The 112,175-nt window shown below is 73.7% G+C and carries 109 protein-coding genes (2 of these 109 cut by a window edge); 64 read left to right on the forward strand and 45 right to left on the reverse strand.

Features of this window, described 5'->3' with window-relative positions; translation table 11 throughout:
* The 4 genes from AMK19_RS08845 to AMK19_RS08860 form a co-directional block, all read left to right on the forward strand.
* Positions 1 to 329, forward strand: the 3' portion of a protein-coding gene (locus tag AMK19_RS08845) for an ArsR/SmtB family transcription factor (RefSeq protein ID WP_143200118.1). The gene continues 16 nt to the left of window position 1, outside the view; 329 of the gene's 345 nt are visible here — the last part of the coding sequence; its start codon lies off the left edge, out of view; its stop codon occupies positions 327 to 329.
* Positions 326 to 805, forward strand: a complete 480-nt coding sequence (locus tag AMK19_RS08850; RefSeq protein ID WP_073809823.1) for an SRPBCC family protein — start codon at positions 326 to 328, stop codon at positions 803 to 805. The genes AMK19_RS08845 and AMK19_RS08850 overlap by 4 nt, the downstream gene beginning before the upstream one ends.
* Entirely contained in the window at positions 802 to 1,137 is a 336-nt protein-coding gene (locus AMK19_RS08855; protein ID WP_073809826.1) for a VOC family protein, read from the forward strand. The genes AMK19_RS08850 and AMK19_RS08855 overlap by 4 nt, the downstream gene beginning before the upstream one ends.
* Before the next feature lie 112 nt (positions 1,138 to 1,249).
* A complete protein-coding gene (locus tag AMK19_RS08860) occupies positions 1,250 to 2,308 on the forward strand; it encodes a phosphotransferase (RefSeq protein ID WP_073809828.1) in 1,059 nt (352 codons plus the stop codon).
* 374 nt (positions 2,309 to 2,682) lie between these two features.
* Here the strand turns inward: AMK19_RS08860 and AMK19_RS36450 are convergent, their stop codons facing one another.
* Positions 2,683 to 3,126, reverse strand: a complete 444-nt coding sequence (locus tag AMK19_RS36450) for a hypothetical protein (protein ID WP_083646608.1) — start codon at positions 3,124 to 3,126, stop codon at positions 2,683 to 2,685.
* Between the two features lie 253 nt (positions 3,127 to 3,379).
* Between AMK19_RS36450 and AMK19_RS08870 the strand changes: the two genes are divergently transcribed.
* Both AMK19_RS08870 and AMK19_RS08875 read left to right on the forward strand, forming a co-directional pair.
* Entirely contained in the window at positions 3,380 to 3,742 is a 363-nt protein-coding gene (locus AMK19_RS08870; protein WP_143200120.1) for a hypothetical protein, read from the forward strand.
* 342 nt (positions 3,743 to 4,084) lie between these two features.
* Entirely contained in the window at positions 4,085 to 4,483 is a 399-nt protein-coding gene (locus tag AMK19_RS08875; RefSeq protein WP_073810800.1) for a GNAT family N-acetyltransferase, read from the forward strand.
* A gap of 90 nt (positions 4,484 to 4,573) precedes the next feature.
* Here AMK19_RS08875 and AMK19_RS08880 read toward each other — a convergent pair whose 3' ends face one another.
* The gene (locus AMK19_RS08880; RefSeq protein ID WP_073809834.1) at positions 4,574 to 5,707 is read right to left on the reverse strand and encodes a hypothetical protein; all 1,134 of its coding nucleotides are present in this window, start codon (positions 5,705 to 5,707) and stop codon (positions 4,574 to 4,576) included.
* Between the two features lie 389 nt (positions 5,708 to 6,096).
* Positions 6,097 to 7,128 carry a LacI family DNA-binding transcriptional regulator gene (locus AMK19_RS08885; protein ID WP_073809836.1) on the reverse strand — a complete coding sequence of 344 codons (1,032 nt, stop codon included), beginning with the start codon at positions 7,126 to 7,128 and terminating at the stop codon, positions 6,097 to 6,099.
* Between the two features lie 289 nt (positions 7,129 to 7,417).
* Between AMK19_RS08885 and AMK19_RS08890 the strand changes: the two genes are divergently transcribed.
* The 5 genes from AMK19_RS08890 to AMK19_RS08910 all read left to right on the forward strand — a co-directional run bounded on the left by AMK19_RS08890 (position 7,418) and on the right by AMK19_RS08910 (position 13,698).
* On the forward strand, positions 7,418 to 8,689 hold the full coding sequence (locus tag AMK19_RS08890; RefSeq protein ID WP_073809838.1) for an extracellular solute-binding protein: 1,272 nt from the start codon (positions 7,418 to 7,420) through the stop codon (positions 8,687 to 8,689).
* 2 nt (positions 8,690 to 8,691) lie between these two features.
* Positions 8,692 to 9,666, forward strand: coding sequence for a carbohydrate ABC transporter permease (locus AMK19_RS08895; protein WP_073809841.1), 975 nt, complete (start codon positions 8,692 to 8,694; stop codon positions 9,664 to 9,666).
* Positions 9,666 to 10,523, forward strand: coding sequence for a carbohydrate ABC transporter permease (locus AMK19_RS08900; protein WP_083646609.1), 858 nt, complete (start codon positions 9,666 to 9,668; stop codon positions 10,521 to 10,523). Before AMK19_RS08895 ends, AMK19_RS08900 begins: the two co-directional genes overlap by 1 nt.
* 156 nt (positions 10,524 to 10,679) lie before the next feature.
* Complete coding sequence (locus tag AMK19_RS08905) at positions 10,680 to 13,064, forward strand: glycoside hydrolase family 3 N-terminal domain-containing protein (protein ID WP_073809846.1); 2,385 nt, start codon at positions 10,680 to 10,682, stop codon at positions 13,062 to 13,064.
* A gap of 25 nt (positions 13,065 to 13,089) precedes the next feature.
* Positions 13,090 to 13,698 carry a hypothetical protein gene (locus AMK19_RS08910; protein ID WP_073809849.1) on the forward strand — a complete coding sequence of 203 codons (609 nt, stop codon included), beginning with the start codon at positions 13,090 to 13,092 and terminating at the stop codon, positions 13,696 to 13,698.
* Positions 13,699 to 13,707: 9 nt separating this feature from the next.
* On the opposite strand, the gene AMK19_RS08915 is transcribed toward AMK19_RS08910, so the two are convergent.
* Positions 13,708 to 14,358 carry a response regulator gene (locus tag AMK19_RS08915; protein ID WP_073809851.1) on the reverse strand — a complete coding sequence of 217 codons (651 nt, stop codon included), beginning with the start codon at positions 14,356 to 14,358 and terminating at the stop codon, positions 13,708 to 13,710.
* Positions 14,355 to 15,404: a sensor histidine kinase gene (locus tag AMK19_RS08920; protein WP_073809854.1), complete on the reverse strand. Its 1,050-nt coding sequence runs from the start codon at positions 15,402 to 15,404 to the stop codon at positions 14,355 to 14,357. Before AMK19_RS08920 ends, AMK19_RS08915 begins: the two co-directional genes overlap by 4 nt.
* Positions 15,405 to 15,971: 567 nt before the next feature.
* On the opposite strand from AMK19_RS08920, the gene AMK19_RS08925 reads away from it, so the two are divergent.
* The 13 genes from AMK19_RS08925 to AMK19_RS08985 all read left to right on the forward strand — a co-directional run bounded on the left by AMK19_RS08925 (position 15,972) and on the right by AMK19_RS08985 (position 30,039).
* Positions 15,972 to 16,478 (forward strand): hypothetical protein, encoded by a 507-nt coding sequence (locus tag AMK19_RS08925; protein ID WP_073809856.1) that lies wholly within the window; start codon positions 15,972 to 15,974, stop codon positions 16,476 to 16,478.
* Between the two features lie 235 nt (positions 16,479 to 16,713).
* A complete protein-coding gene (locus AMK19_RS08930) occupies positions 16,714 to 17,079 on the forward strand; it encodes a DUF1508 domain-containing protein (protein ID WP_073809859.1) in 366 nt (121 codons plus the stop codon).
* Between the two features lie 74 nt (positions 17,080 to 17,153).
* Complete coding sequence (locus tag AMK19_RS08935; RefSeq protein WP_143200122.1) at positions 17,154 to 17,510, forward strand: hypothetical protein; 357 nt, start codon at positions 17,154 to 17,156, stop codon at positions 17,508 to 17,510.
* Between the two features lie 355 nt (positions 17,511 to 17,865).
* Positions 17,866 to 18,888, forward strand: coding sequence for a PstS family phosphate ABC transporter substrate-binding protein (locus AMK19_RS08940; protein ID WP_073809864.1), 1,023 nt, complete (start codon positions 17,866 to 17,868; stop codon positions 18,886 to 18,888).
* Positions 18,889 to 19,155: 267 nt separating this feature from the next.
* The gene (locus AMK19_RS08945) at positions 19,156 to 19,740 is read left to right on the forward strand and encodes a hypothetical protein (RefSeq protein ID WP_073809867.1); all 585 of its coding nucleotides are present in this window, start codon (positions 19,156 to 19,158) and stop codon (positions 19,738 to 19,740) included.
* A 299-nt stretch (positions 19,741 to 20,039) separates the two neighbouring features.
* The gene (locus AMK19_RS08950) at positions 20,040 to 22,535 is read left to right on the forward strand and encodes a hypothetical protein (protein WP_073809869.1); all 2,496 of its coding nucleotides are present in this window, start codon (positions 20,040 to 20,042) and stop codon (positions 22,533 to 22,535) included.
* An 87-nt stretch (positions 22,536 to 22,622) separates the two neighbouring features.
* The gene (pstC, locus tag AMK19_RS08955; protein ID WP_083646611.1) at positions 22,623 to 23,633 is read left to right on the forward strand and encodes a phosphate ABC transporter permease subunit PstC; all 1,011 of its coding nucleotides are present in this window, start codon (positions 22,623 to 22,625) and stop codon (positions 23,631 to 23,633) included.
* A 14-nt stretch (positions 23,634 to 23,647) separates the two neighbouring features.
* A complete protein-coding gene (gene pstA, locus AMK19_RS08960) occupies positions 23,648 to 24,886 on the forward strand; it encodes a phosphate ABC transporter permease PstA (RefSeq protein ID WP_083646612.1) in 1,239 nt (412 codons plus the stop codon).
* A 41-nt stretch (positions 24,887 to 24,927) separates the two neighbouring features.
* Positions 24,928 to 26,619 (forward strand): substrate-binding domain-containing protein, encoded by a 1,692-nt coding sequence (locus AMK19_RS37980; protein WP_083646613.1) that lies wholly within the window; start codon positions 24,928 to 24,930, stop codon positions 26,617 to 26,619.
* Between the two features lie 11 nt (positions 26,620 to 26,630).
* Entirely contained in the window at positions 26,631 to 27,512 is an 882-nt protein-coding gene (locus AMK19_RS08970) for a sortase (RefSeq protein ID WP_241844308.1), read from the forward strand.
* 37 nt (positions 27,513 to 27,549) lie between these two features.
* Positions 27,550 to 28,506 carry a phosphate ABC transporter ATP-binding protein gene (locus tag AMK19_RS08975; protein WP_083646614.1) on the forward strand — a complete coding sequence of 319 codons (957 nt, stop codon included), beginning with the start codon at positions 27,550 to 27,552 and terminating at the stop codon, positions 28,504 to 28,506.
* 251 nt (positions 28,507 to 28,757) lie between these two features.
* Positions 28,758 to 29,309 carry a YceI family protein gene (locus AMK19_RS08980; RefSeq protein WP_073809874.1) on the forward strand — a complete coding sequence of 184 codons (552 nt, stop codon included), beginning with the start codon at positions 28,758 to 28,760 and terminating at the stop codon, positions 29,307 to 29,309.
* Positions 29,310 to 29,610: 301 nt separating this feature from the next.
* A complete protein-coding gene (locus AMK19_RS08985) occupies positions 29,611 to 30,039 on the forward strand; it encodes an SsgA family sporulation/cell division regulator (protein ID WP_073809877.1) in 429 nt (142 codons plus the stop codon).
* Between the two features lie 22 nt (positions 30,040 to 30,061).
* On the opposite strand, the gene AMK19_RS08990 is transcribed toward AMK19_RS08985, so the two are convergent.
* Together AMK19_RS08990 and AMK19_RS08995 are read right to left on the reverse strand one after the other, a co-directional pair.
* On the reverse strand, positions 30,062 to 30,415 hold the full coding sequence (locus AMK19_RS08990; protein WP_073809879.1) for a hypothetical protein: 354 nt from the start codon (positions 30,413 to 30,415) through the stop codon (positions 30,062 to 30,064).
* Positions 30,412 to 30,885 carry a hypothetical protein gene (locus AMK19_RS08995; RefSeq protein ID WP_073809881.1) on the reverse strand — a complete coding sequence of 158 codons (474 nt, stop codon included), beginning with the start codon at positions 30,883 to 30,885 and terminating at the stop codon, positions 30,412 to 30,414. Before AMK19_RS08995 ends, AMK19_RS08990 begins: the two co-directional genes overlap by 4 nt.
* Before the next feature lie 255 nt (positions 30,886 to 31,140).
* Here AMK19_RS08995 and AMK19_RS37985 point away from each other — a divergent pair, with 255 nt between their 5' ends.
* Positions 31,141 to 35,724: an AAA domain-containing protein gene (locus AMK19_RS37985; RefSeq protein WP_073809883.1), complete on the forward strand. Its 4,584-nt coding sequence runs from the start codon at positions 31,141 to 31,143 to the stop codon at positions 35,722 to 35,724.
* Entirely contained in the window at positions 35,724 to 36,569 is an 846-nt protein-coding gene (locus tag AMK19_RS09005; RefSeq protein WP_073809885.1) for a hypothetical protein, read from the forward strand. The genes AMK19_RS37985 and AMK19_RS09005 overlap by 1 nt, the downstream gene beginning before the upstream one ends.
* A gap of 57 nt (positions 36,570 to 36,626) precedes the next feature.
* On the opposite strand, the gene AMK19_RS09010 is transcribed toward AMK19_RS09005, so the two are convergent.
* Positions 36,627 to 36,920 carry a hypothetical protein gene (locus AMK19_RS09010; protein ID WP_073809888.1) on the reverse strand — a complete coding sequence of 98 codons (294 nt, stop codon included), beginning with the start codon at positions 36,918 to 36,920 and terminating at the stop codon, positions 36,627 to 36,629.
* Positions 36,921 to 37,064: 144 nt separating this feature from the next.
* On the opposite strand from AMK19_RS09010, the gene AMK19_RS09015 reads away from it, so the two are divergent.
* Entirely contained in the window at positions 37,065 to 37,544 is a 480-nt protein-coding gene (locus tag AMK19_RS09015) for a hypothetical protein (RefSeq protein WP_073809890.1), read from the forward strand.
* Between the two features lie 199 nt (positions 37,545 to 37,743).
* Entirely contained in the window at positions 37,744 to 39,177 is a 1,434-nt protein-coding gene (locus AMK19_RS09020) for a dihydrolipoyl dehydrogenase family protein (RefSeq protein ID WP_073809892.1), read from the forward strand.
* 7 nt (positions 39,178 to 39,184) lie between these two features.
* Here the strand turns inward: AMK19_RS09020 and AMK19_RS09025 are convergent, their stop codons facing one another.
* Positions 39,185 to 39,388 carry a hypothetical protein gene (locus AMK19_RS09025; protein WP_143200123.1) on the reverse strand — a complete coding sequence of 68 codons (204 nt, stop codon included), beginning with the start codon at positions 39,386 to 39,388 and terminating at the stop codon, positions 39,185 to 39,187.
* 395 nt (positions 39,389 to 39,783) lie between these two features.
* Here AMK19_RS09025 and AMK19_RS09030 point away from each other — a divergent pair, with 395 nt between their 5' ends.
* The gene (locus AMK19_RS09030; RefSeq protein WP_073809897.1) at positions 39,784 to 40,806 is read left to right on the forward strand and encodes an LLM class flavin-dependent oxidoreductase; all 1,023 of its coding nucleotides are present in this window, start codon (positions 39,784 to 39,786) and stop codon (positions 40,804 to 40,806) included.
* Between the two features lie 18 nt (positions 40,807 to 40,824).
* On the opposite strand, the gene AMK19_RS38580 is transcribed toward AMK19_RS09030, so the two are convergent.
* Together AMK19_RS38580 and AMK19_RS38585 are read right to left on the reverse strand one after the other, a co-directional pair.
* Positions 40,825 to 41,052 (reverse strand): DoxX family protein, encoded by a 228-nt coding sequence (locus AMK19_RS38580; protein ID WP_443134996.1) that lies wholly within the window; start codon positions 41,050 to 41,052, stop codon positions 40,825 to 40,827.
* Complete coding sequence (locus AMK19_RS38585; RefSeq protein ID WP_143200124.1) at positions 41,049 to 41,237, reverse strand: hypothetical protein; 189 nt, start codon at positions 41,235 to 41,237, stop codon at positions 41,049 to 41,051. Before AMK19_RS38585 ends, AMK19_RS38580 begins: the two co-directional genes overlap by 4 nt.
* A 532-nt stretch (positions 41,238 to 41,769) precedes the next feature.
* Between AMK19_RS38585 and AMK19_RS09050 the strand changes: the two genes are divergently transcribed.
* Positions 41,770 to 43,962, forward strand: a complete 2,193-nt coding sequence (locus AMK19_RS09050) for a carbohydrate-binding module family 20 domain-containing protein (protein ID WP_073809904.1) — start codon at positions 41,770 to 41,772, stop codon at positions 43,960 to 43,962.
* A 90-nt stretch (positions 43,963 to 44,052) separates the two neighbouring features.
* Here the strand turns inward: AMK19_RS09050 and AMK19_RS09055 are convergent, their stop codons facing one another.
* Both AMK19_RS09055 and AMK19_RS36455 read right to left on the reverse strand, forming a co-directional pair.
* Positions 44,053 to 46,815, reverse strand: coding sequence for a cellulose binding domain-containing protein (locus AMK19_RS09055; RefSeq protein ID WP_073809906.1), 2,763 nt, complete (start codon positions 46,813 to 46,815; stop codon positions 44,053 to 44,055).
* Positions 46,816 to 47,151: 336 nt separating this feature from the next.
* Positions 47,152 to 47,412, reverse strand: coding sequence for a hypothetical protein (locus AMK19_RS36455; protein ID WP_198953272.1), 261 nt, complete (start codon positions 47,410 to 47,412; stop codon positions 47,152 to 47,154).
* A 41-nt stretch (positions 47,413 to 47,453) separates the two neighbouring features.
* Between AMK19_RS36455 and AMK19_RS09065 the strand changes: the two genes are divergently transcribed.
* Positions 47,454 to 47,957: a hypothetical protein gene (locus tag AMK19_RS09065; protein ID WP_073809908.1), complete on the forward strand. Its 504-nt coding sequence runs from the start codon at positions 47,454 to 47,456 to the stop codon at positions 47,955 to 47,957.
* On the opposite strand, the gene AMK19_RS09070 is transcribed toward AMK19_RS09065, so the two are convergent.
* From AMK19_RS09070 to AMK19_RS09080, 3 genes are all read right to left on the reverse strand, one after another.
* The gene (locus AMK19_RS09070) at positions 47,945 to 49,009 is read right to left on the reverse strand and encodes a LacI family DNA-binding transcriptional regulator (RefSeq protein ID WP_198953274.1); all 1,065 of its coding nucleotides are present in this window, start codon (positions 49,007 to 49,009) and stop codon (positions 47,945 to 47,947) included. The genes AMK19_RS09065 and AMK19_RS09070 overlap by 13 nt on opposite strands.
* A gap of 284 nt (positions 49,010 to 49,293) precedes the next feature.
* A complete protein-coding gene (locus tag AMK19_RS09075) occupies positions 49,294 to 50,127 on the reverse strand; it encodes a hypothetical protein (RefSeq protein WP_073809910.1) in 834 nt (277 codons plus the stop codon).
* Between the two features lie 144 nt (positions 50,128 to 50,271).
* The gene (locus tag AMK19_RS09080) at positions 50,272 to 51,339 is read right to left on the reverse strand and encodes a TerD family protein (RefSeq protein WP_073809911.1); all 1,068 of its coding nucleotides are present in this window, start codon (positions 51,337 to 51,339) and stop codon (positions 50,272 to 50,274) included.
* A gap of 202 nt (positions 51,340 to 51,541) precedes the next feature.
* Here AMK19_RS09080 and AMK19_RS09085 point away from each other — a divergent pair, with 202 nt between their 5' ends.
* Positions 51,542 to 53,215: a PP2C family protein-serine/threonine phosphatase gene (locus AMK19_RS09085; RefSeq protein ID WP_073809914.1), complete on the forward strand. Its 1,674-nt coding sequence runs from the start codon at positions 51,542 to 51,544 to the stop codon at positions 53,213 to 53,215.
* A 28-nt stretch (positions 53,216 to 53,243) separates the two neighbouring features.
* Here AMK19_RS09085 and AMK19_RS09090 read toward each other — a convergent pair whose 3' ends face one another.
* Both AMK19_RS09090 and AMK19_RS09095 read right to left on the reverse strand, forming a co-directional pair.
* Entirely contained in the window at positions 53,244 to 53,816 is a 573-nt protein-coding gene (locus tag AMK19_RS09090) for a DUF4240 domain-containing protein (protein ID WP_073809916.1), read from the reverse strand.
* A gap of 141 nt (positions 53,817 to 53,957) precedes the next feature.
* The gene (locus AMK19_RS09095) at positions 53,958 to 54,821 is read right to left on the reverse strand and encodes a universal stress protein (protein ID WP_073809917.1); all 864 of its coding nucleotides are present in this window, start codon (positions 54,819 to 54,821) and stop codon (positions 53,958 to 53,960) included.
* Between the two features lie 292 nt (positions 54,822 to 55,113).
* Here AMK19_RS09095 and AMK19_RS09100 point away from each other — a divergent pair, with 292 nt between their 5' ends.
* Positions 55,114 to 55,806: a pyridoxamine 5'-phosphate oxidase family protein gene (locus tag AMK19_RS09100; protein WP_073809920.1), complete on the forward strand. Its 693-nt coding sequence runs from the start codon at positions 55,114 to 55,116 to the stop codon at positions 55,804 to 55,806.
* 48 nt (positions 55,807 to 55,854) lie between these two features.
* Here the strand turns inward: AMK19_RS09100 and AMK19_RS09105 are convergent, their stop codons facing one another.
* Entirely contained in the window at positions 55,855 to 57,192 is a 1,338-nt protein-coding gene (locus AMK19_RS09105; protein ID WP_073809921.1) for an MFS transporter, read from the reverse strand.
* Positions 57,193 to 57,248: 56 nt separating this feature from the next.
* On the opposite strand from AMK19_RS09105, the gene AMK19_RS09110 reads away from it, so the two are divergent.
* Together AMK19_RS09110 and AMK19_RS09115 are read left to right on the forward strand one after the other, a co-directional pair.
* Positions 57,249 to 57,812 carry a CGNR zinc finger domain-containing protein gene (locus tag AMK19_RS09110; protein ID WP_241844309.1) on the forward strand — a complete coding sequence of 188 codons (564 nt, stop codon included), beginning with the start codon at positions 57,249 to 57,251 and terminating at the stop codon, positions 57,810 to 57,812.
* The gene (locus tag AMK19_RS09115; RefSeq protein ID WP_073809925.1) at positions 57,809 to 59,329 is read left to right on the forward strand and encodes an SDR family oxidoreductase; all 1,521 of its coding nucleotides are present in this window, start codon (positions 57,809 to 57,811) and stop codon (positions 59,327 to 59,329) included. The genes AMK19_RS09110 and AMK19_RS09115 overlap by 4 nt, the downstream gene beginning before the upstream one ends.
* A gap of 26 nt (positions 59,330 to 59,355) precedes the next feature.
* On the opposite strand, the gene AMK19_RS09120 is transcribed toward AMK19_RS09115, so the two are convergent.
* Positions 59,356 to 59,961, reverse strand: a complete 606-nt coding sequence (locus tag AMK19_RS09120; RefSeq protein ID WP_073809928.1) for an SMI1/KNR4 family protein — start codon at positions 59,959 to 59,961, stop codon at positions 59,356 to 59,358.
* Between the two features lie 136 nt (positions 59,962 to 60,097).
* Between AMK19_RS09120 and AMK19_RS09125 the strand changes: the two genes are divergently transcribed.
* The 3 genes from AMK19_RS09125 to AMK19_RS09135 all read left to right on the forward strand — a co-directional run bounded on the left by AMK19_RS09125 (position 60,098) and on the right by AMK19_RS09135 (position 63,893).
* Positions 60,098 to 62,317, forward strand: coding sequence for an NADP-dependent isocitrate dehydrogenase (locus tag AMK19_RS09125; protein WP_073809929.1), 2,220 nt, complete (start codon positions 60,098 to 60,100; stop codon positions 62,315 to 62,317).
* Positions 62,318 to 62,446: 129 nt separating this feature from the next.
* The gene (locus AMK19_RS09130; protein WP_073809932.1) at positions 62,447 to 62,917 is read left to right on the forward strand and encodes an NUDIX hydrolase; all 471 of its coding nucleotides are present in this window, start codon (positions 62,447 to 62,449) and stop codon (positions 62,915 to 62,917) included.
* A gap of 55 nt (positions 62,918 to 62,972) precedes the next feature.
* Positions 62,973 to 63,893 (forward strand): CehA/McbA family metallohydrolase, encoded by a 921-nt coding sequence (locus AMK19_RS09135; protein ID WP_083646616.1) that lies wholly within the window; start codon positions 62,973 to 62,975, stop codon positions 63,891 to 63,893.
* A gap of 7 nt (positions 63,894 to 63,900) precedes the next feature.
* Here AMK19_RS09135 and AMK19_RS09140 read toward each other — a convergent pair whose 3' ends face one another.
* Positions 63,901 to 65,640: a cation:proton antiporter domain-containing protein gene (locus AMK19_RS09140; protein ID WP_073809933.1), complete on the reverse strand. Its 1,740-nt coding sequence runs from the start codon at positions 65,638 to 65,640 to the stop codon at positions 63,901 to 63,903.
* A gap of 131 nt (positions 65,641 to 65,771) precedes the next feature.
* On the opposite strand from AMK19_RS09140, the gene AMK19_RS09145 reads away from it, so the two are divergent.
* Both AMK19_RS09145 and AMK19_RS09150 read left to right on the forward strand, forming a co-directional pair.
* Positions 65,772 to 67,112, forward strand: coding sequence for an NAD(P)/FAD-dependent oxidoreductase (locus AMK19_RS09145; protein ID WP_073809936.1), 1,341 nt, complete (start codon positions 65,772 to 65,774; stop codon positions 67,110 to 67,112).
* A 115-nt stretch (positions 67,113 to 67,227) separates the two neighbouring features.
* Entirely contained in the window at positions 67,228 to 67,887 is a 660-nt protein-coding gene (locus AMK19_RS09150) for a double zinc ribbon domain-containing protein (protein ID WP_073809938.1), read from the forward strand.
* Between the two features lie 57 nt (positions 67,888 to 67,944).
* On the opposite strand, the gene AMK19_RS09155 is transcribed toward AMK19_RS09150, so the two are convergent.
* Complete coding sequence (locus tag AMK19_RS09155) at positions 67,945 to 68,190, reverse strand: hypothetical protein (protein WP_241844310.1); 246 nt, start codon at positions 68,188 to 68,190, stop codon at positions 67,945 to 67,947.
* A gap of 169 nt (positions 68,191 to 68,359) precedes the next feature.
* Between AMK19_RS09155 and AMK19_RS09160 the strand changes: the two genes are divergently transcribed.
* Entirely contained in the window at positions 68,360 to 68,998 is a 639-nt protein-coding gene (locus AMK19_RS09160) for a helix-turn-helix transcriptional regulator (RefSeq protein ID WP_073809940.1), read from the forward strand.
* A 32-nt stretch (positions 68,999 to 69,030) separates the two neighbouring features.
* Complete coding sequence (locus AMK19_RS09165; RefSeq protein WP_073809942.1) at positions 69,031 to 69,510, forward strand: DUF3291 domain-containing protein; 480 nt, start codon at positions 69,031 to 69,033, stop codon at positions 69,508 to 69,510.
* A gap of 48 nt (positions 69,511 to 69,558) precedes the next feature.
* On the opposite strand, the gene AMK19_RS09170 is transcribed toward AMK19_RS09165, so the two are convergent.
* From AMK19_RS09170 to AMK19_RS09180, 3 genes are all read right to left on the reverse strand, one after another.
* Entirely contained in the window at positions 69,559 to 70,335 is a 777-nt protein-coding gene (locus AMK19_RS09170; RefSeq protein WP_073809943.1) for a hypothetical protein, read from the reverse strand.
* 64 nt (positions 70,336 to 70,399) lie between these two features.
* On the reverse strand, positions 70,400 to 71,341 hold the full coding sequence (locus AMK19_RS09175; RefSeq protein WP_073809946.1) for a serine/threonine dehydratase: 942 nt from the start codon (positions 71,339 to 71,341) through the stop codon (positions 70,400 to 70,402).
* A 98-nt stretch (positions 71,342 to 71,439) separates the two neighbouring features.
* Positions 71,440 to 72,111, reverse strand: a complete 672-nt coding sequence (locus tag AMK19_RS09180) for a DUF5701 family protein (RefSeq protein ID WP_073809947.1) — start codon at positions 72,109 to 72,111, stop codon at positions 71,440 to 71,442.
* A 197-nt stretch (positions 72,112 to 72,308) separates the two neighbouring features.
* Between AMK19_RS09180 and AMK19_RS09185 the strand changes: the two genes are divergently transcribed.
* Positions 72,309 to 73,646 carry a cryptochrome/photolyase family protein gene (locus tag AMK19_RS09185; RefSeq protein WP_073809950.1) on the forward strand — a complete coding sequence of 446 codons (1,338 nt, stop codon included), beginning with the start codon at positions 72,309 to 72,311 and terminating at the stop codon, positions 73,644 to 73,646.
* Here the strand turns inward: AMK19_RS09185 and AMK19_RS09190 are convergent.
* Complete coding sequence (locus AMK19_RS09190) at positions 73,640 to 74,446, reverse strand: VOC family protein (RefSeq protein ID WP_073809951.1); 807 nt, start codon at positions 74,444 to 74,446, stop codon at positions 73,640 to 73,642. The genes AMK19_RS09185 and AMK19_RS09190 overlap by 7 nt on opposite strands.
* Before the next feature lie 286 nt (positions 74,447 to 74,732).
* On the opposite strand from AMK19_RS09190, the gene AMK19_RS35900 reads away from it, so the two are divergent.
* Positions 74,733 to 75,167 carry an STAS domain-containing protein gene (locus AMK19_RS35900; protein WP_073809954.1) on the forward strand — a complete coding sequence of 145 codons (435 nt, stop codon included), beginning with the start codon at positions 74,733 to 74,735 and terminating at the stop codon, positions 75,165 to 75,167.
* A gap of 276 nt (positions 75,168 to 75,443) precedes the next feature.
* Here the strand turns inward: AMK19_RS35900 and AMK19_RS09200 are convergent, their stop codons facing one another.
* The gene (locus AMK19_RS09200; protein WP_073809955.1) at positions 75,444 to 77,033 is read right to left on the reverse strand and encodes a sigma-70 family RNA polymerase sigma factor; all 1,590 of its coding nucleotides are present in this window, start codon (positions 77,031 to 77,033) and stop codon (positions 75,444 to 75,446) included.
* A 382-nt stretch (positions 77,034 to 77,415) separates the two neighbouring features.
* On the opposite strand from AMK19_RS09200, the gene AMK19_RS09205 reads away from it, so the two are divergent.
* On the forward strand, positions 77,416 to 77,793 hold the full coding sequence (locus AMK19_RS09205; protein ID WP_073809958.1) for a hypothetical protein: 378 nt from the start codon (positions 77,416 to 77,418) through the stop codon (positions 77,791 to 77,793).
* Here AMK19_RS09205 and AMK19_RS37020 read toward each other — a convergent pair.
* The 3 genes from AMK19_RS37020 to AMK19_RS09215 form a co-directional block, all read right to left on the reverse strand.
* Entirely contained in the window at positions 77,777 to 77,986 is a 210-nt protein-coding gene (locus AMK19_RS37020; protein WP_241844311.1) for an alpha/beta fold hydrolase, read from the reverse strand. The genes AMK19_RS09205 and AMK19_RS37020 overlap by 17 nt on opposite strands.
* Before the next feature lie 36 nt (positions 77,987 to 78,022).
* Entirely contained in the window at positions 78,023 to 78,550 is a 528-nt protein-coding gene (locus tag AMK19_RS09210; RefSeq protein ID WP_241844312.1) for an alpha/beta fold hydrolase, read from the reverse strand.
* A 122-nt stretch (positions 78,551 to 78,672) separates the two neighbouring features.
* Positions 78,673 to 79,932 (reverse strand): SLC13 family permease, encoded by a 1,260-nt coding sequence (locus AMK19_RS09215; protein ID WP_073809960.1) that lies wholly within the window; start codon positions 79,930 to 79,932, stop codon positions 78,673 to 78,675.
* Between the two features lie 147 nt (positions 79,933 to 80,079).
* Between AMK19_RS09215 and AMK19_RS09220 the strand changes: the two genes are divergently transcribed.
* The 4 genes from AMK19_RS09220 (at position 80,080) to AMK19_RS09235 (ending at position 82,403) form a co-directional block, all read left to right on the forward strand.
* Positions 80,080 to 80,376: a hypothetical protein gene (locus tag AMK19_RS09220; protein WP_241844313.1), complete on the forward strand. Its 297-nt coding sequence runs from the start codon at positions 80,080 to 80,082 to the stop codon at positions 80,374 to 80,376.
* A gap of 145 nt (positions 80,377 to 80,521) precedes the next feature.
* Entirely contained in the window at positions 80,522 to 80,944 is a 423-nt protein-coding gene (locus AMK19_RS09225) for a hypothetical protein (protein WP_073809962.1), read from the forward strand.
* 101 nt (positions 80,945 to 81,045) lie between these two features.
* Positions 81,046 to 81,708 (forward strand): hypothetical protein, encoded by a 663-nt coding sequence (locus AMK19_RS09230; protein WP_143200127.1) that lies wholly within the window; start codon positions 81,046 to 81,048, stop codon positions 81,706 to 81,708.
* Positions 81,709 to 81,746: 38 nt separating this feature from the next.
* Positions 81,747 to 82,403, forward strand: a complete 657-nt coding sequence (locus AMK19_RS09235; protein WP_073809967.1) for a class I SAM-dependent methyltransferase — start codon at positions 81,747 to 81,749, stop codon at positions 82,401 to 82,403.
* Between the two features lie 24 nt (positions 82,404 to 82,427).
* Here AMK19_RS09235 and AMK19_RS09240 read toward each other — a convergent pair whose 3' ends face one another.
* Both AMK19_RS09240 and AMK19_RS09245 read right to left on the reverse strand, forming a co-directional pair.
* Positions 82,428 to 82,700: a helix-turn-helix domain-containing protein gene (locus tag AMK19_RS09240; RefSeq protein WP_073809970.1), complete on the reverse strand. Its 273-nt coding sequence runs from the start codon at positions 82,698 to 82,700 to the stop codon at positions 82,428 to 82,430.
* Between the two features lie 60 nt (positions 82,701 to 82,760).
* A complete protein-coding gene (locus AMK19_RS09245) occupies positions 82,761 to 83,216 on the reverse strand; it encodes a nuclear transport factor 2 family protein (protein WP_073809973.1) in 456 nt (151 codons plus the stop codon).
* Between the two features lie 112 nt (positions 83,217 to 83,328).
* Here AMK19_RS09245 and AMK19_RS09250 point away from each other — a divergent pair, with 112 nt between their 5' ends.
* The 3 genes from AMK19_RS09250 (at position 83,329) to AMK19_RS37990 (ending at position 86,218) form a co-directional block, all read left to right on the forward strand.
* Positions 83,329 to 83,901: a TetR/AcrR family transcriptional regulator gene (locus tag AMK19_RS09250; RefSeq protein WP_073809975.1), complete on the forward strand. Its 573-nt coding sequence runs from the start codon at positions 83,329 to 83,331 to the stop codon at positions 83,899 to 83,901.
* 161 nt (positions 83,902 to 84,062) lie between these two features.
* Positions 84,063 to 84,830, forward strand: a complete 768-nt coding sequence (gene map / locus AMK19_RS09255; RefSeq protein WP_073809978.1) for a type I methionyl aminopeptidase — start codon at positions 84,063 to 84,065, stop codon at positions 84,828 to 84,830.
* Between the two features lie 515 nt (positions 84,831 to 85,345).
* Entirely contained in the window at positions 85,346 to 86,218 is an 873-nt protein-coding gene (locus AMK19_RS37990; protein ID WP_073809981.1) for a transglycosylase family protein, read from the forward strand.
* 117 nt (positions 86,219 to 86,335) lie between these two features.
* Here AMK19_RS37990 and AMK19_RS09265 read toward each other — a convergent pair whose 3' ends face one another.
* Together AMK19_RS09265 and AMK19_RS34205 are read right to left on the reverse strand one after the other, a co-directional pair.
* On the reverse strand, positions 86,336 to 86,704 hold the full coding sequence (locus tag AMK19_RS09265) for an immunity 51 family protein (protein ID WP_073810811.1): 369 nt from the start codon (positions 86,702 to 86,704) through the stop codon (positions 86,336 to 86,338).
* A gap of 40 nt (positions 86,705 to 86,744) precedes the next feature.
* Positions 86,745 to 87,752, reverse strand: a complete 1,008-nt coding sequence (locus AMK19_RS34205) for a YihY/virulence factor BrkB family protein (protein ID WP_073809983.1) — start codon at positions 87,750 to 87,752, stop codon at positions 86,745 to 86,747.
* Between the two features lie 329 nt (positions 87,753 to 88,081).
* Here AMK19_RS34205 and AMK19_RS35085 point away from each other — a divergent pair, with 329 nt between their 5' ends.
* The 3 genes from AMK19_RS35085 to AMK19_RS09285 are packed head-to-tail and all read left to right on the forward strand — an operon-like array spanning position 88,082 to position 90,977.
* Positions 88,082 to 89,077: a hypothetical protein gene (locus AMK19_RS35085; protein WP_073809985.1), complete on the forward strand. Its 996-nt coding sequence runs from the start codon at positions 88,082 to 88,084 to the stop codon at positions 89,075 to 89,077.
* Positions 89,074 to 90,333 carry a sensor histidine kinase gene (locus AMK19_RS09280; protein WP_241844314.1) on the forward strand — a complete coding sequence of 420 codons (1,260 nt, stop codon included), beginning with the start codon at positions 89,074 to 89,076 and terminating at the stop codon, positions 90,331 to 90,333. The genes AMK19_RS35085 and AMK19_RS09280 overlap by 4 nt, the downstream gene beginning before the upstream one ends.
* On the forward strand, positions 90,330 to 90,977 hold the full coding sequence (locus AMK19_RS09285) for a response regulator (RefSeq protein ID WP_073809987.1): 648 nt from the start codon (positions 90,330 to 90,332) through the stop codon (positions 90,975 to 90,977). The genes AMK19_RS09280 and AMK19_RS09285 overlap by 4 nt, the downstream gene beginning before the upstream one ends.
* 24 nt (positions 90,978 to 91,001) lie before the next feature.
* Here AMK19_RS09285 and AMK19_RS09290 read toward each other — a convergent pair whose 3' ends face one another.
* The gene (locus tag AMK19_RS09290) at positions 91,002 to 92,033 is read right to left on the reverse strand and encodes a sigma-70 family RNA polymerase sigma factor (protein WP_073809990.1); all 1,032 of its coding nucleotides are present in this window, start codon (positions 92,031 to 92,033) and stop codon (positions 91,002 to 91,004) included.
* Between the two features lie 68 nt (positions 92,034 to 92,101).
* Here AMK19_RS09290 and AMK19_RS09295 point away from each other — a divergent pair, with 68 nt between their 5' ends.
* Both AMK19_RS09295 and AMK19_RS09300 read left to right on the forward strand, forming a co-directional pair.
* Positions 92,102 to 92,470: a VOC family protein gene (locus AMK19_RS09295; protein ID WP_073809992.1), complete on the forward strand. Its 369-nt coding sequence runs from the start codon at positions 92,102 to 92,104 to the stop codon at positions 92,468 to 92,470.
* An 18-nt stretch (positions 92,471 to 92,488) separates the two neighbouring features.
* A complete protein-coding gene (locus tag AMK19_RS09300) occupies positions 92,489 to 93,085 on the forward strand; it encodes a DinB family protein (RefSeq protein ID WP_073809994.1) in 597 nt (198 codons plus the stop codon).
* Positions 93,086 to 93,172: 87 nt separating this feature from the next.
* On the opposite strand, the gene AMK19_RS37995 is transcribed toward AMK19_RS09300, so the two are convergent.
* The gene (locus AMK19_RS37995) at positions 93,173 to 94,225 is read right to left on the reverse strand and encodes a polysaccharide deacetylase family protein (RefSeq protein WP_083646621.1); all 1,053 of its coding nucleotides are present in this window, start codon (positions 94,223 to 94,225) and stop codon (positions 93,173 to 93,175) included.
* Between the two features lie 174 nt (positions 94,226 to 94,399).
* Here AMK19_RS37995 and AMK19_RS09310 point away from each other — a divergent pair, with 174 nt between their 5' ends.
* Positions 94,400 to 95,983, forward strand: a complete 1,584-nt coding sequence (locus AMK19_RS09310) for a sensor histidine kinase (RefSeq protein WP_143200129.1) — start codon at positions 94,400 to 94,402, stop codon at positions 95,981 to 95,983.
* Between the two features lie 69 nt (positions 95,984 to 96,052).
* Here AMK19_RS09310 and AMK19_RS09315 read toward each other — a convergent pair whose 3' ends face one another.
* From AMK19_RS09315 to AMK19_RS09325, 3 genes are all read right to left on the reverse strand, one after another.
* On the reverse strand, positions 96,053 to 96,388 hold the full coding sequence (locus tag AMK19_RS09315) for a hypothetical protein (protein WP_073809998.1): 336 nt from the start codon (positions 96,386 to 96,388) through the stop codon (positions 96,053 to 96,055).
* A gap of 94 nt (positions 96,389 to 96,482) precedes the next feature.
* Entirely contained in the window at positions 96,483 to 97,478 is a 996-nt protein-coding gene (locus AMK19_RS09320) for a hypothetical protein (RefSeq protein WP_073810001.1), read from the reverse strand.
* 53 nt (positions 97,479 to 97,531) lie between these two features.
* Positions 97,532 to 98,206: an AAA family ATPase gene (locus AMK19_RS09325; RefSeq protein WP_073810003.1), complete on the reverse strand. Its 675-nt coding sequence runs from the start codon at positions 98,204 to 98,206 to the stop codon at positions 97,532 to 97,534.
* Positions 98,207 to 98,419: 213 nt separating this feature from the next.
* Here AMK19_RS09325 and AMK19_RS09330 point away from each other — a divergent pair, with 213 nt between their 5' ends.
* The 3 genes from AMK19_RS09330 (at position 98,420) to AMK19_RS09340 (ending at position 101,911) form a co-directional block, all read left to right on the forward strand.
* Positions 98,420 to 99,286: an ATP-grasp domain-containing protein gene (locus tag AMK19_RS09330; protein ID WP_073810006.1), complete on the forward strand. Its 867-nt coding sequence runs from the start codon at positions 98,420 to 98,422 to the stop codon at positions 99,284 to 99,286.
* Entirely contained in the window at positions 99,283 to 100,044 is a 762-nt protein-coding gene (locus tag AMK19_RS09335) for an ATP-grasp domain-containing protein (protein ID WP_338015775.1), read from the forward strand. Before AMK19_RS09330 ends, AMK19_RS09335 begins: the two co-directional genes overlap by 4 nt.
* Positions 100,045 to 100,198: 154 nt before the next feature.
* Entirely contained in the window at positions 100,199 to 101,911 is a 1,713-nt protein-coding gene (locus tag AMK19_RS09340; protein ID WP_073810008.1) for a sensor histidine kinase, read from the forward strand.
* Between the two features lie 50 nt (positions 101,912 to 101,961).
* On the opposite strand, the gene AMK19_RS09345 is transcribed toward AMK19_RS09340, so the two are convergent.
* Positions 101,962 to 102,327 (reverse strand): winged helix-turn-helix transcriptional regulator, encoded by a 366-nt coding sequence (locus AMK19_RS09345; RefSeq protein ID WP_073810010.1) that lies wholly within the window; start codon positions 102,325 to 102,327, stop codon positions 101,962 to 101,964.
* Between the two features lie 100 nt (positions 102,328 to 102,427).
* On the opposite strand from AMK19_RS09345, the gene AMK19_RS09350 reads away from it, so the two are divergent.
* The 3 genes from AMK19_RS09350 (at position 102,428) to AMK19_RS09360 (ending at position 105,376) form a co-directional block, all read left to right on the forward strand.
* Positions 102,428 to 103,429, forward strand: coding sequence for an imine reductase family protein (locus tag AMK19_RS09350; RefSeq protein ID WP_083646623.1), 1,002 nt, complete (start codon positions 102,428 to 102,430; stop codon positions 103,427 to 103,429).
* A 248-nt stretch (positions 103,430 to 103,677) separates the two neighbouring features.
* Complete coding sequence (locus AMK19_RS09355) at positions 103,678 to 104,673, forward strand: NAD-dependent epimerase/dehydratase family protein (RefSeq protein WP_073810013.1); 996 nt, start codon at positions 103,678 to 103,680, stop codon at positions 104,671 to 104,673.
* Positions 104,674 to 104,791: 118 nt separating this feature from the next.
* A complete protein-coding gene (locus tag AMK19_RS09360) occupies positions 104,792 to 105,376 on the forward strand; it encodes a 3'-5' exonuclease (RefSeq protein ID WP_073810014.1) in 585 nt (194 codons plus the stop codon).
* A 56-nt stretch (positions 105,377 to 105,432) separates the two neighbouring features.
* On the opposite strand, the gene AMK19_RS09365 is transcribed toward AMK19_RS09360, so the two are convergent.
* From AMK19_RS09365 to AMK19_RS09380, 5 genes are all read right to left on the reverse strand, one after another.
* Positions 105,433 to 106,728 (reverse strand): IS256 family transposase, encoded by a 1,296-nt coding sequence (locus AMK19_RS09365; protein ID WP_073810017.1) that lies wholly within the window; start codon positions 106,726 to 106,728, stop codon positions 105,433 to 105,435.
* 39 nt (positions 106,729 to 106,767) lie between these two features.
* Entirely contained in the window at positions 106,768 to 106,899 is a 132-nt protein-coding gene (locus AMK19_RS38000) for a hypothetical protein (RefSeq protein WP_274536961.1), read from the reverse strand.
* A gap of 113 nt (positions 106,900 to 107,012) precedes the next feature.
* Entirely contained in the window at positions 107,013 to 107,975 is a 963-nt protein-coding gene (locus tag AMK19_RS09370; RefSeq protein ID WP_073810019.1) for an amidohydrolase family protein, read from the reverse strand.
* 46 nt (positions 107,976 to 108,021) lie between these two features.
* Entirely contained in the window at positions 108,022 to 108,402 is a 381-nt protein-coding gene (locus tag AMK19_RS09375) for a PaaI family thioesterase (RefSeq protein ID WP_143200168.1), read from the reverse strand.
* Positions 108,403 to 108,571: 169 nt separating this feature from the next.
* A protein-coding gene (locus AMK19_RS09380) for a WGR and DUF4132 domain-containing protein (protein WP_158071879.1) crosses the window boundary here: on the reverse strand, positions 108,572 to 112,175 show its 3' portion. It continues 89 nt past the right edge of the window; 3,604 of the gene's 3,693 nt are visible here — the last part of the coding sequence; its start codon lies off the right edge, out of view — the gene reads right to left on this strand; it ends in the stop codon at positions 108,572 to 108,574.

Below are 112,175 nucleotides of genomic sequence, written 5' to 3' on the forward strand. Positions count from 1 at the left end.
TGGATCTGGACCGGGTCTTCCAGGCGCTGGCGGACGCCACCCGGCGGGACCTGGTCCAGCGACTGGTCGCGGCTCCGGCGTCCGTCAGTGCGCTGGCCAAGCCCTACCCGATGTCGCTGCCCGCGGTGATGCAGCACCTCCAGGTGTTGGAGGACTGCGGGCTGGTGAGCTCGGAGAAGGTCGGCCGGGTCCGCACCTGCCGGATCGAGCCGGCCGTGCTGCGCGCGGCGGAAGAATGGCTCGCCGCCCGGCGCACCGCCTGGGAGACGCGACTCGACCGGCTCGGCGGCCTGCTGGCCGCCGACTCCGAAGACAGGAGCAGCACATGACGGATCGTCAGTTTTCGCACACCATCGCGCACGCCACCTTCTGCCTCGAACGCCGATACCCCGTCCCGCCCGCCCGCGTGTTCGCCGCGTGGGCCGACCCGCAGGCCAAAGCAGGCTGGTTCTCCGGCGCGGACGCCGCCCACGAGTTGGACTTCCGGGTCGGCGGCCGCGAGATCAACCGGGCCCGGCGTGCCGACGGCCCGGAGCTGGTCTTCGAGTCCTGGTACCGCGACATCGTCCCGGACCGGCGGCTCGTCTACACCTCCACCCTCAGCGCCGGCAGCGAACTGGCGACGGTGTCGCTGACCACGGTCGAGTTCCTCACCCGGCCCGGCGGCGGCACCCTGCTGGTCCTGACCGAGCAGGGCGCCTTCCTCAACGGCAACGAGGAGCCGAGCTGGCGCGAGCAGGGCACCGGAGCGTGGCTCGACGCGCTGGGCGCCCACCTCCGGAACGAGACAGGAGAACCGACATGACGATCCGACGACTGCTCGCCCAGCTGACCGTCACCGACCTGGACCCGGCCGTCGCCTGGTACACTGCCCTGTTCGGACGGGGCCCGGACGCCCGACCGATGGCCGGCCTGGTCGAGTGGCACCTCGCTGACACGTACGGCGTCCAGGTCTGGGCCGAGCCCGACCGCGCCGGACACTCGACCGTCGTCCTGGACGAGTCCGACCTCGACGCCCGCCTCGCCCGCCTCACGGCCGCGGGCATCGACCACGGCGGCGCCCGGCCCGCCACCAGCTCGCGCATCCTGCCCGTCACCGACCCGGACGGCAACCGGATCGTCTTCACCGGCCGCTGAATCCCTGCCGGCTGTTCCTCGACGGCTCTTCCCGGACGGCTGTTCCCCGGCGGCTCTTCCCGGGCGGCTGTTCCCCGGCGGCGGGCCCGGGAAGAGACCTAGGCTCGTCGGCATGCTGAAGCGAGTTCCTTTCAACGAGGTGCTGCGTGCCGCCGTCGGCACCCCCAAGCAGTCCAAACTCCTGGACAGCAGCCCGAGATCACGGGTGTGGCGGGTGCGGCTGGCGGACGGGCAGCGGGTCATCGTCAAGCAGATCACCGACGGCGGGGACGCGGCCGCCGACGCCGACACGCGCTTCGCGCGGGAGGTCGCGGGGCTGCGGCTGGCGGGGCGGGCCTCCGCACCGGCCGTCGCGCCCGCGGTGCTCGCGACGGACGTCGCGTCGCGGGTGATGGTCCTCGAGTACGTGGAGGACCTCGGGCGGACGGACGACTGGATGCCGGGGTACGCCGAGTCGCTCGCCCGGCTGCACGCCCTGACCGGGCCCGCCGACGCGGGCGCACTGCCGGCCTGGTCGGGGCCGACCGCCGCCGACGCGGAGTCCTTCCTCGCCCTGGCGCGGGCGCTCGAAGTGCCCGTACCGCCCGGGGTCGACGACGAACTCGGCGCTCTGCTGGGCCGGTTGGACCCGGCCTCGCACCACGCGCTGCTGCACGGCGACCCCTGCCCGGGCAACGACCTGCGCACCGCCGAGGGCGTCCGCTTCGTCGACTTCGAACGGGCCGCGCTCGGCAACGGCCTGGTCGAACTCGCCTACTTCCGTATCGGCTTCCCCACCTGCTGGTGCGCCATGTCCGTCACCGCAGCCCCGCTCGCCGAGGTCGAGAACGTCTACCGCACCACCTGGCGCGCCCTCACCGGCCGCGACGTGCCCGGCGACCTCGCCGACGCCTGCGCGGCCTGGCTGATCCAGGGCGACGCCCTCGTCGAGCGAGCGCACCGCGGCACGGCCGATCAACTCGCCCGCGTCCCCACCGAGGACTTCACCTGGGGCTACGTCACCGCCCGCGAACGCCTCGTCCACCGCCTCGGCGTCCTCGCCACCATGACCCGCGACCACGACCACCTGCACACGACCGGAAAGCTCGCGGCCGCCCTGTCCGCCCGCCTCCTCGACCACTGGTCGACCCTCCGCCCCCTGCCCGCGCAGGACACCCGGCCCTGGTATTAGGGACTGTTCTAGAAGTGGATCAAGGTCATGCGATGATCACGTTTCATGGCGCGGGGAGATCCGACGGACGTCCGCAAGGGCGTGGACGAGCTGGAAGCCGGACCGGAACCATTGGGACGGGTCCGGCGGCCCGGCGGCGTCGCGAGTCCTCGGCTACGACTGGACCGGCGACCGGGCCGTGTGTTGCTCGGCCGCCCGGTCGGGTCGGGGCGCTGTTGCGGCGGCCGGCTCCTGTGCTCGGGCTGCGCGGCATCGGCCGGTTCGTGCTGGTGGGATGCGGGTGCCGGTGGACCTGCTGCCGCTGGAAGGTTGCTGCGGAGGGGTGGTGGCGGGGTGTGCCCCGGGGGCCGGGGCACACCTGCGGGAGTCCGGCGTCAGCAGGCCACCACGGTGGAGACGGTGGCGGTCGAGGTGGGCCAGCCGGGCTGGGCCACCGAGAAGGTGGTGCTGACGGTGGCGCCGCACGGGGCGCTGGAGAAGACGCTGCCGACCTGGTTCGAGCCGGGCTGGACGATGACGGCCGGGTGGACGGGGGCGAGGGGGGCGCTGCCGACGACCGTGCCGGAGACGGTGAAGCCGAGGGGCCGGGGCTCCCAGGACGGGTCGCCGGGCGTGGCCACCCCGTAGAAGCGGACCTGGTTGCCGGTCACCTCGACGCAGGCCCGGGTCAGCAGCGGGCCGGGCGCGCCAGGGGTGCCGCAGGTCACGACGGCGCCGACCGGTCCGGCCGGGCCGGTCGGCGCGGCGGCGGCCCCCTGGACGGTGGCCAGGGTGGTTATGGCCGCGGCGGTGGCGACGGCGATGACGGTGGTCTTCATGGGTGTCTCTCCTCGGGGTGCAGGGATGGGACGATGGGCGGAATGTGAAATGTCACATTCCGCTGGCGTCAGCATGGCAGTCCCCCGCACCCCGGGGTGCGGCATCCGGGAAGAAAGCGGTCCTTCGCGGGTATCGGCCACCGAATGACCGGAATGGCCTGTCGGTGATCGCGCAAACCCCTGGCCCGGCCCGCCCGGGCGGCCGAACTCCCCACCGGGAAAGCAGGGTTCGGCGCCGACGGGTGCGGGGTACGTGACCTCTCGCACCCGTACCGCACCCGTACCGCACCCGGAGCGGGCGCTGGCGATGGCGGCGGCGTTGGCCGACGCCGGGGCGGCCGCCGCCAGTGTTCAACTCATTGATCTGGAAGGGGACTTGCCGACCGAGCCAGGCATCGCCTTCCCGCGCGAGGTCACCACGCGCAGGTCCACCAGCTGCTCGGTGCTCGCCCCGCTGCGGCTGAGCCTGTTCGCGGCCGGCGCCGACTGCACCCCGTACGACGGCGAACTGCGCGGGTACGTGGCCGCGGTGGGCGTCGCCTGCGGTTCGGGGTCGGGGCAGCAGCCCGAACGCAGGGCCAGGATCTCCTGGGGGCGGGCACCTGGCAGACGATGAAGGCGGCGGCGACCAGGTGGCGCAGGAGCGTCTCGGCTTCGGCGTAGTCGAGGTTCCGGCGCCAGGGTCCGGCCGGCGATGCGGCCGGTGACCGGCAGGTCGAGCGCCTGCGGCTGCCCGGCCTGGGCGGCCGGGGCTGCAACGGAGACCCGCCCGGCGACCTCTGCGTCACGGTGCGCATCGAGCTCCGGCCATCCGACCAACTGGCATCTCAGCCCCTCGATCTCGCCACGTCGGCGGTGACCCAGATGCCCTGTTCCCCTCGCCGGGACGGGGCGGCAACCACAACGATGTCGCGGTTGACAGCCGACCGGACGGGTGGGCGAGGCGTGCTCCGCCCCAGTGGGCAGTGCTGGAACCGTTGCCGCCGCGCGGTGTCAAGCCCTGACGGATGCCGAGCTCAACGAGTTGTTCGGCGCGTCGTGGCCGGAGTACCGGCCGAGTTCCTTCGTGCCGGTGTTGGCGCACAGCCTGACCTGGGTCGCGGCGCGGCGGGGTGGGCGGCTGGTCGGGTGCGTCAACGTCGCGGGTGACGGCGGTGTGCACGCGTTCATCCTGGACACGACGGTGCATCCGGACGAGCGTCGGCGGGGGCTCGGGGTGCGGCTGGTGCGGGCGGCTGCCGCCGAGGCGAGGGCGCACGGCGCCGAGTGGCTGCACGTCGACCACGAGCCGCACTTGGAGGACTTCTACGGCCGGTGCGGATTCCGGCCGACCGCCGCCCGGCTCATGCAGCTCTGAGTCGGCGCGGCGGCCTGCGGCGGGCCGGGCCGCAGCCGCCGATCGGCGGCAACGGCCCGGTGAACTCGCTTTGCGGGTAAGGGGGTTGCTCTAGCGGTGGGTGCCCTTGCGGCGGCGGAGCAGCAGGGCGAGGCCGGCGCCGATCAGGGTGAGGCCGGCGGCGGTGGTGCCGAGGACGTCCGCGCCGGTGAAGGCGAGGCTGTCGTCCGTCGGGGTGGCGGTGGTTCCCGGCTCCGAGGTGTCCGCGGTCGGGCCCGGGGTTCCGGACGGGGTGTCCGACGGTATGGGGCTGCTGCTCGGCGAGTCGGACGGGGACGGCGAGGCGGAGTCGCTCGGGGCCGGGGACTCGGACGGGCTCGTGGAGGGGGAGGGCTCCTCGGTCGGGTCGGTCGACGGCGAGGGTGACGGCGACGGGGAGGCGCTGGGCTCGGTCGACGGGGACGGCGTCGGCGATTCCGAGGGCGAGGTGCTCGGCGACGGCGAATCGGACGGGGACTCCGAGGGGCCGGTGCTCGGCTCGGGGGAGGGGTTCTCGGTCGGGTCGGTCGACGGCGAGGGTGACTGCGAGGGCGACGGGGAGGCGCTGGTGCTGGGCTCGGTCGACGGGGACGGCGACGGCGATTCGGACGGCGACTCGGTGGGGGAGCTGCTGGGCGAGGGAGACTCCGACGGGCTCTCGGACGCGCTCGGCGACGGTGACGGGCCGGCCGACGCGCTCGGTGACGGTGACGGTGACGGTGACGGTGACGGCGACGGTGAGGGGCTGCTGCTCGGCGTGGGCGACGGCGAGGGGGTGGTCCCGGTGGCGGGGCAGGTGTCGCCGAGGTTGAAGTTGAGCTTGTTGACGTCGCCGCCGCGGACCTCGGCGACCGCCGAGGTGAGCTTGGCGCCCTTGGCCGAGCCGACGTAGGCGTGCTTGCTGCTGGGCGGGCCGAAGTCGGTGACGACCTTCTGGCCGCCGGGCTCGAAGGTGACGGTGAGCTTGACGAAGTCGGTGCTGTTGCCGGAGAGGACGAAGTGCCAACCGTCCTGGTTCTTCGGGACGGTGGCGCAGGTGCCGTGCCCGCCGAACGCCGCCGCGGTGATCGGCAGGTCCTTGGCCTGGTGCAGGTTCACGGTGTAGGTGGTGCCGTTCGCCGCGAAGGCCGTGTAGACGGCGGGCACGGACATCAGGCCGACCGCGGCCGTGACGGCGGCGGCGCGGAAGCCTCTGGGGTGGCGCATGTAGCTACTCACTCACTGGCGCATGGGTTCGGAGACACGCCGCGGAAGGTCCGAGGCGGCACCAATTTCTCCACACTGTTCACACAAGTCAACTCCGGTCACGGGCAATCTGATTGCGTATGTGACGGGATGCCGGAAATCGTCCTCGTGCAACGATCAGGTCAATCGACGCAAGGTGGTCCGGCGCTGACTGCGCGTCGATCGCGAGGTCGACGGGTGGCGCCGGTGGCCGGGCGCGGTGCAGGGCGGGTGTGCCCGGCCACCGGGGAGCGGGGGAGGAGCGTTCCGAAAGTTTCGAGTGGTGGTCGAATGTTCCGGCGAGGTCCCGGACGACGGTAGGGGAGCCGGGCACCGCCGTCAACGGATCGGCGGAACAAGGCAGTCGGTGATCACGGGAGGACGGGCGGCGGCGCGGTGGAGGCGCGGACGACCAGGCTGGTGGCGAGGTCGATGCGGGTGGCGGCGGGGCGTTCGCCGCGGCCGAGTCCGACGGCGAGGCGGGCGGCGGTCTCGGCCATCTCGACCAGCGGCTGCCGGACGGTGGTCAGCGGCGGGCCGACCCAGCGGGCCAGCGGCAGGTCGTCGAAGCCGACCACCGAGAGGTCCTCGGGCACCCGCAGGCCGAGTTCGCGGGCGGCCTCGTACACGCCGAGTGCCTGCAGGTCGTTGCCGGCGAAGATCGCGGTGGGCCGGTCGTCGCGGGTCAGCAGGGTGCGGGCGGCGGCGTACCCGGCCTCGTGGTGGAAGTCGCCCTCGTGGACCAGTTCGGGGTCGACCGGCAGCCGGGCGGTCTCCAGCGCGGTGCGGTAGCCGTCGACGCGGGCGCGGCTGCACATCATGCCGGCCGGGCCGGAGATCATCGCGATCCGGCGGTGGCCGAGGTCGAGCAGGTGGCGGGTGGCGGCGAGGCCGCCCTGCCAGTTGCCGGTGCCGACGGCGGGCACCCCGTCGGCGGGGTCGCCGGCCGGGTCGAGGACGACGAACGGGATGTCGCGGCCGGTGAGTTGGTCGCGCTGGGCGGCGTCCAGGTCGGACAGCACGAGCACCACTCCGGCGGGGCGGCGGGCGAGGACGCCGTCCACCCAGGTCTGGCCGGGGGTGAGCCGTCCGGCGGACTCGGACAGCACGATGCTGAGGCCCTCGTCGCGGGCGACGTTCTCCACGCCGCGGATCACCTCCACCGCCCAGGCGCTGTCGAGCTGGTGGAAGACCAGGTCGAGGAGCCGGGACGGCGGCGCGGTGGTGCGGCGGCGCTGGTAGCCGGTGCGGCGCAGGATCTCCTCGACCTTGGCGCGGGTGGCGGGCGCGACGTCGGCCCGTCCGTTCAGGACTTTCGAAACTGTCGGCGCCGAGACGCCGGCCGCCCGGGCGATCTCCGACAGAGTCGGCGCGGGGTCGGGTTCGAGTTCAGCGGCGCTCATGGCACGGATAGTAGCGCCCCCGGCGGGCCGGGCGGGGTGGTGTGCGAACGGCGGCCCGGTTCGGTCGGAGGTCTTGACTCGCCCGTCCGGCCGCCGTAGCTTCCTCGCAATATTCGAACGAAGCGCGAAACATTCGAAGCGTTCGAACCTCCCCGGCCGCACCTCCGCGTGGCGGGTTGCTCCGCAGTTCAGCGCCGCCGCCCCGGCGTTGAGTGCACCGTGCCCGGCACCATCCGCGCCGCCGTTTCCGAAACTTTCGAGCCGCTCCCTGCCCCAGGAGGCCCGCACCATGTTCGTTCGCAGACGTCTGCCCGCGGCCGCGTTGGCCGCCGCCACCGCGTTCGCCCTGCTCACCGCCTGCGGCAGCGGCGGTTCGGGCAGCGGCGGCGGCGCGCTGACCTGGTGGCACAACGGCACCCAGGACCCGCTGAAGACCGTGTGGGACCACGCGGCCGCCAACTACCGGCAGGCCCACGCCGGTTCGAAGATCGACGTGGTGCCGCTCCAGAACGAGCAGTTCCCCACCAAGGTCCCGCTGGCCCTGCAGTCCGACAACCCGCCGGACATCTACTTCAACCAGGGCGGCGGCCTGCTCGCCACCCAGGCGCAGTCCGGCCGGGTCGCCGACCTGACCTCGCTCACCGCCGACTGGATCAAGGACCTCGGCCCGGCCGCCCAGGGCTGGGCCGCCGACGGCAAGCAGCTCGGCGTCCCCTACGACTCGCACGTGGTCGGCTTCTGGTACCGCAAGGACCTGTTCGGCAACGCCGGCATCACCCAACCGCCCGCCACCATAGACGAGTTGAAGGTCGACATCGGCAAGCTGAAGGCCACAGGCAGCACCCCGATCGCGCTCGGCGGCAAGGACCGCTGGCCGGACGCCTTCTACTACGACTACTTCGCCGTCCGCGAATGCGCCGTCGACACCCTCAAGTCCTCGGTGAAAGCAGCCGAGTTCACCGACCCGTGCTTCACCAGGGCCGGGCAGGACGTGCTCGACCTGATCGCCCTGAAGCCGTTCCAGGACGGCTTCAACGGCACCCCCGCCCAGCAGGGCAGCGGAAGTTCGGCCGGCCTGGTCGCCGCCGGACAGGCCGCGATGGAACTCCAGGGCGACTGGAACCCGAGCGTCATGCAGGGCCTGGCCGCCGACCCGTCCTACAAGGACCAGTTGGGCTGGTTCCCGTTCCCGGCGGTCACCGGCGCGGCCGGCGACCCGACCGTCGCACTCGGCGGCGGCGACGGCTTCTCCTGCACCGTCAAGCGCGCCGCCGACTGCGCGCAGGTGCTCAAGTACCTGACCGGCGCCGAGGTGCAGACCGAACTGGTCAGCTCCGGCGCGGCGACCATCCCGGTCAACCCGGTGGCCGTCGCCGCCATCAAGGACCCCGTGGTCAAGCAGATCTTCGACTACAACGCCCGAGCGAGCTACATCCAGGTGTACTTCGACGTCGCGCTGCCCACCGCCGTCGGCCAGGCCCTCAACGACGCGGCAGCGGACCTGTTCGCGGGCAAGGGCGACGCCGGCTCGGTGGCCCGCGCGGTGAACGCGGCGGGCTGAGAATGAGCCCCGTCGAGGAGCGGGCCGCCGCCCCGGCCCGCTCCGCCACCCCGTCCCGCGGCCGCCCCGCCCGGCGGCGCACCAGCACCCGCACCCGGGCCGAACTCGCCCTGCTGCTCGGCCCCGCGCTCGCGCTGTTCGCGCTGTTCGTGCTGGTGTCGATCGCCGCCGCCGTCTACTACAGCTTCTTCGACTGGAACGGCTTCGGCCCGCCCAGCAGAACGGTCGGACTCGCCAACTACCGCAAGGCGCTGGCCGATCCGGTGTTCCAGGGCGCCATCCGGCACAACCTGGTCTTCGCAGTGCTGTCCGTGGCGGTCCAACTGCCGCTCACCGTCGCCCTCGCTCTGCTGCTCAACGGCCGCCTGCGCGGCCGGGCCCTGCTGCGACTGATCGCCTTCACCCCGTACGTGCTCTCCGAGGCGATCACCGCCGTTGCCTGGCTGGTGATGCTCCAGCCCGGCGGCGCCGTCGACCGGGCGCTGCGCTCGATCGGCCTCGACTCCCTCGTCCACCAGTGGCTGGCCGACCCCGACCTGGTGCTCTACACCCTGTTCGCGGTCTCCACCTGGAAGTACCTCGGCTTCGGCATCATCCTCTTCCTCGCCGGACTCCAGGGCGTGCCCACGGAGTTGCGCGAAGCCGCCGCCCTGGACGGCGCCTCCGCCTGGCAGACCACCCGCAAGGTGGTGCTGCCGCTGCTCGGCCCGACCGTCCGGATCTGGATCTTCCTGTCGGTGATCGGCTCGCTGCAACTCTTCGAACTGGTCTGGATCATGACGCTCGGCGGCCCCGCCGGCTCCTCCGCCACCATGGCCACCTACGTCATCGACCGCGGCTTCCGCCGCTACCAGTTCGGCTACGGCAGCGCCGTCGCCGTGGTGCTGTTCGCGGTCTGCTTCGCCTTCGCACTCGCCTACCAGCGGTTCGCGCTGCGCCGCGACACCGACGGCGCGCTCACCGGAAGGGTGGACTGATGCCCGCCACCACAGACCGAGACCGTCGGGCGGTGACGGCGGACCGGTTGGCCGTCCCCGGCCGTTACCTGGCCGCCCTGCTGGTGGCCGGCGTGACGCTGGTGCCGATCGCCTTCGTGGTGCTCGGCGGCTTCCGCACCAACGCGCAGCTGAACGCCGACCCGACCGGCCTGCCGCACCCCTGGGTGATCGACAACTACCGCAAGGTGCTGGGCTCTTCGATGTTCTGGCGGCTGATGGGCAACAGCGCCCTGATCGCCGTCGCCGTCACCGTGCTCACCTGCGGACTCGGTGCGGCCGCCGCGTACGCGCTGGCCCGCTACCGCTTCCGCGGCCGGGAGGGCATCCACACCCTGTTCACCGCCGGACTGCTTTTCCCGCTCGGCGTCGCCTCCCTGCCGGTCTACCTGCTGCTGCGCCAACTCCACCTGCTGGAGAGCTGGTTGGGCGTGGCGCTGGCCGAGGCGGCGTTCGGGCTGCCGGTGACGATCGTCATCCTGCGGCCGTTCATGGCCGCGATCCCCGGGGAACTGGAGGACGCCGCCGCGGTGGACGGCTGCACCCGGCTCGGCTTCCTGTGGCGGATCATGCTGCCGCTGGCCCGGCCCGCCCTGGTCACCGTCGCCGTGCTCGCCTTCCTCGGCTCCTGGAACGGCTACCAACTGCCCATGCTGGTCTTCAACGAGCAGTCGCACTTCACCCTGCCGCTCGGCGTCGCCTCCTTCCAGTCCCAGTACTCGCAGGACACCGCCGGCATCCTCGCCTACACCGCCCTGTCGATGCTGCCCGCCCTCGGCTTCTTCGTGTTCGCCGAACGCCGCATCGTCGGCGGCATGGCCGGCGCCGTCAAGGGCTGAGCCCCGGCGCCGTCAGAGCCGGACCCCCGGCACCGCCAGAGCCTGAGCCCCCGGCACCGCCAGAGCCTGAGCCCCCGGCGCCGTCAAGGGCCGAGCCCTCCGGAGCCACCCGCGAGAGCGTCAACCACCCAGCAGCGGAAGGACACCAGACGTCCGATGACGACCCAGCCCGCACCGGCCGCCACCGATCCGCACCCGGCCGACCCCTGGCGCGACCCCGTGCAGGACCCGCACCTGAGGGTCGAGGACCTGATCGCCCGGATGACCCTGGAGGAGAAGACCGCCCAGCTGTACGGCGTCTGGGTCGGCGCCGACGCGGGCGGCGACGGCGTCGCCCCGCACCAGAACGAGATGTGCGACCCGGTCGACCTGAAAGCGCTTTCCATTCACGGTCTCGGCCAACTCACCCGCTCCTTCGGCACCGCCCCCGTCGACCCCGCCGTCGGCGCGCTCGCCCTCGCCCGCGCCCAGCAGCAGCTCACCGCCGCCGGACGGTTCGGCATCCCCGCCGTCGCCCACGAGGAGTGCCTGGCCGGCTTCACCACCTGGGGCGCCACCGCCTACCCCGTGCCGCTCGCCTGGGGCGCCACCTTCGACCCCGAACTGATCGCCGACATGGCCCGGGCGATCGGCCGCGACCTGCGCTCCATGGGCATCCACCAGGGCCTCGCCCCCGTCCTCGACGTCGCCCGCGACCTGCGCTGGGGACGCGTCGAGGAGACCATCGGCGAAGACCCCTACCTGGTCTCCACCATCGGCACCGCCTACGTCCGCGGACTGCGCTCCGCCGGCATCGTCGCCACCCTCAAGCACTTCGTCGGCTACTCCGCCTCTGCCGGCGCCCGCAACCTCGCCCCCGTCCGGGCCGGGGCCCGCGAACTCGGCGACGTCCTGCTGCCGCCGTTCGAGATGGCCGTGCACGAAGGCGGCGCCGACTCCGTCATGCACTCCTACGCCGAGATCGACGGCCTGCCGGTCGCCGCCGACCCCGCCCTGCTCACCGAACTGCTGCGCGACACCTGGCAGTTCACCGGCACCGTGGTCGCCGACTACTTCGGCATCGGTTTCCTGGAGACCCTGCACCGGGTCGCCGCCGACCGCGCCGACTCCGCCCGCCTCGCCCTCACCGCCGGCGTGGACGTCGAACTCCCCACCGTCCGCGCCTACGGCGACCGCCTCGTCGAAGCCGTCCGCGACGGCCGCATCCCCGAACGGCTGGTCGACCGCGCGCTGCGCCGCGTCCTGCTGCAGAAGTGCCGGCTCGGCCTGCTCGACCCCGACTGGAGCCCGCTGCCGCCCGCGCTGCCCGCCGACTGCGGCCCCGACACCGCCCCCGACGACGTCCGCGGCAGCATCGACCTCGACCCGCCCGCCAACCGCGCCCTCGCCCGCCGGATCGCCGAACAGTCCGTCGTGCTGCTCGCCAACCCCGCCGGTACGCTGCCGATCGCCCCCGGCACCCGGCGGATCGCCGTGGTCGGGCCGCGCGCCCACGACCCGTTCGCGATGCTCGGCTGCTACTCCTTCCCGAGCCACGTCGGGACCCACCACCCCGACGTCCCGCTCGGCCTCGCCATCCCCACCGTCCTCGACGCGCTGCGCGAGCAACTCCCCGACACGGAGATCGAGTTCGCCGCCGGATGCGAGGTGGACGGCGACGATCGGGCCGGGTTCGACGAGGCCGTGCGGGCCGCCGCCGGCGCCGAGCTGTGCATCGCCGTCCTCGGCGACCGCGCCGGGCTGTTCGGACGCGGCACCTCCGGCGAGGGCTGCGACGCCCCCGACCTCCGACTCCCCGGCGTCCAGGGCGAACTGATCGACGCGCTGCTCGGCACCGGCACCCCCGTGGTGCTGGTCCTGCTCACCGGCCGCCCGTACGCGCTCGGCCGCTGGGACGGGCGCTGCGCCGCCGCCGTGCAGGCGTTCTTCCCCGGTGAGGAGGGCGGGCCGGCCCTCGCCGCCGTCCTGGCCGGCGCGGCCGACCCGTCCGGGCGGCTGCCCGTCAGCATCCCGCGCGAGCCCGGCGGCCAGCCCTGGACGTACCTGCAGCCGCCGCTCGGCCTCGCCAACGGGGTCAGCAACCTCGACCCGACGCCGCTGCACCCGTTCGGCCACGGCCTGTCCTACACCGCCTTCGAGTGGACGCCAGGACCCGACCCGCGGCACCGACTCCCCACCGACGGTGGCACGGAGGTGGAGGTGACGGTCCGCAACAGCGGCCGGCGCTTCGGCATCGAGACCGTCCAGCTGTACCTGCACGACCCCGTCGCCCGCACCACCCGGCCCGACGCCCGGCTGGTCGGCTACGCCCGCGTCCCGCTCGCCCCCGGCGAGAGCCGCCGGGTCCGTTTCCGCTTCCACGCCGACCTGGCCTCGTTCACCGGCCCCGACGGGCGGCGGATCGTCGAGCCCGGCGAGCTGCGGCTGCGACTCGCCGCGTCCAGCGCGGACGTGCGCCACACCGTGGCGCTCGAACTCACCGGCCCCGAACGGGAACTGGACCATCGCAGGCGGATGAGCTGCCCCGTTGCCGTCGAATGAGCGACGGGCGGGCACACTGGACCCCATGAGTACCGTCACCCACGCCGACACCGAGCGGCCGACCCCCGACGCCCCGACCGACCGGCGGTCCGAACTGCTCGACAGCCTCAACGAGGCCGTCCGGCAGCCCGAACTCCTCGGCGGCACCGCGGCCGTGGTCGAGCTGCTGAACGCGCTGGCCGCCACCGAACCGGACGACGCGCGCGGCACGGCGTGGATCCCCGACACCACCACCCGCACCGTCTCGGCCCTGCTGCGCGACAGCTTCGCCGAGGCGGACCCGCCGCTGGTCGCCTCCCAGTACGGCGAGGACGCCCACCGGCGGGGCTGGCTGCGGCTGGACCGGGCGCTGGGCGAGGAGGAACTGCGGGAACTGCTCGACCGGGTCCTCGACTGGGCCGAGGACAAGCGCCGACTCGCGGACGTGCTGGGCGAGTTCGGGTCGCCGTCGGTGGTGTACGGCGACCCGGCGCCGGACGCCCCGAAGACCCTCTGCTACACGGGCGAGGACCACGACGCGCCCATCGGCGCGTTCCACTTCGGGGCGGGCGGCGTGCTCTACGCGGTGCGGATCGGCGAGAACCTGCTCGGTGACTGGGCGCTCACCCCGGCCGGCCGGAAGCTGTTCCACTGACCGCGCCGGTCAGGTGAGCTGGCGGCCGTGCGCCAGCGACCAGGCGGCGACGCCGACGCGGTTGCGGGCGCCCAGCTTGCGCTGGATGCTCGCCAGATGGTTCTTGACGGTGCCGGGGGAGAGGAACAGCTCGGCGGCGATCTCCGCGTTGGTGGCGCCGTCCGCGACCAGCACGGCGACCTGCCGCTCGCGCGGGCTGAGCGACTCGGCCGGGGCCTGCTGGGACGGCACCGGCGGGGCGAAGTGCCGCAGCAGGCGGACCGTCAACTGCGGGCTGATCAGCGTGTCGCCGGCCATCGCCGCCCGGACCGCCTCGGCGAGCAGCGCCGGGCCGGAGCGCTTGAGGAGGAACCCGGTGGCGCCGTTGCTGAGCGCCGTGTGGACGTACTCGTCGAGGTCGAAGGTGGTCACCACGACCACCCGGATCGGGTCGGCGACGTCCGGTCCGGCCAGCTGTCGGGTCAGGTCGAGGCCGTCCAGGTGCGGCATGCGGATGTCCGCGAGGACGACGTCCGGCCGTATGCGGCGGGCGAGTTGGAGTGCGGTGCGGCCGTCGGGGGCGTCGGCGACGACCTGCATGTCCGGCTGGGCGTCGAGGATGATCCGGTAGGCGCTGCGGATGTCCTCGTGGTCGTCGGCGAGCAGGATCCGGATGGTCACGGGGTCTCCGAGGTCGGGGTGGGGGCGGGGGTGTGGGGGAAGGTGGAGGTGAGCTGCCAGCCGTCCGGGACGGGCCCGGCGTGGAAGGCGCCGCCGAGGGCCTCGACCCGGGCGGCGAGACCGGCCAGGCCGTGACCGCCGCGCGGCCTGGCCCGGCGGGTGGCGGGCGGGCCGTCGTTGTGCACGATCAGCCGCAATTCGTCGGCCCGGTGGGTGAGTTCGATCCGGACGGTGCGCGCAGTGGGGGCGTGGCGGCGGACGTTGGTGAGCGCCTCGACGGCGATCCGGTGGACGGTCGCGGCGCACTCGCGTCCCACCGGGTCCGGGGCGAGTGCGAGTTGGACGACCGGGCCGCCGGTGGCGGTGAACCGTCGGGCCAGCTCCGGGAGTTCGGCGAGGCTTTCGTGCGGGGCGAGGGCGGCCTGCCGATCGGCGGTGCGCAGCAGGTCGACGGTCCGGTCCAGGGAGGCGAGGGCCTGCTGCCCGGCCTGCTCGATCCGGCCGAACAGCTCGGCCGCCCGTTCCGGCGACCGGCCGGCCAACACGCCTCCGGCCTGCGCCAGGGCGACCATGCCGCTGACGTCGTGGGCGACGAAGTCGTGCAGGTCGTGGGCGAGTTCGAGCCGCTGGGCGTGTTGGGCGGCGGCCACGGCGAGCTCGCGTTGACGGTCGAGCGCGCGCAGGTACCCGCCGACGGCGCAGGCGACCGCAACGGCGACGGCACCGAAGCCGAGCAGCGGCGGCTCGAAGCCGACGAACCGCATCGGCCACCCCAGCACGGCCAGCGCCGGCCAGGCCACCGCCCACCCCCGGCCGTTCCGGGCCGCGAGGGCCACCAGGCCCAGCAGCACACCGAGTTCGACCACCCCGGCCAGCCCCACCGCCGCCGCCCCGCCCCGGTACGGCCCGGCCCACCCGGCGGCGCAGCTGAGCACGATCGACAGCGCAGCGACAGATCCGGCCCGCCGTGGGCGGCACAGCGCCCACCCGACGACGGCGGCAGGGACGAGCAACCCGGCAGCGGTCCAGACGAGTTCGGCGCTCACGGGGCTGTCCGGCAGCGGGGGTCGGCCGGGTCGGCGGTGGAGTCGAGCGCAGGTGACGACGCCGATAACCCGGCTGTGGCCCGGGCGAGTTCGGCGTTCATGACGCTGCCTCGGGCGGGCCTGGCGTCGGTCGATTCGGCATGGTGGGGCGCTCGCGTGTGCGCGTGGCTGCCCCCAGGTCCCCGTTCATGTGATCACCCTAGGGGCCGTGGGGGCGGCGGCGGGTGTGCCGATCGGCACATCGGGTGTCCGGGGGATGGCCGTTCGACACCTGCGGCCGGGGCAGGGGCGGGCGACAGAGTCCTGGGCGGCGCCGGTGGCCGGCCGAGGAGAGGACGGACAGCAATGGGGACGATGGCACCGGCACCACGAAGGGCCATGCGGGCAAGTGCGGGCGGTGGTGCCGTCGGCACTCGCCGCACGGCCTCGCGGGCTCGGTGATGGCGCTGTGCTACCTGCGCTGGTGGCGTGGGGGCCGCTGCCGGCGGCCGTGACGATCGACCACGCCCGCCGGGCCCGAGTGCCGCATCATGGGGGCCGGTGGGGACGACGGCGTGAGGGGCGGGCGTGGGGCGGCTGTTGAGCGGTGTCGCGGCGGTGCGCTGGGGAGAGCTGCGCGACGCGACGGGCGATCCGGCCGGCCGCGTTCCCGCGCTGTTGTCCCGGATCGCGTTCGGGGACGAGCAGGCGGCCCGCCGGGCGGTCGACGAACTCGCCGACGCGGTCTGCGCGTTGGGCTTCGTCGTCGGCGGGGCGACCGCACCCGCCGTGCCGCTCCTGCTCGAACTGGCCGTGTCCCCAACGGGGTTGTGCCAGCCGGAGCTGTGGGCGCTGCTGGAGAGTATCTGCCGCACCGAGCAATGGCACTCCGCCGCCGGCCCCGAGCACGGCCCGGCGTTGCGGCGGCAACTCGGCTGGGAGGCGGCCGCGAGGGCGGCGGTCCACGCGGGCAGGCCGGTCGTCGAACGCGTCGCCGCCTCCGTGAGGCCGGAGGACGCGGTGCCCGCCCGGCGGCTGTTGCGGGCGATGGACGAGTCGCCGCCCTTCCCGACCCGGCGCGGGCACGGCCGTTGAATGCCCGTCGGGCGCGGCGTTGGTGCGGGGATGGGCAACGCATTAACAAGGGAGAACTTCGGGGCGAACAGAGGCAGCTCGGGAGGCATTCCGCTTCCGGACATTGTCTGTGCACACATAGCGTTCGCAGCGTGACGATGTGCGTCCGGTTCGTGTCGAAGCCGGATCGTTCGCCATGCGGTGCTGCGGCCGAGGACGGGCCTCGGGCCGGCGGAGATCCGGGGGGTGGCGGGCGGTGCGCGGGGAGGGTCTGTTCACGGAACGGGCGTCGAACGGGCGGTTCCAGTGGCAGTTGAAGGCGTTGAACGGGCGGGTGGTGGCGGTCTCCTCGTCCGTCTACGACTCCGCCGCGGACGCCGAGCGAGCTTTCGCCGAACTCGTCGCCCTGGGACCGGCGTTGGTGGCGCGGATCACCCATGTGCGGGGTGGGCCGGGCTGGACCTGGGTGGTGCCCGGGGCGCGCGGCAATCCGCTGGTCACGTCGAGTCGGGCGTACGAGCGTTACGCGACGTGCCAGAACGCGTTCCGCCGGTTCGCGGCGCTGCTGGCCCGGATGGCGGAGGCGGCGGTGCCCGGCGGTACGCCCGGGGGTGGACGGTGAGCGGGGCCGAGCCGGGGCGGGGGGACGGGCCGCGGCACAGGGCCGAGTCGGGGCGTGGCCCGCGGCTGGTGCCGGTGCGCGGCGCGGACGGCCGGGCGGGATGGTCGCTGGTCGCCGCGAACGGGCGGCGGCTGGCCGCAGCCGTCCGCGGCTACCGGACGGACCGTGAACTGGCCTCCGGGGTCGCCGAGTTGCTCGCCGAGCGGGCCGCCCTGCGGTTCGTGCTGAGCCAGCGCGAGGACCGGCAGTGGACGTGGACTGCCTACCTGCCGGCCCGCTCCACCCGGGCGGGTGCGGGCGGCGGCGAGCCGGTGGCCCGCAGCGCCCGCGGCTATCTGCGGCGCGACCAGTGCCGGCAGAGCGTCACCGGCTTCCTGCAGGGCGTCGAGCACGTCCAGCGGATGTGCCGAACGGCCGGGAACCCCTGGTGAGTCGGGCTCGGCGAGAGGTGCGGGGCCGTCGCCCGAGGGGTTCGTGCACGTCCGGCCGGGGTCGGTGGTGCTGGGGTGAAGCGGAGATGGCCGAGGTGCCCCCGTGGGCACACCTGGAGAAGAACGTGTCCATGTCGGGGAGTTCCGGTGAAGGGCCATCAATCACCGCCCCCACCAGCGTAGTTGGTGCGGAAGCCGGAGTGCGGACGGCGGGGCGGGCGGCTCGGGAGAGGCTTCCGGGCGGCGGCGCGGGACGACGAGGATCACTCCCGCCGGGAAGCCGCGGAGCTCTCCGGCACCGGACCCCGCCAGGTCCGGTCCAGCGAGGCACGATCCCCCTCGGAGGATGAGGACCATGCGTCACACCGCTGCCAAGGCGCTCGCGGCCGTTGCCATCACCGCCGCCCTGACCACCGTCGCCGCCGTTCCGGCCAGCGCCGACCCGACCGTGACCCCCGCCGCGAAGGACATCGTGGGCGTGGGCTCGGACACCACGCAGGCGCTGTTCACCAAGTTCTCGGCCGACTACAACGCGACGATCCCGGCCACCGACACCACCACGCCGCGCCTGTACAGCTGGGACGCCACCGGCACCAGCCCGATCACCCCGAAGACCGGCGGCGCCTCGATCGCCCGCCCGAACGGCTCCGGCGCCGGCATCAGCGCGCTTGCCGCCAACACCAACGCCACCCTGGACTTCGCCCGTTCCTCCCGCGCCGCCCAGGCCACCGACCCGTCCACCCTGGACTTCATCGCCTTCGCGAAGGACGCGGTCACCTGGTCCGCCACGGTCAACGGCCACGCCCCGGCCAACCTGACCACCGCGAACCTGGTCGACATCTACACCTGTGCCAAGACCGACTGGTCGCAGTTCGGCGGCACCGCCGGCACCATCAAGGCGTACCTGCCGCAGAGCGGCTCCGGCACCCGCTCGTTCTTCCTGCAGGCCCTCGGCAACATCACCCCGGGCAACTGCGTCGTCAGCGGCCCCGAGGAGAACGAGGGCACCGACTCCGCGTTCACGGGCAACCTCGACGCGATCTTCCCGTACTCGGTCGGCCACTACGTCGGCCAGCTGAACGGCCACACCACCGCCACCGACGCCCCCGGCCAGCTGACCCTGCGCAACATCAACGGCGTCACGCCGCTGACCGCCACCAACACCCTGAACCCGGCGTTCGCCGGCGGCAGCTACGGCCGCGTGCTGTTCAACGTGGTCCGCGACGCCGACTACACCGCCACCACCACCCAGGGCACCGCGCTGCGCGCCATCTTCAGCAACGGCGGCTGGATCTGCTCCACCGCCGGTCGCAACGACATCGCCAGCTACGGCTTCCTGAACCTGCCGGCCACCGGCTGCGGCGTCATCATCCACTGACACCCCGCCACCCCGGCACCACGTGCCACCCCCGCCGCCCGTCCCGCAGCCACGCGGGACGGGCGGCGGCCCCGTCACGGCCGACCCGCCGTGCACGACGCACCCTGCACCCCGCCTCGTCAGCAAGCCGCGCCGCGAAGAACCCCGCACCGCGTAAGACCTGCACCGCGCAAGACCCGCACCGCGAGCAACCTGCGCCACGAGCACCCCGCACCGCGAAGAACCCCGCACCGCGAAGAACCCCGCACCCAGCTTGAAGGAGCCACGATGTCCCGCACGTACGCCCGGATCGCCGCCGCTGCCGCCGGCCTCGCCCTCGTCGCCACCGTCGCCTCGGCGACCACCGCCTCGGCCGCGCCGGCCGCCGGCAACGCGGTGATCCACGAGAGCAACGCGTTCTTCCAGCAGGCCGCCCAGGCCGGCATCGTGGCCGTCCCGCTGCCCACCGCGACCGCCGGCTACGACCCGAACACCGGCCTGTCGGCGAGCTTCCCCGTCACCGGCGGCTCCGGCAACATCGCCGAGTTCTGGGGCAGCGTCCAGTTCGGCGGCGGCCTGCTGTTCGTCGACGCCCGCACCGGCAGCGCCGTCGCCTTCCGCCAGCTGTCGTTCTCCTCGGACAGCTACCAGGTCACCGGCGTCCCGGACGGCTCCACCACCCCCGTCGCGCTGTTCGCCCCGGCCGGCGAGACCGTGGTCACCCGCACCGGCGCCACCCAGAACCTGAACGCCGCCTCGCTGGCGCTCGACCCGGCCGGCGCACAGTTCCTCGACAGCAAGCTGCGCACCTCGTTCTTCACCGCGGACCAGAGCGTCGGCACCTTCACCGTGTCCTACACCCCGGCCTCCTGACGATTCGTCACTCCAGCACCGTGCGCCACACCCGCACCGCCCGACCCGTCCGGTCGGGCGGTGCGCGCGTTTTCGGACGCTGATGACACGTCAGTTCCCTTGATTCGAGCACTAATTGGGGCCTCGTACATCTGGTGGACAGCACCCGGACAGACGTCACTGGCCGAATATCGTCGGAGGCGTCGAACGCCGTCGCTCCGCTCCCTGTCATCCGTGCGTGCCTGCTCCGGTGCGCCGTCGCCGGAGGTGCTTCGCCGATGAGAGTCCGCCCGTCAGGGCCCAGAACCCGATCACGACCGTTGCAGGCCTGGCTGGCGGCCGTCCTGACGTGGGCGCTCGGCGCGGCCGCCGTGCTGCTGCCGCTCGGCGGGACGGGCGTCCAGCCCGCGCAGGCCGCCGCCGGCACCACCGTGCCCGGGCCCGCCCGCTGGGACCCGCTGACCTGGACCACCGGCCCCGCCGGGTCCGTGACCGTCACGCCGACCAGCGGCCTCGGCAACCAGGTGCTGCACGTCACCTGGAGCGGGTTCACGCCGACCGTGGACGCCGACTTCCAGCCCGTCCCCGTGGTGCTCAACCCGCACGGGAACTCCGGCTTCGACAAGGTCGCCCGCTACCCGGTGCGGATCTACCAGTGCCGCGGCGAGAAGCCGCAGATCACCGACTGCTACGGCTCCAGCCTGTACAACGCCGACCCGGCCAAGGGCTTCCTGCAGCCGTTCCCCGCGCCCGGCACCACCACGCCCGAGTTCCCGTCGAACATGGCGATCGCCGCGACCCGCCCCGACGGCAGCGGCGAGGCCGACATCGAGGTGTGGACCGCGCAGCAGAGCCAGACCCTCGGCTGCGACCCCACCCACAAGTGCTCGCTGGTGATCGAGGCCAACTACGGCGGCGACTCCGTCGGCGCCTACCAGTGGCCGGCCGGCGAGATCAACTGCGACGACCACTCCGGCGACTCCGACGGCCTGTTCAACACCGCCAGCGACAACGTCGTCGCGTTCGAGAACACCGGCGGCAAGCGCTACGCCAGCGGCGAGGCCTGCGCCTGGGCCAACCACGTCACCGTGCCGCTCAACTTCGGCCCCACCCCGGCGGCCTGCGCCGCCAAGAACGCCGACTTCTCCGCGATCGGCCTGGAGATGGCCGACCGTGCTGTCCAGCAGTGGCGCACCGGCCTGTGCCAGGGCGGCAACGACCCGCTGACCGTGCAGTACACCTCCGGCGGCGGCGAACCGCAGGCCCGCTCGGCGTTCCTGCGCCGCGCCGGCGGCGACATCGCACTCACCTCGGTGCCCGACCGCGACCCGGCGGCCCGCCCGTACACCTACGCGCCGCTCGCCAACAGCGCCGTCTCCGTGGTCTTCCTGGTCGACGACGGCGCCAGCCACCGGCAGATCCGCACCCTGAAGCTCAACCAGCGGCTGCTCGCCAAGATGCTGACGCAGAGCTACCGGCTCGACGCCGGCGACGAGACCGACAGCGTCAAGGGCAACGCGGTCTGCCTGTTCGCCGACCCCGAGTTCCTCCAGCTCAACCCCAGCGGCGACAACGGCCCGACCTGGCCCGGCTGCCTGGCCGGCGGCACCTTCGCCGCCACCGCCCCGATCGTCGTCGGCGGCACCACCGACCTGGTCACCCGCCTCACCACCTGGATCGCCGCCGACCCCGACGCCGCCCAGTTCCTCCAGGGCGCCGCCGACCCGTGGGGCATGCACATCGACGCCAAGTACCTGCGCTCCAGCTACCCCGGGTTCCCGGTCGACGCCTTCCAGCCGCAGGACTTCACCGGCCCGCCGAGCCGCCCCAACTGGAAGCAGTACGAGTGGAACCCGGTGCTCGGCGGCCTCGGCCAGGTCCTGCGAATGACCCTTGAGGTCCGGCCGTCCTGCCTGAACCCCGACGAAGTCCAGGGCCAGCACGCCAAGTGCATCAGCCAGGACAACGGCAAGCGCGCCCTGTTCGCCGTCATGGACGCCGGCCAGGCCCAGGCGATGAGCCTGCCCGAAGCCCAACTGCCCAACCCGGCAGGCGGATTCACCACCCCGACGATCGCCTCCATGCAGGCCGCCGCCGCCGACATGCCCGTCGACGCCGCCACCGGCACGCAGCAACTCCCGTACAGCGACGCAGACTCGGCGTACGCCAAGGACCCCAAGGCGTACCCGCTGACCATGGTCCAGTACGCCATGCTGCCCACCCAGGGCGTTGCCCCGGACAAGGCCGCCGCCATCGCCCGCTTCGTGCGGACCGTCACCGACCCCGCCAAGGGCCAGATCTACGGCCGCCAGCCCGGCCAACTCGCCGTCGGATTCGGCGGACTGACGACAGGTCAGGTCACGGCAGCGAAGACCGCGGCCGGACACGTCGCCGCCCAGGACAGCGCCCTGCCCGGCAACCAGACCGCACCCGGCAACGGCAGCGGCGACGGCAACGGAGGCAACTCCGGCGGCGGCAGCGGAAACGGCGGCGGAGCCGGCAACCCCGGCACCGGCGCACTCGGCAACCCCGCCGACGCCCCCGCCGGGGACAACGCCCCCGGCGACAACAGCGGCGGCGGCGGAGCCAAGCCCAGCGGCAGCGCCTCGCCCACCCTCGGCGCCACCGCCGTCGGCCAGGCCGCCGCCGACCGGGCCGGCCTCGCCCGCCTGCTGCTGCCCGTCATCCTCGCCACCGGAGCCGTCCTGCTGGTCGGCGGACCCGCCGCCCTGCTCCTCGGCGGCACCCCCGCCGGCGCCGAACTGCGTCGCCGCACCGGCCGCCTCCGCGACCGTCTGCTGCGCCGCAACGGCTGACCGCACCCGCCGGGCGGGCGCCCCTGCGCGCCCGCCCGGCCACCCTCGACCACCCCAGGAACCCTCACCGCGCGGAGAGTTGACACCATGACCGCCGCCGTCCAGCCGACGGAAACCCGCGTCCCACCACCCGAAGCCGACCGGCCCCGACCGATCAGCGCCCCCGCCTCGCCCGCCGACCGGGCCTTCCGCGGCCTGCTGCGCGCCGCCGGCCTGTCCGTGTTCGCGCTGATGGGCCTGATCGCGTTCTTCCTGCTGCTGCGCGGCACCGAGGCGTTCGACGCCGTCGGCTGGTCCTTCCTCACCGAGCAGCGCTGGCGCACCGCCGCACACTCCTTCGGCATCGCCGCGGTGCTGCCCGACGGCATCCTGATCGCCGTCATCGCGCTGTGCATCGCGGTGCCGGTCGCGCTCACCGCCGCGCTGTTCATCTCCGAGTACGCGCCCGTCCGGCTGCGGCCCACGCTGATCTCGCTGGTCGACCTGATGGCCGCGATCCCCAGCATCGTCTACGGCCTGTGGGGCCTGTTCTTCCTGCAGCCGCGGATCGTCGGCTTCTGCCGTTGGCTGGCCGTCCATCTCGGCGGCGCGCTGCCGTTCCTGGAGGTCCGCACCGGCGACATCGCCACTTCCTACACCTCGTCCACGTTCATCGCGGGCACCGTGGTCTCCCTGATGATCATTCCGATCATCACCTCGCTCAGCCGCGAGGTGTTCTCGCAGGCCCCCGCCGGCGAACGCGAGGGCGCGTACGCGCTCGGCTCCACGCGCTGGGGCATGGTCCGCACCGTCGTGCTGCCGTTCGGACGCGGCGGCGTGATCGGCGCCGTGATGCTCGGCTTCGGCCGCGCGATGGGCGAGACCATCGCCGTCGCACTGATCATCTCGCCGGTGTTCCGGCTCTCCTGGCACGTCCTGGAGAACGGCGGCAACTCGATCTCCTCGCTGATCGCGCTGCGCTTCAGCGAGTCCGACAGCCTCTCGCTGTCCGCACTGATGGCCGCCGGACTGGTGCTGTTCGCCATCACCCTGCTGGTCAACGTGGCCGCCGGGTTCATCATCAGCCGGTCCCGGTCCGGCGCCTCGACCTCGGATTGACCGGAGGCCACGCAATGTCGACCACCCACCCCGGCAACACCCTTGACGCACTCCCCGCCCCTGAGGACCGCCCCGGCCCTGAGGACCGCCCCGCCCCTGACGCACTCCCCGAGCAGCAGCGGATCCGACTCGGCGGCGTCACCCGCGAGGAGGTCCTCACCCTGGCCGGCGCCGCCGGCGGCTCGCTCGGCCTCGACTGGCTGCTGTACGAACGCATCCTGCCGTTCAGCGGCGCGTTCGGCTTCCTGCTCTGCTGGTACCTGCTGTTCCTCGCCCTCTACGCCGTCGCCGGGCGCCTCCAGTGGGACGCCCTGACCGTCCGCGAACGCCTCGCCACCGCGCTCGCCTGGAGCTCCGGCCTGCTGGTGCTCGCCGTCATCGGCGACCAGATCGGCTACGTCCTCTACCGCGGCCTGGACGCCGCCCGGCACCTCAACTTCTTCACCGAGTCCATGCGCAGCACCGCCGCACTCGACCCGATCACCTCCGGCGGCTGCCTGCACGCCGTCGTCGGCTCGCTCGAACAGCTCGGCATGGCCACCCTGTTCTCCGTGCCGCTCGGCATCCTCACCGCCGTCTTCCTGGTCGAATCCGGCAGCACCAGGCGCGGCGCACGCCTGGTCAAGCCCGTCCGGGTGCTGGTCGAGGCGATGACCGCACTGCCGTCGATCGTCGCCGGGCTGTTCGTCCTCGGCGTCGTCATCCTCACCCTCGGCGTCGAGAAGAGCGGCTTCGCGGCCTCCCTCGCGCTCACCGTCATGATGATGCCCATCGTCACCCGCGCCGCCGAGGTCGTCGTCCGGCTCGTCCCCGGCACCCTCAAGGAGGCGTCCTACGCGCTCGGCGCCAGCCAGTGGCGCACCGTCTGGCACGTTGTCCTGCCCACCGCCCGACCCGGCCTCACCACCGCCGTCGTGCTCGGCATGGCCCGCGGCGTCGGCGAGACTTCCCCGGTGCTGCTCACCGCCGGCTTCACCACCCGGCTCAACCTGGACGCCTTCCACGACAACCAGGCCAGCCTGCCGCTGTTCATCTGGAACTACGTCAAGCAGCCCTACCCCGACATGGTGGCCCGGGCCTTCGCCGGCGGCCTCACCCTGATGGCCGTGGTGCTGATCCTGTTCGTCACCGCCCGCGTCCTCGGCCGCCACCGCACCCCGAGCGAACGCCGCACCCGCCGCCCGCTGCGCGCCACTGCTGCCACTGCTGCCACTGCCTCCGCTGCCAACAAGGCTGCGCAGGTAGCGAACTGATGCCTCGTCAACTCTCCGGTACGAGAAGGAAGATCCGCCCCGTGCGACTCCGTCACCTGACGTCGGCGCTGCTCGCCGCCGCCCTCGCCCTGCCCGCCGCGCTGCTCGGCGCCTCACCCGCGTACGCGGCCACCTCGCTGAAGGCGGACGGCTCCAGCTGGGCCGGGCCGGCCATCGACCAGTGGCGGCGCGACGTCCAACCGATGGGCATCGAGATCGACTTCACCGCGAGCGGCTCGGCCGCCGGCCGCGTCCAGTGGTCGATCGGCCAGGACGACTTCACCGCCTCCGACGTGCCGTTCCGCGCCAAGGCCGACACCGGCGTCGGCGGCGGCGGGGCCAGCAACGGCCAGGGCCAGCCGGAGAACCCGGTGTACGGCTACTCGTACGTGCCGATCACCGCCGGCGGCACCGCGCTGATGTACCACCTGGAGGTGGGCGGCAAGAAGGTCACCGACCTGCGGCTGTCCCCGGACACCGTGGTCGGCATCTTCACCAACAAGATCACCTCCTGGGACGACCCGAAGATCACCGCCGACTACGGCCGGGCCCTGCCCAAGATCCCGATCACGCCGGTGGTGCGCTCCGACGGCTCCGGCGCCAGCGCCCAGTTCACCCGCTGGATGGAGCACACCCACAAGAGTGAGTGGGACGCCTACTGCCAGCAGGTCAACGGCGTCAGCTGCGGCGACTACACCGAGTTCTACCCGGCGGCCGGCCGGATGACCGCGCAGAACGGCTCCGACGTGGTGGCCAGCTACATCCAGTCGCCGACCGGCATCGGCGCGATCGGCTACGACGAGTACGCGTTCGCCAAGCGCAGCGGCTGGCCCGTCGTCAAGGTGCTCAACCCCGCCGGGTACTACACCCTGCCGAGCGCCTCCAACGTCGCCGTCGCGCTGACCGCCGCCAGGATCCGCGGCGTGGACGACAACACCCCCACCTCCGACCCCGACTACCTGCAGCAGAACCTCGACGGCGTCTACAGCAACAACGACCCGCGCTCCTACCCGATCTCCTCCTACAGCTACCTGATCGTGCCGCGGGCCGGCACCCCGCTGCCGGTGACGCCCAAGTTCAACGACCAGAAGGGCAGCGCGCTCAGCCGCTACCTGGCGTACGTGCTGTGCGCCGGGCAGCGCGAGGCCGACGACCTCGGCTACTCGCCGATCCCGCGCAACCTGGTGCGCGGCGGACTGCTGCAGACCCAGCACATCCCCGGCAACGCCAGCCCCGTCGACCCCAACACCCTCTCCAACTGCCCCAACCCGACCTTCGACTCCGGCGGCCAGCTGATCGTCCTGAAGAACGCCCCGCAGCCCAGCCCCTGTGACAAGAAGGGCAGCCCGCTGGACTGCACCGTCCAGGACGGGCAGGCCGTGAAGACCGGCAACGGCGGCAACGGCGGTGGCGGCAACGGCGGTTCGGGCGGCAACGGGAACGGCAACGGGAACGGTGGCGGTGGCGGCAACGGGACGGGCGGCGGCACCGGCGGCGGCAACGGGGGACAGGCCGTCGACCCGCAGACCGGCGAAGTCATCTCGGACTCCGGCAACGGCGGCGGCGGTTCGGGCGGCGGCAACGTCCCCGGCACGGTGGTCGCGCTCGGCGGACGCCCGCAGGACTGGCTGCTGTCCACCCTCACCGCGCTCGAACTGCTCGGCGTGGTCACCGTCCCGCCGCTGCTGGCCGCCTGGTGGCGCCGGCGCAACACCGCGGCGGGGCCCCGATGACAACTCCCGTGATGACCAAGCCCGTTGAGACTCCCGTCGCGACTGCTGCCGCGACTGCTGCCGCCGTGCGCGAGCCCGGGCGGGGGCGACGCCGACTGCTGGGCGTCGCCTGGTCGGTGACGATCGCCGCCGTGGTGCTGCTCGGCTTCGCCGGCTACCTGTTCGGCCTCTCCGGGCTGCAGGAGGCGCGCCACCAGTCCACCGCGTACGCCACGTTGCGCGACCAGCTCGGCAAGGCCACCGCGCCCACCGGGCCGACCACCGACGGCGCGCCGCTCGCCGTGCTGGACATCCCCGCGCTCGGGCTGCACCAGGCCGTGGTGGTCGAGGGCACCAACGGGCGCGACCTGATGCGCGGACCCGGGCACCGGCGCGACACCGTGCTGCCCGGACAGCCCGGCGTGGCCGTGCTGTTCGGCCGCTCCACCGCGTTCGGCGCGCCCTTCGCCGGCCTCGCCGGACTGCGGCCCGGCGACGGCATCGACATCACCACCGGCCAAGGCAGCTTCCACTACACCGTCAACGCCTCCGGCGACGGCGACCACCCGATCAAGGACAGCGCGCCCAACCGGCTGGTGCTGGTCACCGGGGACTCCTCCTGGATTCCCACCAGCACCGTGCTGATCGGCGCCCGCCTCGACGGCGACCCGCAGCCGCTCGGCGCCCGCCGGCCCGCCGCCGCACCCGCCGACAAGGCCCTGGCCGCCGACAAGGGCGCCCTGTCCGCGCTCCAACTCTGGTCGCTGGCCCTGCTGTTGGCGGTCGTCGCGGCCGGCCTCGCGGCCCGCCACTGGCGGCGCAGCGCGAGCTACTTGTGCTTCGCGCCGGTGCTCGCCGCGCTGTTCTGGGCGGTGTACGAGAACGCCGCCGCGCTGCTGCCCAACGTCTACTGACCTGCCTTCCTGACCGCCGGAGAGGATCCGCCCGCCGATGACCGAGACCGCACAACCCCCCTACCCCGCAGCCGAGTTCGGTGACGGAACGACCGACCCGCCGACGATTCCGCTGCCGCCGGTGCCCGCCGACGGGGCGCCCGGCGGGCCTTCGGACGGTCCGTCGGGCGGGCCTTCGGACGGGTCGTCCCACGGGCCTTCCCACGGGCCGTCCAACGGGCTGTCCGGGCTGGAGACCCGCGACCTGACCGCCTGGTTCGGTCAGCGCAAGGTACTGGAACGCGTCTCGCTGCAGATGCGGGCCGGCGAGATCACCGCGCTGATCGGGCCGTCCGGCTGCGGCAAGTCCACCTACCTGCGGATCCTCAACCGGATGCACGAGATGGTGCGCGGCGCGGCGCTGGCCGGCGAGGTGCTGCTCGACGGCGAGGACGTGTACGCCACCGGCCGCCGCCCCGCCGAGGTCCGCCGCCGGATCGGCATGGTGTTCCAGCGACCCAACCCGTTCCCCGCGATGTCGCTGTACGACAACGTGATCAGCGGGCTGAAGCTGGCCGGTATCAAGGCGAGCCGCGACGAGCGCGACCACCTGGTCGAGTCCAGCCTGCGCCAGGCCGGCCTGTGGGACGAGGTCAGCAACCGGCTCGGCACGCCCGGCGGGGCGCTCTCCGGCGGCCAGCAGCAGCGCCTGTGCATCGCGCGCTCGCTCGCGGTCTCCCCGGAGATCCTGCTGATGGACGAGCCCTGCTCGGCGCTCGACCCGACCTCCACCCGCCGCATCGAGGAGACCATCGCCGAACTGCGCCACCGCCTGACCATCGTCATCGTCACCCACAACATGCAGCAGGCGCAGCGGGTTTCGCAGTCCTGTGCGTTCTTCCTCGCCTCGCACGACACCCCCGGCCGGATCGTCGAGGCGGGCCCCACCGAGCGCCTGTTCACCTCGCCGGCCGACCCGCGCACCGCGGACTACGTGAACGGCCGCTTCGGCTGACCCGCTTCGGCCGGTTCGCTTCGGCCGGTTCGCTTCGGCGGGTCAGGTCCGGCCCGGGGTGACGGTGTGTCACATCCGGGTCGGGCGGGGGCGAGCGCCTAGCGTGGACGGGCGGCGGCGAGCGGGCGGAGCATCCCGGTGGGTGCGCCCGTCGTCGTCGCACCGCCATGCACCGCCAGGCCATCACGCCGTCAGGCCGCCAGGCCGCCAGGCCACCACGCCACCACGCCGTCACGAGGAGAGCGCAGACCATGACCGTCAGCCTGCCCGAGCTCACCGGGGACTACGTCCTCGACCCCGCCCACACCCGGATCGGGTTCGTCGCCCGCCACGCCATGGTCACCAAGGTGCGCGGCGCCTTCCACCAGTTCGAGGGCACCGCGCACCTGGACGGCGCGAACCCGTCGCAGTCCACCGGCCAGCTGATCATCAAGGCTGCGAGCATCGACACCGGCGTCGATCAGCGCGACCAGCACCTGCGCACCAACGACTTCCTGGACGCGCCGAACTTCCCCGACATCACCTTCCGCACCACGTCCGTCGAGCAGCGCTCCGACACCGACTACCGGGTCACCGGCGACCTCACCATCAAGGACACCACCCGCCCCGTCACCATCGACTTCGAGTACACCGGCAACGCGGTCGACCCGTACGGCAACCTGCGGGTCGGGCTGGAGGGTGCGGTGACCATCAGCCGCAAGGAGTACGGCGTCACCTGGAACGCGGCGCTGGAGGGCGGCGGGGTGCTGGTCGGCGACAAGGTGGTGTTGGAGTTCGACGTCTCCGCGATCAAGCAGGGCTGACGGCGCGCCCGAGACCCGCAACGTCGGGGACCGCAACGCCGCCGTCCGCAACGCCGCCGACTGCAACGCCGCCGTCCGCAACGGGAAAACGCTTTCCCGTTGCAGTCGGCGGCGCGTCACTTCGCGTCACTGTGCTGCGGTGTTCCTCCGTCATCGGACCTCCCGGGGCCGGGTACCGCCACGACCGTCGGATGCCCCGCCCACGCCGTACCATGTGGGCCCGCCCGTCCGCGCTTCGGACGCATGCAACACCCCACCCGGGGAAGGCGGTTGCGGACATCGGAACGAGGAGACCCGCCTCATGCGCACGTGCGTCGAACGCCACCTGCCCGTCCACGTGTTCGGCCCGACCGGCGGTCGGCGCGTCATGGTCGTCGGCTACCACCCGGGCGACCCCTACGCCGTCCGCCTGACCTTCCCCGACGGCACCCCCGACGGCGGCGTCACCTGGCTGATCGCCCGCGACCTCCTCGCCGCCGGCCTCGCCGGCCCCGCCGGCGACGGCGCCGTCCGCATCCGCCCCTGGCCCAACGGCCGCATCCGCCTCGCGTTCCGCGGCGCCGACGCCACCCGCGCCACCGTCCTCGCCTCCACCGCCCCCCTCACCGAATTCCTCACCGCCACCCACGCCCTCGTCCCCCCGGGCACCGAACCCACCCACCAACCGGCCCCCACCGACCCCTCCGCCCTCTTCCCCACCACCCCGGGCCTGACCCCCGACCACCCGTGACACTGTGGCGCAGCGGGTCGGCTCAGTCCGTGGCCTTCGGATGGCCGGTGCCCGCGTAGGTGATCCAGGCTGTTCGACCGGTGTCGTCCAGCAGGTACCAGATGCGTCCGCCGCCGGTGACCTCGTACTGCCGGCGCTCCAGTTCCTGGCCCTTGAAGGTGCCGGTGCCGAGCTTGCCCTTGAGGCGGTGCCGGCGGTCGGGGTGGTCGGTGGCGCGGGGATCGGTGTGGATCTTCTCGAAGGCGCGGCGCAGGTTGCCGGCTGCCTGGCGGCCGAGGTGGTCCCAGCCGTCGGCGGCATCGGTATTGGCGAATCGGAGGTCGTACTCGTCGCCGACCGGCGGCGGCGTGGCCCGGTCTCCGCGCTTCGGGCTCACTCCGCTCCCTCGGGCACCGGGACCGGTCCGAGGTCGCCTTCGGGCTCGCGGGTGAGGACGGCGAGCAGGGCGGGGTCCGCGTAGATCTCGGCGCTGTGTCGCCACTGGGTGAGCAGGACGGCGATCGGGGCGAGATTGTCCAGGGCCACCGCGCCGCGAGCCGTCTCCACCAGTTCCGAGAGCAGAGTGTCGACCTCCTCGGCGGGCAGGAAGGTGATCCACGGCAGGGCCTCGGGCAGAGCCTGGCGGAGGGCTGCCATGTTCTCGGTTCGGACCAGCCCGGTGAGCAGACGGGAGGTGAAGTCGACGACCGATGCGTCCCGCTCCATCCGGTCGACGCGCATCAGGGCGAGGTCTCCCGCATCGCGCCGCCGCAGCCGCAGCACGCGGACGGCGTCCAGTCTGCGTGTGGTCGCAGCGGGATGGTGGAGCAGTTCGCTGAATGGCACATCCTCGAAGGCTGCAGTCATGACATCCACGGTGGCTCGGATGTAGACGCGTCGGTGTCGCCGCAGGCCGACACCGGCCACCCGCCGCCGACGGGTCACCCGTGCTGCCGCGAGGCACGCCGTGGCACTGAAGCAGAGCGCAGCGGCCCAGTCACAGGCCGAGACGCATCGTGTCCAAGCCATGACGCAGTGTGTATCAAGCCACTTTGCCGTCAACTCCCCCCGGCCGGAACGTCCATGGTCATCCTGGAACGTTCGTCACCGACCGAGGGGAGAATGGTGGACGTTCAACGGCTGCATGCGCGGAATCCGGAGGTCATCGGGCAGACTGCCGCGCTGCTCGGATTCCTGCGCGAAGTGGTGCAGAGCGGGACGCAGCGGGCCCGGGACACGCGTACCTGGGAACAGTTGTGGCTGAGCGACCTGCCCGGTGCGATCTCGCGGCCGACCGATCAGGAGGACCGGCCGCTGTTGGTGCTCGACCATGTGCCGCAGAGCGCACCGCCCGACGTACCTGCCGAACTGCGCGACTGGATCGACCAGTCGGCCTGCGAAGACCCGGACGGCGGCGACCCGCCGCTCGCCGAGCGCGGCCCGGAACGCAGCCGCGCCGAGGTGGAGCTCTGGCAGGACACCGGTGAGACGGTGGAGCGGGAGGCCGCCGACGAGGTGCTGCGCTCGTACGCCAACTGGCTGAGCCGCTGGCGGCGGTGGGCCGAACGCGAGCGCTCCGAGCGGCCGCTGCGCGCGCTGTACGAGACCCTGTACCGCTGGCACCAGCGTCTGGTGCAGCAGGACGATCAGGTCGAACTCGTCCTCGGAACAGGCCTGTTGACCTGGAGCGAGCCTCGCGGCACAGCCCTGCACCGGCACATCTTCACCCGCCGGGTCATCACCCACGTCGACCGCCGGACCGCCCGGATCACCGTCCAGGTCACCGCTGACGGTGAGATGCGCCTGGAGGACCAGGACTTCCTGGACACCGACGACGGCCTGGTGCAGGAGCGCTCCACTGCGCTCGCCGAGGAACTCTCCGCCAACCCCGTGCACCCGCTCGGCGAGGCGGCCCTGGAGTGCCTGACCCGCTGGCAGGAACTCGTCCTGCCCCGACCGGTGTCCTTCAACGCCGGCTGGCGTCCCCCGGCTGCGCCCGACTCGGGCCTGCGATTGACCTTCGCGCCCGCCCTGATGTTGCGGCCGCTGAACCGCAACGCGGTGCTGCGCTGCTATGAGCGGATCGCCCAGTCCGTGGTGTCCGAACGTCAAGCCCCGCTCGGGCTGGCTCAGTTGGTGATGAACCTCAATCCGCAGGAGCGGGCGGCCTGGAGCGACACGCCCACCCGGGGCCTGTTCGACGAGGATCCGCTGTTTCCGCTCAAGACCAATGCCCAACAGCGTGCCGTCCTGGACCGCCTGCAGCGCGACACCGGCGTGGTGGTCCAGGGACCGCCCGGGACCGGCAAGACCCACACCATCGCCAACCTGCTCAGCGCCCTGCTCGCCCAGGGGCAGCGGGTTCTGGTCACCAGCGCCCGCGACCACGCCCTGACCGTGCTTCGGGACAAACTGCCGCCCGCCATCCGCGACCTGTGCGTCCTGCTGCTGTCCGGGGCGCGGCAGGACGGCGCGAGCGAGCTCGAGCGCACCGTCAACGCGCTCAGTGACCAGGCCGCCTCCGGCGACCCCGCCCAACTGCGCGACGAGATCCGACGGTTGACCAAGAGCCGGCAAGAGCTGCAGAGCCGCCAGAAGCTCCTCACCGAGAAGATCATCGCGCTGCGGGAAGCCGAGCTCTACCAGCACCCCGAGGTCGCGCCAGGCTACTCCGGCACCCTCGCCACGATCGTGCAGCGTGTCCAGGACGCCGCGCCCGCGCTGGAATGGATCGGCAGCCTGTCCGATCGGGCGCCCGCCCGGCCGCCGCTCACCCCCGTCGAAGCCGAGGAACTGCTCGTCCTGCTCCGTGACGGCGCCGCCGGTCAGAACCTCGGCCCGCTGCCGCCCGCTCCGAGCCTGCTGCCAACCCCCGGCCAGGTCGCCACCGCCATCGCCGACGCCCGGCCCACCGTCTCCGGACTGTCCGACGAGGCCACTGCGCTCCGCGCCAGACTCGCCACCCTCGACACTCCCACCACCGACCATCTGGTGGCGCTGCTCGAGGCCGGACGTGGCCTTCTGCACCGCCTCGGAGTGCCCTGGGACGCCCGACGGTGGGGTGACACCGAGTGGACCCGGCGTGCTCTGGCCGACCGGCTGGCCCGCCGTCGTTACAACCTGTGGCAGCGCGTGGTGGAAGCCGAGCCCGTACTCGCCGACACTGCCAACGCCCTGGCCTCGGTCGGCGTCCGGACCGTCACCCTGCCGTCCGGCCTCACCGCCGAGCAGGCCAACCGGATCGCCGCCGCCGTCCCCGAACTGCACAGGCACCTCGCCGGACCACGGACCCTGCGCGGACTGTTCGCCCCCAGGACGCTGCGTGAGGCCGAGGACCTCGTGGCCGGCTGCCGGGTCGACGGCCGTACGCCCGCCAGCCCCGCCGATCTCGACGCGGTCCTCACCCACCTGCGCGCCCACCTGACCCTGGAGACCGTCACCGTCCGCTGGGCGCAGGCCGGTGCACCACTCGACGACGGTCCGCTCGAGGTGCGCCTCGCCGACCTTCAGGAACGTTACCGGCACCTTGCCACGATCACCGGCTTCGGCGGGCTGCGCGAACGGATCGACGAGCTGCTCGTCGGCCGCTCGATGTTCCTCGACCTGACCAGGCCCCAGGCCTGGCAGGACTTCACCTCCGCGGTCACCGCGATGTCCGGCCGACAGCGTGCCGAGGGGGCCGTCGAACGGCTGGCCGGCTGGGAGCGGGCGCTGCGTGCGCCCGCCGACGGATCACCCCCCACCCCCGAGTCACTTGCCATGGCGCAAGCCGTCGCGGACCGCGACCTCGACCGCTACACCAAGGAACTCGACGCCTACGCCGCCGCCCACAGCCGGCAGCAGCGCGGCCAACGCTGCATCCACTTGCTCGACGCGCTCGCCGCCGCATCCCCCGCCCTGGCCGGACGGCTTGCCGACGAATGCCTCGACCCGGAGTGGCCGCAGCGACTCGCCCGCCTCGACGATGCCTGGGCCTGGGCCGCGGCCTGCCGGTTCGTCGAGGACGAGCGCGCCCCCGGCCGGGAGCAGCGCCTGGACGCCGAACTGACCGAGCACGAAGCGAAGCTGGAGGAGTTGACCGGCGATCTGGCCGCCGCCAAGGGCCGGCTGCACTGCCTGGAGCGGATGACCAACGAACAGCGCTCCGCCCTCCAGGCATACCGCTCGCACATGGCGTCGTACGGCAAGGGCACCGGCAAGAGCGCCGCGCAGTTCGGGGCCGCCGCACGCAGCGCCATGCAGATCGCGCAGAGCGCCGTCCCGGCCTGGGTGATGCCGATCTCCCGGGTCGCCGAAATGATCGAGCCCCACCAGGACGCCTTCGACGTGGTGATCGTCGACGAGGCCAGCCAGGCCGGCATGGACGCCCTGTTCCTGCTCTGGCTGGCACCCCGGATCATCGTGGTCGGCGACGACAAGCAGTGCACCCCGCCGGTCACCGGATTCGGCCGCACCCAGCAGATCCAGGACCGGCTGGCCGCACATCTCCCGGATGTGCCACGGCACTTGAGGCAGCTGTACATGCCGCACTCGAACCTCTACCAGCTGCTGTCCACGTTCTTCCCGTCCACCATCCGGCTCCAGGAGCACTTCCGCTGCATGCCGGAGATCATCGGCTGGTCCTCCGCCACCTTCTACAACCCGCCCGGGCTGATCCCGCTGCGCCAGTACGGCGGTGACCGACTCGACCCTCTGCTGACCCACTACGTCGCGGACGGTGTCGCCGAAGGCCGCGACCAGCGGATCCGCAACCACAAGGAGGCCGAGGCCATCGTCGACTGCCTCGCCGAACTCACTGCCGACCCCGCCTACGAGGGCCGGACCATGGGCGTCATCGTGCTCCAGGGCGGCTATGGGGCCCAGGTGAAACTGCTGGAACAGCTGATCGAACAGCGGATTCCCGCCCCCGTTCGGGAGAAGCACCGGATTCGGGTCGGTGCCGCAGCGATGTTCCAGGGCGACGAACGCCACGTCATCCTGCTGTCGATGGTGGTCGACCGGGTCCGCAAGATCGCCGGTGGCCTGCGCAGCGAACAGCAGGCCTACAACGTCGCCGCCAGCCGGGCCCAGGACCAGATGCGGCTGTTCTACTCCGTGCCGCCCGACCAGCTGAAGACCGGAGACCTGCGGCTCAACCTGCTGTCCTACATGCAGAACCCACCTGCCGCCCTCGCCGAACTCGACGACATCGGCCCGGTGCTTCCCGACGTGCCGTGCAAGCCCTTCGACTCACTGTTCGAACAGCAGGTCTACCTGCGGATCAAGGAACGCGGCTACCACGTAGTCCCGCAGTACCCCGCCGGCAACAAGCGGATCGATCTGGTCGTCGTCGGCGCCCGCGGCCGCCTCGGCGTCGAGTGCGACGGCGACCGCTACCACTCCACCCTCGAACAACTCCGCCACGACCAGCAGCGCGACCGTGAACTCCAGCGTGTCGGCTGGCGGTTCTGGCGAATCCCGGAGAGCGAGTTCCGCTTCGACCCGGAGCAGGCCCTGGCCGGCCTGTGGCAGGAACTCGAGCGCCAGGGCATCCGGCCCGCCAACTACCACCAGCTGCGCCCCGCCACCGTCCCCGACGAGACCTGGTCGCCGCTGCTGCTGCCCGAACCGGGCGACGAGCAGGCAGAGGAGGAGGCGGAGACCACCGACCGTACCTCCGACACCGACACCGACAGCACCAGCACCACTGACACCGAAGGAAAATGATGAGCGCCGCACGTATCCTGCCCGACAGCCCGCTGCTCGACGAGAAGACCATCACCGAACTCTCGCGGGTGGTCATCGGCGAGGACGACCTCTACTACCGCAGGGGCTACGAGATTGCCGGATTCCTCCGCCGGGCCGGCTGGCAGGACGTCTCCGAGTACGACGGCCAGTTCCGCCGCGAGTGGGCGCTCGAACTGCTCATGGGCCGCCGCGACCAGCCCGCCGAGATCGAGAAGGTCCTGCTCCGGCTGGCCGACGCCCGCGAATACCTGGACGAGCCGGAACTGCTCGCCGACGTGGTGACCGCCGTCAACTCTTTTCTGATCCACGAGGGTTACCGCCTGGAGGCCGCCGGTGGCGGTCCCCGCCTGCTGCCCTGCGACCCGGCCCTCGCCCATCCCTCCGAGTACGGCGCCTCGGAGCTCAAGGCCGCGATGACCGACATCATCGCCGACCCCGCCATGGCGCTCCTCCTCCAACGGCGGCTCGACGAAGCCCGCACCTGCTATGCCAACGGCGCACACGTTGCGGCTTTGGTGATGCTCGGCAGCCTGCTGGAAGGCGTCCTGCTCCAGGTGGTGGTGGAACGCGACCAGTCCCTGTTGGGCAACACCTCGGTGCGGAACGTGAGGTTCGAGGCGCTCATCGACATGTGCCACAAGGAAGGCTGGCTCGACGCGGACGCCCAGAAGTTCAGCCACGTACTGCGTCGCTACCGCAACTTCGTCCACCCCGCCGCCGAGGCCAACGAGTCGAGCCGGCCCGACCGGGACACCCTCGGCATCGGCTGGCAGGTCGTCAACGCTGCCCTCAACGACCTCGCCGCCTCGGCGTCCGCCCGGTAATCGCCGAAATATCAGAACGGGTGGCCGCCGCAGGGGCGGGGCCACTCGTTTTTCTCGTTAGTCGGTGAATGCGCCGGCTATCAGCGCGGCCGCGGCGAAGACGATGATGGTGCAGGCGAGGGTGACGCCGAGCATGGCCAGGGCGGTGATGGGGGTGGAGAGCTTCTTCTTGGCGATGGCGGAGTTGCTGAGCGAGCCGAGGGCGCCGATCGCGCCGCCGATTGCGCCGCCGAGGAAGAGCAGGGCGAGGGGCAGGAGGGTGAGGACGAGTTGCCAGCCGCGCAGGTGGCCGAAGCGGCCGCCCTTGGCGATGGTGGCGTTGAGCGGAGGGATGGGGGGCTGCTTGGTCATGGGGAGGCTTTCTTGAGTGCAGGGGGGGGCTGGCATTGCGTCGGGCAGGGAAGAGGATTCCTGTTTGTGGTCGCCGAATTGGCGGCGACTTTCGGTGGGTGAGGGTATCAGTCGGCCGGCGGCCGGGATTCCGGGGAGGATGCGGTGAAGAGTTCGGACTTCGCCAAGGGTGACCTCGTGGAGTGCGTGGTGGTCGCGCATCGGCACTACGGCCCCAACGCGCGCACGGTGGCGGGTGGCGTGCCCGGCTTCATCGACTCGATGGACGTCTCGGACGACCCTGCGGACCGTGACTGGCCGCCGGTCGGGCGGCGGCTGGCCTGCCTGGTGCTGGGGGACACCAAGGACGGGCGGCTGCGGCTGAGTTGTCGGCCGCGGGACGTCGAGCTCGGCAGGTCCGTCGCGGATGTGGTGGCGACGGTGGCTGCGTGGCGGACGGTGTGCGATGCGGAGGACGAGGTCGTCGTGGGCGAGTTCCTGCTGACGGCCGATGCCGGGCCGACGTTGCGGTGGGCCCTGCGTCACCCCGCCGGCGCGTGGCGAACGCGGGCGGAGGCAATGGTCGAACGAGGGCCGGAGGGCTTGCCATTGTGCCCCGTAGGTGGGGAACGGCCGTGCGGGTGAGGCGAATTGGGGAAATGGTGGAGCGGGGGGGGAATCGAGGGGGCGAGGTCTGGCCGCGCACCGGCCCGGCCAGGGTGGGCGGGCGGTGTTCCGTGAGGCGAGTGGGTTCGGGGCGGGCCGTGGTGTACGAATGGGCGTGACGGGGCGTCACGAGCGCAGTGTGTGACGCGGATCGACGGATGCGGGAGGGCAGCGGCTGATGGGTGCGGACGGCGACAGCTACGACCTGGTGGTGCTCGGGGCGGGGCCGACGGGGGAGAACCTGGCGGACCGGGCTCGGGCCGGCGGGCTGACGGTCGCGATCGTCGAGCACGAACTGGTGGGCGGTGAGTGCTCGTACTGGGCGTGCATGCCCAGCAAGGCGCTGCTGCGGCCGGCGGCCGCGCTCGCGGACGCCCGGCGGCTGGCCGGGACGCGGGAGGCCGTTCGCGGGCAGTTGGACGCGGGGGCGGTGCTGAAGCGGCGGGACGAGTTCGCGTCGCACTGGAAGGACGACGGGCAGGTCGCCTGGCTGGAGTCCGTCGGCGTCGACCTGGTGCGCGGGCACGGGCGGCTCGACGGCGAGCGGCGCGTCACCGTCGAGACCCCCGACGGCGGGCGACGCACCCTCACCGCCCGGCACGCCGTCGCCGTCTGCACCGGCACCCGGGCCGCGCTGCCCGACCTGCCCGGGCTGGCCGAGGCCAAGGTGTGGACCAGCCGGGAGGCCACCTCGGCAAGCAGCGTGCCGGGGCGGCTCGCGGTGGTCGGCGGCGGCGTCGTCGCGGTCGAAATGGCTTGCGCCTGGCGGGCGTTGGGCAGCGAGGTCACGCTGCTGGTGCGCGGCGACCGACTGCTCGACCGGACCGAGGACTTCGCCGGGCAACTGGTCGCCGACGGCCTGCGCGAGGCCGGCGTCGACATCCGGCTCGGCGTCTCCGCCACCGCCGTGCACCGCGCCGACGACGGCACCCTCACCCTCGACCTGTCCGACGGCACCCGACTGCCCGCCGACGAAGCCCTGTTCGCCACCGGGCGCGTCCCCAACACCGCCGACCTCGGCCTGGCCACCGTCGGCCTCACCCCCGGCCACTGGATCACCACCGACGACACCGGCGTCGCCACCGACGTCCCCGGCGGCTGGCTGTACGCCGCCGGCGACGTCAACCACCGTGCGCTGCTCACCCACCAGGGCAAGTACCAGGGCCGGATCTTCGGACAGGCGATCGCCGACCGCGCCGCCGGCCGCCCGCTCGACCTCGCGCCCTGGGGCCGCAGCGTCGCCACCGCCGACCGCACCGCCGTCCCGCAGGTCGTCTTCACCGACCCCGAGGTCGCCGCCGTCGGCCTGACCTGGCGCCAGGCCGAGGACGCCGGCCTGCGGGTGCGCGCCGTCGACTACGAACTCGGCAACGTGTCCGGCGCCGCGCTGTACGCCGACGGCTACCGGGGCCGCGCCCGCGCCGTCGTCGACCTCGACCGGGAGACGCTGGTCGGCGTGACGTTCGTCGGCCCGGGCGTCGCGGAACTGCTGCACTCCGCCACAGTCGCCATCGTGGGAGAGGTGCCGCTGTCGCGCCTGTGGCACGCCGTCCCCGCGTACCCGACGATCAGCGAGGTGTGGCTGCGGCTGCTGGAGACCTACCGGGGCTGACGAGGAGTCACGAGCGCAGGCGCGGCACGACCAGGCGGGCCAACGCCTGTTCGGCCGCGGCCTCCGCCGCGGCGTTGGTCGGGCCCGAGTCGCTGCGGTCGGCAACCGCCTCGATGGCGAAATGGGCGGCGCCGATCGTGAACAGCAGCTCGGGCATCCGCCCGTCCTCCCGGTAGGTGGTGAGGACGGCGCTGTCGCCGATGCCCGCCACCGGCTCCACCTTCAGGTCCGGGTTCGTCGTGCACCGGAGGGCGAGGAAGGCGAGGAGGACGAGGAGGGCGGGGAGGGCGGGGACGAAGCCGGCGTGGAGGAGCAGGCCGTCGCAGCCAGCCCGGTGAGCAGCAGTCCGGCCGTCAGCAGGCCCCGCCGACCGTCGAAGTGCACCATCGTCCCTCCCGAAGAACCCGACGCAGCACGGTTGGTGCACCACGGTAGCCGCGCCCGGCGACGGCCCCGGCCCGGTGGGAGGATTTCGCGCCATTGCGGCGCGGTGACGGCAAGTGACAATCGTCCGCCGCCCGTTGATCGCGTCACGCCCGGTGTGTGAGCGTGACGGGAACGGAACGGGCGGCCATGCGGGGTCGCCGCCGCGCAAGGAGGAACCCGGTGCCCACCCCCGACCGGCCACTGCGTTCGCTGGGCTTTCTGACCATCGGACTGTTCGACGAGCACCGGCCCGCAGAGGGCCACGAAGCGACGCTGCGCCTGATCGAACTCGGCGAACAACTCGGCTTCGACAGCGCCTGGTTGCGCCACCGGCACCTCCAGTACGGCATCTCCTCGCCGCTCACCGTGCTCGCCGCCGCCGGCCAGCGTACCCGCCGGATCGCCCTCGGCACCGCCGTCACCCCGCTCGGCTGGGAGAACCCGCTGCGGTACGCCGAGGACCTGGCGACCGTCGACGTGCTGTCCGGCGGCCGGCTCAACCCGGGCGTCAGCATCGGCGTCCCCGCGCACTACGAGGACGTGAAGGACGCGCTGTACCCCGACTCCGCCGACCGGGAGGACTTCGGCTACGGCCGGATCGAGCGGCTGCTCGGCCTGCTGCGCGGCGACACGGCAAGCGCTTTCCAGGGCGCCGAGGGCATCGAGTCGTACTCCCCGCGCGTCCAGCCGCACGTGCCCGGCCTGGCCGGACGGGTCTGGTACGGCGGCGGCAGCCTGCGCTCCGCCCGCTGGGCCGGAAAGCACGGACTCCGGCTGCTCACCAGCAACGTGGTGCGGGCCGAGACCGGCACCGAGTTCGACCCCAACCAGCACGCCCAGATCCGCGCCTTCCGGGCCGAACACCCCGAGGGCGAAAGGGCCCGGGTCTCGCAGGGCCTGGTGGTGATCCCCACCGACAGCGCCACGCCCGCCCAGCGCGCCAAGTACCGGGCATACGCGGCCGCGCGGCACGCCCGCACCCACACCCCGCAGGGCCCCGCCCGGCTGCTGTTCGCCCCCGACCTGGTGGGCGGTGCCGACCAGCTCGCCGAACTCCTCTACGCGAACGCCTCGTTCCGCGAGGTGGACGAGGTGGCGTTCGCGCTGCCGTTCACCTTCGAACCCGAGGACTACACGCAGATCCTCACCGACCTCGCCACCCGCCTCGGCCCGCTGCTGGGCTGGAAGCCCGCAGTCAACTAGCTTTCGGGCCAGCCGAGTTCATTCGAAGTACCCGACCGGGACGCCCGCCAGGAGCAGGAACACCAGCGGGAACGCCAGAGTGTGCGGCACCCGCGCCCGCAGGTGCGCCAGCACCGCGCCCACGAAGAACAGCACCAGCCCGACGGCCGGCCGCCCGGGCGCGGTGATCGCTCCCGGCGGCCGGCCCTGGGCGCTGATCCGCCGGCACCTCGATCCGGGCGGACTGGTCGCTCGGATCGAGATCACTCCCGCACGGTGAGCCCGTCGGCGCTGGAGCGCGGAGTGGCCATCCGCAGCATCCTCCCGGACAGCTTCCGCACCGGCGCCGCCGACGCCCCTCCACTGTCGGAAGCGGTGGTGAATCGTCGACCAGTGTCGAACTCCTGCGGCATCTCCTGCCACTGGCTGCGGGCCCTGAAGTGCCAGATCACGCCCTCGAATTCCAAGGGGACATCGCCGACCCGGCCGCCCCGCGGCAAGCCCGGCCGCTCCGGTGCTCCGCGCGCCGACCCGCGCCGAACTGAACCTTGCTGCAAGGGCTTTCAGCCGGTCCGGAGAGTCTCCTGGTCTGCTGTGGTGAACCAGTGGATGGCGCGGGCCTGTTGTAGGGATTTATAGGTTTAAAGTCGACATCAAGCCGCCTTCGCTTCTATTGAAAGGCGATGAAATTTTTTGCGTAACTGTCTTGACGGTGGGGCGAGCGGGACGGGATGGTCTTCCCACCGATCGGCGGGAGCGCCGGAGTCGGAGCCGAGGGATCCGGCTCCGGCCCCGCGGGCGCGACCCGAACCATCTGTTCCGGCCCGGCCGGCGGCAGCGCCGGCGTCGGCCTGGTTGCCGACGCCCGCTGCTCCATTCCGGGCGGCTGCCGCGACGGCCTCCCGTCCACCGCGGTCACACCGCTCGTCTCCGTCGAGACGGGCACCTCCCTGCCCCAGTCCTCCACCACCCGGGAGTTCACCCATGTCCTTCGCGCGCCGAGCCGTTGCGGCTCCGCCCACCCCCACCCGCCGCAGCCGGCGAACCCTTCCGGCCGCGGCCGTCTCCGCCGCCGCCCTGGTGGCAGGAGCCCTGCTGCCGCTGGGCCTGCAGGGCGCCGCGCAGGCCACCCCCGTCCCCAACGGCGGCGACGTGATAGCCAACCTGTTCCAGTGGAACTGGAGTTCGGTGGCCGGCGAGTGCACCAACGTTCTGGGCCCGAAGGGCTACGGCGCGGTGCAGGTCGCCCCGCCGCAGGAGTCGATCTCGGTGGCGGGCCACCCGTGGTGGGACGTCTACCAGCCGGTCTCGTACAACCTGAACAGCCGGATGGGCACCGACGCGCAGTTCCGCGCGATGGTGTCCGCCTGCCACGACGCGGGTGTGAAGGTGTACGCCGACGCGGTGATCAATCACATGGCCGGCACCAACCAGACCAGCTCCACCTCGTACGGCGGGTCCGGGTTCAACGCGGCCGCCTACAGCTACTCGGCCGTGCCCTACTCCAAGTCGGACTTCCACGGCTCTCCGCCGTGCCCCAACGCCGACCTGAGCATCAACGACTGGAACAACGTCACCCAGGTCCAGGAGTGCCAGCTGCTGAACCTCTCGGACCTCAACACCGAGAGCGACTACGTCCGCGGCAAGATCGCCGGCTACCTCAACACGCTGATCGGCGCGGGCGTCGACGGCTTCCGGGTGGACGCGGCCAAGCACATCGCCCAGGTCGACATGGCCAACATCGTCTCCCGCCTGGACAACACCCAGTGGGGCGGGCGCCCGTACGTCTACCAGGAGATCTTCCCGGGCAGCAGCGGCCAGTTGGCGCCCGCCGCGTTCGAGGGCAACGGCAGCGTGCTGGAGTTCACCTACGCCTCCAAGCTCTCCCAGCAGTTCACCGGCAACATCGCCAACCTCAAGACGTTCGGCCAGAGTTGGGAATTCGAGCCGAGCGACAAGTCCGCCGTCATGGTGACCAACCACGACCTGGAGCGCGACAAGACCACCCTGACGTACAACGACGGCTCCAAGTACAGGCTGGCGCACGTCTTCGAACTCGCCTGGGGCTACGGCACCCCGCAGGTCTACTCCGGCTACCGGTTCGCCAACCGCGACGATTCGCCGCCCGCCGACGGCAACGGCTATGTCACCGACGTCAACTGCTCGAACAACACCTGGACCTGCACCGACCGCGACCAGGGCATCGCCAACATGGTCGGCTGGCACAACGCGACCCGCGGCCAGTCCGTCGCGAACTGGTGGGACAACGGCAACAACGCCATCGCGTTCAGCCGTGGCAGCAAGGGCTGGGTCGCCATCAACAACAGCGGAGCCGCGGTCACCCAGACCTTCACCACCGGCCTGGCCGCCGGCACCTACTGCGACATCGTCCACGGTGACGTCAACGGCTCCGCCTGCACCGGCCCGACCGTGACCGTCGACGGCTCCGGCAAGGCCACCGTCACCGTGAACGCGGGCGACGCGGTCGCGCTGTACACCGCCACCACCGGCACCACCGGTCCGACCCCGACCGGGTCCTCCGGCCCGTCGCCGTCCGGCAGCCCGACCGACCCCAGCGGCACGGTCACCCAGACGTTCAACGAGAACAAGACCACCGTGGCCGGCCAGAACGTCTACCTCGTCGGCTCCCTCGCGCAGCTCGGCAGCTGGGACCCGAACGCGGCCGTCGCGCTCTCGTCGTCCGGCTACCCCGTGTGGAGCGGCAGCGTTCAACTCCCCGCCAATACCGCCTTCGAGTACAAGTACATCGTCAAGGACGCTTCGGGCACCGTTACTTGGGAGAGCGGTGCTAACCACAGCGCCAACACCGGAGCCTCCGGCGGGACGCTGAACGACAGCTGGGGCGCCACCGGCAGCAACCCCGGCCAGGTCTCGGTCACCTTCTCCGAGAACAGGACCACCGTCTACGGGCAGAACGTCTACCTCGTCGGCTCGACCGCCCAGCTCGGCAGCTGGAACCCGGCCGGCGCACTGCCGATGTCTGCCGCCTCCTACCCGAACTGGAAACTCACGCTCAGCCTGCCCTCCGGCACCGCCTTCGAGTACAAGTACATCGTCAAGGACGCTTCGGGCACCGTCACTTGGGAGAGCGGCGCGAACCGCACCTACACCACCGGAGCCTCCGGCAGCGTGACGCTCAACGACAGCTGGAAGTGACCGAGTACCACCATCCCGTCGGCACCATCCGCTCATGAACGGGGCCGGGGCAGCCATCGGGCCGCCCCGGCCCCCGCGGTCGTTCCGGTACTAGCCGGTCTTGACGGTGCAGGCCTTGCCGTTGAGGGTGAACGCGGACGGTGCGGTGTTCGCCGTGCTCCAGCTGGCGTTGAAGCCGAAGGTTGCCGAACTGCCGGGCGCTATCGAGGAGTTGTAGCCCGCGTCGGTGACGGTGACCTTCGCGCCGGACTGCGTGACGTTGCCGTTCCAGAGCGAGGTGACCTGCTGCCCGCTCGGGAACGTCCACACCACCGACCAGCCGCTGATCGCCGTCGAACCCCGGTTCACCAGCGTCACGTTGGCCCCGAAGCCGCCGCCCCACTGACTGGCCACCGCGTAATCAACCTCGCAAGTCCCGGAGGGTGAAGGCGAGTTGGAAGGATAGGGAGAGGGGGAAGGGGAAGGGGAAGGGGAGGTGGAGGAGGATGGCGACGGGGAGGAGCCTCCGGTCAAGTCGCCGTAGAGGATGCCGCGCCCGTTGGTGCTGACGTACACCCGGCCGTACACCCGCGGGTCGCCGGTGATCGCCGCGCCGGTCCAACCCCACTGGTGGGCTTCGTCGTTGATGCGGATCCAGTTCGCGCCCGCGTCGTCCGAGCGGAAGATGCCGCGCACCCCGCCGATCTTCGCGGAGGCGTACAGCGCGGGGTAGGACCGGCCGGGGGCGGCCTTGCCGAAGCCGATGGTGTCGGCCTGGTCGACGCCCGCCGATTTGGCGAAGGTTGCGCCGCCGTCGGTGGAGTGCCACAGGCCGTAGGCGGTGCTGCTGGTGCCGCCGGCCAGCCAGATGTCGCCCTTGGCGCCGGGAACGGCCTTGAAGCGCACCGAGTCGGTGGGCAGGCCGGTGGCGGCCCTTGCGGTGAACGTCGCACCGGCGTCCGTGGAGACGTAGAAGGTGCCGCCGGACCAGGCGTAGAAGGTCTTCGGGTCGACCCGGTCGGCCTGGACGGACGCCCCGGCCGGGAGGCCCGCGGCCGGCGTCCAGGAACCGCCGAAGCCGGTGGAGCGCACCACGCCCGCGCCCTTCGGGCTCCACACCGTCGCGCTGCCGTCCGCCGCCAGCGCCACCTGCCCGCCGCCGGTCACGCCCGACGGCTCGGCCGAGGCGGCGAACCAGTTCGCGCCGCCGTCGGTCGAATAGCCGATGTGCTTGGCGGTCGAGCCCGAGGCGAGGTCGCCGACCCGCACCATGGTGGCGGGCGTCGACTCCGCGAAGTCGAGCGAGGTGCCGGACGAGAAGTCCGGCTGGGTGAACATCCGCGCCGGGGCCTTCGTCAGGTCGTCGTGCCGGAACCCGCCGAGGTCGCCGAGCGCGCTCAGCAGCGGCGCGCCCGACGGCGGCGAGACCAGGTCGTTGACGGCGGTCTCCTCAAGTCCCGTCACCACGGGGGCGATTGCGATCTTCTGCCCCCGGTCGAGGGAGGTCAGGTTCGAGGATCCGTACAGCGTCGCGCCGGTGCCGTACAGCATCCGGTCCGAGTCGAAGGGGTCGATCTCCAGCGACTCCGTCATCCACCCGAGCTTCGGCGTCTCCTCCGGCGGCGACGGGTTCGCGTTGAAGGTCAGCCACGGCGCCGCCGAGACGTCGATCGTGTACTGGTCGTTGCGGTTCGGGTAACTCCCGTACGACCAGAAGGGTTTCCAGGTCGCGCCGGAGTCGGTGGATCGCCAGATCCGGGTGTCCGGCCACCACGAGCTGTAGCCCGTCACCATCAGCACGTTCGGGTGCCGGCGGTCGACGGTCAGGCCCGAGTAGCCGAAGTAGTTGTTCGAGCTGTCCGAGGACGGCACCGGGCTGACGTTCGTCCACGTCCCGCTCGCCGTCGCGTACTTCCACACGTCGCCGTGCGCGCCGTCGTACGGGCCGCCGGTGTCGCCGTACGCCACGAACAGGTTGCCGCCGGACGCGTCCAGCACCGCCTTGTGCGGGACGAAGCCGGTCGGCTGGCCGCCGATCCTGCTCCAGGTGGAGCCGCCGTCGTCGGAGCGGTACACGCTGTTCTGCTTGTCCGCGACGCCGGCGAACATCGTCCGGGTCACGCCGTTCACCGTGCCGCTGCCCTTGTCGAACACCTCCCACAGGATGCCCAGCGGGTCGCTCTGGTAGCCCGAACTGTCCGACGGGTCCGGCGCGTACGTGCCGGTCACCGGGAAAGCGCTTACCTTCTGCCAGTTGACGCCGTAGTCGGCGCTGCGCCACAGACCGTTGCCGCTCGGCGCGCCGAACCACAGCACGGCGTCGTTGTTCGGGTCGATGGCGAGTCGCTCGCCCATGCCGCGGCCCGGCATGTTGCCGCCCACCTTGAACGGCAGCGTGCTGCGCTGCCAGGTCGCGCCCTGGTCGGCGGAGCGCAGGATCGCGCCGTTCGCCGGATCCCAGCTGTTGGTGTAGCTCCCCGCCGCCACGTACACCCGCTTCGGGTCCTTGGCGTCGGTGGCGAGCGAGGCCACGCCCGTCAGGCCCCAGTCGTCCCAGCCGACCGAGTCCAGCAGCGGGGTCCACTGCCCGGTCACCGGGTCCTGCCGGTACGCGCCGTCGACGTCGGTGCGCGCGTACACCAGGCCCTGCTGCCCCTGGTTGAAGACGATGCCGGGGACGAAGCCGCCGCCACCGATCCGGACGCTGTTCCAGCTGTACGCGGGCGCGGCGGACTCGCTTGCGCCGGCGGACAGTTGGGGCAGCGCCGCACCGGCCAGGCCGACCGCGAGGGCCGCCACCGCCGCGGACAGCGGCCGCCGCCTGCGGGCGGGCGGCCGGGCGGCGGCCGGGCGTGCAAGGGGAACGGGACGCATCTGGGAACTCTCCTGCCTCGCGGGTGGGCCCACCAGCTAGCGGGCCCGCCCACCCGGCCGACAACGGGGCCGCCCAGAAGCGGGGCGAACCCGCTGGTCGGCACCGCCGGCGGCGTGAAACGTACATGACGCCGACGCAGGCCGGCCGGATCGCGCGGGGCCGCCCAGGCCGTTCGGCCCGTTCCGCCGGCCCGGCCGAGCAGGCGAGCAGTTCGATCTGACCGGAGTCGATGCCGCGCATGCCCAGCAGACAGCGGATGGTGGTGGTCCTGCCCGGGCCGTTCGCGCCGTTCACGCGGATCAGGCCCATCACGTAGCCCGTCGGCAGTCCGAAGCTCACGTCGCGCAGCGAGAAGGCCGCGCCGGCGTGGCGTTCGCGCCGCGCGTGGCGGGGACGGGATCACCGGACATCGGTCGCCTGCCTCTTCGCTCCTCGGCCTGGCGCAGCAGCTGCTCGTGCACCAATGCCGAGTCCAGCGACAGCACGAACGCGCCCTTGCCGGGGACGGTGGCGATGAAGGCGTCCGCCGCGAGTTCCGCGTACGCCCGGGTTGTGGTGATGATGCCGATCCGCAGGTCGCGCGCCGGCGCCCGCACCGAGTAGACAGCCGGAGCGGGTTGAGAAGGGGAGAGTCGGGATGACGGAACTGGGCTGGAACGATATCGAGGAGTTCTTCGACCCCGACCTGATGGGCGCCCTGCCGGATGTGTGGGTGCCGGACACATCGGTCGAGGACTGGCAGGAGCTGTTCGACCTGGTTCGGTCGAGCGGCTGGGCGTGGAGATTCGAGGTGGGCGGCAGCGTCGGGCCGCTGCCCTCCGCCGCCGAGGTGCTGGGGCGGCCCGCCGACGCGGAGTCGGTGGTGCTGCGGGTGTGGCCGGCCCCGGGCGTGGAGGCGATCTTCCGTCCGATGTCTGCTGCGGAGATCGACTTCGACGTCGACCTCCGCGAGCTCCGGGGGCAGGCCGGGGTGGACCGCCTGTGCGGCCTGCTGGGCGCGGTCGGCCGCCGACTGGGCAGGCCGGTGCTGATGGGCGCCGAGGGCGACTACCCGCACCCGGTGCTCGGGTTCGACCCGGCGGCCGACCGTGTGGTGGTGCGGGCGGACCACGTGCGGCTCCGGGGCGGTCAGCAGGACTGACGGACCACCAGGTGGGTGGGCAGGACGACGGAGCGGCCGGGGGACGGGTCGCGGAGGAGTTCGACGGCGCGTGCGCCGAGGTCCTCGACGGGCTGGCGGACGGTGGTCAGCCCGGGGCGGACGGTCGCGGCGGCCGGGGAGTCGTCGAAGCCGATCACGGCGACGTCGTCCGGGACGCGGCGGCCCAGCCGGCGCAGCGCGCGCAGGGCGCCGACGGCCATCGCGTCGGAGGCGGCGAACACGGCGTCCACGTCCGGGAATTGGTCGAGCAGCCGGAGCATCGCGTGCTCGCCGGAACGCGTCCCGAAGTCGCCGTACGCGACGGCGTTGCGGGTGGGGTCGCCGTGGTCGAGCAGGGCGTGGCGGTACCCGGCCAGGCGGTCCGCGCCGGCGGCGGTGTCGGGCGGCCCGGCGATGGTGGCGATCCGCCGACGGCCGGCCCGGTGCAGCAGGCCCATGGCGGCGCGGGCCCCGCTCAGATTGTCGGCGTCCACGTGCGCCAGGCGCTGCGACTGCGGGGGCCGCCCCAGCGCGACCACGGGCACGCCCGCCGCCTGCAGCAGCCCGGGCAGCGCGGGATCGCCCCACCGTCCGACCAGCAGCACCCCGTCCACGTGCCCGCCGCACAGGTAGCGCACCAGCGACGGCCGGGCCGGGCCGGGGCCGGCGGTGAGCACCACCAACTCCCTTTCGGGGACGACGTGTTGCGCGCCCGCGAGGAGCCGCACCGGGAACGGGTCGGCGTGGAAGCGCAGGACATCCGCGAACGCGACCACGGCGATCGCGCCGGTGTCGCGGGCAGCGGCCGCGGCGGGCGCCCGGCGACGGACGTAGCGCAGTTCGCGGGCGGCGGACTCGACGCGGGCGGCGATCTGCGCCGAGACCGGCGCGGACCGGTTCAGCACCCGGGACGCGGTGGCGCTGGACACCCCCGCGTGCGCGGCGACCTGGGCGAGCGTCGGCCCGGTCGGCCGGGGAGTCGAGAGCGGGGCGGCACCGCCCGGCAGGGGGCCGGCGTCGTGGGGACGGGGGAGCGGGTGAACGGGCAACACGGCTGCCCTTCCTGGCACGGAGTGGGGGATGCCGTGGCCACCCGCCCGGGGCCATCGGTGTCCGCACGGTAGGTGCTGGTCGGTGCACCGTCAAGGGTGCGCGCAGCATCGATCCCGGGGCGAGGCGCGCATCGGCAGGTGGCGGCCGAAGCCCGTACTCGGGGCAGGCCGTGCGGATCGACTTCCCGGCCCCTCGGGAGGCTGTCGTCCGCACTGCCCCGTACCCCCTTGCGCCTCCGGCCGGTTCGGGTCGGTTCGGGCCGGTTCGGGCCGCAAGGCTCCGGCTACCAGTTACCCCAGGTGCCGGTGGACCAGCGTGCGGCGCCGTCGCTGCCGTAGAGCACGACGTTGCCGTCGTCCTGGACCTTCGCCCGGGCGCCGGGCCGGCCCGCGATCGGGAGCGACCAGATCGGGCCGGCGGTGTTGTTGAGGATTTCCAGGGCCCGGTAGTTCGTCGCGCCCATGAGAGAGGCGTTCGTCCCCGGGTGGCCGTAGGTGCCGGTGGACCACAGCGCCGCGCCGTCGCGCTTGCGGTAGAGCACCAGGTTCCCGTCGGTCTGCATGAGCAGCCAGACCGAGTTCGACTCGATCCAGGTGCCGGACGCGAGAGCGGGACGCTGCTGGTCGAGCGTGTCGTTGGTTTCGCCGACGGCGGGGCTGTACCCGGTGTGGCTCTGCCAGTACAGGATTCCGCCGCTGACGGCCAGCCAGCCGTTCAGCAGGGAGGCGGTCGCGCCCGGGTGGCCGTAGCTCCCGGTGCTCCACAGCGCGCCGCCGGAGTCCGGGCCGCCGCCCTGGCGGTAGACGACGAAGTTGCCGTCGGGCTGCATGGAGGCGTACGCGCCCTGGTTGCCGTAGGTGCCGCCGGCCCACAGCACCGGGCCGCGGTGGCCGGTGTCACCGTCCAGGTAGAGCACGAGGTTGCCGTCGGACTGCATCACCAGCTCGCTTTCGCCGCTGATCATGCTCTGCCCCGACAGGAGCTTCTGACCACTCGGCAGGTTCGTGCTCTCGGTGGCCGGCGGCTTCGCCGCGGCGGTGCCGGCCGGAGCCGCGAGCGCGAGGACGGCGGCGCCGAGCAGGGCCGCGGCGGAGCGCGTGAAGACGTTCTTCCGCATGGCGCGGAAACCCCGTTGATCCAGGGCCCGCGGTTGGCGTGGGCCCTGGATTTCTGCACCCTCACCTGTGCGTTCCCGCAAGCGAGTTGCCAGCAGGCGGGGGCGGGGCGGGGCGGGGGCAGGGGCGGGCGAGGGTGCGGGGGATCAGTCCTCGTAGTAGTTGTTGACGACCACGTCGGGGCTGTCGTCGTCGAACGCCTCGGCCAGCAGCGCGCCGCCGACCAGGCCGGCCGCGCCCGCGCCGATCATCGCGCCGGTGCCGAAGCGGCGGCCGCCCTGCTGCTGCTCGGGCTGGGCCGGGTAGCCGCCCTGCTGGGGGTAGCCGGGCTGGGCGTAGCCCTGCTGCTGCGGGTAGCCCGCGGCGGCGGGGGCCGTGTAGTACGGCGGCGGCGTGGTCTGGACGCGCTGCGCGCACGCCCCGCAGGACTGGATCTGGCGCGGGACGCCCCACTGCGGGGACCACAGGACCGCCGTCGTGCCGGGGCCGTGCGCGGGGTCGAAGAAGCAGGTCACCGGGGAACCTCCGAGGGGCTCGGGCGGGAGAGCGGCCGGAACGGCCACCGTCGGCGTGGGCACAGCCACCGCGGCCGGGGGAGCGGCGGGCATCGGCGGAGCCGCAGGCGCGGCCGGAGCAACGGGCGCAACCGGCGCGGGCGCGAGGACCGCGATGCCGAAGTCGGTGGCGATGCCCGCCAGGCCGGTGGCGTACCCCTGGCCGATGGCGCGGAACTTCCAGCCGCCGCCGTGCCGGTACAGCTCGCCGAAGACGACGGCGGTCTCGGTGGTCACCTCGGGCCCGAGCTCGTAGCGGGCGAGTTCGCTGCCGCCCGCCGCGTCCGCCACGCGGACGTACGCGCCGTGCACCGAGCCGAACGCCTGTCGGCGTTCTTCCGCCTGGTAGATCGCCACCGTGAAGACGATCCGCTGCACCCGCTCCTCGACCGCGCCGAGGTCGACGCGGAGCTGTTCGCGGTCGGTGCCGGTGCCCGGGTCGGTGATGTGGGTGACGGCGCCGTCGGGGCTGGTCAGGTTGTTGAAGAAGACGAAGTGCTGGTCGGAAAGCGCTTTCCCGTCGCCGTCGCACAGCAGCGCGTTGGCGTCCAGGTCGTACTCGCCGCCGACCTGCCACCCGAGGCCGACCAGGACGCTCGTCGGGCCCTTGCCGTCCCGGAGCACGGGAACGTTGGCGCCCTTGGCCAAGGCCGTTGACATGCTGGTCCTCCACTTGAACCGAAGATCGTTCCGTGCCGACAACGCCTCACCTGAGCTGGGGGTTCCCGGGCCTGACGGAAGGCCGGGTCGTGCGGCCGGGCCGGTTCGGCCGCGGCGCTCACCCGTCCGGTCCGGTGCGGTCGCCGGGCGGCGGGACGGGCCGGAACAGTGGCAGGGAATGCCGAGCGGAGAGGGGCGGAGGTTGGACGGGCGAGCCGAGCAGGCCGACTGGGGCGAGGCGCTGCGCCGCACCATCCGCCGGCTGCGCGAGGAGCACTCGGGCCGATCGCCGGAACTCCCCCCGGGCGTGCCGCCGATCGTCCCGGACGCCGCGCTCGACCCGGACCTCGCCCGCCCGCCGGACCAGGACCTGCACCGCCTGCTGGACGCCGTCCCGCAGGCCTCCCTGCTCGCCGAACCCGTCCGCAACGGCGACGGCGCCGTGCTCGACCTCGCCGTGGTGGTGGTCAACGACGCCGCGCTCCGCCACCCGCACCACCCCGAGCAGCAGTTCTGGCAGACCGCCGACGGGCACGGAGTGTCGCTGCGGGAGGCCTACCCGGGGCTGTGGACGGACCGTCTCGCGGACGCCGTCGAGGACGTGCTGCGCACCGGGCACGCCGTGCGCGGGCTGCCGGTGCGGTGGGACGGCGCCGGCCCGGACGGCAGCGCCCGCAGCCGCCGCGAACGACTCACCGTGCACCGCCTCGGCCGCCGACTGCTGCTGCTGTGGACCGACGACCGCACCGAGGAGGTCGCCCGCGCCGCGCAGCGCATCGCCCGGGTCGGCTGGGCCGAATGGAGCCTGCGCGACGGCCGCCTCGACGTCTCGCCGGGCCTGGCGGTCCTGCTCGGCCGCACCGCCGGCACCACGACGCTGAGCCTCGAACAGATGCTCGCCCGGGTCACCGAGACCGCCCGCCCCGAGCTCCACCGCGCCCTCGACCGGCTGCTCACCACCGGCGCCGACATCGACGTCCTCACCGAGCTGTACGGCAGCGGCTGCCCCCGCCGGGTCCGCCTGGTCGCCGAGGTGGTCCGCGACGAGGACGGCCCGATCGAGGGCCTGCGCGCCGTCCTGCAGGACGTCACCGAGCTGTACGAGAGCCAGCGCCTGCTGCGCGAGCAGCAGGAGGAGACCGAGCGGCAGGCCCGCCGCGCCGACGCCGAGCACATCGTCGTCCAGCGCCTCCAGGACGCCCTTCAGCCACGCTCCGCGACCCTGGACGGCCTCGGCGTCACCTCCGCCGTCGCCTACCGCCCGGCCGAGGGGCGGGTCGGCGGCGACTGGTTCAAGATGCGTCAACTCCCGGACGGTCGCGCCCTGTTGGCGGTCGGCGACGCGCGCGGGCACGGGCTGGACGCGGTCGCGTTGATGTCGATGCTGCGGCACGCGCTGGCCGGGCTGGCGTTCACCGGCGCCCTGGTGGAGTCGCTCGGAGGCTGGCTCAACCGGATCGCCTGCGACGAAGGCGACGAGTCCACCGCCACCGCGATCGTCTCCCGCTACTACCCCGACCGGAACCTGTTGCGCTGGATCTGCGCCGGCCACCCGCCGCCGGTGCTGCTCCGCGACGGCCGGGCCGTCCTGCTGGCTTCCGAGATCGGCCCGCCGTTCGGCGTCCTGCCGGCGGTCGCCTACCACGCCGCGGAGACCCACGTCCGGCGCGGCGACGTCGTGCTGCTCTACACCGACGGCCTGATCGAACGCCGCGACCAGGACATCGACGTGCGCCTGGACGCCCTCTGCGCGGCCGTCGAGGCGCACGCCGCCGAACCCGCCCTGCAGGACCTGGTGGACGCCGTGGTCCGCGACATGTCCGGCCCGCTGTCGGAGGACGACGCGACGCTGCTGGCCTTCTCCTTCAACAACTGACGGTCCGTCAACTCACTTGCGGTGCAGGTCAGTCGACGAGGTAGAGCGCGGCCAGGCGGGGGAGCCGGCGGTGCATCTCGGCGTCGTCGTCGAAGTCGAACAGTTCCCCCGAGCACGGCTCGACGGCCCCGGGGGCGGGGGCGAGGCCCCGCTCCGCGCGGTGGCGCTCGTACGCCGGGTGGAACTCCTCCCAGGCGCCGGTGCGGCGCGCAAAAGCCTGCGAGGCCGCGTAGTTGACGGCCTCGTTGAAGAACACCTCCTCCGCGTCGAAGCGGTTCTCGCCGACCGCCGCCGGATGCTCGGCGATCACGTCCGGCCCCGCCAGGACCCGCTCGTACCAGGCGTGGCCCTCGGAGATCACGCCCGCCCGGAAGTCCATGAAGCCGTCGTCGGAACAGCCGCCGCCGATCAGGTACGCCGCCGCCCATATGTCCCACCGGTACAGCGTGCCGTGCAGCCGGTCGAAGGCGACCTCGTAGCGCAGGATGTCCGACTCCGGGAGGGCCGCCAGAACGTCCACCAACGCCTGCTCGAAAGGGACTTCGGGCGTGGCCGCGGCCCGGGCGGAGTCGATCAGCTGCCAGAACTCGTCGTTGTCCATGGCGGCCAGCCTGCCCGCCCGGTGTGACAACGCACCGGCTCCGGACCTGCGGCCGCCCCGTCGTCGACCCGGAGGCGGTGGGTCGACGACGGGGCGGCCTGGAGACCCGGCCCGGGGGAGGGGCCGGGGGCTGAGGGGGTGTCAGTCGTGCGGAACGACCGCCACCGGGGCCTGCGCGTGGTGGATCACCGCGTGCGCGACCGAACCGAGCTTCGGGCCGATGTTGAGGGTCCGCGTGCGACGGCCCACCACCACCAGGTCCGACTGCGCCGACGCCTCCACCAGCGCGGCCGCGCCGCCACCGGTCCGGACGTCCTCCAGCACCAGCGTCCGCGGGTACTTCTCCCGCCACGGCGCGACCGCGTCCGCGACCATTCCCACGGCCAGCGCACCCAGCTCCTGGCGCTCGCTCTCCACCGGGATCCAGCCCGCGTAGCCGTACGTCGGCGGCAGCTCCCAGCCGTGCACCACCCGCACCCGGGCGCCGCGCAGCTGCGCCTCCTCGAACGCGAACTCCATGACGGCGTCGGACGGTTCCATCGCGTCGAAGCCGACCGTCACCTCCGGCTCGGCCGACACCGCGGCCGGGCCGCCCTCGCGGACCAGCACCACCGGCGTCTTCGACCGGCCGGCCACGCCCAGGCTCACCGAGCCGACCAGCAGCCCGCGGAACCCGCCCAGGCCGCGGGTGCCGATCACCAGCAGCTGCCCCTGCTCGGCGGCGGCCGTCAGCCCGTCGATCGCCGAGTCCGGCACCAGTTCCGAGGAGACCGCCACCCCCGGGTACGCGGCCGCCAGCTCCTGGGCGATGTCGCCCATCATGGTCTGTGCGCCCGTCTCCAGCTCGTCCATCTTGACCAGGTCGTTGACCTTGCGGCCCAGGTACGGCCAGGCGTGCAGCAGCCGCAACGGCGCGCCGCGGCGGGCGGCCTCCTGGGCGGCCCAGTGGGCGGCGGCCCGGCTGCGAACGGACGCGTCTACGGCGGCAAGAACGGGACGAGTCATGGCAGTGCCTTTCCCTGTTCGGGTCCCCGCGGGCCTCTTCGCCCGCCTCGGGGTCGCTGACCACTCTTCCCCCACCCCGGAGGGCCCGCCAGGGTCGCGGGGCCCGCACGGGTGGGCCGTTGGTCCCGTTGGTGCAGGGACGTCCGTGACGGGTCGGAGCCGGTGCGCGGGGCGGTGCGCGGGGCGGTGCGCGGGGGCCGGGCCGGTTGCGCGGGGGAGCCAAACGGGCCCAAGGCCTCTGCCGGAGAGGCCCGGAGTCGCGCACCATGGAGGTACCGCCACCATCACGGAGGTGACCGAAGTGAGCACCGACGACGCACCCGCCACCGCCGGCGCACCGACCGGGCTCGCCCGGCGCTTCGCCGCCCGCCTCGCCGACCTCGGACTGACCGAGGCGCAGGCCGCGACCAAGGCCGGAATGTCGACCGCCTACCTGCGCCGGGTGCTCGACCTCGGCCGCGACTTCGACGCCCCGGCGCTGCTGCGACTCGCCGCCGTCTGCGGCCTCGACTACCAGGAACTGGTCGCCGGCCGTCCCGCCGAGCGCGTCCACGACGTCGCGCCCGGACCGCACTCCGACGGCGGCCCGCCGCTGGTCGGACCGCCGGTCCTCGGCGAGCTCGACGTCGCCGAGTGCTGGGACCGCCTCGGTGCCAGTGGCCTCGGCCGCCTCGCCCGCACCGGCCCCGACGGCCCGGTCGTCCGGCCCGTCGGCTACGTGGTGCACGACCGCACCGTCCTCTACCGGACCAACCCCGACGGTGCCCTCGCCCCCGACGCCGGCCGCGAGGTCGCGTTCGAGGTCGACCGCGCCGACCCCGACCTCCGTGAGGGCTGGAGCGTCCTGATGATCGGCCCCCTCGACTACGTCACCGAGCCGGACCTCCTCGCCGAACTCCCCCAGCCGCCCGCGCACGGCCGCTGGGTCCGCCTGACACCGACCACCGTCACCGGTAGGTCGATCCGCACCAACCGCGCGACCTGAACCCTGCCGGCCTGCGGGTCGGGTACCCGGTTGGCGCACTCGACACCCTCATCGACCCGAACCGCCCCCGCGACGCGCGGTCGGCGCGTTCCCGCGCCGGGACGGGCGGTACAGGGCCGTGGCGGCGGTCAGGGCGGCGGCGAGGGCCAGGGTGGCGGGCACCGAGCGGGTGGCCAGGGGGCCGGCCAGCGCGGCGCCGAGGGCGAAGGCGGTGATCTTGAGGCTGGCGCCGGTGGCGAAGATCTGACTGCGCAGGCGGGCCGGGGCCTCGCGGTGCCGGACGGCGAACAGGCCGGTCAGCTGCGGGCCCTCGCCGAGACCCGCCAGAACGGCGGCCACCACCAGGACGAGCGGCCCGCCGGTCGCGGCCAGGGCCAGTGCGGCCGCCTGGAGCAGCGCGCCGAACCGGACCGCCGCGTCCGGCGCGAGCAGGTGGGGGCGGCGGGCGAGCACCGCGTTCGCGAACAGGGCGGCCACCGCCGTGCAGGCCAGCAGGAGCGGGCCCCGGCTCGCGCCGCCGAGGGCGCGTTCGCCCAGCAGCGGCAGGCAGGCCGCCAGCATGCCCTGCCCTACGGACGCGCTGACCGAGACGACCGTCGCCCGCGCCAGCGCCGGCCGGGACGTCAACACCCTCAGGCCGGAGGCGAGTTCGGCGCGCAGGGAGACGGCTTCGCGGTCGGGCGCGGCGTGCTCGGGGCCCGTCGTGGGGCACAGCCGGGGCCGGTCGTCGTGCGGGTGCGGGTGCGGGTGCGGGTGTGGTTCGGTGCCGGTGCGGCCCGCCCGTGCGCCTCTGTTCGGCCGCCTGTCGTCGCGGCCCGCGCGGCTCGTCCCGTCGCGGGCGGGCAGGGCCCGGGCGGCCGGCAGCGCGGCGGCGATCAGGGCCGCCGCGATCAGGACGGCCGCGTCCTCGCCGAGTGCCGTCGCCGTCGCGCCCGCCAGGGCCGGGCCGGCGAGCGCAGCGGCGTCGTAGGTCATCGCATCGAGGGCGGTGGCCCGGGGCAACAGCGTTGCCACGCGCGGGAGTTGGGACGTCCATCCGGCGGACAGGGCGGGGCCGAGCAGGCCGACGGCGGCGGCCAGCGGGAGGACGGCAGGCAGGGGGATCCGGCCCAGGACGGCGAGGACCGCCAGCAGACCCGCCGCGTACAGCCCGAGCGACCGGGCCAGCAGACGGCCCGGCCGGGGGGAGCGGTCGAGGCGGATGCCGAGGAGGGGGCCGCCGAGGGCGGAGGCGGCAGTCAGGGCGGCGAGCAGCGCGGCGGACCCGCCGGTGGAGCCCGTCGCGGCGAAGCCGGCCAGCAGCAGCGCGGGACCGGACATCTCGTCACCGGTGCGGGCCAGCGCGGCACCGGTCAGGCAGCGGGCCAGGGGAGTACGGCTGATCACCCGCCGGACGCTACGTCGGTAACGGAAAACCCCACAAGGTGAGTTACATTGCCGACGTGCCGACCACCCCAGCCGCCCCGCGCCCGTCCGTCCTCACCTCGGCCCAGCGCGCCGCCGCCCTGATCAACGCCGCCACCGCCGACCCGTCCGCACTCGCCGAGATCCTGCGCGCGCACGGCGAACCCGAGCCCGTCGCGCTCACTGACGAGGACGCGGACGCACTGCGGGCCGCCGCGGGACTGCTGCGGGAGGTGTTCGACGCGCCCGACACCGACCGTGCGGCCGCCGCCCTCAACCGCCTGCTGCGCGAACACACCGGCCCGCTGCGGCTCACCACCCACGGCGGCGCCACCGGCTGGCACCCGCACCTCGACCGCGACGACGACGCGCCGTGGGACGAGTGGCTGATCGCCTCGTCCTGCCTGGCGCTGGCCGTGCTGCTGTGGGAGCGCGGCCGCCCGCCCGGCGGGAGCTGCGCGGCGGCGCGCTGCCGGAACGTGTACCTGACGCAGGGCAGCGGCCCCGAACGCCGCTACTGCTCCCGCCGCTGCGCCACCCGGGAGCGGGTCGCCGCCCACCGCCGCGCCCGGATCGCCGAGGAACCGCCGATCCGGGGATGATCGACCGAACCGACCGAACCGACCGGTGGAACGAGGAGGCGGAGACGGTGCGTTGTCTGGTGACCGGCGCGACCGGATATCTCGGCGGGCGACTGGTGCCCGAACTGCTGGCCGACGGCCACCGGGTGCGCTGCCTGGTGCGGGAGCCGTCCCGGCTGCGCGACCACCCGTGGCGCGGCGCGGTGGAGGTCGTCGCGGGGGACGTCACCCGGCCCGAGACCCTCGACGGGCCGCTCGACGGCGTGGACGTCGCCTACTACCTGGTGCACTCGCTCGGCACCGGCCCGGACTTCGAGAAGCTGGACCGGGAAGCCGCCCGCGCGTTCGGGCACGCCGCCGCCCGGGCGGGGGTGCGGCGGATCGTCTACCTGGGCGGGCTGGCGCCGCGCGACGTGCCCGAGGGGCAGCTCTCGCCCCACCTGCGCTCCCGCGTCGCCACCGGGAGGGCGCTGCGCGAGGGCGGCGTGCCCGTCACCGAGCTGCGGGCGGCCGTGGTGATCGGCTCCGGCTCGGCCTCCTTCGAGATGCTGCGCCACCTCACCGAACGGCTGCCCGTGATGGTCACCCCGCGCTGGGTGGACACCCGGATCCAGCCGATCGCCGTCCGCGACGTCCTGCGGTACCTGGTCGGCGCGGCCGGACTGCCGGACGGACCCGACACCGACCGGGTGTTCGACATCGGCGGGCCCGAGGTGCTCACCTACCGCGCCATGATGCAGCGCTACGCCCTGCTGGCTGGCCTGCGACGCCGGGTGATCGTCGCGGTGCCGGTGCTCAGCCCGGGACTGTCCGCGCACTGGGTCGGCCTGGTGACGCCCGTCCCCGGCACCCTGGCCCGGCCGCTGGTCGAGTCGCTGCGGCACGAAGTGGTGTGCGCCGAACACGACGTGGCGCGCTGGATCCCCGACCCGCCCGGCGGCGCGATCGGCTTCGACCGGGCCGTCTCGCTCGCGCTGCGCCGCATCCGCGACGACGAGGTCGCCACCCGCTGGTCCTCCGCCTCGCTGCCCGGCGCGCCCAGCGACCCGCTGCCCACCGACCCCGACTGGGCGGGCGGCAGCCTCTACCAGGACGTCCGGGAACGCCACGTCGACGCCGACCCGCAGGCGCTGTGGCAGGTGGTGGAGGGCATCGGCGGCGAGCACGGCTGGTACTCGTTCCCGCTCGCCTGGTGGGTGCGCGGCGCGCTCGACCGGCTGGCCGGCGGCGTCGGCCTGCGGCGCGGACGGCGCTCGCCCGGGCGACTGCGGGTCGGCGACTCCCTCGACTTCTGGCGCGTCGAGGAGATCGAACCCGGCCGCCTGCTCCGCCTGCGCGCCGAGATGCGCCTGCCCGGCCTGGCCTGGCTCGAACTCACCGTCACCCCCGAGAGCGGCGGCGCACGCTACCGCCAACGCGCGCTCTTCCACCCCCACGGCCTCGCCGGCCAGGCCTACTGGTGGTCCGTCGCCCCGTTCCACGCCGCAGTCTTCGGCGGCATGGCCCGCAACATCGCCCACCGCGCAGAGACCCGCTGACGACACGGACCCTCGCGGGAGCCCGCTCAGTCGGCCGGCCGCCACTCCAGGTCGGCCCCGGGGGCGAGGACGGCGAGCAGCGGTGGCTGCGCACCGCCGAGGGCCGCGTGCTGCCGCAGGACGGGCGTGCCCGTCTCCAGCGCGTCGGCGACGTCCCGGAGCATCGCGGCCACCGACGTCCAGAGCGGAACGTCCGGTGCCCAGGTCTCGTGGTCCCAGTGCAGGACCGCGCCGCAGCCGTCGCCCGGCCGCAGGTCGACGACCAGCCCGTCGCCGCCCGGGTCCATGGCGATCGGCAGAAGCTCGCGCCGGTAGCGGGGCTCGGGCAGGCCGTCCGGCCCGAGCGACTCGCCCTCCTGCTCGGCGACCAGCAGCCAGATCGCGTGCGTCTCCAGGGCCTCGTCCAGCGACAGCGGGGCGAACGCCTCCGGCAGCCAGTGGTCCGCGGACACGCCGGGCAGCAGCCACCAGTCCCGCAGGCCGTCCGGCAGCGGCAGGCCCAGGTCCGCGGCGAAGGCGTCCAGGCGGGCGGCGTCCGCGACCGGGCGCAGCGGGGGCTGTCGGAGGCGGGGGGAGAGCAGGGTTTCGAGGTGTTGCCAGGTGGTCGGGACGGTGGGAAACGGCGAGGTCATGGCAGCAGTCTGGCCGGTCCTGCCGACATCGGGCGGGGCCCGTCGGGGGACGTGTGCGGGGGGTTGGTTGCGGAGATGCCCCCGAGTCGAGATATCTTGACGTCAAGACGTTGCAGACGTGGAAGCTGGAGCTACGGTGACTGACTCGACCATCATCTACACCCACACGGACGAGGCGCCCGCCCTCGCCACGTACTCCTTCCTGCCGGTTGTCCAGGCCTACGCCGCCACCGCAGGTGTGAGCGTGGAGACCCGGGACATCTCGCTGGCCGGTCGGATCATCGCCGTCTTCCCGGAGTACCTCCAGGAGGACCAGCGCATCGCGGACGCCCTCGCCGAGCTGGGCGAGCTGGCCAAGACCCCCGGCGCGAACATCATCAAGCTGCCGAACATCTCGGCCTCCGTCCCGCAGCTGAAGGCCGCCATCGCGGAGCTGCAGGCCCAGGGCTACGCGCTGCCGGAGTACCCGGACGAGCCGAAGACCGACGAGGAGCGCGACGTTCGCGCCCGCTACGACAAGGTCAAGGGCTCCGCCGTCAACCCGGTGCTGCGCGAGGGCAACTCGGACCGCCGCGCCCCGCTGTCGGTGAAGAACTACGCCAAGACCCACCCGCACCGCATGGGTGCCTGGTCGGCCGACTCCAAGACCAACGTCGCCACCATGGGCGTCAACGACTTCGCCTCCACCGAGAAGTCCGCCGTGATCGCCGCCGACGGCGCGCTGCGCATCGAGCTGGTCACCGAGGACGGCACCGCCACCGTGCTGCGCGAGACGGTCCCGGTGCTGGCCGGCGAGGTCGTCGACGCGTCCGTGATGCGCGCCGCCGCGCTGAACGAGTTCCTGGCCGCGCAGGTCGCCCGCGCCAAGGCCGAGGGCGTGCTGTTCTCGGTGCACCTCAAGGCCACCATGATGAAGGTCTCCGACCCGATCCTGTTCGGCCACGTGGTGCGCAGCTTCTTCCCGAAGACCTTCGCCGCGTTCGGCCCCGAGCTGGTCGCCGCCGGTCTGAACCCGAACAACGGCCTCGGCGGCATCCTGGCCGGCCTGGACAAGCTCGCCAACGGCGCCGAGATCAAGGCCTCCTTCGACGCCGAGATCGCCGACGGCCCGGCCCTCGCCATGGTCGACTCCGACAAGGGCATCACCAACCTGCACGTCCCCAGCGACGTCATCGTGGACGCCTCGATGCCGGCCATGATCCGCACCTCCGGCCACATGTGGGGCCCGGACGGCAAGGAGGCCGACACCCTGGCCGTTCTGCCGGACAGCTCCTACGCGGGCGTCTACCAGGCCGTCCTCGACGACTGCCGCGCCCACGGCGCGCTGAACCCGGCCACCATCGGCTCGGTCCCGAACGTCGGCCTGATGGCCCAGGCCGCCGAGGAGTACGGCAGCCACGACAAGACCTTCGAGATCGGCGCCGCCGGCACCGTCCGCCTGGTCGACGCCAACGGCGAGACCGTGCTGGAGCAGGCCGTCCAGCCGGGCGACATCTTCCGCGCCTGCCAGACCAAGGACCTGCCGATCCAGGACTGGGTCAAGCTGGCCGTCACCCGCGCCCGCGCCACCGGTGACCCGGCCGTGTTCTGGCTGGACTCGAACCGCGCGCACGACGCCGTGCTGATCGAGAAGGTCAACACCTACCTCCCCGAGCACGACACCGAGGGCCTGGACATCCAGATCCTGTCCCCGGTCGAGGCCACCAAGCTCTCCCTGGAGCGCATCCGCCGCGGCGAGAACACCATCTCCGTCACCGGCAACGTGCTGCGCGACTACCTGACCGACCTGTTCCCGATCCTGGAGCTGGGCACCAGCGCCAAGATGCTGTCGGTCGTCCCGCTGATGGCGGGCGGCGGCCTGTTCGAGACCGGCGCCGGCGGCTCCGCCCCGAAGCACGTCCAGCAGCTGGTCAAGGAGAACTACCTGCGCTGGGACTCGCTCGGCGAGTTCTTCGCGCTGGCGGCCTCCTTCGAGCACCTGGCCACCACCACCGGCAACTCCGGCGCCAAGGTCCTCGCCGACACCCTGGACCGCGCCACCGGCACCTTCCTCAACGAGGACAAGTCGCCGTCGCGTCGCCTCGGCGGCATCGACAACCGCGGCAGCCACTTCTACCTGTCCCTGTACTGGGCCCAGGAGCTGGCCGCGCAGACCGAGGACGCCGCGCTGGCCGCCGCGTTCGCCCCGCTCGCGCAGTCCCTCGCCGAGCAGGAGCAGGCCATCGTCGACGAGCTGATCGCCGTCCAGGGCCAGCCCGTCGAGCTCGGCGGCTACTACCAGCCCGACCCGGCCAAGGCCGCCGCCGTGATGCGCCCGTCGAAGACCTTCAACGACGCGCTCGGCACCCTGGCCTGACGCACCGTCGGAGCGCCGCCGCCACATCCCCTCGCGGGGCGGGCGGCGGCGCTCCGCGTTTTCCGGGCGCCCCGGACACGCCTCGGACGGTGGTTGATCCCCGGTCCCGGCGCTGCCTAGGGTGCGGGCATGGCCACTCCGAAGTTCATCCTCGACCTGCGCGAGCACATCGGGCACGCCCCGCTCTGGCTGTCCGGCGTCACCGCGGTGGTCGTGGAGGAGGGCAGGATTCTGCTCAACCGCCGCTCCGACAGCGGGCGTTGGGCGCTGCTGCACGGCATCGTCGAGCCCGGTGAGCAGCCCGCCGACGCGGTGGTGCGGGAGGTGCTGGAGGAGACCGGCGTCACCGTCCGCCCCGAGCGGATCAGCAGCGTGTTCACCCTCCCCGCCTCTGTCTGCGCCAACGGCGACCGGGTCCAGTTCCTCAACGTCGCCTTCCGCTGCCGCTACCTGGCCGGTGACGCCCACGTCAACGACGACGAATCCCTCGCCGTGGACTGGTACCCCCTCGACGCCCTCCCGCCGCTCTCCGCGAACGACACCCTGCTGCTCGACAAGGCCCTCGCCGACGCCCCCGCCCCCTGGTTCGCCCTCGGCTGATCCGCTCGCGGAACTCCCCTGCGGTGCAGCGCCGTTGACGGCGGGGAGGTGGACGATGGGCGACTGGTACCGGGGCGACTGCCATGTGCACTCGGTGCACTCGGACGGTCGGCTCACGCCCGCCGAACTGGCGGCGGCGGCGCGCGCCGCCGGGCTGGACTTCCTGGCCGTCACCGAACACAACTGCCCTGCCCCGCCCGGCGTTTGGGCCGAACTCGGCGGCGAAGACCTGCTGATCCTGCTCGGCCAGGAAGTCACCACCCGCACCGGCCACTGGCTGGCGCTCGGCCTGCGCCCGGGGCAACTCGTCGACTGGCGGCACCGGGTGGGCGATCCGGCCTTCGACCGGGCGCTGCGCGAGGTGCGGGCGGCCGGCGGTCTGTGCGTCGCCGCGCACCCCCATGCGCCGTACCCGGGCGGGGACTTGATGTTCCCGCTGGAGGCGTTCGACGCGGTCGAGGTGTGGAACGGCGAGTGGACCTCCGACCGGCCGTGGAACGCCGACAACCATGCCGCGCACGCCGAATGGGGCCGCCGACTGGCCGCCGGGGTGCGCGCCGGACGCCCACAGCCGGCCCTCGGCAACAGCGACGCCCACCTGCCGGGCCAGCTCGGCACCCCGCAGACCGTCGTCCACGCCGAGCAGCTCGACGCCCCGGCGATCCTCGCCGCGCTGCGCGCCGGGCGCAGCTGGATCGCCGAATCCGCCGCCGTGGAGCTGGAGTTCACCGCCGAGGCGGACGGCCGCCGGGCCGGCATCGGCGAGCGCCTGGCCACCGGCGGCCGCCCCGTCGCCCTGCACCTTGACCTCGCCGGAGTGCCCGACCCGCAGGTGCGCGTCCACACCGAACGCGGCAAGGCGCGGTGGCAGGCGGGCCTGACCGCGGATGCCGCCGGGACGTCCTTCGTGCGGGTCGAGGTCCGCCACCCGGACGGGCGGCCGGCGGCGCTGACCAATCCGATCCTGCTGGAGTGAGGCCGCGTCAGGGCGGGCCGAGGGTGATGCGTTCGGTGATCTGCCCGGGCTTGGCGGGGCGGCCCCGGGGGGTGGCGGGGAGGAGGGTGCCGGTGCGGTCGAGGGTGAAGAGGAGGGTGTGGCCGGGCGGGAGGGGGCCGTGGGCGGGGTGGCGGCGGACGGCGGCGCCGGCGGCGTGGCGGCGGGCGAGTTCGGGGGCGGTGAGGGCGGCGGGCAGGACGGAGTCCGGCGGGCCGGGGGCGGTGATGCCCGGGCCGGGCCGGGTGGCGGCGAGGCGGTGCACCGGGAGCGGGGTGGTGTCCCGCAGGACGGTGGCGGCGAGGGCGTTGAACTCGTCCTCGGGGGTGAGCAGGTAGACCGCGGTGATGCCCTCCTGTTCGGCGGTCTCGGCGAGCAACTCGCCTTCCGCGAGCGGGAGTCCGGCGGCGGTGATGCGGGAGCGCTGCTCGTCGCGGCCGGCCCAGAGCAGCACGTCGAGGCCGGCCGAGCGCAGTACGGTGGCGAGTTCGACCGTCCACGGTTCGCCGCCGACCAGCAGCGGGCGCGAGCGGGCCCGGCGCACCACGTGCAGCAGGCGGGCGACGGGGACGGCGGTGAGGCCGTACAGGGTGACGGTGGCGACGACGACCACGAACGTCGCGGGCAGGATCTTCTGCGCGCCGCCGACGCCGGCCGCGACCAGGCCCGTGGAGAAGGCCGCGGCGGTGGACGCGGCGACGATGCCGCGCGGCGCCATCCAGCCGACGAAGGCCCGCTCGCCCTCCGTCAGCCCGCAGCCCGCCGTGGACAGCGCGCCGACCAGCGGCCGCACCAGCAGCACCAGGACGGCGACCAGCCCGAGCGCGGGCAGCAGCACCGGGCGCAGCGCGGACCAGGAGACGGTGGCGGAGATCGACACGAACAGCACGCCGACGATCAGCGACACCAGGGTCTCGAAGAACGGCCGCCGGGCGGGCAGGTCGAACGCGGGGACGGTGGCGACCACCACGCCCATCACGATCGCGGTGATCAGCCCGGTGTCGTCGCGCAGCGCGTCGGCCGCCGCGGCGACGCCCAGCACGGCCGCCAACTGGACGCTGGTGCCGAGGACTTCGCCGAGCCGCACGCGCACCAGCAGCCACCACAGCAGGGCCACCCCGAGCAGCCCGAGGGCCAGGCCGACGCCGACACTGGCCGCGAACCCCAGCAGGCCGCGGCCGAGGGTGCGGTGCTGCTCGTTGAGCAGGGCGTGGAAGACCAGCGCGCCGAGGATGCCGCCGACCGCGTCGATCAGCGAGCCCTCCCACAGCCGGATCCGCTGCACCCGCCCGGTCGGCCGGACGAAGTTCAGCAGCGGCCCGACCACGGTCGGCCCCGACACCACCAGGATCGCGCCGAGCATCACCGCCGCCCCCGCCGACAGCCCGAGCAGCGGGGCCGCCACCAGCGCGGCGGTCGGCGCGGTCAGGGCGACGCCGACCCACACCAGCCGGACCACGGCGTGCCGGGTGCCGCCGGTGAGCCGCCGCAGGTCCAGGCCGAGCCCGGCGTCGTACAGCACGACCGCGACGGCGAGCGACACCAGTGGGGAGAACGCCGGGCCGAGCAACCGGTCCGGATGGACGTCGTCGGTGAGCGCGCCCGCCGTGAACCCGGCCGGCAGCAGCAGGATGATCGCCGGGACGCGCAGCCGGGCCGCCAGCACCTGGGACGCCACGGCGAGCACCACCGTCAGCCCCGACCCGATCAGGATCTGTTCGGAAGTCACCGGCCAATCCCACGACGGACATTGACGATCCGTCGGCTCGCAACGCCCGCAGGGTCGCCCGGACGGCGCAGTGGCGGTCGGACCCGCGCGCCCCGGTGACGGTGCGCGTCGCGTCCCCTACTGTACGGTGCATGAGTCCTGCGGGGAGGGCGGTCGGGGACCGCGGCACGGCGGTGGTGATCGGCGGCGGGCCGGCCGGGTGCCTGGCCGCGTGGGCGCTGCGCGGCGTCGCGCGGCGGGTCGTGGTGGTCGAACGCGACCGCTACCCGGACGGCACGGACTTCCGCGCCGGCGTCCCGCAGGGCCGGCACGGGCACCTGCTGCTGGAGGCCGGGCACCGCGCCATCGAGGAGCTGATGCCCGGAGCGCTCGCCGAACTCCTCGCCGCCGGAGCCCAGTTGGTGGCCATTCCGAGCGGCCTTCGGGTGCTCACCTCGGTCGGGCACCTCGCCCCCTACGACAGCGAGGTGACGATCCTCAGCTGCAGCCGGCCGCTGCTCGACCGCACCGTCCTCGACCGGGTCCGCAGCGAACCGTCGATCGAGATCCTGGAGGGCGCCGAGGTCGTCGGCCTGCTCGGCAGCCGGCAGGGCGTCACCGGCGTGCAACTGCGCGAACGCGGCCGCGAGGGCGCGCCCGTCACCGACCTCGCCGCCGAACTGGTCGTCGACGCCGCCGGGCGCGGCACCCGCTCGGGACGGTGGCTGATCGGGCTGGGCTTGCCCAGCACGCCCGTGGAGCGGATCGACGCCGGTGTCGCCTACGCCAGCCGGTTCTACCACCGCCCGCCCGGGCGCGAGGACCAACTCGCCCTCGACGTGCAGACCCGCGCCCCCGAGCACGGCCGGTTCGCCGTCCTGCTGCCCGTCGAGGGGAACCGCTGGCTGGTCAGCCTCGGCGGCATGCGCGGCTTCGAACCGTCCATCCAGCCGCAGGAGTTCGAGAAGCAGCTCGGCGAACTCCGGGACCCCGCCATCGCCGAGGCCATCGCCGGCGCCGAACCCGTCGGCCCGGCACGGGGGTTCGTCCCCGGCCCGAGCGTGTGGCGGCGCCACGAACGCACCGACCCGCCCGGCTTCCTCGCCCTCGGCGACGCCGCGTGCACCTTCAATCCGGTCTACGCGCAGGGCATCAGCGTCGCCGCGCTCGGCGCCCGCGCGCTGCGCGAGGCCGCCCGCCGGCACGGCGCCCTCGGGCCCGCCACCGTCCGCGAGGCCCGCCGGGCGATCTGCGCCGTCACCCGGCACCCCTGGGTGATCGCCGCCAACGAGGACGTCCGCTTCGCCGGCACCATAGGCGGCGAACGCGGCCCCGTCGTCCGCCTCCAGCACCGCTACCTCGACCGCGTCCTCGCCCGTGCCACCACCGACGCCACCGTCTCCGCCGCGTTCCACCGCGTCGTCTCCATGGTGGAACCGCCGAGCGCACTGTTCCGTCCCTCCGTGCTGGGACCAGTCCTCTTCGGCCGCTGACCCCCGTCAAAGGGGCACCACCAGGCAGAAGTTCGGGGGCCGGTCCCGGCTCCGGCACGGCCGTGTGGGAGCCTTGCGGCGAACCTGTGAGAACTGTGGGGGTAGGACGGCGGCCATGAGTGAGATCTACTTCAGCAACAACTACCGGGACCTGAGCGAGCAGTACGGCACCGGCGCGGGATACCAGTTCGAGTTCTCCTGCTCACGCTGCTACGACACCTGGCGCTCACCCTTCGAGCCGTTCCGCACCGGGCAGGCCGCGAGCTGGATCAACAAGGGCGTCAACGCCGCGTGGAGCCTGCTCGGCGGCAGCGCCTCCAACGGCCTCACCAACGCCGCCGACGGCCTGGCCGGGGCGAGTTGGGGCAGCGGCCGCGACGCCGCCTTCGAGCGCGCCGTCGGCAACGCCCAGCAGCACTTCAAGCGCTGCGCCCGCTGCACCCACTACGTCTGCGAACGCTGCTGGAACGCCGCCCAGGGCCTGTGTCTGGGCTGCGCGCCCGACACCGCCGCCGAGGCCGTCGCCGCCACGCAGCGCGGCCTCAACGACGCGGTGGTGGAGAACGCGTACCAGCACGGCCAGTCGCAGGCCCGGAACTTCGACGTCACCGCGCCGCGCCAACTCGTCTGCCCGCAGTGCAGCGCCGAGACGCACGGCACCCCGTTCTGTCCGGCCTGCGGCTTCCGGCTCGCCCAACCCGCGCAGTGCACCTCCTGTCACGCGGACGTCCCCGCGAACTCGGCGTTCTGCCCCGGCTGCGGCACCCGCCGCTGACCGCACGCGCCGCTGACCGCACCGGCCCCGGCCGCACCTCGCGTGCGGCCGGGGCCGTCAGGTGCCGACGCTGGGCAGCAGGAGGATGCGGTCGGGGTCGTACGGGCGCCAGTGCGGCTCGGCGCCGATCAGGCGCAGACGGCACCAGGGGGTGCCGTCGGGGGCGTGCCACCAGGCGTTGATGCGGCCGAGGGTCCAGTTGTCGGAGTCGTCGAGGCGGACCTCGACGGGTTGGTAGGCGGGGCGGACTTCGGGTTCCGGCGGGCACCAGGCGGGGTCGGTCCGCAGCTGCGGAGGGAGCACTGTGGGCCTCCTTCGAGTCCGATCGGGAGAGCTCACTCTACAGAGGTGTAGATAGTGCTGGCGGGGAATCCCCGAGCCTGGCGCAACGTCGCCGTCCCGGCAGCGGATTCGCGCCACCGGGCGGCCGCACGGTTCTTTCGGGTACGACTGCTGGTCATAGACTCGCCGAATGACTGCTGAGGACGACTCGTACGCGGTGCTGGGCGCGCTGGGCGACCCGGTGCGGCGCAGGCTGTACCGGCATGTGGCGGGGGCGCCGGAGGAGGTGGGGCGGGACGCGGCGGCGGAGGCGGTCGGGATCTCCCGGTCGCTGGCCGCGTTCCACCTGGACAAACTGGTCGAGGCCGGGCTGCTGACGGTCTCCTACCGGCGGCTGTCGGGCCGGACCGGCCCGGGCGCCGGGCGGCCGGCCAAGCTGTACCGGCGGGCGGAGGGGGAGTTCGCGGTGTCGGTGCCGCCGCGCTCCTACGACGCGGCCGGCCGGCTGCTCGCCGAGACGGTCGAACGGGCCGGGCTGGACCTGGAGTTGCAGGCGGCGGCGAAGGCCGCCGGCGCGGCGGAGGCGGACGCGGCCGGGGCGGACCTGGAGGAGGCGCTGCGGGCCCGCGGCTACGCGCCGTTCCGGGACGGCGAGGTGCTGCGGCTGCGGAACTGCCCGTTCCACGCGCTGGCCGAGGCGTTCCCGGGCCTGGTCTGCGGGATGAACCTGGCGCTGCTGGACGGCCTGGCGGGGGAGGAGTGGTCGGCGAGGATGGCGGCGTGCCCGGGCGGATGCTGCGTCGCACTCTCTAAAAACAAAAATCATTGACGATAGATCGTGGGGCGGGCCATGCTTGCCCCATGACCGGTTATCAGCTCGCCCAGATCAACATCGGCCGCCTCCTCGCCCCACGCCACTCCCCGCTGGTCGCCGACTTCGTCGACCAGCTCGACGAGATGAACGCCCTCGCCGAGCGCAGCCCCGGTTTCGTGTGGCGGCTGGTGGACGACGCGGAGCCGGCGGCGGTCGCCGCGCACCCCGAGCTGGCCGACGAGAAGTTCCAGCTCAACTGCTCGGTGTGGGAGTCCGTCGAGGCGCTGTGGGAGTACGCCTTCCGCAGCGACCACCTGCGGGTGCTGAGCCGCCGCCGCGAGTGGTTCGAACGCCCCGACGGCCCGCACCAGGCCCTGTGGTGGGTCCCGGCCGGTCACCGCCCGACCGCCGCCGAGGCCATGGGCCGCATCGCCCGTCTCCGCGACCACGGGCCCGGCCCGGACGCCTTCACCTTCCGCGACCGCCACCCGGCGCCGGAAGCCCGGGCGGCGGGCGTACGGGTCTGAGCGGTCGTGCGGGCCCGGCAGTCGTGCAGGCCGGGGGAGAGAGAGGTCTCAGGTGCGGGGGCCGGCGACCTCGGGGCTCAGGCGGATGATGCTCAGGTCGATCTGCCCGAAGCCGTCCTCCCAGCCCATGACGGCCTCGCACGCGTAGTCGTCGAGGCCGAAGGCGCGGGCGTCGTCGAACATCGGCATCAGGCCCACCTCGCCGTCGGTGAGGAAGTAGGAGACGTGGGCGCGCAGGCCGGGGTGCGCGACGGTCGCGAGGTCCTCCTCCCAGCCCTCCTCCGGGGCGACCTCGAACGGGACCAGGTCCTCGGGGGTGCGGCCGGTGTCGAGGGCGGCGCGGAACGCGTCCAGCAGGGTGCCGTCGGAGCGCAGACGGGCGAAGTGGACCACCCACCTGCCCGGATGCTCCGCCAGGTCGACGCCGTGCTCGACCAGCAGCGGGGCGAGGTCCGCGCCGCGGATCAGGCCGTCGGAGAAGCAGGCCGCGGCCACGGCGGACGCGAACGGCTCCGGCAGGGCGGGCGAGTCGCGGTCGGCGGGGATGCCGAAGATCGAACCGGCGGCGTCGAAGACCGGGGTACGGACGCTGTCGTCGAACAACGAGGCGTCCCAGCACACCGGTTCGGCCCCGCTCAGCGCCTGCGGCCGCACCCAGGCGGGGTCGTGGTCGAACTCGACCTCGTTGATCAGGTTGCCGCCGACGCCGGCCGCGTACACCGCGTCCGGGTCGAATTCGTGCAGCGGGCGGCCGATCATCATCCCGAAGGCGTCGGCGAGTTGACGGTCCCAGTCGCTGTCGACCGGGGCGTGGCGAGAGGTCATGGGCGGCACCGTAGCGCCGCCCTCCGACAGGGCGGACACGGCGGAGCCAAAATCTGACGGAACGTCAGGCCAGCGTCCCCGGATCGGTGTTGGCCCCGCACAGAACCACGCACACCCGCTCGCCCTCGGCGGGCCGGTACCCGCCGCCGGTGAGCGCGGCGAGCGCCGTCGAGGCGGCGTGCTCCACTGCCAACCGGTGGCCGTCCCACAGGAGTTGACGCGCCCGGACGATCTCCTCGTCGGACACCAGGACGCAGCTCACCCCGTCCTGCCCGGCGGCCCGCAGCGCGGCCGCGGAGGCCCGCCGGGCGCCCAGCGAGTCGGCGGCGACCGACTCCACGGTGACGTCCACCGGCCGGCCCGCCGCCACCGCCGCGTGCAGCGCCTGCGAACCCGCCGGCTCCACGGCGACCGTCCGCACCCCGTGCTCGCGCGCCGCGGTGGCCACGCCCGCGAACAGCCCGCCGCCGCCGACCGACACCACCACCGTGTCCACGGACGGGAGCCGGTCGCGCACCTCGTCCAGCAGGGTGCCCGCGCCGGCGGCGATCAGCGGATGGTCGTAGGCGTGCGAGGCCAACGCGCCCGAGGCCGCCGCGAACTCCTCGCAGGCCGCCAGCGCCTCCGCGTACTCGCGGCCCGCCAGCCGCACCTCGGCCCCGTAGCCGCGCAGCCGGGCCACCTTCACCGCCGGAGCGTTCTCCGGCAGGAACACCGTCGCCCGGACGCCCTGCTGCCGGGCCGCCCAGGCGCACGCCAGGCCCGCGTTGCCGCCCGACGCGATGGTCACCCCCGCGTCGGGCAACGTGCCGGCCTCCCGGTGCGCCTGGACGAAGTTCTGCGCGCCGCGGGCCTTGAACGACCCGGTGTGCTGCAGGAGTTCGAGCGCCGCCCAGACCTCGCCCGCCCCGCCGGGCAGGTCGAGCGGGGCCACCGCGACGGGCCGGACCCGCCCGGCGATCCGCTCGCCGGCCGCCTTGATGTCGCCGTACGTGAGCTGCTGCACGCTGTTGCTCCTGCCGCGTCGAGGCTGTGCGCGGGCCGCTGCCGCGTCCCGCGCCGTTCGGACCCGACGGTACTCGAACGTCCGGTCCGGGCCGGGGTCTACGGGTGGCGGCCGGTCGCGGAGGCGAAGCCGAGCCAGGTGTGCCGGTTGCCGGCCCAGCACCAGCCGACCTTCGGCGCGTCGCGGCGCTCGCGGCCGTCGCGCCCGGTGCCGTTGCTGATCCACAGCGCCGGGGTGCGGGCGTCGAGCGCGCCGGTGGGCTTGCGCAGCCGGGAGCCGATGGTCATGAAGCAGTGGTTGCGTTCCAGTACCTCGGGCCGTTGCAGCACCCAGTGGATGCCCTCGGTGAGCAGCAGTGGAGTGCGGTCCTCGGCGGTCAGGGCCGGGAGCGCCTCGTCGGGGCTCCAGTTGGCCATCCGGTCGCCCCGGTCGAGGCCGGTGAGCAGGTACAGCGGCGCGTCCGGCAGCGACACCGTCCCGATCGGCCCGAAATCGTCCACGTCCGGCATGTCGACGACGACGAAACCCGCCTTCCCGTCCCGGCGCAGCAGCGGCGCGAGCGCGGACGCGGGGGCGAGGTCGGGACGGACGGCGAGCAGGGCGCCGTCGGCGGGCACGGTGGTCTCCGCGGCCGCGGCGAAGGCGCGCAGGTCGGCGGCCGACAGCCGGGCGGTCTCGTGCACCCCCAACGCGACCAGACGCTCGGCCTGGGCGCCGAGCGGCGGAAGGACCGAGTGGACGGCGGACACGGCGGACGTGAGTTCGGGCATGGCGCTCCCAAGGGCGGAAAGGCGGCGGGGACCTCGGAGAAACGTGGCCGCGCGCCGGGATGTTCCCGATGTCGCAAGGAAGTTGGCACCGAATGCTCATCCGCGGCGGCGTTCGCTCCGAAGAAGACAGGGGGACACCCGTCCCCTGCGGCCCGCCCGTCCGGCCCGCACCCCCCACGGAAGGCGTGCCCCCCGCCATGACCGTCGCCGTCGTCCTGTTCACCCAGGACCTGCGCCTGCACGACAACCCCGCCCTGCACGCCGCGTGCGCCGAGGCCGACCAGGTGGTGCCGCTGTTCGTCACCGACCCGGCGATCGCCGCGGCCGGCTTCGACGCCCCCAACCGCCTTGCGTTCCTTGCCGGTTGCCTCGCCGACCTGGACACCGCGCTGCGCCGCGCCGGCAGCGCGCTGCTGGTGCGCCACGGCGACACCGCCGAGCAGACCGCCCGGCTGGCCGCCGAACTCGACGCGACGGCCGTGCACCTCGCCGCCGGGGTCAGCGGCTACGCCCGGCGGCGCGAACAGCGACTGCGGCACGCCCTCGGGGACCGCCTGCGGGTCCACGAGGGCTCGCTGACGGCCGTGCCACCCGGCGCGGTGACGCCCGCCGGACGCGACCACTACGCGGTGTTCACCCCCTACCACCGGGCCTGGCAGCAGGTCCGCCGCCGCACCCCGCTGCCCGCGCCCCGCGCCGTCGCCACCCCGACCGGACTGCGCGGCACGGACGTCGAGGCCGCCGAGCCGACCGCCGCCCGCCTGCCCGAACCCGGCGAGAGTGCCGCCCGCCGGGCCTGGCGGCACTGGCACAGCGGCCAGTACGCCGACCTGCACGACGACCTGGCCGCCGACGGCACCTCGCATCTGTCGCCGTACCTGCACTTCGGCTGCCTGTCCGCGAACGAGCTGGTCCAGCTCGCCGAGCGGCGCGGCGGACCCGGCGCGGACGCCTTCGTCCGGCAGCTGGTGTGGCGCGACTTCCACCACCAGGTGCTCGCCGCCCGCCCGGCCGCCGCACACGCCGACTACCGCACCCGGAACGACAGTTGGCGCACCGACGCGGACGAACTCGCCGCCTGGCAGCAGGGCCGCACCGGGTTCCCGATCATCGACGCCGGGATGCGGCAGCTCGCCGAGACCGGCTGGATGCACAATCGGGCCCGACTGCTCACCGCGAGCTTCCTGGCCAAGTCCCTGTACCTGGACTGGCGGTTCGGCGCCCGCCACTTCCTCGCCCACCTGGTCGACGGCGACCTGGCCAACAACCAGCTGAACTGGCAGTGGGTGGCCGGCACCGGCACCGACACCCGACCCAACCGGGTCCTCAACCCCCTTGCCCAGGCCGACCGTTACGACCCCGACGGGGCGTACGTCCGCCGCTGGGTGCCCGAACTCGCCGAGCTGCCCGGCCGCGAGATCCACCGCCCCTGGCGGGCCCGCCGACGTCCCGCCGACTACCCCGACCCGCTGATCGACCCCGACAGCACCGGGCACCGCCTGCGGGAGGCGCGCGGCCTGACAGGCGGTCAGTAGGTCGGCACCGCCGCCGGGGTCATCAGCACGAAATCCGCGCCCGCGCCGTCCAGGCACACCGCCATCCGTCCGATGCCCGGTGCGTCCGACGGGCCCACCACCACCTCGCCGCCCTTGGTGCGCACGGTGGCGGCGGCCGCGTCGCAGTCGGTGACCGTGAACACCGGGTGCCAGTCCGGCACGCCCTGGGACAACGACAGTTGCTCGGCCGGCACCTGGAGGACGCCGCCGTGCATCCGCTCCCGGGGCTGACCGGCCGGGGTGACGATGACGTACGTCCCGTCCCCGCCGCCGGGCATCGCCATCTCCTCGCGCTGCCAGCCGAACACCGCCTCGTAGAACGCCAGCGCCGCCGACGCGTCCGAGGTGTACAGCTCCGTCCAGCACAGCGCGCCCGGATCGTCCGTCGCCTCCAGGCCGCGCGCCCGGCCCGGCGTCCACGCCGCGAACCGGCCGCCCTGCGGGTCGGTGAACTGCGCCACCGCCGCCCAGCCGTCCGCGTCCTGCGGCTCCACCCGCACCGTGCCGCCCGCCCGCAGGACGGAGGCGGCGGTCTCGTGGACGTCCGGGGTGAAGAAGTACAGCATCCACGCCGAACGGGCCCCGCGCTCGGTCAGCAGCCCGATCCCCGCAGCCGTGCGGCCTCGCGACGTGGCCAGTCCGAAGGCGCCGCCGGAGTCCTCCATCGGCTCGAACTCCCAACCCAGCACCGCCCCGTAGAAGTCGCCGGCGGCCGACACGTCCGGCGCGCCCAGGTCCAGCCAGCACGGTGAGCCGGGCACGAAATCGGTGGTGATCATGGCGGTCTCCCTTCGCCGGGCACTCCCTCCCAGCCTGTCACCGGCCCCCGGACGGCGCGTCCCGGCCGGGACGTCGAGCGCCCGCCTCCGGTACCGCCAAGCGGAGGAAATCCTGTGCAGATCGTCGGGTGAAGCATTGAATTCGACCGTCGAACGGATTCCTGACATGACATTTCGCGGAAATTCCTCCCTCCAGCCGCGAAATCGTCACTCGGAACAGGGTTCGGGCCGTCGGAATCGGGCAGAGGCCGCATACCCCCCGCGATCCCAGGAGAAAGGCACCAGAGTGGCACTGAGCGTGAGCTACGGGGAGCGATACGGCTGGACGGTCGTCCAGGTCGCCGGCGAGGTGGACATCAGTGGAGTCTCCGCACTCCGCGAGCGTCTCCAGCGGCTGGTCACCGAAGGCTGTCTGCGCATGGTGGTGGACATCAGCCGGGTCGACTTCTGCGACTCGACCGGCTTCGCCGTGCTGGTCGCCACCCGCCGCATGCTGTCCTCCCGCGGCGGCCGGCTCCGGCTGGTCCTCCCCGGACCCGAGACCCACACCCGCAAGATCCTCCAACTCTTCGGAATCCAAAGGATCTTCGACGTCCACGACTCCGTCGACGACGCCCTCGCGGACCTGCGCGAGGCCTTCATGAACGAGAGCAAGGCGAACGCGGACGGCAACGACGCCGTCCCACGCCCCCGGGAGGGCAGCCGCGCCGTCGCCGACTGACCCGCCGGGCGGGCAGGGCCGGGGCGCGTCAACGTCGACGTCAAGGACGACGACGACTGAGGCGGCGGCACGGGCGACGACCGCGCGGCTGTATGGCTGTATGGCTTGAACGACCGTATGACTGCACGGCTTGAACGACTGCACGACCGTAGGACTGGACGACCGTACGACTGCACGACCGCATCCGCGGCGTCGACGGAGACGACCGCACCGGCAGCGGGCAGGCCGCAGTGTCGAAGGCGACGGCCGCGGCTACCGCACCACGGCCCGGGGCCATCAGCCCGGAGTGCCGAAATCCTGCGTCCACCAGGGACCACCCGTGCCTTGGTGCACCCCCACGCCCAGCTCCGTGAACGCGCAGTTCAGGATGTTCGCGCGGTGGCCCGGGCTGTTCATCCAGCCCGCCATCACCGCGGCGGCGTCCTTCTGCCCGCGGGCGATGTTCTCGCCCCACTCGCTCCACTCGTACCCGGCGGCGTCGATCCGCTCCTGCGGGCCGTCGCCGTCCGGGTTCGTGTGGTCGAAGAACTTGCGCTCCGCCATGTCGTCCGACTGTTCCTGCGCCGCCGCCGTCAACCGGTCGTTGGCCTTGAGCGCCGAACAACCCGCCTGCGCGCGCTGCGTGTTGACCAGGTCCAGCACCTGCTGTCCGAGATCCCCCGACACCCGCCGGTTGGCCGCCTTCACGCCCGGCGACGCGGACGCCTGACCGGACGGCGAGGCCGACGCCTTCGCACTCGGCGAGGCGGACGAGGACGCGGAGGGGGAGGCAGAGGCGGAGGCCGACGCGGAGGCCGAAGTCGAGACGGACGCGGAACCGGACGGCGCCGTGCCGTTCGCCGGAGCGGCCAACGCCTCCGCCGGCTCCGGACCGGCCGCCACCTGCTGACCGCCCGGCGTCGAGGACGAGTCCGACAGTCCCACCGCCACCACCAGCCCCACCACGACGGCCAGCACCCCGCCGCCCACCAGCACCCGGCCCGGCCCCCGACGCGGCGCCGCCCGCCGACCGTGCCGCGCCCCCGCCCGGTGCGAGCCGCCCCGCGAACCGGCCCGGTGAGCGCCCGGCCCGCCCGGTACCGACCCCGCCAGGTCCAGCGGCAGTGAGGTGAGAGCGTCCGGCAGTGGCACCAGCGCCAGGCCCGCCAACAGCCCCTCGGCCGGCATCAGCCCGCGCCGCTGCTCCCCGCACGCCGCGCACTCGCGCACATGACGGCCGATCCGCTTGCGCCACAGCGCACTCGGCACCCCGTCCCAACCCGCCGTCAACTCCGCCAGCCACGCACACCCCGGCACCGCCGCCAGCGCCCGCACCGCGACCCGGGCCGCCTCCAGCTGGCCCTTCATCCGCTGCACCCGCACCGCCGCGTGCTGCGGCGACACCTCCAACGCGGCCGCCAACTCCGCCCGGGACAGCTCGCCCGCCGCCTCCAGCCACCACAGCGCCAGCAGGTCCCGGTCGCCCTCGTCCAGCCAGCGCGTCGCCTCCGCGACCTCCCGCCGCTGCTCCGACAGGCCCAACCGGACGATCGTCAACCCGACGAAGTCCGCCGACGGGTCCGCGACCGCCGCCGGATCCGGCACCGCGCCGGCCCCGCTGTCGTCCCGGAAGCGGCGGCGCACCTGGTTCAGCGCGATGGCCACCAGCCAGCTGCGGAACCCGGCCGGATCCCGCAGCCCCGGCAGCCCGTCCACCGCGCGCAGCATGGTCTCCTGCACCACGTCGTCGGTGTCCGGATGCCCCGACAGCGCCCGGCCCACCACGTTGTACACCAGCGGCAGGTGGCCACCCACCAGCTCCGCCACCGCCTGCCGGTCTCCGTGCTGCGCCTGACCGACCAGCGTCGCCACCTGCCCACTGTCCACAGCCCGGACCGTCCTCGTGTTCTCGCGTCGTGCCCTCACACCCATCGGAGATCCACCGGCGGACGGCGGATAACGAAAAAGGTGCCGAGAAATCTCCCCGACGTGGGGAAATCTCCCCTGACCCCGGGCCGGAAGCGACCCTATGGCCTGCGGGACGGGCGGTGCCAGGCGCGACAGGTGGGGCTGGCAGGACATTCATCCCGGCCGAGCAGCGGGTTCGGCTGTTCGGCAGCGTGGCCGATCGGCCGGCCGGTGGAACGGGGGGATCGATGTTGAACGTGTTCAGTTCTGTGGCATGATGACGTGCGCGAACCATTGGGCTCGGGGGAACAGGGAAGCAGTGGAGAACGAGGCTGCGGCTGCGGGGAGGAGCGCCCGTCTGGTGGCGCGGGCCGTCGGCTGGACGGTGCTGGCGTTCGTCGGGCCGTTCATCGGGATGGTCGTGCTCAGGAACGTGCTCGTCGGACCGCCGGTGGGCGCGATCGTCCTCGGCACCGTCCCGGGCGTTTTCCTGGGCCTGCGGCTCGGACGGAACCGGGCCTGGGCGACGCTGGCGGTCACGGTGGCGGTCGGGATCGCCGTGCTTCCGGCGGGCGGCTGCGCGATCGGCCTGGGGGGTCTGGACAACACGGCGGTCTGGATGCGGGGCCTGGCGGCGGCCGGTGCGGTGCTCTACGTGCTGCCGCTGGTGGCCGCCACCGGAGCGGCGGTGTGGCTCGCGGGCCGGAGGCGACGCCTCGGCGTCAGCGGGCGGCCGTGACCTGTTCGACCGCCCGCAGGACGGCGTCGGGCGCCCGCAGCGGCAGCAGGTGGTCGACGCCGGGCAGCCGGACCGGCTCGCAGCCGAGCCCGGCGGCGGTCCGCTCCGCGCAGTCGACCGCCGGGCGGCGGTCGAGGTCGCCGATCAGCACCGCCGCGGGCACGCCGGACAGTTCGCCGAGACGGTCGAACACCGGCGGGTCGACCCGCTGGTGGACGTCCTCGCCGGGTCAGGCGCGGGCCGCCGAACGCAACTGCTCGACAGCCGCCGCGTCCGAACCGGACGCCGCCCACTCGCGCAGCCCGAACGCGGTCAGCCCCGCCAGATCGCCCGCCGCCACCAGCCGCTCGTCCTCGGCGTCCGACTCCGGCTCGTCCGGCCACGGGTAGCCGGGCACGCCCGGGCAGGCCAGCACCAGCGACGCCACCCGTCCGGGGTGCCGCAGCGCGAAGCCGAGCGCCGTCCCGCCGCCCATGCTGCACCCCACCAGGTGGACCCGGTCGAGCCCGAAGCGGTCCAGTACCGCGTGCAGGTCGGCGACGTGCGAGTAGCTGCCGGCGGGCTCCGGCGAGCGCCCGTAGCCGCGCACGTCGTACCGGACGAGCCGGTGGCGCGCGGTGAGCCGGTCCCACAGGCCGTCCCAGATCCGCGAGTCGCCCACCCCGGGGTGCAGCAGCACCAGCGGCGGCCCGTCGCCCCCGGAGTCCTGCGCCCACACGGCGCCGTCGCCGCACTCGACCAACCCGCTCGATGTCATGCCGGCCATTCTCGGAGCCGGACCGGCGGCGGCGCATCCGACTTCGCGCGCCGCGCCCAGGCGCCGAGCTCGGGCGTCGTGCTCAGACGCCGGTGCTCGGGCGTCGTGCCCAGCCGTCGCGCTCAGCCGCCGAGCAGGCGCAGGGAGGCCCAGAGCGCCAGGACGGCGGCGGCGAGGGCGGCCGGCGTGGTGAGCACGCCGAGGAGGGTGAAGGTGCGCAGCCCGCCGTCGTCGATCGCGCGGGACTGGACGATGCGCCGCCACAGCAGGGTGGCGAGCGAGCCCGCGTAGGTGAGGTTCGGGCCGATGTTGACGCCCAGCAGGACGGCCAGCACCGCGCCCGCGCCCGACGGTGCGGCGAGCGGGACGAGCAGCAGCGTCGCGGGCAGGTTGTTCACCAGGTTCGCGAGCAGCGCGGCCAGCCCCGCCAGCGCGAACAGCGCCGGCAGCGAATCGCCGGACGGCACCAGGCCGGCCGGCCACCCTGCCGGACCGTTGTCCACCACCGCCTTCACCACCACGCCCAGCGCCAGCACGAACGCCAGGAACGGCAGCGCCGCCGCGCCCACGATCCGGCGGGCGTCGGTCCGTCCCGCTGCCAGCGCACGGACCGCCAGCACCGTCGCGCCGGCCGCCGCCGCCCAGGCCGGGGAGACGCCGCACGCGGACGCGACCACGAACCCGGCCAGCGTGCCCGCCACCGTCAGCAGCGCGAACCGCGGCAGCCGAGGCCGCTCGACGGGCGCCGGAAGGGCGGCCGGGACGGCCAGATCGGCGGCGAAGAACCGGCGCAGCAGCAGGTACTCGACGCCGACCGCCGCCAGCCACGGCAGCGCCATCAGCGCGGTGAACCGGCCGAACGTCAGGCCGCTGGCGGCGAACGCGAGCAGATTGGTCAGGTTCGACACCGGCAGCAGCAGCGACGCGGTGTTGGCGAGGTGCCCGCACGCGTACACGTGCGGCCGGGCCCGGACGGCGAGCACCCCGGCCGTCGCCGCCACCACCGGCGTCAGCAGCACCACCGTCGCGTCCAGGCTGAGCACCGCCGTCACCACCGCCGCCACCCCGAACACCTGACCCAGCAGCCGCACCGGCCGGCCGCCCGACGCGCTCGCCATCCAGCGGCCGCACGCCTCGAACAGCCCCTCGTCGTCGCAGAGTTGAGCCAGTACCAGGACCGCCGCCAGGAACCCCGCCACCGGCCCGAGCCGGCCCAGCTCGGTCCACGCGGCCGCCGGCGACACCGCGCCGACCGCGACCAGCAGCGCCGCCGCCGGAACCGCGACCACCGCCTCCGGCCACCCGAACGGCCGCCGCACCGCACTCACCAGCACCACGCCCAGCAACCCCAGCGACAGCACCTCGGCGCCCACCGCGCCCATCCCCGCTCCCCTCCGACCTGCGCTTTCCCGCCCACCGGCGGTCGGCCACCCATCCAAGCAGGCGGGCCCGACCGCTCGAAGCAGCGCCCCCGATCAGGTATGACTGACGGACGGTCGGACAATCACTCATCACTTGGAGGACACACCGTGGTGGACTGCCGGGACACCTGGCGCAAGGCGCTGGACGCAGGGTTCTCACTCGGATCGGTGGGGTCGTTCCTGTCGATCGGGTCGGCGTACTCCGTGCTGTCGATCGGATCGGTCGGGTCGTCGCTGTCGATCGGCAGCGTCGGCTCCGCGGTCTCCCTCCTGTCGGTCGGCTCCTGGCGCAGCACCGCGTCCGTCCTGTCGGCGGACTCGGTGCTCTCGCTGCTCTCCTACCGCTCGGTGCTCGCCGTGCGGGCCGCCCACCGGCGGCGCGGGGCCACCCCTCCGGCGGAGTGAAACGCCCTGTGCGACGCCGAGTCGGGCTGCCGCCGGACCGGGACGACGACAGCCTCGGCGGTCGGGGGCGGGGGATTCTTGTCGGGGGCGGGGGAATGCTGGATGCTCTCTGGCGGAGGATCAACCTGCCGGGGGAGGAGCAGAGTTGGACTGGGCTCACGCGGCCGGGTTCGGCGGCGTCGGGGGAGCGTTGGTGGAGTTGGTGATCGCCAATGGGCGGTTGCTGGCCTGGCAGTCGGCGCGGCATCGGGCGCGGGACGAGAGGCGGCGGCGGATGCCGCCGTTACGGCATTTCATCGATCCGACGGCGGACCTGGCGGCCGGGGTGAGTCGGATCGCGTTGGGGGCGGTCACCGGGTGGCTGCTGCACTCGCAGATCACCGGGCTGTACGCGGCGGTCGCGGCCGGTGCCTCGGCTCCCGCGCTGCTGCGGCAGATCGGGACGTTCACGAGCGTGCGGGCCGTCGTCCGGGGGGAGGAGCCGCCGGAGGCGGTGGAGTCGGGCGGGCCGGAGCCGGTGCCGGTGCCCGGGCCCGGGCCCGGGCGGCCGGGGGAGGTCGGGTCGTGAGCTTCGGACGTCGGTACCTGGACTCGCTGACCGCGGGCGGCCGGGAGGCGCTGCCCTTCGAACCGCGGCCGGGGAGCGAAGTATCGTGGTGGCGGCGCTACTTGGCGTCGCTGACCGGCCTGCCGCCGACCGGTCCGGCCCGCCGCCGGGCCGCGGTCGCGCCGACGAGGGACCGGAGGTTCGCCGTCCCGCCCCCGATGCGGCGGTTCGCGACGGCCTACGCGTACAAGCAGGCGGCCGCGCCCGGGGCTCCGGTGGCGATGGGCAGGATCGGCGGGCCGACGCCGGCGATGACCTTGCGGCGGGTGGTGACGTTCTGGGTGCCGCTCGGCGCGGCGGTGGTCGCGCTCGTCGCGGTGCTGATGTTCCGGCCCCACGGCAACGCGCACGTGGACAACAACCAGGGCGGGCCGACGCCCGGACAGATCGTTCCCGGCGAGTCGCCGCCGGTCGTCACCTCCCGGGTGGGGTGCCGCGAGGTGCGCGGGGCGCTGGACGCGTACCGGGCGACGGCGGCCGGGCGGGGGCCGGAGATCCGGGCCGGTGCGGCGCGGGAGGCCGACCGGGCGCTGACGGGGGCGAGTGCGTCGGCCGACCCGGCGATCAGGCCGGAGATCGTCGAACTGGCCGGGGAATTCCGCGAGTTGGCGCTGATTCTGGACGGCGCGGCGAGCGGCGACCCCGCGCAGACCGCGAAGAAGCTCGACGCCGACGCCGCACGACTCGAACTCCGCTGCCCGGACAGCGGCGTCGGCCCGTCCTGACCGCCCGGGCTGTCGGCGGCGGATGGCACGCTGCGGGGATGGACAGCCGCCTGCACGCCATCGCCGCGTACTGGAACGACGCCGCCCCCGCCTTCGACCGGGAACCCGATCACGGCCTCGCCGACGGCCGCACCCGGCAGGCATGGGCGCGCAGGCTTGCGGCCTGGGTACCGGACGCGGCGGGGCAGGTGCTGGACGTCGGGTGCGGGACGGGGTCACTGTCGGTGCTGCTGGCGGAGGCCGGGCACCAGGTCACCGGCGTGGACCTGGCAGCCGGGATGGTCCGCCGGGCCCGGGCGAAGGCGGAGACGGCGGGCCACGCCGGGCACTTCGTCGTGGGCGACGCCGCACGGCCGCCCGTCGCCGGCGGCCGGTTCGACGCGGTGCTCTGCCGCCACCTGCTGTGGACGCTGCCCGACCCACGGGCGGCACTGCACCACTGGACGACCCTGCTGCGCCCGGGCGGCCGGCTGGTGCTGGTCGAGGGCCGGTGGCGCGAGGCGGGAGCAGCATCGGAACCGTACCCGCCGGGCGCCGACGCGCTGCCCTGGGCGGGCGGCGTCACGGCGGAACAACTCGCCGACGCGGTCCGGCCGTTGGCGCGCGACCTGCGGGTCGATCCGCTCTCGCAGGACGCCGACCTGTGGGGCGGCCCGGTGCCGGACGAGCGGTACGCGGTGCTCGCGACGGTGTAGCAGAGCCGTGGCGCCCCGGCCCGGTCAGCCGGCGGCGCGGCGGGTGTCGGCGACCACGCCCAGCCAGACCTGTGCGGCGTCGTCCAGTGGAACGTCCAGCGCGGCGCAGAGGCCGACCACCGTGCCGAAGCCGGGGCTGGGCAGGCGGCCCATCTCGATCTTGCGGAGGGTCTCGGGGGAGATACCGGCGCTCTGCGCGACGGCGACCGGGTCGCGGCCGGCCCGGGTCTCGCGGAACAGCGCGCCCAGGCGCCGGCCGGCCTCGATCTGCTCGGGGGTGAGGGGGACTCGCACCATGCCGCCACGCTACTGAACGCGACGGCCTCCCGTCGCATCGCGCGGAAAGACCGTCCGTTCTCAGCGCACCGGCAGCTCGGGCTCGCCGTCCCGCCGGGGGCCGAGGATACGGCGGCCGGCGGCGTCGATCCGCACGTCGTCGATACTGGCCTCGCGCCGCCGCATCAGCCCGTTCGCGTCGAACTCCCACAGCTCGTTGCCGTAACTGCGCCACCACCGGCCCTCGTCGTCGTGCCACTCGTACTGGAAGCGGACGGCGATCCGGTCGACGTCGAACGCCCACAGGTTCTTGCGCAGCGCGTACTCGTGCTCGCGGGCCCACTTGGCGGTGAGGAAGGCGACGATCTCGGCGCGGCCGGTGAGGAAGACGTCGCGGTTGCGCCACACCGAGTCGGGTGTGTAGGCGAGGGCGACGCGCTGCGGGTCGCGGCTGTTCCAGGCGTCCTCGGCGGCCCGGACCTTGGCGAGTGCGCTCTCGCGGGTGAACGGCGGGTAGGGCGGGCGGTCCTCGGTCATGGCGGCCTCCTGGCGGTGGGAGAGGGGTGGAGAACGGACGTTCTCCATGTTGCTGGACGCTAGGCTAGGGAACGACCGTTCTCCACGTCAATTCCCCCGCAGGAGCGCCCAGATGCCCGCCCCGCTCAGCCAGGAGCAGACCCGGCAGGACCACGAGAGGCTGCTCGACGCCGCCGAGGCGCTGTTCTACGAGAAGGGCATCCGGGCCGTCGGCATGGACGAGGTCCGGGCCGCCTCCGGACTGCCGCTCAAGCGCATCTACCGCCTCCACCCCACCAAGGACGACCTGGTGGTCGCCGTGCTGCGCCGCCGCGACACGCGCTGGCGCGGACGGCTCACCGCCGCCGCCGAGACGCATGCCGACCCCCGGGCCCGGCTGCTGGCCGCGTTCGACTGGCTCGCCGCGTGGTGCGCCGAACCGGGCTTCCGGGGCTGCGCCTGGATCAACGCCTTCGGTGAACTGGGCCCCGCCTCGCCGGCCGTGCTCGCCGAGGTCCGCGCCCACAAGGACGCCTTCCACCGCCATCTCGCCGACTGGTCCACCGCCGCCGGCCTCACCGACCCCGCCCCCGTCCAACTCCTCGCCGAGGGCGCCATCGTCACCGCCGCGATCACCGACACCCCCACCCCGGCACACCGCGCGCGCACCGCCGTCGAGACGCTGCTGCACGCGGCGGGGCAGTAGCGGGGGCCCGGTGCGACCCCGTCGCGGATCGTGGTCGCGGAATCGGTGGTGCGGTATTTAAATACCGGGTTGGTGCTAGGGTGTCCCCGTTCCGCCGGTATTCAAATACCGGCATTCTCGTCGAGTGGGCGGCGTGCTGCCGCTGTGCAGGGAGCCGTGTCGTGATCGAGTTCAAGAGTCCGCAGGCGATCGAGAAGATGGCCGTGACCGGGCGGTTCGTGGCGGAGACGCTGGCGGAGCTGTCGGGGCTGGTGGAGCCCGGGCGGGAGGTGATGGACCTGGAGCACCGGGCCCGGAAGCTGATCGAGAAGCGTGGGGCGGTGTCCTGCTACTGGGACTACGCGCCGTCGTTCGGGCGCGGGCCGTTCCGCAACGTGATCTGCCTGTCGGTGAACGACGCGGTGCTGCACGGGCAGCCGCACCCCTATGTGCTGCGCGACGGCGACGTGATCAGCCTGGACTTCGCGGTGTCGATCGACGGCTGGGTCGCCGACTCCGCCGTCACCGTCGTCGCGGGCACGGCCGCCGAGGAGGACGTCCGGCTGATCGACTCCACCCGGGCCGCGCTGGACGCCGCCATCGCCGTCGCCGTGCCGGGCAACCGGATCGGCGACATCTCGGCGGCCGTCGCCGAGGTCGGCCACGCGGCCGGCTACCGGATCAACACCGACTTCGGCGGCCACGGCCTGGGCCGCACCATGCACGAGGACCCGCACGTCGCCAACGTCGGACGCCCCGGGCGCGGCCTGGAGCTGCGTCCGGGCCTGACGCTGGCGCTGGAGCCGTGGTGGTGCGCGGGGACGGCGGAGCTGCGGGTGGACCCGGACGGCTGGACGCTGCGGTCGGCGGACGGCTCGCGCGGCGCGCACTCCGAGCACACCGTGGCGATCACCGAGGACGGGCCGCGCGTGCTCACCGCCCGGTCCTGAGGCACCCGGTCCTGAGGCGGCAGTTCGGCCACGGCGGGTGACCGGAGGATCGACCGACCGTGGCCGTTGTGGCCCGGCCCATAGTCGAACGGCCGGGTGATCGGCGCTCGGTCGCCGCCGGGACACGCACCGTGCGCGGCGGGCCGACGAAAGGGCCCGGAACCCGGTGAGGCCGGTCACAGGCCGCGCGGGCCGGGCCCGGAAAATCGCGGGACCACTCGGTGAAAAGCCCCGATGTACCGCCGGTAACGCGGCTCTGACCTGCACAGACCTTCGAATGCTTGGACATCGGCCCAAACGCCCGTAGCTTCGTAACCAGTGCAGGGCGCACTACCCGGGATCACCCGACACCATCGCCCCGGAGCGGCCACCGAGCCGCACCGCACGGGCAGGGTGACCGCGACGGAGAGCACGTCGGCAAGCGACGGCACCGTCCGATCCACAAGCGCGAAACAGCAGGCCCGTCAGGGGCTCTGGTTCCGCCTTGCCTGCCCGGGGCATCCGAAAGGAATCGCATGATCTTCCGTAACGAGACCGCCGCCGCCAAGACCGCCACCACCACCGCCGCCGAGGGCAGCAGCACCCGCAAGCGCGTCCGTGCCGCCATCGTGGCCGGCTCCGCGTTGGCCGTTCTGCCGGTGGCCGGACTCGTCACGGCGACCTCGGCCCACGCCGCCGACGTGTCCACCTGGGACAAGGTCGCGCAGTGCGAGTCGACCGGCAACTGGTCCATCGACTCCGGCAACGGCTTCTACGGCGGCCTGCAGTTCACCTCCTCCACCTGGGCCGCGTACGGCGGCACCGCCTACGCCCCGCAGGCCAACCAGGCCACCAAGGCGCAGCAGATCGCCGTCGCCGAGAAGGTCCTCGCCTCCCAGGGCCCCGGCGCCTGGCCGGTGTGCTCCGTCAAGGCCGGTCTGACCAAGGGCGGCGCCGCTGCCCAGGTCGACACCTCCACCTCGGCGACCACCGCCACCGCGAGCACCGCCACCGCGAACAACGCCGCCACCACGTCCGTGAAGCTCGCTGCCACGAAGAGCGACGCGGCCTCCACCAACACCACCGCCGGCGACAGCGCGGCCTCGCGTGTGCAGACCCAGACCCCGCAGGTCGTCAAGGCCCAGGGCGCCACGTCCGACGCCAGGACGGTCCAGGTCGACAAGGCCCAGATCGACAAGGCCCAGGCCGACAAGGCCCAGGGTGGGAAGTCCTGGACGAAGCACAACGCCAAGGCCGCCGACGGCAACTACACCGTCAAGTCCGGTGACACCCTGAGCGCGATCGCCGCCGCCAACGGCACCACCGTCGACGCGCTGTTCCAGACCAACGCGAAGACCATCGGCGCCAGCGCCGACGTCATCTTCCCGGGCCAGGTCCTCTCGGTCTGAGGCACCTCCGCCTGACCGGTCCGCACCGCCGGACCACGCACACGCCGACGGCCGCCCCCTCATGTCGGGAGGGGGCGGCCGTCGGCGTTCGCGTGCCCGGACACCGGGAGGTGCGGCTCAGTCGAACCAGTCGGGGTCGGCGGAGTCGATCAGCTCGCGCAGCGCCGCCAGGTCGCGGAAGGCGCCGGACAGCAGCACGCCGAGTTCGCGCAGCGCCGCCGCGTCCTCGCCGTACGCCACGAACATCCCGGCCTCCGGGTCGTAGCGGAACCGGCCCTCCAGCTGCGGCGCGTGCGTGCGCACCGCCGAGCGGGCCACCGCCTCCCAGCCGTAGCCGCCGTTCTGCTGACCGGCGGCCTCGAAGACCTCGTCCACCGCGAGCATTCGATCGTCCGTCAGCAGCAGGCAGTACGAGCCGGGCCGGTGGTCGTACTCGAAGAACGACAGCGGGGCGTACGTCTCACGATCAGTCTCACGATCAGTCATGGCCCGGACGGTACCGGCGGGCACCGACAGTCGGCCGGGGCTACTTCCGGTCGTCCGGCTCCGGGCCCTCGGGTTCGGGCGCGGACGCGGACTCGGGCGGGTCGAACGCGACGTCCACGTGCTGTTCGGGCCGGCGCTCCTCCTGGCGGGCCAGCAGGGCCAGGACCTCCCGGTCGGGGCCGGTGAGCGGAGGCTGGAGCAGCGAGCGCGGCCACAGGCGGCGGGCCAGGACCACGTTGGTCTCGGCGGCGTAGACGGTGATCTGGGACGCCAGGTACAGCCAGGACAGCAGGCCGATCACCGTCGCGAAGAAGCCGTAGACCGCACTGGCGTGCCGCAGTTGGTGCGCGACCAGGGCCGCGCCGAACGCCTGCAGGACGGTGAACAGCGGGCCCGCGACCAGGCTGCCCGGCACCAGGCGGCGGGTGTGCACCTCCTTGGGGGTGAGGATCCGCAGGCAGGCGACGAACAGCGCGGAGTTCAGCACCGCCGACAGCAGCAGGCCGCCGATCCGGGCCAGGGTGCCGCCGAGGGTGGTCGAGACCAGCGCGGCGGCGGCCGTGGTCACCACCAGGCCGAGTCCGAGCGCGAGGAACAGCGCCAGGCAGCGGGCCAGTCGCGGCCAGTAGCCGGGCCGCCGGACGCCCGGCACGTTCCACACCTCGGCCATCGCGTGCTGCATCACCTGCGCGATGCCAAGCGCGCCGTACAGCAGGCCGAGGATGCCGATGACCAGCGCCAGCCCGCTGCCCTGCACGGAGTGCACGTTCTCCCGCAACTGGTCTCCGATGATCGGAAAATCGGCCAGTGCGGAGTTGAGGACCGACTCCTGCGCCTCCGGATGACCGTGCAGCACGAAACCCAGCACGGTGGAGAGCAGGAGCAGCAGCGGGATCAGCGACACGAAGCCGTAGTAGGTGATCAGCGCGGCCAGCAGACCGCCCCGGTCGTCGCCGTACTTCTTGATCACGCCGAAGACCGCCGCCAGCGGCCGGTGCCGCTGCTGGGTGCGGTCGACGGCCCGCAGCGCGCGTTCGATCGGATTCACTGGCCCGTCCTCCCTGACCGACCCCAGTGATCGGCTCACCGCGTATGCCCGGCCGCGCCGCACCCATCGCACCCGGACCCGGACCGTCACCCGGGGGTGTGAATCCGCGCCCGGCGGAAAGGCGGCGTCCCGACCCCGCAAGGGCCCGGAGGCGGCACGACCGGCGGCGTTCCCGCGCGACCACCACCCGCAGGCCCTGCCCAAGGTCGCGGTCTCCACCGTGCCCGGCCCGGCCCCCGGAACGGGGAGTAGACGTTCCCCCGAACGGGGGAGGATCGTCCCCTGTACGGGGGAATCGGCACACCCCCGGCGGTTGCGATCGTCGGGGCATGACGACCATACGCACCGCCACAAACCCGAGCCGCCTGCGGACGGCCCTGTGCGCCGGCACGATCGTTGCCACCCTGCCCTACCTGGCGCTGAAGATCGCCTGGGTCGCCGGCAGCGGCATCGGCGTCCACGGCGACGGCATGCACAGCGGCACCATGATCGGCGCCAACCTCGCCACCCTCGGCATGGACGCCGTCGCCGCCGTCCTCGCCCTCGGCCTGGCCCGCCCGTGGGGGCGGCGCATCCCCGGTCGGCTGCTGGTCCTGCCGATGTTCGTCGCCACCGGCCTGCTCGCCCCGATCGCCTTCGTCGCACCCGTCGCGGCCGTCGTCGGAGCGTTCACCGGCGGCATCTCCTCCAGCAGCGACCCGAGCCAGGACTTCATCGAGGGCTGGGTGTTCGCCGTGGTCTACGGCGGCTTCGGCCTGCAGGCGATCGGCCTGGTCGGCGGCTTCGTCCTGCACGCCCGCGAACGGTGGGCGCCCGTGTTCGCGCTGCGCCTGCGCGACCTGCCCGCCGGCCCGGCCGACGGGGTGCGGCGGCTGATCGTCGCCGCCGTCGCCGTGCTCGGCCTCGTCCCGGTGGCGATCCAGCTGTCCTGGGCGTTCGGCAGCCACGTCCTGCGGCCCGACGACACCCGCACGGCCGCCCAGTCCCTGGTCCTCGACAGCGGCTACGCACTGCTCACCGTGGTCGGACTCGTCGGCATGCTCGCGCTGACCTGGCGGCGGCGCGACGGCCGCTCGGCGCGCGGCGCCCTGGTGGCGGCCTGGGTCGGCACCGGGACGTCGTTCGGCTGGGGCCTGTTCTGGCTGCTCGCCTCGTCCGTCACCACCCCGCTCAGCAAGGGCGCGGACATGCGCGGCCTCGCGCTGGTCGGCGGCCTGCTGGCGCTGGTCGGCGCGGTGCTCGCGACCGTGCTGGCCCTGCTGGTGGTCGAGGCCGTGGGGGCGTCGGACGACCGCGCCCGCCGCAGTGGGATGATCCGGGCGTGACGCCACGGGGGGAGGTCCGCCGGGTCGCCCAGGCCCTGTTCGGCCGGGCGGCCCTGCGGCGTTGGGCGCTGCTGATCCTGGGCGGCGCGATGATGACGCCGTTCTGGTTCGTGACGAACATCGCCCTCGCGCCGCTGTCCCCGACCGGCTCGACCGGCCGCTCGCTGCTGGTCCAGTTCGCGGCCTACCTCGCGGCGTTGCCGCTGGTCGCCGCGACCGCCGCCGCCGTCCCGTTCGTCCGGCAGCTGGAGACCGCGATCGTCCGCACCCTGCTGCCCGTCGGCGCCCGCTGGGAACGCCCGGACGAGCCCGCCGCCTCGCGTGGACGGACCGCCCTGTGGGCGGTGCTGCACCTCGGCCTCGGCGCGCCCGTCGCCGGGGCGACCATGGCCGTCCCGCCCGCCGTCGTGGTGCTGCTGACGGTCCGCCCGTTCCTGGACGATCCCCCCGGGTGGCTGGGCGTGGTGCCCGCCTGGCTCGGGCCGCCCGCCGGGGCGCTGCTCGCGGTGCTGCTGCCGACCGCCGCACGGGCGGCCGGCCTGGCCCTCGAACGCTCGGCCCCCGCCCTGCTCGGACCGTCCGCCGCCGAGCGGCTCGCCGAAGCCGAACGCCACCGCGCCCGACTGGCCGAACGCAACCGTCTGGCACGGGAGTTGCACGACTCCGTCGGCCACGCGCTCGGCGTCGTCACGCTCCAGGCCGCCGCCGCCGGACGGGTCCTCGACCGCGACCCGGCGTTCGCCCGCAGCGCCCTCGCCGCGATCGAGGAGGCCGCCCGGTCCGCCGCCGACGAACTCGACCACGTCCTCGGCCTGCTCCGCGAGGAGCACCCCGGCCGCGCCCCCCAACCCGACCTGCGCGACCTCCACCGCCTCGCGGACTCCGCCCGCGCCGCCGGATCACCCGTCGACCTGACCGTCGGCGACCTCCACGCGATGCCCGCCGTGGTCTCCCGCGAGGCCTACCGGATCGTCCAGGAAGCCCTCACCAACGCCCTCCGCCACGCCGCCGGATCACCCGTGCAGGTGACCGTCGACGCCGCCGGCGGCGAACTGCGCCTGCTGATCCGCAACCCGATGCCCGCCACCCGCCGCCCCGGCCGCAGCGGCGGACGCGGCACCCGCGGCATCGCCGAACGCGCCCAACTCCTCGGCGGACACGCCGAATTCGGACCCGAAGACGGCCACTGGCAGGTGGCCGCCCGGCTGCCCCTCGCCCTCGGCCGGGCCAACGACCGCCCCGGGAGGGACACGTGAGCACCGCACCGATCCGGGTGCTGATCGCCGACGACGAACCGCTGGTGCGCTCCGGCCTCGCCGTCATCCTCGGCGCCGAACCGGACATCGACGTGGTCGGCGAGGCCGAGAGCGGCGCCCAGGCCGTCGCCCTCGCCCGCACCCTCACCCCCGACGTGGTCCTCACCGACGTCCGGATGCCCGCGCTCGACGGCATCCAGGCCGCCCGGCGGATCCTCGACACCGTCGTCCCCGCCCCGCGCGTCGTCGTCATCACCACCTTCGAGAACGACGACAGCGTCCACGACGCGCTGCTCGCCGGAGCCGCCGGCTTCCTGCTCAAACGCTCCCGGCCGGAGGCGATCGTGCAGGCCGTCCGGCTCGCCGCGTTCGGCGACACGCTGATGTTCCCCGACTCGGTGCGCGACCTGGCCCTGCACCGGCGCCGCGCGACCACCCCGTTCCCGCACCCGCTGTCCGAACGCGAACAGGACGTGCTGCGCCTGATGGCCTCCGGCCTCGGCAACGCCGAGATCGCCGCGACGCTGTTCCTCGGCGCGGAGACCGTCAAGACGCACGTCGCGAACATCCTCACCAAGCTCGGCGCCCGCAACCGCACCCACGCCGTCGTCCTCGCCTACCGCTCCGGCTTCGTCGCCCCCTGACCCGCCCGGGGCGGACCTCGCGGGTCAGGGAAGCAGCTCGGGCAGGCCGGCGCGGACGGCGTGCTCGGCGCCGAGGAAGGAGACCAGGCCCGCCACGGCGTCGCGGCGCAGCGTCAGGACGGTGAGCGACCAGGCCCGGTGGGGTGCGTCCGGGGCCTCGCCGAGGTAGAACGCCACGGCGGGTTGGCCGTTGGCGGTGGTGAGGCGGTGGCGCCAGCTCGGGCAGCGGGTGAGGGGGACGGCCACCGCGAAGTCCATGACGGCGGCGCGGCCCGCGTACCACTGGGCCAGCGGCGGCATCGACCAGGTGACGTCCTCGGTGAGCAGGGCGACCAGGGCGTCGGCGTCGCCGCGTTCCAGGGCGGTGGCGAAGGAGGACGCGATGCCCCGGACGCGCAGGTCGCCGAGGGTGCGCAGGGTCCGCTGCTGGGAGACCTGCGGGAGCTTCGCGGTGAGGGTGCGCCGGGCCCGGGCGAGGGCGGAGTTCACCGAGGTGGTGGAGGTGTCCATCATGGCGGCGATCTCGTCGGCGGAGAACCCCAGCACGTCGAAGAGGAGCAGCGCGGCCCGCTGGTTGCCCGACAGGTGCTGCACGGCCGCGACGAAGGCGAGTTCGACGGCTTCGCGCTGCTCGTAGCGGGCGGCGGGGCCGGCGGGCCCGAGCGGCAGGCCCGCGTCCGGGTACGGGCCCAGCCAGGCGACCTCGGTCAGCGGGGCGGCGTCGAGCACCGCGCGGTCGGCGGCCGGGCCGAGGTCGACGGGCAGTGCGCGGCGGCCGCGGCGGGCGACGGCGTCCAGGCAGGTGCGGGTGGCCACCGTGTACAGCCAGCCGCGCAGCGAACTGCGGCCCTCGAACCCGGAGAGGCCGCGCCAGGCGCGGACCAGCGCCTCCTGCAGCGCGTCGTCGGCGTCGTGGGTGGAGCCGAGCATGCGGTAGCAGTGCGCGTGCAGTTCGCGGCGCAGCGGCGCGACCAGCCGGGTGAAGGCGGCGTCGTCGCCGTCGCGGGCCGCCGCCAGGTCGGCGTCGGCGGGGGGTGTGCAGAATTCCTCGCTCACGGGCGACGATTCTGCCCCACGGCGGAAGTCACACTCTCGACCCGTGTTTCCGCACCCGAGGAGCAGCCGTGACAGCCGGCCCCCAACACCCGCCCACGCCCGCCTGGTTCGACATCTCCACCCCCGACGCGCCGCGCGCCCACCGCTTCTACCGAGCCCTGTTCGACTGGCCGATCGACGTGCTCGACGCGACGTACGCGCGGATCGGCGGGGCGGCGGGCGGCGAACCGATCGGCGGGATCGGCCAGTCCGGCCCGGGCAGCCCCTACACCGGGATCGTCGTGTACTTCCGGGTCGCGGACGTGGCCCAGGCGCTCGACGACGCCGAGAAGCTCGGCGGCCGCCGCCGGATGGAGCCGCGGGCCGTGCCCGGGCAGGGCCGGATCGCCGTGTTCGACGACCCGGACGGCAACCCCGTCGGCCTGCTCGGCGACTGAGAGAAGAGGACACGCCGAATGACTGCCACCGACTTCAAGACCGACCTGCAGCGGCACCTGCAGGACGCCCGGGAGACCGTCGTGCGGAAGCTCGACGGCCTGAGCGAGCGCGACGTCCGCCGCCCGCTCACCCCGACCGGGACCAACCTGCTCGGCCTGGTCAAGCACCTCGCGGGCGTCGAACTGCTCTACCTGGGCTGGGTGTTCGACCGGCAGCCCGCAGCGCAGGTGCCGTGGTTCCGCCCGGACCTGGGCGCGGCCGGGCTGGAGCCCAACGTCGACATGTGGGCCACCGTCGAGGAGTCCCGGGAGGCGATCCTCGACAGCTACTGGACGGCGTGGAAGCACGCCGACGAGACCGTCGAGACGCTTCCTTTGGACGCCGTCGGCCACGTGCCGTGGTGGTTGGAGCGGACCGGCACCCCGAGCCTGCAGCGGGTGCTGGTCCACCTGATCGGCGAGACCGAGCGGCACACCGGACACGCCGACATCGTCCGGGAGCTGATCGACGGCGAGGTCGGCTACCGGCCGGGCGTGGCGGCGATGCCCGAGGCCGACGCCCAGTGGTGGGCCGCGTACCGGGCCAAGGTCGCCGCCGCGGCCGAGCAGGCCTGACACCGGCGGCCCCGCCCGTCCGGCGGCGGGCGGGGCCGGCCCGAGATCGGTGGCCCTGCCCGTCCGGCGGCGGGCGGGGCCACCGGCTCAGAGGTAGTCCTCCAGGCGGCCGATGGCGAAGCCCTCGGCGGTCGCGGTGTCGATCACGCGGCGCAGCATGTCGGACAGCGTGCCCTTCCAGCCGGCGGCGGGGGCGCGGAAGTGAGTGAGGATGATGTCGCCGGGGTGGAGCTTCCCGTCGGAGTAGCGGTACTCGAGGTGGTCGGGGAACGCCTCCTCGGTCCACAGCGGGACGGCGGTGACCCCGCAGGACGCGGCGGTGCGCAGCGCGGCGGCCGTGTACTCGCCGTACGGGGGCCGGAACAGGCGCGGGCGGGCGCCGATCTCCTGCTCCAGGCGGTCCTGCTGGCCGCAGATCTCGCGCTGCAGGGCGTCGCCGCTGAGACGACGCAGGTCCGGGTGGTTGATGGTGTGGTTGTTGACGCCGACGCCGTGGTCGCGCAGGTCGCGGAAGTAGTCGTAGTCGGAGCGCGCCAGGTAGTCGGAGAGGAACACCGACAGCGGGACGCCCAGCTCCTCGACCATCGCGGCGAACTCCGGGTCCTTCTCCGCGCCGTCGTCCACGGTCAGGAACACCACGTCGTCCTCGGTGGGCACCCGCCGGACGACCGGCGGCAGGCCGTCGGCGAGCAGGACGTTCGGCCCCGCGACGAGCTCCGGTTTCTCGGCGGGCGCGGCCGGCGCCTTCAGCGGGAGTGCCGCCAGGCCCCACCGGCGGGCGGCGGCGAGTTCGGCCTGCTGCTGCCTCGACTCCCGCTCGGCTGCGCCCAGCCGGCCGTTCAGCTCCTGCCCGGCCGCGGCCTGCGGGAACGCGGCGGCGGGCTGGGCGGCCTCGGGTTGTCCGGCGGCGGGTTGTCCGGCGGCGGGCTGGGCGGCCTCGGGTTGTCCGGCGGCGGGTTGTCCGGCGGCGGGCTGGGCGGCCACGGGTTGCCCGGCGGCGGGGCGGGCTGCGGGCGGTGCGGCGTGGGCATCGTCCTCGGTGCGGAGCGAGGAGCAGCCGACGGCGAGGGCGGCGAGCGCGGTGAGAGCGACGAGGTGACGGCGGCGCGAGGGCCTGCGGTCACGGTTCTTCGTGGGCATACCGGCCGATGATCCCCTTGTCGCACCTACGCCAACCCGTCCGTGGCCCGCCCCTCACCCGCCCGGCCCACCGCCGCCGACCCGCCCCTCACTCGTTCGGCCCACCGTCGTCACCCGTTCGACGCGCCGACCCGGCGGCGGTGGGCGGGGGTGCAGGGCGGCTAGGGTCGTGGCGTGATACGTGCGTGGGTGGAGCGGGCGGTGCCGGGGCCCTGGTCGTGGCGGCTGGTGGTCCGGGAGGTGCTGGGCGGGCTCGTGGTGTGCGGGCTCGGGGCGCTGTTGCAGGCCGCCGACAACGGCGGGTGGCCGTCGGGGCTGGTGGTGGCGGCCTCCGGGCTGCTGTTCCTGCTGCGGCGGGGGCTGCCGGGGCCGGTGCTGGTGCTGGCGGCGGCGGGCGTCGGCGGGCCGAGCGGGTTCCTGCCGCTGCTGGTCGCCGCGGGCTACGGGGCGGGCCGGCGGATCACCAGGCCGTGGCACGCGCCGGCGGTCTTCGCGATCGGGTTCGCGCTGAACGTCGCCACGGGGGTGCTGCAGAACCGGCGCGACCATTTCCCGCTGCCCGCGCTGTTCGGCATCTGCGTGGTCGGGTTCCTGCTGGTGGGGGTGCTGCCCGCGCTGTTCGGCCGCTACCGGCAGCAGCGCACCGCACTGCTGGACAGCCTGCGCGAACGCAACGAGCAGCTGGTCCGCGAACGGGTCATGATCGCCCACCAGGCGCGGCTGCGCGAACGCCACCGGATCGCCCAGGACATGCACGACAGCCTCGGCCACCAGCTCGCGCTGATCGCCGTGCACACCGGAGCGCTGGAGGTCGACCGCACCCTCGGCGAGCGGCAGCGCGAGGCGGTCGGGGTGCTGCGGCAGGCCGCGACCGGGGCGATGCGCGAACTGCGCGAGGTGGTCGGCCTGTTGCGCGAGGACTCGGCGCCGGCGGCCGGCGGCGTGGACTCCATCGACCGGCTCGCGGAGAATTCGCAGGCCGCGGGCGCGCTGGTCGAGCTCCGGCACGAGGGCACGCGGCGCGCCCTCGCCGCCGCGACCGGCCACGCCGCGTACCGGATCGCCCAGGAGGGCCTGACCAATGCGCACAAGCACGCGCCGGGCGCGCAGATCGTGCTGACGGTGCGGTACGAGCGCGACGCCGTGATGGTGGAGGTCGTCAACGGGCCCGGCGGCGACGGTACTTCGGCGGTCTCCGGCGGCCAGGGTCTGACCGGACTGCGCGAGCGGGCCCGGCTGCTCGGCGGCACGATACAGGCCGGCGGGCAGCCGAGCGGCGGGTACCGGCTGAGCGGCCGCCTCCCGTACACCTCCGACGGGGCGCTCGCCGCGATCCCCGAGGACGAGGAACTGCGGGAACTCGCCGACCGGTTGATCGGCCCGGAGAAGCGCCGCCGGAGCCCCGCCATGGGCTGCGCGCTCGGCGCGGTCGCCGTGCTGGCCGTGGTCGGCGTGGTCGCCGCCGTCGGCGTGCTGATGTTCATCAGCTCGATGCGCGACGCCACCGTCTCCACCAAGCTGTACGACTCGATCGAGATCGGCCAGTCCGAGGAGTCGGTCAACGGGCGGCTGCCGGTCGGCAGCGACTTCCTGACCGGCGACTTCAAGAAGATCGGCCCACCGGTGCCGGAAGGCACGCACTGCCGCTGGTTCGCGGGCGATGCCGAGACCGGCCCCAACGGCGGCCAGGACGTGGTGCGGTTCTGCTTCGCGGACGGCGTGCTGGTGGAGAAGCAGCACTTCCAGGGCCGGGTGTAGCCGCGGCGGGCCGGGCGCGGCGGCAGTGGGCCGGGTGCGGCCGAGCGGGTCGCACCCGGCCCCGGCGCGTCAACTCGGCGTGATGCCGAGCTGCCTGAGGCGCTCGGCGTGCTCCTCCAGGATCCGCGCCAGCGCCCGCGGACGGTACGGGTCGTCCACAGGAATCCGCGATGCCGCGTCCAACGCCTCGTCCAGCAACTGGAGTTGCAGGTCACGGCGGATTAACACCGGGTGGTGGCGGGTCAGTTCGATCGCCGCCAGAGCCAGCTTCGGCAGGTGCACCACCGGGTTGACCCGGGCCAACAGGCGGTGCGCCTGGTACGCCTGCCACGGGGTGGGCGGTTCGCTGCCGGCCAGCAGCACCCGGGCGCGCAGGGCCAGTTCGTGATTCACGTGGGAGGACACACGTCTCCTGTCGATTCGTCCAGCAGGGGGAATGCGGACGAGTCTGCGGCCCGACGAGCCGCCCGGACAAGGGAGAACGAGTGTGCGTCCGGTCCTACCGCGAACGCTCGTGAGCAGGCAGAATAGGGGTCGACACGCTGCCGGAGGTGACGGCGGCGACCACCGCGGCCAACCGGGCCTCGACGGCGTCGAGTTCGGCGGACGCCCGGGCGCGCAGCGCGGGCAGCAGGGTGAGGGCGGCGCGGGCCGCGTCCGGTCCGGGCTCCGGGTCCTGGTGGGCGGCGGAGACGGCGGCCCGCAGCGGCAGGGGCGTCAACGCGGTCTCCCACGCGGCGCGGTGCACGCCCGTCGCGTAACGGGACGTCAGGTACTCCAGCGGGGTCAGCGCGAGCGCGTCCCGGTCGGCCGGCCCCGCCAGGTGGGGCTCGGGCAGCAGCCAGGCGACGCCGTCGCGGGCCACCAGGTCGAACGCGCGGGCCAGGTCCGGCCCGCCCGCGCCGCGCGCGACGTCGGTCGAGGAAGCCTCCAACAGCCGTTCCAGCATGGCCGCTTCGCGCGGATCGGCGGTCCGGTCCGGGTGCTCCTGGTCGGCGAGCAGCTGCTCCAGGTGGTAGCGCTGGCCCCAACTGCCCACCGAACGGTGCATCGCCCCGGCCCGGGTCTCCCGGATCGCGGCCAGCACCAGCGCCCGGGTGGTCAGGTCGCGGCGCACCGCGAGCCGCGCAGCGTCCTCGGGGGCCGGGCCGTTCGAGGCGATCGGGGCGCTCGGCGCGGCCGGATCGCCAGGCGCGGCCTGGTCGTTCGGTGCAGTCGGGTCGTTCGGGAAGAGCCGTTCCAGGGCGCAGCGCACGGCGGCGACGGTCGGCCCGTCGTACCAGCGCAGCGTCCAGCGGTGCCCGGCCTGGTCGTACTGCGGCTCGATCGGGACGCGGAACTGCACGGACAGCCGGTCGGCGATCCGCCGCACCCGCGGGCCGCGCGGCGGCCGTTCGGAGACGGAGACGGCGGTGGGGGCGGCGGCCGGGCCGGGGGCTACGGGGGCGGCTTCCGGCACGGCGGCGTCCGGGACGGCGGGGTCGGGGGTGCGCATGGCCCGGAGACTAGCCAGCGCGCGGCCGGGCGGCGGGCGACGCGCGAGGCGGCTCAGCCGTTCGCCGCAGCGCCCGTCGCCGCCCGGGCCGGTGCGGACGCCGGGCGCGGCGCGGGCCGCCGGCAGCTGTGCGGCGGATGCGGCGCGCCGAACTCGATGGCCGCCAGCCGGGCCGCCGACGCGCGCGGCAGCAGCACCGCCGACGCCACCCCGGGCGGCAGCGGCACGTCCGCCGTGACCAGGGCGCGCAGCGCGGCCCCGGCCCGGCGGTGGCGGGCGAAGGCGTACCGGGAGACCCGCCGGCCGCGCCGCCGCTGGCCGTCGGCGGCCTGCGCGGACGTGGCGTCCAGCAGCAGCAGGTGCACCCGGCGGCCCTGCCGGCGCGCGGTGCGGGCGATCGCCCGGCGCACCCACGGCAGCGCCCCGCAGTCGTGCACCACCAGCGGCCCGCCGGCCCGCAGCGCCGACCGCAGCCGCAGGTAGTGGGCGCCGCGGACCAGCGGCCGGTACAGCGCGTACGGGACGCCGGGCAGCGCGGACGCGAACCGCTGCCGGGTGTGCTGGGAGTCGATCACCCGGGCCCGGGCGCAGCGCGCCATCAGGGTGCTCTTGCCGCTGCCGGGCAGGCCGGAGACCACCAGGACGTCGTTCGCCGGATACGCCAGGGCGTCCGGCGCCGGGCGGTCCGTCAGGTCGTGCCGGGCATGCGGACGCAGCTGTGAATGCACACGGTCCCCCTCAAGAGTGTGCCAAGAGAACGTCATGTCAACGTCATGCCCGGGTCGTTGGGTTCCAGACCTGCGGCAATGCGGCTGTGACGGGTCTGTGGCCGTTCCCGGACACCCTGGGCGATTTCCGTTCGAAGATCCGTGACAGGGTGGACAGATGCGAACGGCCCCACGGCACGCGCACGGGGGACAGAGGGGAATGGGTGGGCACAGATGAGGTTCTGCTTCCTGGTCGAGGAGCACTACCGCCACGACGGGATGCCGCTGGAGGTGGTCCACCATCTGCGGGCGGCCGGCCACCGAGTGGACGTACTGCGTCCCGGCGCCGAACTAATCGACCTCGCGCGGCTGTTGAGCGGCGGCACGCACGACGCGTGGGTGCTGAAGACCGTCTCCGGCGGGCCCGGACTCGGCCTGCTGGAGTCCGCCGCCGCGGCCGGCCTGACCACCGTCAACGACGCCCGGGCGATCCGGCCGGTCCGCGACAAGGCGCAGACCGCCGTGGTCGCCGCCCTGCACGGCCTGCCGATGCCGCGCACCTGGGCCGCCGCCGACCCGGCCGCGTTCGCCGCGATACCCGAGCGGCACTACCCGCTGGTCGTCAAGCCCGCCGACGGCTCCTCCGGGCGCGCCGTCCACCTGGTCGAACGCCCTTCCCAGCTCGCCGAGTTGGGAGCCCCCGAGGCCGGCGGGCTGCTGATCGCGCAGCCGTACGTCGCCAACGACGGGCTCGACCTGAAGGTGTACTGCGCGGGCGGCGAGTTCTTCGCCACCCAGCGCACCTCGCCGCTGCACCCGCACCGGCCCGCCACCGAACGGCCCGTCCCGCTGCCGCGCGAAGTCGCCGCGCTCGCCGCCCAGGTGGGCGAGGTGTTCGGCCTCGACCTGTACGGCCTGGACGTGCTGCTCGGACCGGACGGACCCACCGTCGTCGACATCAACGACTTCCCGAGTTTCCGCCAAGTCCCGCGCGCCGTCGAGCGGGTGGCCGACGCGGTGGTCCGCCTCGCCCGCACCGGCTCGTCCTGGCCGACCCCCGGCGCCGGCTCCCTGCTCACCCCCGCCCCGGCCGCCCGATGAACGCGCTGCGCATCGCCGTGCTGGCCCGCGACCCGCACCACCCGCTGCTCGCCGCCACCCGCCGACTCCTCGCCGCCCAGGGCCACTTGACGGTCGACGCCGGGCAGCCGGCCGACCTGCTGCTGCTCAAGGCGCGCACCGCGGACGCGCTCGAACTCGCCCGCCGCTACGAGGAGTCGGGCACGCCCGTGCTCAACTCCTCGGCCGCCACCGCGTTCTGCCAGGACCGCGCCGCCATGGAACGCCAGGCCCGTGGTGCCGGCATCCCGTTCGCCGCCACCGCGGCCCGCGGCGTCCTCGGCCAACTCGCCTGGGACGGACCGGCGGTGGTCAAGAGCCGGCACAGCCGGCGCGGCGACCTGGTGGCCCGCGCCGACACCGCCGCACAGTGGCAGGAGCTCGCCGCGCGGTGGGCCGACGAGCCGGTGATCGTCCAACGGCCGGTGGCCGGCGACGGCTGGGACCGCAAACTCTGGGTCGTCGACGGGCAGCTCTTCGCCGAACAGCGCCGCTCCGAACTCCACCCCGGCGGCCCCGCCCGCCGCCCCTGGACACCCGGCCCCGACGAACGCGCCCTCGCCCTCGCCGCCGGCCCCGCCTTCGGCCTCGACGTGTACGGCATCGACCTGCTGCCCGGCCCCGACGGACCGATCGCCGTCGACGTCAACGCCTTCCCCGGCATCCGCCACCAACCCGGCGCACCCGAGGCACTGGCGGCCCTCGCCGTCCGCACCGCACGCTCGCCGGCCTACGCCTGACCCGCCAGAATGCCCGCCCCGCCCCCTTCTCCGCCACCGCGCTGCCCCTTACCTGCCCCTTTGTGACGCTTCCGACCACCCCGTCGGTCCACCCCCGCCGCCCGGTCTGCGAGAATCGGGCGGCGATCAAGGGCGAACGACGAGGAGGAACGCAGTGCGCGAGGAGGAACCGCGGTCGCGGCTTCCCCAGCTCCGGCTGGACGAACTGCTGGCCGAACTGCAGGCCCGGATCGACGTGGCCCGAGGCACCCGCGACCGGGTGCACAGCCTGCTCGAAGCCGTCCTCTCGGTCGGCCGCGAACTCGAACTCACTCAGGTGCTGCGCCGGATCGTCGAGGCGGCTGCCGTCCTCGCCGACGCCAAGTACGCCGCACTCGGCGTGATCGGCCCCGACGGCGACACCCTCTCGCAGTTCCTCACCGTCGGCCTGAACGAAGCGGAAATCGCGAAGATCGGCCCCTACCCGACCGGCAAGGGCCTGCTCGGCGAACTCATCCGCCGCCCCGAACCGCTGCGCCTGGACGACCTCACCCAGCACCCCGCGTCCACCGGCTGCCCCGCCCACCACCCCGAGATGCGCACCTTCCTGGGCCTGCCGGTCCGGGTCCGCGACGAGGTGTTCGGCAACATCTACCTGACCGACAAGCGCGGCGCCGCCGGGTTCGACGACGACGACGAATCGGTGATCGCCACCCTCGCCGTCGCCGCGGGCGTCGCCATCGACAACGCCCGCCTGTACGAGGAGGCGCAGCGCCGGCAGCGCTGGCTGACCGCCACCGCCGAGATCAACCGCCGCCTGCTGTCCGGCAGTTCACGCACCCAGGTGGTCGAGCTGATCGCCCAGCGGGCCTGCGACATCAGCGGCGCCCAGCAGGCCGACGTGCTCACCGTGCTGCCCGCCGGCAGCGGCCTGCACATGGAGCTCTCGCTCGGCGGCGACCTCACCGGCCGGGTCGGCGCGAACGTCCCGCTGGAGGGCACCATCTCGGGTGCGGCCTGCGTGCAGGGCGCGCCGGTGACCTCCCACCACCTCGCCGAGGACCCGCGCTTCCCCGTCCGGGCGGACCGCTACGCGGGCCTCGGCCCGGCCGTCGCGGTGCCGCTGGGCCGTGCCGAGGGCCACACCGAGGGCGTGCTGCTGCTGGTGCGGGCAAGCGGCGAACCGGAGTTCACCGAGCGCGAGATCGACCCGCTGCTGGCCTTCGCCGACCAGGCCGCGCTGGCCCTGGAACTCGCCGAACGGCGGCGCGACGCCGAGCAGTTGGCCGTCCTGGAGGACCGCGACCGGATCGCCCGCGACCTGCACGACCTGGCCATCCAGCGGCTGTTCGCGACCGGCATGACGCTGCAGAGCGCGTCCCGGTTCATCGACCACCCAGGGGCCTCGGACCGGGTGCTGCGGGCCGTCGGCGACCTGGACGAGACCATCAAGATCATCCGATCGACGATCTTCGGCCTGCGGGTCCGCGAGGCCGGCGCCGGCCAGGGCCTGCGCGCCCGCGCCGTCCACGTCGTCGAGGAGGCCCACTCGGCGCTCGGCTTCGCCCCCCGCCTCAGCATGGAGGGCCTGCTCGACACCGACGTGCCGCCCGCCGTCGCCGACCACCTGGTCGCCGTCCTCGGCGAGGCGCTCAGCAACGCCGCCCGCCACGCCAAGGCCGGCCGCGTCGAGGTCGTCCTCCAGGCCACCGGCAGCCAGGTCGCCCTCACCGTCCAGGACGACGGCGTCGGCATCCCCGCCCAGGGCCGCCGCAGCGGCCTGCGCAACCTGGAGGAACGCGCCCACGCCCTCGGGGGCTCGCTCACCGTCACCACCCCGTCCGGCGGCGGCACCGCGCTCAACTGGACGGTTCCGCTGGGCCACTGACCGGGGCCCGGCGGGCGAGCGCCTCAGGGCTGTCAGGGGTGTCAGGGCTGTCAGGGCTGTCGGGGCTGGGCGCGCGCGGTGCGGGACTGCCGTTCGCGGGCCCAGGCGGCCAGCGGCCGGAGCGCGTCGTTGAGGCGCAGGCCGTCCTCCGTCAGCGAGTACTCCACCCGGGGCGGCACCTCCTCGTACGAGACCCGGCGCACCACGCCGTCCGCCTCCAGCTCCCGCAGGTGCGACGCCAGCACCTTCTCCGTGACCCCCGGCAGCAGACGGCGCAACTCCCCGAAACGGCGGCACGGTTGCTCGTGCAGCGCCCACAGCACCAGCACCTTCCACTTGCCGCCGATCACCTCCATCGCGCTGTCGATCCCGCAGACGTGCCCCTCCGGCGTACCCGGCCGGTTCACCGTCGTCATCGCCCCACCACCCTTCCGACCTGCTCACTCACCCCGGGGTAAGCACCCACCGCAAAGTGCGTACTTGATCACTCCCGGGCCCTGGACCAGCCTAATCGTCATGGCACACACCGCTGTTGAGCACACTGCTACCGATCACTCCGCCGTTGAGCACACCGTTGTCGAGCACTCCGCTGTCGAGCACACCGTTGTCGAGCACGCCGCCGCCGGGGTCCCCGCCGGGAAGGCCCCCGTCACGCTGCTCGGCCTCGGCGCGATGGGCACCGCGCTGGCCCGCGCCTGGCTCGCCGCCGGGCACCCGCTGACCGTCTGGAACCGCACCCCCGCCCGCGCCGAGGCCCTCGCCGCCGAAGGCGCGACCGTCGCCGCCACCGCCGCCGAGGCCGTCGCCGTGAACCCCCTGGTCGTCGTCTGCCTGCTGGACGACGCCACCGTCGGCGACGTCCTCGCCGACGCCGACCTGACCGGCCGCGACCTCGTCAACCTCACCACCGGCACCCCCGCCCAGGCCCGCGAACGCGCCGTCTGGGCCCGGCAGCGCGGGGCCCGCTACCTCGACGGCGGCATCATGGCCGTCCCGCCGATGGTCGGCATCCCCCAGGCCGGCGGCTACGTCCTGTACAGCGGCGCACCCGACCCGTTCGAGCAGCACCGCCCCGCCCTCGCCGTCCCGCTCGCCGCCACCTGGACCGGCGAGGACCCAGGCTTCGCCGCCCTCCACGACATCGCCCTGCTCAGCGCCATGTACGGCATGTTCGCGGGCGCGGCGCACGCCTTCGCCCTGATCCGCACCGAGGACATCGACCCCACCGCCTTCGCCCCCCTGCTCGCCGACTGGCTCGCCGCCATGGCGCCCTCCGTCCACCAGACCGCCGAACACCTCCGCACCGGCGACTACACCAAGAACGTCACCTCCCCGCTCGCCATGCAGGTCGCGGGCACCCCGACCTTCCTCGCCACCGCCGAACAGCAGGGCGTCAGCCCCGAACTGATCGCGCCCTACTTCGAGTTGATGCGGCGTCGGCTCGGCGGGGGAAGTGGGGAGGAGGACCTCACGGGCGTGGTCGACCTGCTGCTGCGCCCGGGCGCCCGACGGCCGTGATCGTTCTCTGCTAGGTTCGCCCGCGCCGGTGCAGCGCCAATGCGGCGCCGGTGCAGTGCCGGTGCAGCGCCAATGCGGCGCCGGTGCGGTGCTGGTGCGGCGCAGGGCTTGCGTCGGCGGATCGTCGGAGGGGGTGAGGTTATGGCTGCCGGGAGCGAGTTCCGTCACGTACCCGACCGGGTCGCCGACTGAGCCGGCTTTCGCCGCCGGTGGCCCGGACCGCCTCACACCTCCGGAGTCTTTCCACCATGCAGAGCACAACCCCCCGCCCGCTGAGCCTGCTCGTGCTGGGCGGCACGCGTTTCGTGGGTCGCACCCTCGTCGAGGCCGCACTGGCCGAGGGGCACCAGGTGACGCTGTTCAACCGCGGCCGCACCGCGCCCGATCTCTTCCCCGAGGCCGAGGTCGAGACCGTCGTCGGCGACCGCACCGCCGACCTGTCCGCGCTCCACGGCCGGCACTGGGACGCCGCGGTCGACGTCGCGGGCTACGAGCCCGAGGTGGTCCGCCGTTCGGTGACCGCCCTGGGCGGGAGCGTGGGGCGGTACGTCTTCGTCTCCTCGCTGTCGGTCCTCGCCGATCAGTCCACCGTGCAGGACGAGGACGGCGAGGTGCTCGTCCTCGACGAGAACGTGCTGCCGCACCAGCTGTACGGCGCCCGCAAGGCCGCGTGCGAGCGGATCGTGCTGGACGCGTACGGCGAGCGGGCCGCCGTCGTCCGGCCCGGCATGATCGTCGGACCGTACGACACGACCGACCGGTTCCCGTACTGGCCGCGACGCTTCCGGCGCGGCGGCCGGGTGCTGCTGCCGGGCGACCCGGGCGACCCCGCCCAGTTCATCGACGTCCGCGACCTGGCGGCGTGGATCCTCGGCTGCGTCACCGCGCAGCGCGCCGGCATCCACAACGTCACCGGCCGCACCCTGCCGTTCGGCGAGTTCTTCGCCACCTGCCGGGCGCTGGTCAACCCGTCCGCGGAGCCGGTCTGGCTGAGCAGCGAGAAGCTGCTGAACGCCGGCCTCGACCCGTGGATGGGCGTCCCGATGTGGATCGCCGACCCCGCGTGCACGGCGATCAACCGCGTCGACGTCTCGCGCGCGCTGGCCGCGGGCCTGACGCTCCGTCCGCTCGGCGAGACAATCGTCGACACCCTCGCCTGGGACACCGCCCGCGGTGGCCCGGCCGCCGGCAGCGAGGGGCTCAGTGCGGCGGAAGAGGAGCGACTGCTGCGCGAACTGGCCTGACCCTGCGCCGACTTGCGGTGCGGGTTCGCGGGCGGGCCGCTCGGACCGAGCGGCCCGCCCGGGCTGCGCCCCGAAAAACCGGGTGCCGCGGCCGTCGGGTCTCCCTACGCTTCCCGCCATGGACAGCATCCGGGCCGAGCACCTCGTCAACGTCGTCGACGTCGAAGCGACGTGCTGGGACGGCTCCCCGCCGCCCGGCGCGGTCAGCGAGATCATCGAGATCGGCCTGACCGTCGTCGACCTCCAGGCCGGCTCGCGGGTCGCCCGCCACCGCATCCTGGTACGGCCCGCCCGCTCCCGGGTCAGCGCGTTCTGCACCGAACTGACCGGCCTCACCCAGCCCGAGGTCGACCGCGGCCTCCCCTTCGCCGCCGCCTGCCGCCTGCTGGCGACCGAACACCACGCCGGCACCCGCCCATGGACCAGCTGGGGCGACTACGACCGCCACCAGTTCACCCGCCAGTGCCGGGCCACCCGCACCCCCTACCCCTTCGGCCGCCACCACACCAACGCCAAAGCCGTCTTCACCGACGCCCACGGCCTCCGCAAACGCCCCGGCATGGCCCAGGCCCTCGACATCGCCGGCCTCCCCCTCGAAGGCCGCCACCACCGCGGCGAGGACGACGCCTGGAACATCGCCGCCCTCGTCCTCGACCTCGCCGCCCTCCACACCTGGCCGACCGCCGACGAACACCCGGCCTGACGCCGACGTTCGCCGGCGGGTCTGTCCATTGAACGGTGTAACTCGGGTGGGTTGAGTTAGCGGCGGCCAGCGGCGAGTCGGCCGTCGAAGGCGATCTCGAAGGCGTTAAGTGCGGCCTTCCAGCGGGTCATCCAGCGTTTGCGGCAGGCCCCGGTCGGGTCGAGGGACATGATCGCCATGTAGACGCACTTCAGAGCCGCCTGCTCGTTCGGGAAGTGCCCGCGCGAACGGACGGCCTTGCGGATCCGCGCGTTCACGGACTCGATCGCGTTCGTGGTGCAGATGACCCGCCGGACCTCGACGTCGAAGCTTAGGAACGGCACGAACTCCGCCCAGGCGTTCTCCCAGAGCCGCACGATCGCCGGGTACTTCTTCCCCCAGACCTCGGCGAACTCCACGAACCGCTCCAGCGCGGCGTCCTCGGTCGGCGCCGTGTAGACGGGCTTGAGGGCACGCGAGATCTTGTCCCAGTCCTGCCTGGCCGCATAGCGGAACGAGGCCCGGATCAGGTGGACGATGCAGGTCTGGGTGACGGCCTGCGGCCAGACCGCGGCGATCGCGTCCGGCAGGCCCTTGAGCCCGTCGCAGACGACCATGCAGACGTCGGCGACGCCGCGGTTCTTGATCTCGGTGAGCACGTGCAGCCAGTACTTGGCGCCCTCTCCGCCGTCACCGGCCCAGAGCCCGAGGATCTCCCTCGTGCCTTCGACGGTGACCGCGAGCGCCACGTAGATCGGCCGGTTGGCGACCTGGCCGTCGCGGAGCTTCACGTGCACGCAGTCGATGAACACCACCGGATAGACCGGGTCGAGCGGGCGGTTCTGCCACTCGGACATGCCCTCGACGACCTGGTCGGTGATCGTTGAGATCGTCTGCTTCGACACCTCCGCGCCGTAGACGTCGGACAGGTGAGCGGAGATCTCACCGTGTGTCAGGCCGCGGGCGGACAGCGAGAGCACCATCTCGTCGACCCCGGACAGGCGCCGCTGGCGCTTGCGGACGAGCTGTGGTTCGAACGAGCCCTCGCGGTCGCGGGGAACGTCGATCTCGACCGGGCCGACCTCGGTCAGCACAGTCTTCGAGCGGATGCCGTTACGGGAGTTGCCGCTGCCGGCCCCGGCCGGATCGTGCTTCTCGTAACCGAGGTGGTCGGTCATCTCGCCTTCGAGGGCGGATTCGAGGAGCTTCTTCGTCAGCTGCTGGAGCAGGCCTCCGGCGCCGGTGAGCTGGAGCCCGCTTGCGCGGGCCCGGTCGACCAGTTGCCCGATCAACTGGTCGTCCAGGGCGTCCGGCTGCAACGCCGCCGGCCGTGCGGCCTCCACGGCCTCGGCCGAGACGGTCACGTCTGTCATCAGGTGCTACTTCCTTGATCGGGAGTTACACCGTTCTTTTTACAGACCCTCGCCGGCGGCCAGGAAGGCGCGGTGGTCGTCGGCGAAGCGGTGGTGGTGGCTGAGGTGAACCAGTCGCCGGGGCGGGGCCGGCCGCACCTCCTGGACGGGTGGTCGGTGGCTGTCCGTCACCTGACCGCCCGGTCCGCCGCCGTTCCGCGGCTCCGGAGGGCCGGGTGCCTGCTGGCGGAGGCCCTGGGCCGACCTGCCGGCGGGGTCATGCGGCCCGGTGGGGGTTGGGGCGGTCAGAGGTTGAAGAGCTTCGTGGCGTTGTCGTGACAGACCGCCCGGAGCCAGTCGGGGCCGAGGTCCAGCCGTTCCAGGGCTTGGAGTTGGTGCAGGTAGGGGTAGGGGATGTTGGGGAAGTCGGTGCCGAGCAGGACGCGGTCGCCGAGGTCGGCGAGGCGGGGGAGGGCGGGCCGGGGGAAGGGCATGAAGCTCTCGGTGAAGTCGGTGAACGCCATGGTGGTGTCGAGGTGGACCTGTGGGTAGCGCTCGCCGAGGTCGAGGAACGCCTCGTACTCGGGCATGCCCAAGTGGGCGACAATCAGCCGGAGTTGGGGATGCTGGGCGAGCACTCGGGCGGCCGACTCGGGGCCGGTGAACCGGCCGGGGGCCGGGCCGGAGCCGCAGTGCATCACCACCGGGACGCCCGCCTCCGCCAACATGCCCCACGCCGAACGGAGTTGCTCGTCCGCCGGGTCGTAGTCGCCGACCTGCACGTGCGCCTTGAAGACCCGGGCGCCGGCGTCGAGGGCTTCGCGGACGTACTCGCCGGTGTCGGGCTCGGGGTAGAGGGTGGCGGTGTGCAGGCAGTCCGGGGTGCGGCGGGCGAATTCGACGGCCCAGTCGTTCAGCCAGCGGGCCATGCCCGGCTTGTGCGGGTAGAGCATCGAGGTGAACGCCCGGACGCCGAACTCCCGCAGTACGGCGGTACGTTCGGCCTCCTCGGTGCGGTAGGCGATCGGCCAGGCCAGGCCGCCGACCAGCGGCCCGTTGGCGTCGAAGTACGCCCAGACCTTGCGCAGTACCTGTTCCGGCATGAAGTGGGTGTGGACGTCGATCAGGCCCGGCAGCCCGAGCCCGCCCCAGAACCGCCGCACCTCCTCGGCCTCGGCGCGGAACGCCTCGCTGGGGGCCTCGTTCGAAACCGTGCCCGGCGCGTCGCCGTGCGGCTCGGCAGGGTGCGGCTCGTGGGGTGAACTCACGTGAACGGCCTCTCTCTTGAACGGCGGCGGTCGGTTTGCGGGCGGGTCACTGCGCGGCGGCGTCCAGGCGGATCAGTGTCTGCTGGCCGGTCGCGACGAGCCTGCGCGGGCCGTCGCCCTCCCGGACGCCGTGGACCTCGAGTTGGCGCACCGTCAGCGTCCGGCCGGACCGCACGACGACGCCGATCGCCTCCAGGTGGTCGCCGAGGGCCGGCGCGAGCAGGTTGATCTTGTACTCGACGGTGAGGACCTCGCTGCCCTCCGGGAACACCGTCAGCGCCGCGTAGCCGCCCGCGGTGTCGGCGATCGCACTGGTCGCCCCGGCGTGGACATAGCCGTGCTGCTGGGACACCTCCGGACGGGAGGGCGGCGCGAGGTGGACGCGGCCGGGGCCGATGTGGGTGATCCGGGCACCCAGGTGGGACATTAGGCCCTGCCGGTCGAAGCTCGCCCGGATGCGTTCGCACGCCGCGTCGCTCGCGACCTCCGGCCCGGCCGTCCGGTCCTCGTCCACGCTCGCGCTCCCCTCGGTCAGTTTCCGCCGACAGTGATCATTCTCTGTCGGCGACCTGCGCCGAGGCCAGAGCCGGGGGCGCTCAGTCCGCCGTCAGCTCCTCCAGGTCGGCGAGGAGTTCGGAGGCCGTGACGGCGCCCAGATCGGCGAACCGCTCGTGGTGGCCACGGCCCGGCCAGTAGTCGTGCGCCCGAGTGTCCAGCCACACCGTGCCGAAGGTCTGCTCCGGGAACTCCGTCACCACACCGACCCAGATGCCCGGTTCGAGGGCGATCACCAGATGCCGGCCGTTCGGCAGCGGCTTGTGGAACCAGCGCTCCACCCCCGCGTCCTCGGGCGTGCCGCGCTGCCAGCCGCGCTTGGTCAGGCCCAGCAGGCGGCCCACCGGCACCTTCGCCCCCTCGAAACGGTGCAGCCGGTGCCCCGCCGCCTCCTCCGCCGTCAACGCGGCCGTCGGCCGGCCGAGCTGACGGAACGGCTGCAGCAGCCCGTGGCCCGCGAACAGCTCCGCCCAGGCCGCAAGGTCATCGCCGAGGCGCAACGGGTGCACGAGACGGACGACGGCGTCGTCGGGGAGGGCGAACGCGTTGTCGTGAACGTCGGCGAAGCCGCGGTCCCCGACGACACGGAAAGCGGTTTCCGCCGTGCTCCAGACGAACCGCCGCACCAGGTGCCGGAGCAGCGGATGCCCGACCAGCAGAGTCCCGAACTCGGCCGCCGTCCACGTCCGCTCGGCGACCATCGCGGCCTCAAGACGGTGAATCTGGTCCGAAGCCAGCGCCCGGACCTCCTTCTTCAACGCGGAGAAACGTTTGCGCTCGGCCGCCGCGAGCTCCGGATCGTCCGCGGCACCCGGCACCGGCAGATCCTTGCGGCGCTTGCCGTCCGCGTCCAGTACGAACGGCCGCAACTGCTCGTCGAAGCCGACCGTGAACGTCCGGGCGCCGTAGTCGACGACCGTGGTGCCGTCCGTGTCCAGACCGAGCTCGGGCACCAGCCGGTCCGCGAGCTGCTCGCCCGTCAGGCCCAGAGCCTCCGCGATCTCCGCGACCTTCTCCTGCGCCCGCACCTTCAACGCCTTGAACTTCACGCGCTGCGCAATGCCCTGCAACTGCATCAGCGCGACGTCACTGCCGATCGCCGCCAACACCTCCAGGCCCTCCACCGCCCGGTGGTGCGCACCCGCGCCCGGCCACTCCCGCAACACCGGCGCCAGCCGGCGCGCCGTCCCGTCGTCGCCCCACTCGCCCAGCACGAACAGCGCCCAACTGTCCGCCGCGGGCATCCCCGCCTGCCGCCACTCCTCGAACAACGCCCACCCGAACTCCGCCGCCGACTCCGGCCGCAGCAGCTCCGCCACCAGCGGCAGACCCGGATACGGGTCACGCAGCTTCGACAGCGCCATCATCGTGACCACCTGCCGCACCGCCGACCGCGGCAACGCCTCGCCCGAACGCAGCACCAACTGCGGCAACGCACCGAGCGGCAGCCAGTCCGGGAACTCCGGCATCCGCGCGGGCAGCGCGTTGACCAGCGGATCCGCGTTCAACGCCGAGGCCACCACGGCCGCCACCGCCTCGCCGAAACGGTCCCGCACCGTATCCAGCAGCACATCCGCGCCCTGCTGCGCTGCGACCAGCCGCAGCGCGTTCTCCGCGGCCTGCCGGGCCCGCCCGGCCTTGCCGACCGCGTTCGGCACCAGCAGCAGTGCACCCGCCACACCGTGCCGCGCGAACCACGAACGAGCCGACGCCCGCTGCGACTTGAGACGCATCAGGGCATCCGCCATCACCCCCGCGACAGTGGCGTCACGGAACGGCAGCAGCAGCGGCACCACATGCCCGGGCTGCGCCGCCGCCCCCGCGTGCAGCAACGGCAGCGCGTCCAGTCCGAACCGGGCCACCACCGGTCGCAGGGACTCCGCCGCGTTCCAGTACTCGCCCGGCCGCCACTCGGCCAGGTACGGGCGGGCGAGCTCGGCCGGGCCCTGCGCCAGCAGCACCGCGCCGTACCAGAGGCCGCCAGAACCCCGCAGCCGGATCTCCATCTCGGCGGCCCAGTCGTAGTCCGGGCCGAACGCCCACGGGGACTGCCTGCCGACGCTCCAACTCTCCAACTCGCCCGGAAGCCATACGAGTTCGGGTTCGTCCTCGACGGTGACGCCGGTCAGCACCTTCGCCTTGCGGGCGGGGCGCGGACGCGTCCACGGCGGTGCGGCGAGCAGCTCGGGGAGCGCGGACGCCGCCGCCTCCGGGAGTTGCTGCCGCGGGTCGACCAGCGAGCCGACGAACTCGGCGGTGTCGGCGTCGAGTCGGGCCAGCACCTCGGGCAACTGCGCGCGGAGCACGCCGAGTTGGCTCACCAGCAACTGCCGTGCACCCGCGGCCTCCGCGCCGACCCGCTGCCGCGCGAACTCCGCCAACAACCGCACCGCACGCACCGGGAAGCGCCGCATCGCGCGCAGCAGGGCGGGCCGGACATGCCGGACGGAGATCCGGTCGAGCAGTACCCGGAACGCCTCGTCACCGGGGAACTCGGCGATCAGCAACGCCAGTTCACGCACCCGGTCGTTGTCGTACTGGGCCCCCAGGGCGTGCCCGAACAGCGGCACGCACGCCATGCCCACCCCGTCCGCGAGGGTGGCCAACTGGACCGGCGTCCACTCGGTCCAGGCCCGCACCCGGTGCTGCCGGAGCAGGTCGACCTGCGCAGCCGTGCCCACCGAGTGCAACAGCAGGGAACGGTGCAGATCGCTGTCCTGACGGTACTTTCGCGGGTCGGCCAGGCACTCGTCCACCCAGCCCGGCACCTCCGGCGCGAGGAACGCCGTCACCACCTGGCGCGCCCACGTCGTCCGGATCGACGCCAACTCGGCCAGCACGGAACGGTATTCGTCCTCCTCGGCCGATGCCAGCGCCCGCCGCACGCCCTGCGCCAGACCGAACGCGAACTCCGCCGCGCGCGGGTCCCGGTAGTTCGGGCCGTCCGTGACCAGGGCGGCCCGGTACGGGCTGGGGCGGGCAGCGCCCTCGTCGAACTCGAAGGCGGTCACCGTGGCGCGGGCCGCGAAACCCAGGCCGAAGCGGGCGATCCAGGAGTCCAGCACCTCCTGGAAGCCGCCCTTCTGCCAGGTCTCGCGCAGCATCGCCGCGACCGTCGCCGCCCCGATCGCGTCCGGCATCCCCGCCAGGTGCGCCCGGGCGGCCCGCACCAGGCGCGCCTCCGAATGCGAGCCCGCGAGCACCTCCTCGATCCGGGTCTCGTTCTTCGCGATCCGCAGCGACTCCCGCTCCGCGGCGGCCGCAGCGTCCACCACCGGCCGGGGCGGCCCGACCGGCACGCCGCCACCGCGGCGCGGCACCACCAGCGGGTACCAGGACGTCGGCAGCACGAAGGCGTCCTCGTCCGGGAGTTCGGCGAACTCGGCGTCGTCGGTCTCGGCGTCGTCGGTCTCCTCGGGGTTCCCGGTGAGGGGCTCCACGGCGGGCTCCACGGCGGTCTCGACGGCGGTTTCGACGCTGGGCGCGACGGAGGCTTCGAGGGCGGGCCCGGCCGGCGGGGCGTCGGCGGCGGAGGCCTCGCGGTAGCCCTTGCGCTCCTTCTCGGCGATCAGCTTCGCGAGGTGCGCCTCCGCGGCGGCCGGGTCCGCGAGGTCCTTCACCTGAACGCGTCCCGCGGTGCCGATC

It is taken from the genome of Kitasatospora sp. CB01950 (assembly GCF_001905465.1).
In the GTDB taxonomy this organism is placed as follows: Bacteria; Actinomycetota; Actinomycetes; order Streptomycetales; family Streptomycetaceae; genus Kitasatospora.

Excerpts from the sequence above, each read along its gene's own strand:
- AMK19_RS08850 (WP_073809823.1), top strand. The coding sequence starts at position 326 with ATGACGGATCGTCAGTTTTCGCACACCATCGCGCACGCCACCTTCTGC.
- AMK19_RS08855 (WP_073809826.1), top strand. The coding sequence starts at position 802 with ATGACGATCCGACGACTGCTCGCCCAGCTGACCGTCACCGACCTGGAC.
- AMK19_RS08860 (WP_073809828.1), top strand. The coding sequence starts at position 1,250 with ATGCTGAAGCGAGTTCCTTTCAACGAGGTGCTGCGTGCCGCCGTCGGC.
- AMK19_RS36450 (WP_083646608.1), bottom strand. The coding sequence starts at position 3,126 with ATGAAGACCACCGTCATCGCCGTCGCCACCGCCGCGGCCATAACCACC.
- AMK19_RS08880 (WP_073809834.1), bottom strand. The coding sequence starts at position 5,707 with ATGCGCCACCCCAGAGGCTTCCGCGCCGCCGCCGTCACGGCCGCGGTC.
- AMK19_RS08885 (WP_073809836.1), bottom strand. The coding sequence starts at position 7,128 with ATGAGCGCCGCTGAACTCGAACCCGACCCCGCGCCGACTCTGTCGGAG.
- AMK19_RS08890 (WP_073809838.1), top strand. The coding sequence starts at position 7,418 with ATGTTCGTTCGCAGACGTCTGCCCGCGGCCGCGTTGGCCGCCGCCACC.
- AMK19_RS08895 (WP_073809841.1), top strand. The coding sequence starts at position 8,692 with ATGAGCCCCGTCGAGGAGCGGGCCGCCGCCCCGGCCCGCTCCGCCACC.
- AMK19_RS08900 (WP_083646609.1), top strand. The coding sequence starts at position 9,666 with ATGCCCGCCACCACAGACCGAGACCGTCGGGCGGTGACGGCGGACCGG.
- AMK19_RS08905 (WP_073809846.1), top strand. The coding sequence starts at position 10,680 with ATGACGACCCAGCCCGCACCGGCCGCCACCGATCCGCACCCGGCCGAC.
- AMK19_RS08910 (WP_073809849.1), top strand. The coding sequence starts at position 13,090 with ATGAGTACCGTCACCCACGCCGACACCGAGCGGCCGACCCCCGACGCC.
- AMK19_RS08940 (WP_073809864.1), top strand. The coding sequence starts at position 17,866 with ATGCGTCACACCGCTGCCAAGGCGCTCGCGGCCGTTGCCATCACCGCC.
- AMK19_RS08945 (WP_073809867.1), top strand. The coding sequence starts at position 19,156 with ATGTCCCGCACGTACGCCCGGATCGCCGCCGCTGCCGCCGGCCTCGCC.
- pstC (WP_083646611.1), top strand. The coding sequence starts at position 22,623 with ATGACCGCCGCCGTCCAGCCGACGGAAACCCGCGTCCCACCACCCGAA.
- pstA (WP_083646612.1), top strand. The coding sequence starts at position 23,648 with ATGTCGACCACCCACCCCGGCAACACCCTTGACGCACTCCCCGCCCCT.
- AMK19_RS08970 (WP_241844308.1), top strand. The coding sequence starts at position 26,631 with ATGACCAAGCCCGTTGAGACTCCCGTCGCGACTGCTGCCGCGACTGCT.
- AMK19_RS08975 (WP_083646614.1), top strand. The coding sequence starts at position 27,550 with ATGACCGAGACCGCACAACCCCCCTACCCCGCAGCCGAGTTCGGTGAC.
- AMK19_RS08980 (WP_073809874.1), top strand. The coding sequence starts at position 28,758 with ATGACCGTCAGCCTGCCCGAGCTCACCGGGGACTACGTCCTCGACCCC.
- AMK19_RS08985 (WP_073809877.1), top strand. The coding sequence starts at position 29,611 with ATGCGCACGTGCGTCGAACGCCACCTGCCCGTCCACGTGTTCGGCCCG.
- AMK19_RS08995 (WP_073809881.1), bottom strand. The coding sequence starts at position 30,885 with ATGACTGCAGCCTTCGAGGATGTGCCATTCAGCGAACTGCTCCACCAT.
- AMK19_RS37985 (WP_073809883.1), top strand. The coding sequence starts at position 31,141 with ATGGTGGACGTTCAACGGCTGCATGCGCGGAATCCGGAGGTCATCGGG.
- AMK19_RS09005 (WP_073809885.1), top strand. The coding sequence starts at position 35,724 with ATGAGCGCCGCACGTATCCTGCCCGACAGCCCGCTGCTCGACGAGAAG.
- AMK19_RS09010 (WP_073809888.1), bottom strand. The coding sequence starts at position 36,920 with ATGACCAAGCAGCCCCCCATCCCTCCGCTCAACGCCACCATCGCCAAG.
- AMK19_RS09020 (WP_073809892.1), top strand. The coding sequence starts at position 37,744 with ATGGGTGCGGACGGCGACAGCTACGACCTGGTGGTGCTCGGGGCGGGG.
- AMK19_RS09050 (WP_073809904.1), top strand. The coding sequence starts at position 41,770 with ATGTCCTTCGCGCGCCGAGCCGTTGCGGCTCCGCCCACCCCCACCCGC.
- AMK19_RS09055 (WP_073809906.1), bottom strand. The coding sequence starts at position 46,815 with ATGCGTCCCGTTCCCCTTGCACGCCCGGCCGCCGCCCGGCCGCCCGCC.
- AMK19_RS09065 (WP_073809908.1), top strand. The coding sequence starts at position 47,454 with ATGACGGAACTGGGCTGGAACGATATCGAGGAGTTCTTCGACCCCGAC.
- AMK19_RS09075 (WP_073809910.1), bottom strand. The coding sequence starts at position 50,127 with ATGCGGAAGAACGTCTTCACGCGCTCCGCCGCGGCCCTGCTCGGCGCC.
- AMK19_RS09080 (WP_073809911.1), bottom strand. The coding sequence starts at position 51,339 with ATGTCAACGGCCTTGGCCAAGGGCGCCAACGTTCCCGTGCTCCGGGAC.
- AMK19_RS09090 (WP_073809916.1), bottom strand. The coding sequence starts at position 53,816 with ATGGACAACGACGAGTTCTGGCAGCTGATCGACTCCGCCCGGGCCGCG.
- AMK19_RS09095 (WP_073809917.1), bottom strand. The coding sequence starts at position 54,821 with ATGACTCGTCCCGTTCTTGCCGCCGTAGACGCGTCCGTTCGCAGCCGG.
- AMK19_RS09115 (WP_073809925.1), top strand. The coding sequence starts at position 57,809 with ATGATCGACCGAACCGACCGAACCGACCGGTGGAACGAGGAGGCGGAG.
- AMK19_RS09120 (WP_073809928.1), bottom strand. The coding sequence starts at position 59,961 with ATGACCTCGCCGTTTCCCACCGTCCCGACCACCTGGCAACACCTCGAA.
- AMK19_RS09130 (WP_073809932.1), top strand. The coding sequence starts at position 62,447 with ATGGCCACTCCGAAGTTCATCCTCGACCTGCGCGAGCACATCGGGCAC.
- AMK19_RS09135 (WP_083646616.1), top strand. The coding sequence starts at position 62,973 with ATGGGCGACTGGTACCGGGGCGACTGCCATGTGCACTCGGTGCACTCG.
- AMK19_RS09145 (WP_073809936.1), top strand. The coding sequence starts at position 65,772 with ATGAGTCCTGCGGGGAGGGCGGTCGGGGACCGCGGCACGGCGGTGGTG.
- AMK19_RS09150 (WP_073809938.1), top strand. The coding sequence starts at position 67,228 with ATGAGTGAGATCTACTTCAGCAACAACTACCGGGACCTGAGCGAGCAG.
- AMK19_RS09160 (WP_073809940.1), top strand. The coding sequence starts at position 68,360 with ATGACTGCTGAGGACGACTCGTACGCGGTGCTGGGCGCGCTGGGCGAC.
- AMK19_RS09165 (WP_073809942.1), top strand. The coding sequence starts at position 69,031 with ATGACCGGTTATCAGCTCGCCCAGATCAACATCGGCCGCCTCCTCGCC.
- AMK19_RS09170 (WP_073809943.1), bottom strand. The coding sequence starts at position 70,335 with ATGACCTCTCGCCACGCCCCGGTCGACAGCGACTGGGACCGTCAACTC.
- AMK19_RS09180 (WP_073809947.1), bottom strand. The coding sequence starts at position 72,111 with ATGCCCGAACTCACGTCCGCCGTGTCCGCCGTCCACTCGGTCCTTCCG.
- AMK19_RS09185 (WP_073809950.1), top strand. The coding sequence starts at position 72,309 with ATGACCGTCGCCGTCGTCCTGTTCACCCAGGACCTGCGCCTGCACGAC.
- AMK19_RS09190 (WP_073809951.1), bottom strand. The coding sequence starts at position 74,446 with ATGATCACCACCGATTTCGTGCCCGGCTCACCGTGCTGGCTGGACCTG.
- AMK19_RS09210 (WP_241844312.1), bottom strand. The coding sequence starts at position 78,550 with ATGACATCGAGCGGGTTGGTCGAGTGCGGCGACGGCGCCGTGTGGGCG.
- AMK19_RS09215 (WP_073809960.1), bottom strand. The coding sequence starts at position 79,932 with ATGGGCGCGGTGGGCGCCGAGGTGCTGTCGCTGGGGTTGCTGGGCGTG.
- AMK19_RS09235 (WP_073809967.1), top strand. The coding sequence starts at position 81,747 with ATGGACAGCCGCCTGCACGCCATCGCCGCGTACTGGAACGACGCCGCC.
- AMK19_RS09240 (WP_073809970.1), bottom strand. The coding sequence starts at position 82,700 with ATGGTGCGAGTCCCCCTCACCCCCGAGCAGATCGAGGCCGGCCGGCGC.
- AMK19_RS09245 (WP_073809973.1), bottom strand. The coding sequence starts at position 83,216 with ATGACCGAGGACCGCCCGCCCTACCCGCCGTTCACCCGCGAGAGCGCA.
- AMK19_RS09250 (WP_073809975.1), top strand. The coding sequence starts at position 83,329 with ATGCCCGCCCCGCTCAGCCAGGAGCAGACCCGGCAGGACCACGAGAGG.
- AMK19_RS37990 (WP_073809981.1), top strand. The coding sequence starts at position 85,346 with ATGATCTTCCGTAACGAGACCGCCGCCGCCAAGACCGCCACCACCACC.
- AMK19_RS09265 (WP_073810811.1), bottom strand. The coding sequence starts at position 86,704 with ATGACTGATCGTGAGACTGATCGTGAGACGTACGCCCCGCTGTCGTTC.
- AMK19_RS35085 (WP_073809985.1), top strand. The coding sequence starts at position 88,082 with ATGACGACCATACGCACCGCCACAAACCCGAGCCGCCTGCGGACGGCC.
- AMK19_RS09300 (WP_073809994.1), top strand. The coding sequence starts at position 92,489 with ATGACTGCCACCGACTTCAAGACCGACCTGCAGCGGCACCTGCAGGAC.
- AMK19_RS37995 (WP_083646621.1), bottom strand. The coding sequence starts at position 94,225 with ATGCCCACGAAGAACCGTGACCGCAGGCCCTCGCGCCGCCGTCACCTC.
- AMK19_RS09320 (WP_073810001.1), bottom strand. The coding sequence starts at position 97,478 with ATGCGCACCCCCGACCCCGCCGTCCCGGACGCCGCCGTGCCGGAAGCC.
- AMK19_RS09330 (WP_073810006.1), top strand. The coding sequence starts at position 98,420 with ATGAGGTTCTGCTTCCTGGTCGAGGAGCACTACCGCCACGACGGGATG.
- AMK19_RS09335 (WP_338015775.1), top strand. The coding sequence starts at position 99,283 with ATGAACGCGCTGCGCATCGCCGTGCTGGCCCGCGACCCGCACCACCCG.
- AMK19_RS09345 (WP_073810010.1), bottom strand. The coding sequence starts at position 102,327 with ATGACGACGGTGAACCGGCCGGGTACGCCGGAGGGGCACGTCTGCGGG.
- AMK19_RS09350 (WP_083646623.1), top strand. The coding sequence starts at position 102,428 with ATGGCACACACCGCTGTTGAGCACACTGCTACCGATCACTCCGCCGTT.
- AMK19_RS09355 (WP_073810013.1), top strand. The coding sequence starts at position 103,678 with ATGCAGAGCACAACCCCCCGCCCGCTGAGCCTGCTCGTGCTGGGCGGC.
- AMK19_RS09360 (WP_073810014.1), top strand. The coding sequence starts at position 104,792 with ATGGACAGCATCCGGGCCGAGCACCTCGTCAACGTCGTCGACGTCGAA.
- AMK19_RS09365 (WP_073810017.1), bottom strand. The coding sequence starts at position 106,728 with ATGACAGACGTGACCGTCTCGGCCGAGGCCGTGGAGGCCGCACGGCCG.
- AMK19_RS09375 (WP_143200168.1), bottom strand. The coding sequence starts at position 108,402 with ATGTCCCACCTGGGTGCCCGGATCACCCACATCGGCCCCGGCCGCGTC.